This is a genomic window from Bradyrhizobium sp. LLZ17 (genome assembly GCF_041200145.1).
Taxonomy (GTDB): domain Bacteria; phylum Pseudomonadota; class Alphaproteobacteria; order Rhizobiales; family Xanthobacteraceae; genus Bradyrhizobium.
In genome coordinates, this window is the sequence record NZ_CP165734.1 from 7,673,546 (window position 1) to 7,787,593 (window position 114,048).

Below are 114,048 nucleotides of genomic sequence, written 5' to 3' on the forward strand. Positions count from 1 at the left end.
CCCATGATGCATTTGACCAGCGTCGACTTGCCGGCGCCGTTCTCGCCGAGCAGCGCATGGAACGAGCCCGGCCGCACCTTCAGCTCGACATTGTCCAGCGCCAGGAAGTCGCCGAAGCGCATCGTCATGGCAATGGCGTTGACGCCGAAGGCGCCTGACGGCGGGGGCGGCTCGCCGATGATCACGAAATCGCTCCGATAAAGGCGTCGGAGGTCGAGACTGCGCCGAACACGCCGCCCTGCATCTTGATCATCTTCAACGCGTGCTCGTGGTTGCTCTTGTCGGTCGCGCCGCAGCAATCGTGCAACAGCACGCATTCGAAGCCACGGTCGTTGGCCTCCCGCATCGTGGTGTGGACGCACACGTCGGTGGTGATGCCCGTCAACACGATATTCTCGATACCGCGCACGCGCAGGATCAGCTCGAGATCGGTGGCGCAGAACGAACCCTTGCCGGGCTTGTCGATGATGGGCTCGCCCGGCAACGGCGCGAGCTCCTCAATGATGTCCCAGCCCGGCTCGCCGCGCACCAGAATGCGGCCGCAGGGGCCGGGGTCGCCAATGCCCGCACCGATCTGGCGCGAACGCCAGCGCTTGTTGGCGGGCAGGTCGGACAGATCGGGGCGATGGCCCTCGCGGGTATGGATGATGTGAAAGCCTTGGGCGCGCATAGCCGCGAGCAGCTTCTTGATCGGCTCGATCGGCGCTCGGGTCAGTGAGAGGTCGTAGCCCATCTTGTCGACATAGCCACCGATGCCGCAGAAATCGGTCTGCATGTCGATGATGATGAGCGCGGTATTCTCCGGTCGGAGGTCGCCATTGTAGGGCCAGGCATAGGGCTCGGATTTGATGTAGCGCTCGGGCATGGACGACCTCGTTGATGCGCGATTATCGTGTGATTGAAAGTTCGGCGGGTGCACCGGTCAGCGTCTGCTTCGGCGAGCAGGTGATGATCATGATCGCCAGCGTCAGGATGTAGGGCGCCGCGTTGAAGAGATGATAGCCGGAGGTGACGCCGACCGATTGCAGCGCCGGACCCAGCGCTGCCGCGCCCCCGAAGGCGAGCGAGGCCCACAGGCACAGCAGGGGATCCCAGCGCGCGAAGATCACCAGCGCCACCGCCGTGATGCCCTGCCCGGAGGACAGGCCCTCGTTCCAGCTTCCGGGGTAAAACAGCGAAAGAAAAGAGCCGCCAATTCCCGCGAGGAAGCCGCCGACCATGGTGGCGCGCAGGCGGATCAGCAGCACGGAATGGCCCATGGCGCGTGCGGCATCCGAGCTTTCGCCGGCGGTGCGGATGAGAAGGCCCCAGCGCGTGGTGCGGAAAGCCCAGTAGAGGATCGGTGCAAGTGCGACGCCGATCAGGAAGAGGACATTGACCCGCAAAGCGGCGCGGAGCTGCGGGATGTCGCTCCACCAGCCGAAATCGATTGCCGGCAGGCGCGGTGCGGTCGGCTCGATCAGAGGCTTGCCGAGGTAGAACGCAAGTCCGGTTCCGAACAGCATCAGCGCGATGCCGACCGCAACGTCGTTGACGCGCGGCAGCGAGCAGATTCCGGCATGGAGCGCGCCGAGCAACGCACCGGTGATGCCGGCGGCGAGTACCCCGAGCCATGGTGAGCCGGTGAGATAGGAGATGCCATAGGCGCTCATCGCGCCCATCACCAGCGTGCCTTCGAGGCCGAGATTGATGCGGCCGGAGCGCTCGGTGATGCATTCCCCCAGGCTCACGAACAGGAACGGGGTCGAGACGCGAATGGCGCCGCCGAGCACGGCGAGCGGGACGGTCCAGAGTCCGATCGATCCGTCTGCCATCTCAGGACTTACCTTTCAGGAATCCGATGCGGCCGTAGAGCGCGTCGCTTGCCAGCACAAAGACGAAGATGATGCCTTGCAACACCAGCACGGATGCATCGGGCAATCCCAGCCGGCGTTGCAAAAGGCCGCCGCTAGCGCTAATGCCGCCGAGCAGGATCGCGACGGGGATGATGGCGAGCGGATTCTGCCGCGCGAGGAAGGCGACAAGAATGCCGGTGAAGCCGTAGCCGGCCGCGAGGTTGGCGTTGGTGCGCCCCTGCACGGCCGCAACCTCGACCATGCCGGCAAGGCCTGCGGCGCCGCCAGCGAGGAAGCAAATCGTCAAAATGAGCTTGCTCACGCCGAGGCCGACGATCTTCGCAGCGCGGATATTGCCGCCGGCGACACGCGCGGCAAAGCCGAACACGGTGTGATAGATCAGGATGTAGGCGGCGATTGCGGCGATCAGGCCGAAGACGAGGCCCCAATGTACGTCGGTGCCGGGGATGGAGCCGATCATGTTGGCGGCGCCGATCTCGCGGGTCGACGGCTTGTTGAGGCTCGCGGGATCCCGCATCATGCCTTCGACGAGATGGTTGAGGATCGCGAGCGCGATGTAGACGAGTAGCAGGCTCGAGATTGTTTCGTTGACGCCGCGAAACTGCCGCAGCGCGCCTGCCAGCATGATCCACAGCCCGCCGCCGATCACGCCGGCGCAAACCATGGCGATCTGAACGACGAACGGTGGCATGCCCTGAAGCGCGAGTGCAGCGCTCGTCGCCGACAGCGCGCCGATCAGGAGAGCGCCTTCGCCGCCGATGATGACCATGCCGAGCTGGGCGGGCAGTGCCGTGCAGAGCGCCGTGAGGATCAGGGGGGCGGCGCGCGTCAGGGTGTTCTGCCAGGAAAACCAGGTGCCGAAGGCGCCGTAGTACATATAAAAATAAAGATCGAGCGGGTTCTTGCCGAAGATCGCGACGAAGATGCCGAAGACCACGAGCGCGCCGGCCAGCGCCGCGCCCGGGATCAGAATGTATTCGATTGTCGCGCCGTGGCGCTGGAGGAAACCAGGATCCGCGGCCGGGGCGATTGCCCCGATCGCTTCAGTGGAATCCGCCGCTTCCGTTGTCACGAAGTCGCTCCGATCACGCCTTCGACCAGATAGTCCATCTTCTCGAGCTCGGGATCTTTCTGGCCCCGATCGGTGCCGGCCGCGATCACCGTCTTGCCCTTGTTGTCAACCAACCCGCCCTTAAAGATGGCGTAGCCGTCGGCGGACAAGAATTTTGCCTTGACGTCGTCGGCGTGCTTGCGCGCTTCCGCGGAAACCGCTTCGCCGTAGGGCGAGGTCTTCACGATCTCTTCCTTGAGGCCGCCACGATAGAAATTCGGGATGGTTTCGCCCGCGGCGATCATCTTGACGAATTTCGGGTAGAGCGCTTCCCAGTTCCACTCCGCACCGGTGAGATAAGCCTTCGGCGCGAGCGGCGACTGGTTGACGTGATAGCCGCACACCATTGCGCCCCGGCGGGCCGCGTTCTCGACCATGGTCTTCGGGCCGTCGACGTGACAGGTGAGCACATCGACTCCTGGTCGATCAGGCTGTTGGTGGCTTCAGCTTCCTTGACCGGCATCGACCAGTCACCCGTGAAAATTACCTGGGTTGTCGCCTTCGGGTTGGCGAGCTTGGCGCCAAGCGCGAACGCATTGATGTTGCGCAACACCTGCGGGATAGGCTTTGCAGCAACGAAGCCCAGCTTGCCGCTCTTGGAGGTGTATCCGGCCACGATGCCGGAGATGTACTGGGCTTCATCGATATAGCCGAAATAGCTGCCGGCGTTCTTGGGGTCCTTGTCGCTCCAGAGGCCGCCGCAGTGCTCGAAGCGCAGCTTCGGGAACTTGCTGGCCATCTTGATCATGTGCGGATTGTAGTAGCCGAACGAAGTCGGGAAGAGCAGGCTGGCGCCGTCGAGGTTAATCATGGACTCGATGGTCTTCTCGACCGCGTCGGTCTCCGGCACCTTTTCTTCCTCGACGACCTTGAGGCCGGGGATTTTCTTCAGCGCTGCGGCGCCCTGGGCGTGGGCCTGGTTGTAGCCGTAGTCATCGCGCGAACCGACATAGATGAAGCCGATGGTCGTATCGGCTGCGAACGCCCGGTGGGCGCCGGCCGCGGCGCCCAGGGTGAGTGCCGCACCGCCCTGCAACAAATGCCGTCGTGAAATCCTGCCAAAATCCATTGCTCGCTCCCTTGGCGGCTGCACCGCCATGATCTCGCGGCTGCGCCGGTCTGGCGGAGCCTGGAACAGGATGTCGCAAGCTTCGTGCCAGAGGTCACGAAGTAATCATTTTGGAATAAGCATTTGAAACAACAGCGTTATGGCGCGCTTCATAAACCTGACCAGGAAATCGGCAGATTAAATATTAGGCAGTCATGTATGATTGTATGCAAGGCAGTTAAGCAGTCTTAACCAGCTCATACGTGTGCATGACGGAGAGTTGGACGATCGGCCGGCTCCCCGCATCATGCTAACCACGCTCTGATTGGGACGGGCGCCGGCGGAGCGATTTTCGCTGGCACCGAACTTGTATCGATTGTCGTCACGATCGCCGCGCGCGGTCGCCAGGATGGAAAGCTCGACCGAAATGGGTGCTGCTAGCGCCGTTCAAGATGCATCACTCGGCAAGGAGATCGTTCGCCGCATCCAAGAGCTCGGCGCGATCTCGGAAGAAGCCGACAAGCTTACCCGCATCTATCTCAGCAAGGAGCTGCGTAGGGCGGCCGACCTCATTCTCGGCTGGATGCGCGAGGCCGGCATGAGCGCGCATCTCGATGCGATCGGCAACGTGTGCGGCCGCTACGAAGGCGAGCGGCCAGGGGCGCCCTGCCTGATGCTCGGCTCGCACTACGATACCGTGCGCGATGCCGGCAAATGGGACGGACCGCTGGGTGTGATCACGGCGATCTCCTGCGTCGCCGATCTCAACCGTCGCGGCAAGCGCCTGCCGTTTGCCGTCGAAATCGTCGGCTTTGCCGACGAGGAGGGCGTACGCTTCGCCTCGACCCTGCTCGGCAGCCGCGCGGTGGCGGGCACCTTTGATGAGAGCGTTTTGAATACGCGCGACCAGGATGGTGTGTCGATGCGGGCTGCGCTCGTCGAGTTCGGCCTCGATCCCGATCATATCGGGGCGGCGGCACGGGCGCGGCGCGAGTTGCTGGCTTACCTCGAATTGCACATCGAGCAGGGGCCGGTGCTGGAAGCACAGAATCTGCCCGTCGGGGTCGTCACAGCGATTGCGGGCGCAACCCGGCTTGCCGCACGGCTGACTGGCATGGCCGGCCATGCCGGCACGGTGCCGATGGCGCTGCGACGCGACGCGCTCAGCGGCGCGGCTGAATGCATTGGAGCGATCGAGCAGTTCTGCCGGACCGATGCGAGCGGGCTCGTCGGCACCGTCGGCTACATCCATGCCAAGCCAGGCGCGACCAACGTCATTCCGGGCGAAGTGTCGTTTACCATCGACATGCGCGCGCCGACCGACATGCATCGCAAGCGCGCGGTCGCCGATGTCGTCAGGCAGATCGAGGCGATCGCAAAGCGCCGGCAGTTGGCGCTTCAGCTCGACGTCACCCATGAGAACCGCACCGTGCCTTGCGCGACCTGGCTGAAGGATCAGATCGCGCAGGCCATCGCTACGGAAGGGTTTTCCGCATTCGAGCTGCCGAGCGGGGCAGGGCATGACGGTATGGCGATGATCGACATCGCCGATGTCGGCATGATCTTCGTCCGCTGCCGCGGCGGGATCAGCCATCATCCGGACGAGCATGTCGAGCTTGGCGATGCCGATGCCGGCGCACGGGTCCTGCTGCGGGTCGTCGAGAATTTCCAGCCGCGGGAAGGCTAAGCGGCCCGCAACATACCGGCCTGCCGACACGAATGATTCAGATGAACAGCGACCTTTCCTTTCCATCCGATCGCGGAAACCGGTTTTACCAGGGAAAGGCGGCGACGTTCGTCGCCAACGCCCTTCAGGCGGTCAATTTTCTCGGCGACCGATTCCGAGAAAGCCGCCTGATGTGTCATCGGCGATCTCGGACCTTTACCGGCACTCGATCGACAGTGCGTTTTCGGTGACCGAGTCCTTTCTCGTCACGGGGGCGCCGCACGCATCGGCCTACTACCCGCGCGACTTCGCCTGGTTCTATCCGGACGTTCTCGATCCGGAGACCATCATCGATGCTCAGGACGCGATCCGGAGGGCGCGGCTGCTCGAAAAGAGCGTCCGTCTGTTGCTGGCGGCGGTTCGCGCCAATGTCGTCACGACGACCATCGTCCCGGCGGGACGCGGCCGTTATCTCGGCGTGAACTATTTCTCGCGCCCCTCGGACACGCTGCTGGGCGTTCTTGCCGGTCTCCGGCAGATGCTCTCTGCCGAAGAGCGGGCATCGTCTTATCTGGCGATGTCGCAGTGCGCGCATGCCGGCCGTCTGTTGCTGGCCGAATACGGCGGCGATCTGGAGCGCGCAATCCTGAAACTCGCAAGCGAGCTCGAGCCGTTCGAAGCTGACGGCGCCAGATATTTGCTCTGCGACGCCCGCGGCCCTCGCTCTGCGGCAACGGACACCCGCGCCGAGCGCCGGCGGTTTGTCACCAATGCCTGCGTCTACACGACCTTCGCGTGGGGTGTGCAGCTCGGGGTGGTCTACGAGAACCGGCTGAAGCGATTGCTCGGGCGCGACCTCGCGCGATACAAGCAGGACCTGCTCCGTCTGTTCGGCAAGGATGGCTATATCAGGCATTCGCTGGATAGCCCGGCGGGCACGCCGGCATCCCTGGTCGCGCTCGATTTCGTCAGCGTCCATCGCGGCTTCTGGGACATGAACGATCCGAGCGAGCGCGCGCTGTTCGCGGCGACGACGGATCTGATCATCGCCGAACCGAGGTTTCGCATACCTGGGACATCGCACTTCCTGGTGTCCGCGAATAATCCGCGCAACAAGATGATCCACAAGATTGCGGCGCCCGCCTATCAGGGACGCTCCTCCTGGCCGACGTTCAACGTCGAATTTGCCGATCGCATGCTGGATCACGATGAATTCTCAGGGAGCGATACCTATCGCCGCTATGCCCAGGGCATATTGAAGGACATCCGGACTGCGACCGAGGTCCATGGCGGATATCAAGAGTTGATCTCGGAATCAGGCTTGAAATATCGCACCTGGGCCTACAAGGGCGCCGTGGCTCACTCCTGGTTTCCGCGTTTCCTGTCCGTCTGGAGCAGGGCGTTTGGAACGCCCTTGCTCCATTGGAACGATTGACCCGCGGCCGTTACCCCGCCGTGACGTCCACCAGCTCGCCGCCTTCGAGCACCTTGGCCGCCTTGGCGCGGTCGAGGTCGCCTTCCCAGGCGGCGACCACCACCGTCGCCACGCAATTGCCGATGAGGTTGCCGAGCGCGCGGGCCATGCCGATGAACCAGTCCACCGACAGCACCAGCACCAGGCCGATCGCCGGAATGCTCGGCACCGCGTTCAGCGTCGCGGCCAGGATCACGATGGCCGAGCCCGGCACGCCGTGCGCGCCCTTCGACGTGATCAGGGAGACGCCGAGCACCAGCAGGAGATCGCCGAACGACAGCGGCGTGTTGGTCGCTTGCGCGATGAACACGACGGCGAGCGTCAGGTAGATCGAGAAGGCGTCGAGATTGAAGGAATAGCCGGTCGGAATCACCAGGCCGACGACGGAGTCCTTCACGCCCATGCGCTCCAGCTTCTTCATGATCTGGGGCAGCACGGCGTCGGAGGACGCCGTCGCGAGCACGATGGTGAGTTCTTCGCGCAGGTAGGCGAGAAATTTGAGGATGTTGAGTCCGGCCAGCGCCATCACGGTGCCGAGCACGCCGAGCACGAAGATGCCGACCGAGACATAGAACAGCATCACCAGCGAGACGAGCTGCTTCAGCGAGCCGACACCGTATTTGCCGACGGTGTATGCGACCGCGCCGAGCACGCCGAGTGGAGCAACGCGGACGATCAGCCCCATGACGCGGAACAGCACGGTGGAGGCCGCGTCGATCATCGAGGTGACGAGCTTGCCCTTCTCGCCGCCGACCAGCGCCAGGCCGACGCCGAACAGCACCGCAAAGAACAGAACCTGGAGCACGTCGTTGCGCGACAACGCATCGAAGGAGGTGCTCGGGATCACGTTGAGCAGGAAGGAGCCGACGCCGGCACCCTGGAGCTTGTGGGCGTTGTCGGCATAGGTGTTGAGCGCCTTGGCATCCAGCGTCGAGGGATCGATGTTCATCCCATGGCCGGGGCCGAAGACGTAGGCCAGGATGAGCCCGACCACGAGCGCCACCGTGGTCATCACCTCGAAATAGAGCAGCGCCTTGACGCCAACGCGGCCGACCTTCTTGAGGTCACCGGCGCCGGCAATGCCGTGCACGACCACGCAGAACACGATCGGTGCCACGATCATCGAAATCAGCTTCAGGAAGGCATCGCTGAGGATCTTGAGGCTGACGGCCAAGTCCGGGGCGGCCACGCCGAGGATGATGCCCAGGATCAGCGCTGCCAGAACCTGGACGAACAGCGAAGTGTAGAGCGGCTTGGGCTCGGCGGCCGGGGCCGCTGCAATGGTCGACATGGTAACTCCCCCGTTTCAACGACGTCTTGGTCGCCAAAACTAGCAACAACCATGCCAGAATGCCGCCGTTTTCGTCGGAAATGGCGTTTTCGGGTAGTGTCTCAGCTTGAGATCTCGTCGGCTTCGCGCTTAATGTAGGAACCGCGAACGGCCGGGACCGGGTTGGCGGCAACGATGAGCGCGACCACGTCCGTCACGTTCATCACGCGGGCGATCAAGCCAGCAGCCATTGCCGGGGTAGCGCCAAGCGTCTTGTGGACGCGGCAGAAGTTGTAGAGCACAAATAGAGCGCCAGCGCGTGGCAGTGGTTCTCAAACTTCTTGCCGAACGCATAGGTGAGGCGGGTAAACCGGCGCGCCGGCGCACTTGGGCAAACGCCCGTCCGCTTTTATCCGAATAGCGGCGTGAAAGCGGCTTGTCTCGCTGAGGTGCTGGCTCGCATCGCTGATGCGCCGCCGACAGCCACTCTGCTGGATGTCCTGGGCGACGATCTGCGTCTCACAGGCGTCAAGAAGGCTGCGATCTCCGGCTTTGCGTAGCAAGTACACCTCAGGCCCTTGAGGACGCGAGGGCCCTCCAGTAGCCCGCGCCGGCAACTGTCGTCCTTGCGCGCATGGAGCAGATAGCATTCGTAAAATGCGATGAGGCCGAGTTCCGCAAGCACCTCTGGCTGCATCGACAGCAACAACACGAGGCAGCGCTCGGGCGTCGTGACGATCACCTGCGGAAGCACGTTAAGCGACACCAGTGTCAATCGGCGCTCAAGTATTGCAGGCCGAATGACACTCCCGCTGCCGTGGAAAATATCCAGGACAATATTCATAGCAGAAAACCGGTCGGAGCACACCTAACCGCGCTGTTACCATCTCGTTGTTTCAGAGAAGAACCGCTTTTCGAAGCTCGCCATAGCGCAACAGGCACTGCTGAAGCTTCGGCAAATCGCACGATGGGACCCGACTGCTCAATCGCTCAAGAACGTCTTTCTGCAAGTCGATCAACATTATTGACCACACACGTGTGATTACCGGTGAAGACGCCGACGAATGATTGTCGTTGTTGGCCATATTCTCGATGTCTGCTTTGGGTCCAGGCTGTGTAAAAACTCCGTCGATGCTATGATTCTCTTGCTGAAACGCGGAGGGAATTGATGCGGGGTTTCGTTCAAGGGGTGGATCGCCAGTAGACGACGTTGCTGCCGGAATGCCTTGATGATTGGGTCGGCGATAACAATCCTGTTCGTGCGGTCGATGTGTTCGTCGATGCGTTGGAACTCCATGACCTCGGGTTCGATGGCGTCGATCCTGCACCGACCGGCCGGCCAGCGTATCATCCTTCGCCGATGCTCAAGCTCTACATTTACGGTTATCTCAACCGGGTCCAATCGAGCCGACGGTTGGAGCGCGAGGCTGGCCGCAATCTTGAAGTGATGTGGCTGACGGGACGGCTTGCGCCGGATCACAAAACCATCGCCGACTTCCGCAAGGACAACGGTCTCGCGATCAAGAAAGTTTGCGCGCAATTCGTCGAGTTGTGCCGCAAGATGGGCCTGCTAGCGAAGGCCAGCGTTGCCATTGACGGCAGCAAGTTCAAGGCCGTCAACAGTCGCGACAACAACTTCACGCAAGGCAAGATCCAGCGCCGCCAAGCAGATCGAAGAGGGCGTGGCACGCTACATGAGCCAACTCGATAGCGCCGACCGCCAGACTGCAGCAGGCGAAGAGCCTTCGGAAACGGTGCTTCTGACCGAGACACGGCTTCGGGAAAAGCTGATGAAGCTTGAAGAAGAAGTGAAGCGGCTGGCCGCGATTGAAAAGAGATTGCTCGCCTCACCGGACAAGCAGATATCGCTGACCGATCCCGATTGTCGCTCGATGGCAACAAGGGGCGCGGCTCCGGCATGGTCGCCTACAACGTACTAAGTGCGGTCGACACCACGACCATCTGATTGTCGCGCACGACGTTACCAACATCGGCACCGATAAATCGCAACTAGCGGCGATGGCGCAGGTGGCGAAAGCCGCGTTGCATTTGGACGTCGTTGCGGATCGGGGTTACTTTAACGGCGAGGAAATCCTGGCCTGTGAACAGGCCAGCGTGGCAGTTACGCTACCCAAGCCGCAAACCTCGGGAGCCAAGTCGGCAGGCCGCTTTGGGAAGCCTGATTTTGTCTAGTCTGGTCTGCGATCAAGAGTTAGCGCGTCAGCACGAGGTGCGTCGCCAGCTCGGTTGGGACCACCTCCGTCACCCGATAGCCAAGGCCCGGCAGGTCGACGCCTGTGAACAGGGATTCACCGCGGCCCAGAACGACGGGCGACAGCGCCAAGTGCATCTCGTCGATTGCTCCTGCGAGTAGATACTGGCGGACAGTCGCAACGCCCCCGCCGATCTTTACGTCCAGGTCGCCCGCGGCGGCCTTTGCCTCGGCAAGCGCCGCCTCGATCCCGTCGGTAACGAAATGGAAGGTCGTCCCGCCCTCCATCACGATTGACGCCCGGGCATGGTGAGTGAGGATGAAGGTCGGCGCGTGGTACGGCGGATTGTCGCCCCACCAGCCCTTCCAATCGGGGCCGCCCCAATCGTCGCCGGCCGGCCCGAACATATTGCGTCCGAGGATGAAGGCGCCGAAGCCTTTCATTGCGGCTTCGGCAAAGCGGTCGTCGGTGCCCCCGTCTTTCCCGATCATCGATCGAAAGGCCAGGGTCGGGAAGAACCAGTTCATCAACTCCTGGCCCCGTTTGCCGAGCGGATGTTCCAGGCCCTGATCCGGACCGGCCCCGAAGCCGTCGATGGACACTCCGAAGCCAGCTACGCGTACCTTGCCCATCCGGGCCTCCCTTTAATTGTGAACTGACTCAAGACGAATGGGCACGCGCGTTTCCGACACCATCGGCCTCCTTTGACACAAAATTTTTAGAATTTCCGACCTTCGCTGACTCGGTTGGGGAAGCCACTCATGTTGTGATGGTCCGTAATGGGTCATTCGCGTCGATTTGCTCGCGTCTTCCCGATGTCCGGTCTGGCCTCGACTGCCGACGTGCCGGACACGACGGCGATCTTCGCCTTCTGGGATGGAAGGCGGAACTTATTGGGCTGCAAGTGTGGCCATGGGAGCGGCCCGCGCAAAGAGCCAAGGACTTGTAAGCGCGCAGGTAACGCTTGGGATGAGCACGAGCATTTGAGAAAATCAAAAGCCCTAACTCGCGCCCGTTGCGATCCGGACGACATCACTGTCGAAGACGCTGAAAATTCAAACTGAGACACTACCCGCGTTCTTCGTCGAAAACGGTCTATTCGGCCGCTTTCGCCGTCCTGCCGAACATCCGCATCGGGGCCGGGAAACCGCAGGACGTGCCGTCGGTGACCTTGACCTGGTCTTCCCACGGCAGGCGAAAGGTGCCGGCCACCATGTCCTGCATAAAGGTGTAGGGGCAGTCCATCGCGCCGCCTTTGACGGCGACATAACCGCGGTGCCAGAGCTGGTAGATGTTGTTCTCGACGCCCCAATTGATGCGAGCCTCGCGCACGAGATCGGGACGCACTTCGGCGGTGATGATCTCGTCGGCGCGGCCGGTGGTGCCGTGCGCGAGCACGCTGCCGTCGAAATTGACGATCATGCCTTCGCCCATGGAATCGAACGAGCCGTCAGAGCCGCACATGCAGACATTCGCGGTCACCATCAGGTTCTGGAACGAATTGGCCTGGTTGGTGAAGCGCCAGGACTCGCGGATCGGTGCGGTGTAGCCGGCGGTACGGATCATGATCTCGGCGCCTTTGTAAGCACATTCCCGCGCCATCTCCGGGAACATGCCGTCGTGGCAGATGATCAGCGCGATCTTCGCACCGTTCGGGCCCGAGATCACGGGGATGCCGATGTCGCCCGGCTCCCAGGGCTCGACCGGTATCCAGGGATGGAGCTTGCGGTAGTAGAGCTTGATGTCGCCGTGGTCGTCGATGATCAGGCCGGAATTGTAGGGATTGCCGTGCGGGTTGAACTCCATGATGGAGAAGCAACCCCAGATCTTGTTGTCGATGCAGGCTTTCTTGAAGGCGGCGACCTCGGGCCCGTCGAGCCGGCACATGATCTCGGGATTGATGTCCATCGAGAGGCCGTGCAGCGAATATTCGGGGAAGACCACCAGATCCATCGTGGACAGATTGCGGCGCGCCTTGCCGACCATCCAGACGATGCGCTCCGTCTGCTTCGCCAGATCCGCTGGGGTCACGATGCTCGGCAGTTGCAGCTGAACGAGGCCAATGACCACGCCCTCAGGCGATTTGTTCAACCCGCCAAGTCCATTCATGATCTGCTCCCTTGTCGTCCGCGCGTCGTTGCGCGCCATCGGAAGAGCAAATCCGATTTTGGCGGCACGCAGAAGTCCATTTTTCAGGCTCGCGGGCGAAAGCGGGCGTGCTCGCGCGCACCGTGGGGTGTCTTCGACCCATGCTGACGCCCATTGTTGCAGCGCTGCGTGCCTCAAGTCTCGGCTTGACCGCTCAAATCGTCCGGTGTCAGACTTATGACATGAGTACAGCAAAGCGACATACCGCCAGCCTTCGTGACGAGTATGCCGCGATTACGCGGCAGCGCATCGTTGCCGCTTTTGTCGAGACGCTGGAGGATGAGCAGGCCGACGACATCTCCATGGCCGCGGTGGCCAAACGCGCGAAGGTGGCTGAGCGAACCATCTATCGGCACTTCAAGACCCGCGCGGAGCTGTTTGCGGCGGCCGGCGAATGGATCGAAAAGAACGTCTTCAGCTATATTCCCTTCACCTCGCCCGACGAGTTGCCGGAGATATTCCGCAAGCTGTGCAAGCGGTTCGATCGCCATCCGCATTTGGCGCGCGCCATTGCGATGACGCGCGCCGGCCGCCGCGTGCGCGCCGGCTTCCGGCGGCACCTGATCGACCAGCATCACAAGGCGATGGCGCCGCTGGTGCAGCATCTCCCCGCGAAGGAGGTCCGCCAGGCGGAGGCGCTCGCGTCCTATCTCAACAACGTGCTGGCCTGGAATGCGATGCGCGAGGACTTTGGCATGTCCAGTACCGAGGTCGCCGACGCGATCGAGTGGGCGATCACGACCCTTTTGAAGGACGTTCGCCGGCGCGATGCCGCTGCTGCCGGAGGCAGCACCAAGGCCGCGAAATCGCAGCGAAAGCGAACCCCGGCCCGCGAGACGACCGGTGCAGTGTGAGGTAAGCCCATGAACGCGATGCCCGACGATCTTCTGATCAACGCGCCCGACGAGGTTGTTATCCGCCAGGATCTGGTGCTGACGGCGCTCGGCCGCCGCCCGGCCGATCGCTCCTTGCGGGTCGGCAAGTTGCTCGACGTGCACAGCCGCACCTGGAGCGAGGATCAGGAGATTGTGTTCAAGGGCCGCCGGATCGCATGGGTCGGGCCGGCGGGAGGCTATCCCGGCGAAGTCCGCGAGCGCGTGCATCGGCCCGATCTTGCGGCGGTCCCCGGGTTCGGTGAAGTGCACAAGCATATCGAAAGCTCGCATCTAACGCCGGAATGGGAGGCCGCGCTGGTGCTGCCGCATGGCAATACCTGGACGTGCGAGGCGAGCCACGAATTCTCCAATGTCAACGGCGCACGCAATCTCGAGTTCTGGTTCGAGGCACGCCGTCGCGGATCGCCGCTGAAAATCTTTCCGCAACCGGGATCGGCGGTGCCGCCGACCGCCTATGAGTGGGGCGGCGGCTGGTATGGCCGCGAGGAGCAGGCGAGCTTCATGAGCGAGAGCCTGATGGTCACCGGGCTTGACGAAGTCATGGACTGGCCGGCGGTCTGGAATCCGGACAATCCGTCCTACAAGCGGCTATGGGGCATGATCGAGGCCACCTTCGCGGCCCGTGGCGTGGTCGAAGGACATGCCTCCGGTCTGCGGGATCTGCCGTCCATCAACGCCTTCGCCGCGGCCGGGCTCGCCTCCGACCATGAAGTGCAGACGCCGGAGGAGACCTGGGACAAGCTCACCCGCGGTCTCTTCATCGAATTGCGCGTCTACGCCATGCCCGAGATCGTCGCCTGGCTGCTTGCCAAGGGCTTGCAGGACTGGTCGCAGATCGCTTTCACCACCGACGACCGCAGCGCCAGCCATACGCTCGAGCTCGGCGCCAGCGATCACAATGCGCGCGTCGCGATCGAAGCCGGCCTCGCGCCGGAAGTCGCGATCCAATGTCTGACCATCAATCCTGCGCGGCACATGCGCATCACGCCGTTGGTCGGCAGTCTCGCCCCCGGGCGTTTCGGTGATGTCGTGTTGCTCTCGGACGTCGCCAAACTGACCATTGCCGAGGTCTGGGCCGACGGCGCCCAGGTGTCCGAAGGCAAACGTTATTTGGGCCAGGTCCCCGAAATCTCCTGGCCCGACTGGGCGACCAGAACGGTGAATGTCAAGCGCGCGATCCAGCCGAAGGACTTCGAGTTGCCGGCCGAGCCCGGCCGCACCACGATGAAGGCCGCCGTGATCCGCCCGTTTCATTGGCATCCTGAGTTCTACACACTCGAACTGCCGGTGCGTGACGGCGCCGTGCAGCGCGATGAGAACGAGGCGATCACCAAGTTTGCGATCGTGGATCGCTTCTCCGGCGAGGGTCGGGTTGCAAAAATGTTCTGGCGCGGCTGCGGACCGCGTACGCCGGACACCGCGCCTGCTCAGTCGCGCACGACAAGCACAACATCTGGGTGGTCGGCTCCTCCGACGCGGCGATGGCCAAGGCCGTGAATGCGCTGGTCGAACGTCAAGGCGGATGGGCGCTGGTGCGCGAAGGCGAGCTCGCCGCCACCGTGCGGTTCGAGGTCGGCGGATTGATGAGCTGCCGTTCGGCGCAGGCTCTCGATGCCGAGATGCAGGCGCTCTACGCGGAGGGCCGCAAGGTGGACTGGATGTACGAGCCAACCTTCCGGCCCCGCTGGTATCCCGGATTTCCGGAGCGCCTGATGTTCGCGACGCTCACCTGCGCGCCGTGGAGCTGGGTGCTGGTCGCGCCCTGCGAGCAGGCGCCGCTCGGATTCATCAACGTGCAGACCGGCGAAGCGCACCCGGTGGTCTGGTGAGCGCAAGGATAGGGGAAACGGCGATGGACGAGATGACGCTGCCGCAAACGGCTTCCAAGGACGCAGCACCAAAATCCGTCGGGCCGATCGGCCCGCAAGGTCCGATCGATCGCTTCTTCGGCCTCTCCGAGCGCGGCACCAGCGTTGGGCGCGAGGTGATGGCCGGTGCGACCACGTTCGCAGCAATGGCCTATATCATCGCAGTCAATCCGGCGATCATGTCCAATGCCGGAATGGACCGCGCCGATCTCGTCAGCGCGACGGCGCTCGCGGCGATCTTCGGTTCGGTGACGATGGGGCTATGGGCCAACCTGCCGCTCGCCGTTGCGCCGGCGATGGGCTCCAACGTCATCTTCACCTATGTAATCGTGAAGCAGATGGGCATGCCCTGGCAAGGCGCGCTCGCCATGGTCGCTTTTACGGGCGTGCTGTTCCTGATCCTCAGCCTGTCGAAGCTGCGCGAGCGCGTCGCACGCGACGTTCCGGAAGCGTTGAAGATCGGCATCCAGGCCGCCGTCGGCACCTTGATCGTGTTCATTGCGCTGCGCGGCGCGGGCTTCGTGGTGCAGAACCCCTCGACCTATATCGCCATGGGATCGCTACGCAGTCCGCCGGTGCTGCTGACGCTCGCGGGCCTGCTGCTCACGCCGGTGCTGGTCGCGCGACGTGTTCCCGGCGGGCTCATCCTGTCGATCGCCGCGCTGACCCTGATCGGCTTCTTCGTTCCCGGCGCAAACGGCAAGATGGTGACATCGGTGCCGTCGGCGATCCTTTCTTGGCCGCGCTGGCCGACCAGCACCTTCATGGCGCTCGATGTCGGTTATCTCTTCAGTCACTTCGTCGTGGTCCTGCCGCTGCTGTTCTACTTCCTGTGCGCCGAATTCTTCTCGACGCTGGGAACGCTGATCGGAGTGACCGGCGCTGCTAACCTGCGCCGCCCGGATGGCTCGATCCCGAATGCCACCGCCGCCTTCGCCACCGATGCGACGGCGTCCATCGTCGGCCCGCTGCTCGGAACATCGGTGGTGACGGCTTATATCGAGTCGATCACCGGGGTTCAGGCCGGGGGACGCACCGGCCTGACCTCGCTGACCGTCGCGTCTCGCCTTGTTCTTCTGGCCGGTCTTCGTCATCATCCCGCCGCAAGCAACCGCACCCGCGCTGGTGCTCGTCGGCGTGCTGATGATGCAGGGCCTCGCCCGCATCGACATGACCGATCTCGTCAACGCCGTGCCCATTGTGCTCACGCTGCTGGTCACCGTGCTGACCAACAATCTCATCAACGGAATGGCGCTGGGGACGCTGACTTATATTTTACTGGAAGTCGCGATGGGCCGGCGATCGCAGATTCCTGCCATAGTCTGGGGTCTCGGCGTGGTGTTCGTCGCCTATGCGGTCGTGACCGCACAGATCTTTTGAGACATCCGAATGTCGCGAAAAACCTAGGCCACCAGATCCAGCAGGCGGCACGATCCGCGCACCAGCACCTTGCGTCCGGTGGGCGTCATTGCGGGGACGCCGTCATCGACGACGACGAGGCCGAGCTTGATCAGGCTGTCGAGGAGATAAGGCTTCGAGAGGCGACCGTTCGACACGTTTCGAAGCCCCCGCAGGGCTTCCCACTGGTCCGGCGCAAGATCGAACTCAACGTCGTTGCTCATGTTGCCTCAACCGATAATTCTGTTCGCGCGCCCCTGTTAGCGGCACTGCGTGAAAACCATGCGACGACAATGAGTCCGGAATTCGTTGAACGGTTTGGAATGTCTCTTCACAAATTGCCGCACATCGTTGCGTCACAACAGTTAAGATCACTCAGGCAGGAATTTCGTTCCGATCACGGATCACGAATTGATGATTTTCGCTTGATCGCGCGACCGCGGCTGCTCGCAGCGCACGGGAAGCGCCGCTGTCCCATTCTGCGTCGCAACATGCATGGAAAAGGTGAGGCGAAGAGTTTCGGACTCTGTTACGCTGATTCGCAGGGGATTGGCTTCACACCACAGGAGTGTGAGTGCATGAACAGGCTGGTCGAAATTCGCAGTCAGGAATTCCTTTGCCGTGAGCGCGCCGCGTTGGATACCGGCCGCCGGGCGTTCTGGCTTGCGCAGGCCGAGGCATGGGAGCAGCGCGCGCTCGACGAAATCGCGCATCACTTCCGCGAGTGCAATCTCGCCAATGTCGAGCAGAATGCCGCCTGACGCCAGCGGCGAGCCGATCTCCGCTTACTGATAAGTCGCCACGATATCGGACACCGCGCGCTCGAGTTGCTGCGCGGTGGCGCATTGGCGCACGACGCTGCAAAACGTCGCGTAGCGCGGCATCTCGGAATCGCCGAAGCCCCAGGCGAGCCGTCCCTCGGGATTGAGCCAGACCAGCCGTTTCGAGCGTTCGGAGATCCGGCGCAGAATGTCCGCGCGCGGATCGAGATTGTTGCTGCGGGCATCGCCGAGCACGATCACCGTGGTTTGCGGTGTCAGCGTGCTCATGAAGTCCTTCTCGAAATCGACCAATGACGAACCGTAATCGGACGAGCCGAAGCCGACCTTCGACATGATCTCGGCCATCGCCTCTTCCGGGGATTTCGATTCCAGAATGTCGCTGACCTCGATCAGATGCGAGGAGAAGGCGAAGGAGTGGACGTCGTCGACCACTTCATGCAGCGAGTGGATCAAGAGCAGGAAGAAGTCGGACACCTGCGCAACCGAGCCCGAGACATCGCAGATGGCAACGATCCGGGGCCGGTCGCGGTGCTTGCGCTTCCACGCGGTGAGGAAGGGTATGCCGCCCCAGGCGGCATTGCGGCGCAGCGTCCGGCGAACGTCGAGATGGCCGCGGCGCTGGCGCTTGCGCGGCTTCGAATAGCGTTCGCGCAGGCGCCGCGCGATCTGGCGGATCAGCGCGCGCATCTCCGCAACCTGACGCCGCTCGACGCGCGCGAGCGGCGCGTTGCGCAGGATTTCGTTGCGAAGGTTCTCGGCCTCTTCGCGGGCATAGAGCGCAAGCCCCTGCGAGACGGTGTCGCGCACCGCTTCACGCAGAGCATCGAGCGCGTCGCGCAGACGCTCGGCCAGCGACGGGTTGGTCGCTGCCAGTTCGTCGAGATCGTCGCGCAGTCGCTGGAGGCCCATGGCATCGAGGATGCGGCTGGAGAAAATGCCGCGCTGGGTGGAATAGCGGATGTCGGACAGGGAGGCTGCGCCGGCGGCCGTGGCGATGGCAGCCGCGATCGCATTGCGATCCTGCGCGAGCAGCATCTGGGCAAGCGGGCCGAGTTGTGGATCTTGCGGATTTCCGCCCGCTTCGCTGGCCGCCTCCGACGCCGGCGACTGGTCGGGATCCTGCGAAGCGTCCTCGCTCTTGGCCTCAGGCTGATCCTGCCGCGGTTCCGGCTGGCTGAAGAACAGATCGAAGCAGTCGGCCAGCGCGAGCTTTTCGTCCTGCGATTTGGCGAGTGTCAGAAGGAGGGTGTCGCGCAGGATGGCGCGGTCGGACACGCCGACCTCCGCGACCGCGCGCATCGCATCGATGCTTTCGGCAGGCGAAACATGGACCCCGGCACCGCGTGCCGCCCGAAAGAAGCGATGGATGTTCTCCCGCATCAGCGTCAACCGAAGACGTTGGAACGCGCGGCCTTGGCAATGAAGCCCGTGATCTGGGGCGACGCGGCTTCGATGTCGGCCTCGTATTTCAGCAGCACGTTGAGCGTGTCCTTGACGATCTCGGTGTCGAGCTCGGAGGCCTGCAACAGCACCAGCACGCGGGCCCAATCGATGGTCTCGCTGACCGAGGGCAGCTTCTTCAAATCCAGCGAACGGATCTCGTGGATGAAGCCGACCATCTGCCGGCGCAGCGTCTGCGAGATGTTGGGCACGCGGCTCTCGACGATGCGCTCCTCCAGCCGCTGCTCGGGGAAGCCGATATGCAGATGCAGGCAGCGCCGCTTCAAGGCGTCGCCAAGATCGCGCTCGCTGTTCGAGGTGAGGATCACCGTCGGCGGCGTAATCGCGGAAACTGTGCCGAGCTCGGGGATCGTGACCTGGAAGTCCGAGAGGATCTCCAGCAGCAGCGATTCGAACTCTGCGTCCGACTTGTCGATTTCGTCGATCAGAAGCACGCAGCCGCCCGGCTGCTCCAGCGCCTGGAGCAGGGGCGCGGCTCGACGAATTCCTTGGAGAAGAACACGTCGCCGAAATCGTGGAGCTGGTCGAGCGCGGCGTGCAGCGTCTGCGCGCCGCCGAGGACCTCGCCGAGCTTGTCTTTGAGGATCTGGGTGTAGAGCAGCTGCTTGGCGTATTTCCACTCGTAGAGCGCCTTGGCCTCGTCGAGGCCTTCATAACATTGCAGGCGGATCATCTTCATGCCGCGCCAGGCGGCAATCGCCTTGGCGAGCTCGGTCTTGCCGACGCCCGCCGGGCCCTCGACCAGGATCGGCTTCTCGATCTGCTGCGACAAATAGACGGCGGTCGCGATCTGGCGGCTCGCGATATAGCCTTGCGCGGCGAGGCCGCTCTCCACTGCCTCGATCGCGGTCGAGGCCTTCTGTTCAGCCACGAAAGGCGCTCCCAAGGTCTTGCTTGAGGCTTGTTCTGCCTGCGTTCCCGGCAAAGAACAAGCCTCGTTTGGGACGGGCCTGACCCGCGCCGACGGTCGCTTTTTCCGTTCAGCGCAAATATTTAGTGAGGGAGCGATCGTCGTTAGTGCCGCAGCAGCTCGCCCTTGCGGATAGTCTGCCTGACCTCGGCGCCGCAATCGGCGCATTCGTAAACGAAGTCGATTTTGGCGAGGCTCCAATGCGGCTCAACCTCGCGCACGTACATTGGCAGGAACCCCATGCATGTCGGGCAAATCACAGGCGCGATTTCGATATCCTGATGATGCTGTACATAAGCTGGCATCTCGGCTCTCCTTCGCAGGCGACCACCAAACCCCGCGCAAAGGCTACTGCCGGTGTCGCCAGCGCCGTCATCAACTCTTTCGAACAGAGGCGGAACGGAGAGGGTTTGTCGCTCGTTGTGACATTCTTGTTACGCCTGCGGACTGTAACGGGCGGACGAAATGCCTATTTCACGGCCCAGTCGGATTCTTCGACGCACATTCCAACAAATTCGACGCACATTCCAACAAAAAGGGAGCAAGCCCATGACGCATGCGATCCGTTTTCACAAGACCGGCGGTCCGGAAGTCCTGGTTTGGGAGGAGGTCAGCGTCGGCAAACCGGGACCGGGCGAGGCACGTATCCGTCACACCGCCGTCGGTCTCAACTTCGTCGACATCTATAACCGTTCCGGGGTGTATCCCGCACAATTGCCGAGCGGTCTTGGCAGCGAGGCCGCCGGTGTGGTCGAAGAGGTCGGGTCCGGCGTCACCGATTTGAAGCCGGGTGATCGCGTCGCCTATGGCGCTTCGCCGCTCGGCGCATATTCCGAGGCGAGGCTGATTCCCGCCGACCGGCTGTTGAAGCTGCCTGACGGTGTCGACGACAAGACCGCGGCTGCGATGATGCTGAAGGGGCTCACCACGCAATATCTGATCCGGCAGACCTATCGCGTGAAGGCCGGCGACACCATCCTGCTTCATGCGGCCGCCGGCGGCGTCGGCCTGATCTTGAGCCAGTGGGCCAAGCATCTCGGCGCCGCCGTGATCGGCACCGTCAGCAACGACGAGAAGGCGAAGCTCGCGAAAGCGCATGGCTGCGATCATGTCATCGTCTACAGCCGCGAGGATTTCGTGAAACGCGTCGACGAGATTACCGGCGGCAAAAAGGTGCCGGTGGTCTACGATTCCGTCGGCAAGGACACGTTCCTGAAGTCGCTGGACTGTCTCGCGCCGCTCGGCGTGGCTGCATTGTTCGGCGCGTCCTCGGGCCCGGTCGAGCCGCTCAATCTCGGCCTGTTGGCGCAGAAGGGGTCGCTCTACGTCACCCGTCCGACCCTGTTCACCTATGCTGCCAAGCGCGAAAGCCTAGTCGCGATGGCGGGTGAGCTGTTTGACGTCGTCAAGTCCGGCGCAGTCAAGATCGAGGTGCACCAGACCTACGCGCTGAAGGATGCGGCCAAGGCGCACGCCGATCTCGCCGCGCGCAAGACCACGGGGTCGACCGTGCTGACGGTCTGATCTCCGGCCGGACGGTGGCGCAGGCTCACGACAGCGTTTTCCAGCGAAGTGGATACCGATTCGCGTCAAGAAAACGCGTCAAAACAAAAATCCAAAGCCTAGTTCCGATCCCATCGGAACTAGGCTCTGGGCCTGCGTCACGTCCGTTCATGCTTGCGCAAGTCGCGAGCGTGATCGAGGCGGATCGCCTTGAGATCTAGATCATCAGACGGGATCTGGGGGAGGGCGGCCTCGCTCAGGATGGCCTCGGTCACGTCCTCGACCGAACTCTCCACGACCTCGTGGATGAACGAGATGTTCTGATATTCACCGGAGGTGACGCGGGAGATGACCTCGCGCCTTGTGATCTCGGGATCGACGATCGCCTCGCGGCCGCGCCGGCCATAGTCGATCATCACGACGAAATACTGCATGGAATGGGCCCTACCGCACTCTCCTATCGGGAGCGCGGCAAAGTTATTTCCGAAAAACGGAATTTAGTCAAGCCCAACTTCAGAAAATCAGAAATCGGCGACGGGGCCTATCTGCTCTTCTTGCGAGGACGTGCTGACTTGGCGCGCAGCCGCTCCAGCTGGCCCTTGGGCATCGAGAGGCAGATCTCCCCGACCCAATCGATCTTGACGCCGACGATCGGCTTGGCGTTGAAGCTGGTGAGGTTGACCAGCGAGGGAGATTTCCCCGCTCGATGGTCTTCAAATAGCGCTCGCCGGTTTTAAGCCGGACCGCGGCTTCTTCGCCGTAAAAGCTCGACAGCGGATGGCGCTGGTCCTTGTAGACCACGATCACATCGCCGCTTTCGTATTTGGGCAGCATCGAATCGCCGACGATCTCGAAGGCGACGGTCTCCTCCATGATCGGGAAGGGCAGCGCGACGTCGCCGAGTCCCTCTGGAGGAACCTGCTCGAAATCCGGCTCGATCACGGCGCCGGCTCCGACACGGCCCATGATCGGTGCGAGGTTCAGCTCGAGATATTCCATGATCGGAATGATTTCCGAGGCCTTCACCAGGCGTTCGCCACCGAGGATTTCCGACACCGCGCCCGGGCGCACGCCCATCGCCGCAGCCAGCCCACCCTTGCTCTTGCCTGTTTTTTCCAGGCCCCGCTCGATCATTGCAGCGTCCAACATGATGATTCCCTCGATTGTCCGTGGTCTTGCCTCTTGTAATCCGAAATTCGGAAATGATACAATTATGAATATCAGAATTCGCGCTTGACTTTTTCTTTCGGAATACCGGAATGTGCATCCCGCCTCCGGATCGTGCGATTCCGCGGGGCGCATCACAGGACAGCAGCATGGAACCGGGCCATTGGTCGTCGGAGCACTCCGACGCGCTTCGCGACTATTTTCTCAAAGGAATGTCTTATGCAGAGATCGGGAGGGAGATTAATGCAAGGTTTGGAACGGCTTACTCCCGCAACGCTGTCGTCGGACGGGCCAAGCGGCTCGGGCTCGCGGCGCCGGCCCGGATGACGAGCCCGTCGATCGTACCGTCCTTGCCTGGGGAGCCTCGTCTGCTCCCGGTGTGCCACCCTGCGTCACTGTGCCTGAACCTGCCGCCACAATCGGCGCTGCAGCCGGCCAAACCGGTCAAATTGCGTTGCGTCGGTGTCCGGCCGCGCTTGATCGCACTGGTCGAGCTCGAACCAGGCGACTGCCGCTATCCCTATGGCGGCGACAAGGAAGGTGAGGAGATCGCCTTTTGCGGTCATCCGCGCCAGCCCGGCTCGAGCTATTGCGCGCCGCATGCGGCGCGTGATCCGCGGTGGCGGAGCCAGATCCGGCCGCAGCGCGGGTGCCGTCACGCTGAGATTGGTCTCCGCCGCCTGATCGGCGCGCGGTCCGGCCATTCATTCCATCGTCAGTTTCGCAAGGAGTCTCGCAAGTGGCACGTGTCAGACGCACTATGTCTTACAAGCTGGCCAAGCTTCACGACCGGCGGTCACGCGATCTGCCGTTCAATGCCGCGGTGGTGGAGGTCGAGGTCGACAATCCCCTAGCGCTGGATTCGGACGAGAAGATCGTGGCCGTGCGCTCGATCCGCAACGATCCGCTCGGCCGGCTGCATTCGCATCACCAGATCGACGAGGCGCAATATCGTGGCGGCCGCGCCTATCAGAACGACTGGGAGCGGGCCGAGCGGGGCCCTCAGGCGATGGACCCCACGCGCGAACATGTCGATGGCGCGCGCGCCCGCGAGCCCGTCACCGAGAGCCAGCGTCAGGCGGTGCTGCGGCTCGGCCGTGTCGAGCGCGAACTCGGCACCGACGGGACCGCGCTGGTGCACGACGTGCTGGTTCTGGGGTTGACCATGGATCAGATCGGGGAGCGCCGCGCCGTCCGCACCCAGCGCTGGAGCGACTATTTCGCTCGGCGCTTTCGCGAATGCCTTGACCGGTTGGCGCTGGTCTATGGTTTTGCCACGGAAGCCTCAGCGCGGCGCGTCCAGCCGCGTCGATGACGCGAGCCTGCCGGCGGCCTTGGTCGCCGGCGCGCTCCGCCGTCTCTTACGGATGCGGCATGACCTGGTAGGGCGTGGTGTAGGGCTCGACGCGAAGTGAGGCGCTGGCAAGCAAGCCGATTTTGCTGGTTGGCGCCTGCTGCAATTCACCGCTCGGGCCGCGATGCACGTTGTACTGCCAGACGGCGAGATCGCCCTTCTGCGCCAGTGCATGCGCGACCGCGCTCGCATCACTGCCGCCCAGCGCCTGGAGCTCTTCGGGCGACAACCCGATGATGATTTCGTCCTTGATGGTGACGACCTTGAACAGGTTCATCCTGGTCTCCTGCGCCCATGCGCCCTGTGTCGACAGTGTAAGAAGCGCAACCGCGGCGCCCTTGATGAGATCGCAGCGAGAAAGCATGCCCTGGTCCTTTGCTGACGCGCCCGGATCGGATTGTCCATCGACCATTGCGTCCGTGATCTGCGTGGCCGTTGCGCAACCGCTTGGTCGGGCGATCTTGAACGACGGTTCACGAGAGGAGATTAATTGGCAAATTGATGAACCATGATGCGGAAAGGCGAGTCCAAAGCCGGGAGATCAAGGGGACTCGCCAGATGAAATTCACCAGCACCGTTTGTCTTTTCGCAGCTATCGGCTTGGCCGGCCCGGCGGTGGCCGCCGATCCCTTCTATATCGGAGGCTGGACATTCACGACGGCCGTGGTGGCGCCATGGGCCGATCCGCAGCGCAAGGCTGACGGCGCCGAACGGGCGCGGTTAATGAGCAAGACGATTGTCTTCGGGGCGCGAGAGATATCCGGTCCGCGTCCCTTTGCCTGCGCCAGGCCGCTATACAAGGTGACGGACTATAGTCCCGACATGCTCTTCCAGGGCGCATTCGACGAGATGCAGCGCGCCGACAAGAAAGCCGATCCCAAGGCGATTGCCGCTGCGCTCGGTTTTACCAGTGCCCGGATCAAGACCCTGGAGACCGGTTGCGAGATCGACGTCCATTTCGTGGATGATGCAACCGCCGAGGTCGGACTCAACGATTACGTGTATACGCTGAAAAAGCGATAGTCGGCGGTCGCCAATCTCCGCCACACGGGAAACAAGTGGAAACGCTGTGCCCATTTAATGCTGCTTCTTGACGCAGGTTGGTGACGGCGCCGCATATTCCTGTTATCCGGAATTGCCGTGGCGCGATGTCGGCGACGCATCATTGCGTCTGCGGTTTGGCTTGCCTTGTTGGTTGTTTCTTGGCATAGTTGCAACCTCTCGGGCTGGCCGGTTCGTCGGATGTAGGGCTGAGCGGTAACTTGACGTCCAACCCAAGACGGCGATCCTTGTGATAGGTGCGAGATGAAAAACCTCAATTTCGCGGCCGAATTGCATCTCAAGCTCGGCGCGCCCGCGACCAGCACCGTCGAAAGCCTGCGGCTGCTACGCGCCTTTCTCAAGCTCGCGCCCCGGCAGCGCTTTGAGGTGATCAAGCTCGTCGAAGACCTCGCCACCGACGAAACCCTTCCCGAACATCCGTTGTCTTGAGTCGGACCGCGCGCCGGCATTACACTTTGTCCATCTTTCTGGCCGAGACAGGCCGCCCCCAGGGGCTGTCGCCGCAGCCGGGCCGCTGGAAGGCGGTACGACAAACGTGATAATCAAGAGAAAAGGGAGGAGTACGACCATGATCGAACCGAAACTCGAAGTTCCGGCCGAACTGCGCGACCTGGCCGAGAAGACGATTGACCAGGCAGAGAAGGCTTTCGGCATGTTCTTCGATGCCGCCACCAAATCGATGTCGTCTGTTCCGGGGGCGGGCGCGGACGTGTCCAAGCAGGCGCTCGCTTTCACCGAGCAGAATATGAAGGCCGCATTCGAGCACGCGCGCAAGCTCGTTCACGCAACCGATGTTCAGGAAGCCATGCGGATCCAGTCCGAGTTCCTGCGCAGCCAGTTCACCAATGCCGGGGATCACATGCGCCAGATGACCGGCAACTTCATGCAGTCCGGCAAGGGCAAGTCCTGATTTCGCTCTCCGCCCTCCGTCTGCTTACAAATTGATCTTGCGCAGCGGCGAGATGCGCATTTCAATTCCGGTGCAGGTCCATGATGGGCCACCGGATGAGCTTCATTCGCCGTCCATCATCCTTTCTGCTGATCCCTGTCGGTTCACCCGGCAGGGATTTGCATTTTATCCGTTTGCCGCGATTGGCCGTCGCTCTATGGGCGCAGCGATCCGATGTAGGCTGCGATGTCGCTCGCTTCGGTCCGGCTCAAGGGAAAGTTTGGCATCTTCGGATGCGGGTCGAGCAGGAAGAAGGCGAGCCGCTCCGGGCTGAAATTTGGCCTGCGTGCAACGGATGCGAAGGAGGGGACGTCGACGCTCGCCTGGCTCTGACCGTCCGCCACGACGTGGCAGCTCGCGCACCAGCGCTTGGCGAGATCGGCCCCGTGGTCGGCGTCGGCCGCAGCGGCTGACCCGCTGAAGCCAATAAGCATAGCGAGCAGAGCCAAAATTGGTCTCACGCGTGCACGCATTGGGGTTCCTTCATGCGTCGTTTCAGCCGCAGCACGATCCCGGAAATTGCGACAGATCGATGCGGGCTATGATCGATCGGAATAGCCTGCGGGTGGACCGATACAATTGCCGTATGAATCGCGGCATCCTCGCAGCCGGCAGGCCAAGGCTTTCAGCAGAGTGGGACACGTGGCTCTCCGACTTTGTGCAGCCTTTGTATCGTGGCCGGCTCGGAGCAGCCTTGATCTGCCGCAAAGCGCTCCCGGCTAGTAGTCGGCGGGATTCATGATCATCGGGCTCGTCGTATCGGCCGGCGCGAGCGAGCTGCTGGCGCTCTCACTCAGGAAGCGATCGAGCGTCGCCTGTATCTTCTCCTTGACCGAGTCGGGACCGCGATCGCTCATCTCCGTGTGCTGTGCGCCGGTACGGACGATGTCGATGCCGCGCGCCTTGGCTTCTTCGGGCGTCGGCAGGACGCCGGGGTCCGTCACGAAGTGCGGATCCTTGGAGCGGAACGACAGGATTTTCATTTTGTCGCTGAGCACGAAGGGGACCCTGAGATTGTCGAGCGTGATGACCTTCGACACCAGCTCCGGATGCTGACGGGCGACATACATCGAGACGTCGCCGCCATTGGAATGACCGACCAGCGTCAGGTGATCGAAGTCAGCGTTCTCCTGCCGCCTTTTGAGCTCGCCGAGCACGTAGAGGATGTTGGCCTCGCAACGCATATAGACCTCGCGCCGGCCGACATAGGGCTGGCCGACATGGGTCATCAGGGGCGGATCGGTCGGCAGGTCCTGCTGGATGCTGGCAACGAGATAGCCGCGCGCGGCGAGCACGTTTGCGAGGAAGGAATACTCGGTTGCCTTGACGGTGTTGCCATTGCTGATGATCGCGAGCGGAAGTTTCCAGAGGCCGAGATTGGCCTTGGTCTCGTAATCGCGACGCACTGCGATCTCGACCGAGATCGGCCGCTGGCGCGCGGCGTCGAACAAGGTCAGCATTTCGTGGCGGATCGCGAATTTGCTGACGACCACGTACTCGGCGACGCCAAGGACGCAGACAAAAGCCAGGATCGCAAAGACCTTCTTCATGGTTCCGTCTCAATCACGTTTGACTGAAGATGGTCATTGGGACCTCCCGGATCGAGCGATCGTGAGCACCTTCCGGGATTAAATTTAGGCAAGCCCGTGGGCAGGAGCTCAAAACGCACCAGCATGAGATGGTGCGGCGCAAAAAGACGCGGCTAGAGGCAGTTCGCCTTGCCGCGCTCCGGGCAGAGCCGGAAGGCGCTTGAGAGCGTGAACAGGAAACGTGCGCTGCGCCGCTCGTTGTCCGGCGCCCGGTAGCTCAAGGGGACGGCAACACCGAGATCGGCCTGAACATCGTCCCACAGAAACAACCGCACGCCGGCGCCCGCCGACGTCAACGACAGGCCATCACTCAGGCGGTAGCCGTCGTTCCAGACAGCGCCGGCGTCGCCGAAGGCGTAGAGCTGGTAGCCGCTCCAGTAGCGAAAGTTGAGCTTCTGGTCGAAGCGCAGCTCGAGCGAACCGGCAAGCCCGTTGTCACCGCTGATCTCAGCCGCGCCATAGCCTCGGCCGAAAGCCGCGCCGCCGAGATAGAATTGCTGCGATGTGAACAGCGGCCGCGATGCGGTCTGGCTCGCCGCGGCCAGCTTCAGCGACCAGGCGTCATTCAGCGTCTGGTAGCGCGTGAACCAGAAGTTCAGCACGGAGAAGTTCGACGAAGCGCCGTCGTGCGACAGGAGATCGTCGCCGAAATGCGAGGCGCCAAAGATGTCGAGGCCCTGGCGATAGGTTAGGGTCGCGTAGATGGTGCCGCCGAAATCATCCTTCAGCCGATAGTCGGCGGTCAGGCTCGCAGTCCTGATGTGGTCGTTGTACCAGGGACCGTAGACATCGCGTTCCGACACATTGCTGTAGGTCGTGGCGGCCGTCAGAACCAGGGACGAGAATTGCGACTGAACCGGCGCGATGCTGGCACGCAGCTCGACTGCATCTGTCGTGGTGACATCATTGACGAGACGTCGCGCATCGCCCGGCCGAACCTCGCTATGCAGAAGCGATGCACCGAGGCGTACGCCGTCGACGCCGACTGGGGCATCATAGGACAGGCGTCCGAAGCGAAGTTGGCGCGGATCGTTCGGGGTGGTCGACAGGTTCACCGCCAGCGTATCGCCCGGCGTGAGATAGGAGTTGAACGCTCCTGTCGCATAGCTCTGCCAGGGGCCGACGGTCGAGGATCCGAGATTATCCAGACCGAACGAGGTGAAGATGTGCCAGGTCTTCACAAAGACGGTGAGCCGGAAACGACCGGTCGCCTGGCCGATCTCCTCGAGCGCGGTATCGGTGATCCGGACTCCCGGCCATCCGTTGACCAGATACAGCTGGCGTTCGAGCGTGGCCAGTCGCGACGGATGCTCGGCGAGCACCGGGCCGAGCATCGGCCGAATTCCGAACTGCTCAGCGCCGTCGCCCTTGAGCTCGGTCTCGACGATGGAGCCTTCGATGACCTGGATCTGTACGGTTCCGTTCTGGATGTCCTGTGGCGGAACGATCGCCCGGCTGAGATGAAAGCCGGCGGAGCGATAGAGGTCACTGATCGCGCCCGCGATCGCCACGAGGTCCGCTTGCGAGACATGCTTTGCGAGATAGGGCTGATAGGTTGCGGCGATACGATCCAGGGCAACGGCATCCGCGCCACGGACGCTTACGTTGCGCAGGACAAATTGCGGACGGGTATCGGCGCCGTTATCGGAACGACCCACGGCCGGCAGTTTGACAGACGCGCCTCGGCGGGAATTTTGGTCGGTCTGGTTGTCAAAATACTTCTCGGTCTGCCGCGAATCGAAGCCCGGCTGACTCGCCTGCTGCGCGAGGGATTGCGGAATTCCCGCAATCGTCGGCAACAGCAGGCCGATCACGGCAGCGGAATACCTCCGGAAGCGCTTCCACGCATGCCGCTCTCCGTCATACGACGGAGTTCCGCCAGAAGAATTGTAAGAGAACGTTAGCCGCATGATTTTTCATAGTTTTTTATGGTCAATGAACGGTTAACGCGGCCGGTCATCCTGCCGGGAGTCCAGCTAATTCTATCTTGAGACATTTCCGATAACCCTCAGAACCGGGCTACTAGCGGACTGAGGACCATCATGTTGAGCAGAGCTGGACTGCGGCGCGCCCTGTGGGCCGCGCTGGCACTGGGAAGTACTTCTCATGCCTTCGCCGCGGACGGCGATGCCTGGTCGGTCAGCAAGGCATCGGGAGATGTCTGGATCGCAACTGACGGGGCGCAGCAAGCCTCACTCAAGCAGGAAGAGACACTGAAGTCCGGCGATACCATTCGCACCGGACGCAACGGCCGCGTACTCCTGGTCCGCGGCGAGGAAACCATCCTGATCTCGCCCAACTCCGTCGTCGGTGTGCCGGCGGAAAAGAAGGACGGGCTCTCGACCACCATCGTGCAGCAGGCGGGCCAGATCTTCCTCGAAGTCGAGAAGCGTAACGTGAAGCACTTCGAAGTCGAGACGCCCTATCTTGCGGCCGTGGTCAAGGGAACGAAGTTCAGCGTCACCGTCGATGGGGGGAGCACCAAGGTCGGCGTGCTTCGCGGCCAGGTGGAAGTCTCCGATTTCAAGACGGGCCAGATTGCCCAGGTGATGCCGGGCCAGACGGCGACCGCCTTCGAGCACGGCAAGGCTGGTCTCAGCCTGAGCGGGGCCGGTACGTTCAACGCCATCGAGCAAGGTCAACCGCGTGCCTCGACTATCGAGCAGAATCCCGGTGCCGAAGTCGGGCCTGTCGGTCCCGCGCAATGCTGCGAACGGCCACACATTTCATGCGCTCGGCCAGGTCGAGAAGAACATGAAAGGTCCGAAGGCGGCGGGGGCGGACTCGAGGTCCCACCAGGCGGCCGGCGGGTCTCATCCCAAGGCCGGTGTGATCCGGATCTCGGGCTCGCTCGGCGAAGTGAAGTTGAACTTCCACAAGGTGACGCACGGGCTCGCGCACGGAGCCCCAGCGCCGGCTTCCGCGAGAAACGCGTCGAACTCCAACACCCAGACGGTCTGGAGCGACGGCAAGTCAAACACGACGGTATCCAATAGCGCCGTCCAGACGGCGGTCACGACCAGCACCGGCACGGCCGCGAGCGGCACGGTCTCGTCGGGTGCGAGCACGACGATAGCCGCAACGACCGCAGGTTCGTCCAACGACAGCTCCAGCGGGAGCTCCGGTGCCAACGGAAATTCAGACAATGGGAAAAACGGCAGCGGCGACGACAGCAAGAGCAAGGGCAACGACAAGGGCAATAGCAATAACGCCGCCACCGGTAACGGCAAAGGCAATAACGGGAACGGCAACGGGAATGGCGGCGGCAACGGCAGCAACGGTCACGCCAACGGCAAACACTGAGGCGATTTCCTAGAGGACGGGGGCACATTTGCAGAAACGGGTGTGCAGGAGGATCGGGTGAAACGCTTTCGACCGCATATTCTGGTCGCGACTGCGCTGGCGATCGTGCTGTCCACGGGATGGCATGGTCCAGTTCGAAACGCGCTCACCGATCTCCGGTTTGCCTGGGAATCCCGTGAGGCCAGTGGCGACGTCGTGGTGGTCGCCATTGACGCCCCTTCGATCGACCAGATCGGTGTCTGGCCGTGGCCCCGCCTCCTGCATGCCGAACTGCTGCGAAAGCTCGAAAGCGCCGGTGCGCAGGACGTCGCCTTCGACGTCGATTTCAGCACGCCCTCGGACATCGCCACCGACGAGGCCCTGGCCAAGGCGCTGCGGGATGTCGGCGGCGCGACGATTCTGCCGTCCTTCAAGCAACCGGCCTCCAATGGTGGCGCCGCTCACATCAATCGCCCGCTGAAGCCATTTAGCAACCAGTCCTGGCCGGCCGTCGTCAACGTCGCGATCGAACCCGATGGCCTTGTTCGTCGTTACCCATTCGGCGAGCAGATCGGCGAGACCTTTTTGCCCTCGATGGCCGTTGTGCTGGCGGGACAGAATGGAATCCGAACCTCGCCTTTCCTGATCGATTTCAGCATTCGCCCAGGTTCTATCCCGCAGGTGTCTTACGTCGACGTGTTGCGAGGCGACGCTGCCACTCTGGCGAGGCTGAGGGACAAGAAGATCCTTGTCGGGGCCACCGCGCTCGAACTCGGCGATCGCTTCAGCGTGCCGAATGGCCGCATCGTATCGGGTCCGGTGCTACAGGCACTCGCTGCGGAATCAATCCTCCAGCACCGGACGCTGCGCCGGACGTCCGACGCCGGCACGATACTCGCCCTGGGTGTCCTCTGTCTTCTGATGATCTTCTCCTGGCGCCGCTTCGCCCCCGGCTTCCGCGTCGCGATGCTGATCGCGGCGGGTGCCGCGATCGAACTGGTCGCGGTCCTGGTGCAGGCGAGATGGCCGCTCGTCATCGACACATCGCTATTCCACGTCGTCATCGCTGCCTACCTGATGGCAATTGCACTCGACGAGATCGACTTCCGCAGCCTCCTGGGGCGCATCGCCGAGAGTCGCTTTCACCGGATCGCGATGTCGCTCGGCGACGGGCTGGTCTGCACCGACGAGGATCACCGCATCACCGTGTGGAATCCAGGGGCCAGTGCGATCTTCGGCTATATGCCGGCCGAGATGATCGGGCGCCCGTTCGAAAGCCTGTGCGCCGTGCCTTCCAATGGTGGCGGAAAGCCGTTTTCGATGGGCGACGCCGCGCGCCAGGGGCTGCTGATTCCGGGCGGCGCGGTCGTTGTCGAGTTCGAGGGTCGGCGCAAGACGGGCGAGACTTTTCCTGTCGAGGCAAGCTTTTCTGGCTGGCAGGGCGCGGACGGGTTTCAGTACGGTGCCATCCTGCGTGACATTTCCGTACGCAAGCGCGAGGCGGAGCGCATCAGATATCTCGCCGAATATGATGTGCTCACGGGTCTTTCCAATCGCAACACGCTGCATGCGAGGCTTGTCAGCTTGATCGCAGCGGCGGAGCAACGGTCTTCCGAGCTCGCGCTGCTCGTGCTCGGGCTCGACGAGTTCCAACAGATCAACAACATGCTTGGACACGCGGCCGGCGACCTCCTGTTGAAGGCCGTCGCTGCGCGCCTCCAGGCCGAGGCAGCTGGCAAAGCCGTCGTCGCCCGGCTCAGCGGCGACGAATTCGCCATCGTGCTTGACTGTGACGTAACCGACGAACCAATCGCGGAGTTTGCGGACCGGGTCGCGCGCGCCTTCGAAGCGCCGCTTGTGACCGGCACGCGACAGCACCGCGTCAGGATGAGCATCGGCGTCGCCGTCTATCCGGAAGCCGGACAGGGCGCGGATGATCTCCTGAGCAACGGCCATCTCGCGCTGAGCCGCGCGAAGGGCACGCGGCGCGGCGGCCACGTGATCTTCGAGAGTGCCATCAGGCACGAGCTGGAGAGCCGGTTGACACTGGAGAGCGAGCTCGCGCTCGCCGCCGACCGCAGCGAGTTCGAGTTGTTCTACCAGCCCCAAGTCCGCCTGGTCGACGGCGGCCTGGTTGGAGCCGAGGCGCTGATCCGCTGGCGGCACCCGGCGCGCGGCTATGTGTCGCCCGGAGAGTTCATGCCTGTGGTCAACAGCTCGGCGCTCTCCGAGCGCATCGCGAGCTGGGTCATGGAGACCGCCTGCCGGCAGGCGCGTGCGTGGGAATTGTCCGGAAATAGCGTGCGCGTCGCCATCAACCTGTCGCCATCGCAGCTCCACTCCGGCGATCTCGCCCATTCGGTTGGCTTGCTGCTCGCGGCGACCGGACTGACACCGTCGCTGCTCGAAATCGAAGTCACCGAGGATATCCTGCTGCACGACGAAGCTCGCGTGCTCGACATCTTCAAGCGAATCCAGGAGCTCGGCGTCCGCATCCTGTTCGACGACTTCGGCACGGGTTATGCCAGCTTAAGCTATCTGAAGAAGTTTCCCCTCGACGGTCTCAAGATCGATCGGTCTTTCGTGCTCGACCTGCTCGCGGAACCGGATGACGCCGCGATCGTCAGCTCGACGATTGGCCTCAGCAAGCAGCTTGGCCTTACTGTCGTGGCCGAAGGCATCGAGAACCGGGCCACCGCCGACTTCCTGGTCAGCATGGGATGCGAGGAAGGGCAGGGCTATTTCTTCGGCCGCCCAATGCCAGCTGATGCGTTTGAAAAGCAATTCCTCGGCGTTGACTGTGCAGCCGCCAGCGCGGCTTGAGAGGCTCGTTTCGGCTCTAGCGCCTGCGCGCCACTGCGATGCCGAACAGGAATGCGACGAACAGGCTCGCCAAAGGCGCTTCGCGGGTGATCGCCGCCACAGTCGCGAGTGGTTTACCGGGCTTTCGCGCTTCGTCGATGACGGAGGTCAAGCGATCGACAGCGGTATGCAAGCCGCCCGCAACTTCGCCGATGGTGCGGGAGACGTCGGTCGCGGCGTCGATGGCGCGCTCGGCCACGCCGGGTTGGTCAACAGACTGCGGAATTTCCGTGGTCAAGTTCGTGAACTCCGCTCCTGACAGGTGACTGAGGCCGGCGCCTTTGGCTATCCGCGCGCGCGCTCGTTTTGAACAGCGGGTCTCGAAAGACCTTTGGCTATCCGCGACAGGCGCCGTGGTGAAACGGCGGGCACCGGCCTTGCAGTAAAAATGCGGCGCCCGGGATTTGGTTCCAGGGTGCAGGCCCGCATGACGTGCTTTCGCTGCTCCCCCGTGAACGACGGATGCAGAATCTCTGTTAGGCTGCCGCAGGGTCTACCTTAGGGAGCAGGAGATTGCCGTGACCGTTCAGACCATGGCGGACCGAGCCCGGCGCATCGCCTTGCTCGGTGCGCCGATTGATATGGGGGCCTCGCAGCGCGGGACCCTGATGGGACCTGCGGCGTTGCGCACTGCCGGCCTGGCGACATTGCTCGAAAGCCTAAGTTTCGAAGTCGTGGATTATGGCGATCTGTCGGTCGCCGAGTTCGGCGATCTCGCCGACAGGCCGCCGGAGAAGGCCAATCACTACCGGGAAATCCAGAGATGGACGCGCCTGCTCAGCCGTCGCGCCTATGAGATTGCGAACACGGGCGCGATCCCGATCTTTCTCGGCGGCGATCACACCTTGTCGATGGGCTCGGTGAATGCGATGGCGCGCCATTGGCAGCAGCGCGGGCGCGAGCTGTTCGTGCTCTGGCTGGATGCGCATGCCGACTACAACACGCCGGAGACGACGATCACCGCGAACATGCATGGCATGTCGGCGGCATTCCTGTGCGGCGAGGCGGGCCTCGAGGGGCTGCTGGGCGATGATCCGCGCGTCTCGATCGATCCCGACCGGCTCGACCTGTTCGGCATACGTTCGATCGACAAGCTTGAGAAGGAGTTGATGCGCGCGCGCCGGATCCGGGTTGCCGACATGCGCCAGATTGACGAGTTCGGCGTCGCCGTGCTGATCCGCCGCGTGATCGAGCGCGTCAAGGCGAGCGACGGCGTGCTGCATGTCAGCTTCGACGTCGATTTCCTCGACCCCTGCGTCGCGCCTGGCGTCGGCACCACGGTGCCGGGCGGAGCCACCTACCGCGAGGCGCACCTGATCATGGAGCTGCTGCACGATTGCGGGCTGGTCGGATCGGTCGACATCGTCGAGCTCAATCCGTTTCTCGACGAGCGCGGCCGCACGGCGCGAACCGCGGTCGAGCTGATCGGCAGCCTGTTTGGCCAGCAGATCGCCGACCGGCCGACGCCCAGCAACGCGATCGCTCCGGGCGAGTGAGTAGCGAGCCTTTTGTGCGCCGCAAAGAAGGGAACTGCTGCCGCGACCGGTGGATTTAGATCAGTCCTGATCTAAATCGCCTGCTTTTGAAATGCGAGCGAATTGCAAACGCGCTTCGCGGAAGGTTTCATGCGGGCCGAGCTTCAGCCGAGGTCCGTCATGAGCAGCACAATCGACCCCGACGAAAAATCCTCCCGGATCACTCGCCGCCGTTTCCTGCAAAGCGGCACCGTCGCGGCTGGAGGAGCCGTCCTTGGCGCCGGCACCGCCGCTGCTGAAACGAATAACCTTCCGCCCAACATTCCGGAGTGGATGAAGACGCCGGGCGAGCCGATGGGAAGCCAGCCCTATGGTACGCCGTCGCCGTTCGAGAAGGGCGTCGTCAAGAATATCTCGAAGACCCTCAAGCAGTACATTTCTGCCTCCGGCCGGACACCGTTGCAGGAGCTCGACGGCATCATCACGCCGAACGGATTGTTTTACGAGCGGCATCACGGCGGTGTCCCAACCATCGACCCGGCGCAGCATCGGCTGATGCTGCACGGCCTGGTCGACCGTCCCCTGATCTTTACGATGGACGATCTGCAGCGCTTCCCGTCGGAATCGCGCATCCACTTTCTCGAATGCTCCGGCAATCCCGGTTACAGCAAGCCCTACGGCAAGACGGCATCGGACCTCGTGGGTCTGGTCAGTTGTGCCGAGTGGACCGGCGTCAGCCTGAAGCTGGTGCTTCAGGAAGCCGGGCTGAAGCCAGAGGCCAAGTGGGTGGTGGCCGAAGGAGCCGACGCAGCCGCACTGACCCGCAGCATCCCGATCGAAAAATGTCTGGACGACGCAATGCTGGTCTACAGCCAGAACGGCGAACGGCTACGGCCGCAGCAGGGCTATCCGCTGCGGCTGCTGCTGCCGGGCTTCGAAGGCAACATGAATGTGAAATGGCTGCGGCGTCTGCACGTGGCCGCAGAGCCCGTCTATTCGCGCGAGGAGACCTCGAAATACACCGACCTGCTGCCGGACGGCACGGCGCGTGAGTTTTCCTTTTATATGGAAGCGAAGTCGATCATCACGCGTCCCTCGGGTGGTCAACGTCTGAGCGGGCCGGGCTTTCACGAGATCACCGGCATTGCCTGGAGCGGCCATGGCAAGATCTCGCGTGTCGAAGTCTCTGTCGACGACGGCAAGACCTGGCAACAGGCGGCCCTGCAGGAGCCGGTGCTGACACGCGCGTTGACGCGCTTCCGCTTGCCGTGGCGGTGGGACGGCAAGCCCGCGGTGATCCAGAGCCGTGCGATCGATGAGACCGGCTATGTGCAGCCGACGCTTGCCGAACTGCTCGCGGTGCGCGGCGAGAACTACTTCTACCACAACAACGCGATCTGGCCCTGGCGTGTCGCTTCTGATGGCGAGGTGACCAATGCGCTGGCGTGAGATTTGCGGCATTGCCTTCGCGGTCCTGCTGTGCGCCTCGGCGAATGATGCGCGAGCGCAAGGCCCCTATGGCATCGGAAGGCCGGCGACGGTGGCCGAGATTGCGGGCTGGAACATCGATGTAGGCCGCGATGGCGGCAATCTGCCGGAGGGGCGGGGCTCGGTCAGCCGGGGGCGCGAGGTGTTCGCTCAGCAATGCGCGTCTTGCCATGGCGACAAGGGTGAGGGCGGCCTTGGTGATCGTCTCGCCGGCGGGCAGGGCACGATCGCCACGCCCAAGCCGATCCGCACGGTCGGCAGCTACTGGCCGTACGCGACGACGCTGTTCGATTACATTCGCCGCGCCATGCCGCAAAATGCGCCGCAGTCGCTGAGCAACGAGGAGGTGTATGCGGTGTCGGCCTATGTCCTGAACTTGAACGGATTGGTCGCAGCCGATGCGACGCTGGATGCGAAATCTCTTGCCGCGATCAAAATGCCGAACCGCGACGGGTTCGTCGGTGATGCCCGGCCCGACGTGAAATAGTGAGGGGCGTCGAGTTCCAGCGCATCAAGCGGGAACCTACTTACATCAGGGTGGAACTCACGGGGGCGGAATCGAGTTAACCCTCGGGAGGAATGAAAAGTGGCTTCTTCGATGACGGGACGTTTCTCAGAGTCCATCGCAACAGCACTGCGGCACCCCGGCGTGATCGCGCTGGTCGTCGCGGCGGTTACGATTGCCGCGATGCTGATCGTCGACCACGGCCCATGGAGCCGGGCCAAGACCCAGCCGGCTCATGTCGCGATGTATGCGACCACCGGCGAGGCCGCGCGCGCCGCCGGCGCCAAGGTGCTTCCGACCGACCCGAAATCGCCGCTCGAGCCGGAACGGCCCGGGCCCAAAACGTCGCCTGCCATCAATCCCGTGACGCCCTAGTTCGCGTCAGCTGTTGCGGCTCAGCTCGTTTCGGCGTCAGCCTTGCGGCCGTAGTTGAGGAGTCCGCCGCTTGCCTTCGGCGGATGGGCGCGGAGAGCTTCTTCGTTGGGCTCGGTGCCCCAGCCGGGGCGGGCCGGAATCATCAGATGGCCGTTCTGGATGTCAGGCTCATGCGTGAACAGCTCCCGGTCCCACGCCAGGCGATCAATGTCGATCTCCATGATCCGCAGGTTCGGCACGGCGGCGCAGAAATGCGCGTTCATCATCGTGCAAAGATGGCCGTAAAAATTGTGAGGTGCGACGTTGACCTCGAAGGCTTCCGCCGCTGAAGCGATCTTCATCGACTGCCACACCCCGTTCCAGGGCGTGTCGATGATCGCGACATCCATCGCCTGTTCGCGGAAATAAGGGAGGAATTCGCGCAACCCCAGCAGCGTCTCGCAGGACGAGATCGGGTGGGGGCTTTGCCTGCGGATGTAGCCGAGCGCTTCCGGATTGAAGCTGTCGATCTCGATCCAGAACATGTCGAGATCGGCGATGCTGCGCAGGATTTTGAGGTAGCCTTCGGTCTTGGCGTTGAAGTTGCAGTCGAGCAAGATGTCGACATCAGGACCTGCGCCGTCGCGGATCGCTTCCAGGTGCATGCGCAGGTCACGCAGGATCTTGCGGTCGACATTGATCTCGGGCGCGAAGGGCGAGCCGAAGCCGGGCCGCCAGCCGGTCGGCTTGCCGTCGTCATAGGAGAAGATGTTGGTCTTGAGCGCGGTGAACTTCTTCTCGCGCACCTCGCGTCCGATCGCCTTGACGCCGTCGAGGTCTTCGATCGCTGGCTTGTACCAGGATGGATGATTGATCCGCCAGGTGGCGCAGTGTGACCAGTAGACTCTGACGCGGTCGCGGATCCTGCCGCCGAAGAGCTCGTAGCAGGGCACGCCGAGACACTTCGCCTTGGCGTCGAGCAGGGCGTTCTCGATCGCGCCGAGCGCCTGCGCCACCACGCCGCCGGCGGCGGGCCGCGTTGCGGCGAACAGCTCGGCATGGATGCGCTCGTGCTGGAAAACGTTCTGGCCGACCACGCGGGCCGAGAGGCGCTGGATCGCCGCGCCGACGCCGGGCGAACCAAAGCCCTCGTCGAACTCGCTCCAGCCGACAATGCCGTCGTCCGTCGTCACCTTGACGAAGTGGTAGTTTCTCCAGCCGGCGTCGCAGGCGAGGATTTCGAGACTTGCTGCTTTTGATGAGCTGGTCATGTCGCTCCCTGTGGCCTGGACCGGGCGTTGTTGCTCTTATGGTCCCCAGGTCGCATTGTTAAGCTCGCGACAGGCCGGCGTGAAGTCCGCAGAGCGCGCGGCGGGCGTGCATTTCCGGGCGCCGTTCCAGATCAGCCGATCACGAACGAGCCGAGCAAGGCGAGGACGGCGAGCGCCATCAGCGCGGTGCCGAGCCAGCCCAGCACGACAAGCCATGACCGGGCCTTGAAGCGGCCCATGATGGTTTTGTTCGAGACGATCAGCATCATCATTGCCATGATGGGGACGGCGACGACGCCGTTGAGCACGGCGCTCCACACCAGCATATGGATCGCACTGATGCCGGTGAAGCCGAGGCCGAAGCCGATGATGGTCGCGGCCGCGATGATGGTGTAGAAGCCGACCGCCTTCTCCGGCCTTGCCTCCAGCGTGGCGCGCCAGCCGAAGATCTCGGCAACCGCATAGGCAGCCGAGCCCGCCAGCACCGGGATCGCCAGCAGGCCCGTGCCGATGATGCCGAGCGCGAACAGCGCGAAGGTGAAGTCGCCGGCCAGCGGTCGCAGCGCTTCGGCGGCTTCCGTCGCCGAGTTGATGTTGGTGACGCCGTTGGCGTTCAGCACCGAAGCCGTGGTCAGGATGATGAAGAAGGCGATGCCGTTCGAGAGCAGCATGCCGAGCGTCGTGTCCGCCCTGATGCGCGCGAGCTCGGGATCTCCGCCGCGCTTGGTCTCCTCGCGCAGCGGCCGCTCGCGTTCGCCCTGGTTCATCTCCTCGACCTCCTGGGACGCCTGCCAGAAGAACAGATAGGGGCTGATGGTGGTGCCGAGCACGGCGACCACCATCATGAAATAATCGGCGTTGACGGTCGCCTTTGGCCACACTGCGGCGACCAGCGCGGTGCTCCATGGGATCTTCACGGTGAAGGCGGTCGCGACATAGGCGAACAGCGTCAGCGTCAGGAATTTCAGCACCGGCGAATAGCGGCGGTAGGGCAGGAAGACCTGGAGGATGGTCGAGCCGGCCGCGAAGATCAGCGCATGCTCGTGGTTGAGCCCGCCGATCACCAGCGAGAGCGACTCCGCCATCGCGGCGATGTCGGCGGCGATGTTGAAGGTGTTGGCGGTAACGAGCAGCGCCACGAGCCCCATCACCCCCCAGCGCGGCGCGACCCGCATGACGTTGGCGGCGAGCCCCTTGCCGGTGACCCGGCCGATTTGCGCGCTCACCAGCTGGATCGCGATCATGAACGGCGTGGTGAGGAAGACCGTCCACAGCAGCCCGTAGCCGAATTGCGCGCCGGCCTGCGAATAAGTGGCGATGCCCGACGGATCGTCGTCGGCAGCGCCGGTGATCAGGCCTGGCCCCAGCCTTTGCAGCAGCGCCGGCGCCAACTTCGTCGCTGCGACGACGCTGTCGTGCTTCGAGGCGGCGCTTTTTGTTCGGTTCGACAGGGCGACCTTCCGGAATTGCGAATCCAGGGCTAATCGCGATCATAGCCGGAAAGTTCCCGGGGCGGCCAGCGGCGCTCGCGCAGCGACCCGGCGCTTTCCCGTTGGTTTGACTCGTCGGGCAAAACACCTGCAGAGCCGGAGCATCCGAAAGATCGCCATCCGGAATTCAGCTGTTCAGGCACGCCGGCTGGTCGGCCGTTAGCGTCTGCGCGCTACTTCATGCTGACGAACATGCCCCAGGCGGCGGCGAGCGCAGCGCCGGTAAAGACCACCACCGGGTTGTCGCAGAAGGCGCTGCCATAGCTGCAGACGTCCGCGCCGAACTGGCCGAGTTCGTGATGGCTGGCGGAGTAGAACAATCCTGAAAGCCCGAGCAACACGGCGGCGACGTAATACATGGTCCGTCTCTCCTCGGCTGTCTCTGGTATCCTGGCCTCGCCGACCATCGGCATTCCGCGGTGGTGCTTCAGCTTGGCGCAGAGAGATTTCATTCCGCCAAATCCCATTCGCTGAATTTTAGATAAAGTTTGATATGTCGGGTCAAGCACCGGCAATATGGCAGCATCGGGCTGTGCTGGTGCGACGCTGGGCGCGCCTCTCAGGTTGAATTTGAAGTTCGTGAAAATCTCCGGTCGCTTGCGAGCGGCATGGCAAGGCGCACAATTCGGGTGATTTGCAAAAGGGAGGTGCAGCATGCTCGCCGTCCTCATTTTCAAAGTCACCATTGTTGGATTAGGCGTCTTTTTCGACAGTCCTCGCCTACAGGCTCATGAGCGCATAAAGCAAGAGACCGCTCGCCAGCGGCCTCTCATGTTTCACGTCACGCAAGCGAAGCTGATGTCACAGGCTCTCGCTTCCGTGCGCTCACATTGAAGCGTGTCCGCCGACGGGTCCCTCATCTGCATCTGCGCTGTCAAGAATTGAAAGGGCCGCCTTGCGGCGGCCCCTTGCCGGTAAAATCGTTCTACGGAATGGAAATATCAGCCCCGGCAGGATCAGCTTACGGCCTGCCGCCGTCCCGGAAATACCGCACAACTACCGTATGGAAGGCTGACCTGATTCTGGCGCTAGGTTCCGTAGCGACTTTCGAGCATCAGCTGCCCGGGGGGCTATAGGACGTGCGCAGCTTGGCCGCGTTCTGCCGCACCTGCTTGATCTCGTCCTGCGTGAAGAGCCGCGTCAATTTCACGTTCTGAAGCGCGCCCGCCGTGACGGTCAAGCCGGAGATGGCCGGAGCTGCAGCCGGATCAGGCACGTCGAAAATCACCAGAACGCCAGGGCCGTCGGCCGCGACGCTGTACATCGAGATCAGCTTTCCGCCGGCCGCCTCGATGAGTTTTCTCGCCGCTTCCTCGCGGCTGGTCGTCGGCTTTTCGAGTATGGCGTTGAGAGCACGTGGTGTGTATTGCCCGGTGAGACAAAAATGCATGGCAATCCTCCTTCTGAGGTTCATTCACGTTCCCGCCGTTCCGAGTTGCTCGTCACGACGGCCGTATCTGAAAAAGATGGAGTACAATGCCCGCCGTGGGCACAAACGCCGCCACTAACTGACGAGACTTCGGCACACCTCGTTGGCGGCTCGGCCGGGAAGATACATCAGACGGCGAGCGCGCAAAAGACGATTCCGGATTAGGATGGTCCACGCGATGGCAGCGAAGTACCGCGATGGAGCGATCCGCGGCGAGATTTTCTCTGCCAAGTTGCGAAGGCCTCCTCGCCTCTCGACCCAGCGGACCACGCGAGGATCAAAGCGCTAGGCAATCGCCGCCGGCGTCGCGCGGGGAGATTTCATTCCGCCGAATCCAATTCACGTTTTTGAACAAAGCTTGCTCCGTCGGGCAAAACACCGGCACAATGGCATCCTGGAAATTCGCGCGTCACCAGTCGGTCCCCCCGCCGGGTTCAGAACCGGCAACCTCCAGGAGGAAGCCGCCTCCCGCTGATGCCTCCGCCGTACGGCGCTCATGCCGCGATTGAACCCGCATCCCGTCCGGGCACACCAAAACCAGGCAGCGCTATTGCGTCGGCTGCCGTGACCCGACCGACGAGCAGGCACGGCGTGGTCATCGAGCCAGGACCTGGACTTGCATGAGCATGAATCCTTTTATCGATTTCGGGTATCGGCTCCTTGCGTTCGCGGTGTCGGTCTATTGCGCGCGCAAGCTGTGGTACGGCTACGTCGACCGAAAGATATTGTTCGTCAACACGGATTGGCTCGCCTGGTCGCGGCAGGTGTTTTACAGGGACACGATGCCGATCCGTTACTGGATGCAAATGTGCGGCACGGGCTTTTGCTCGGTGCTCTGCCTCGTGGGTGTGTTCATGAGCTGGCAGCAGCTGAACCCCAATGGGAACTTCGCTGTTTGTTGCGGGCCCGCCGTTGATTTTTCGAACGCGGTCATTAACATTTGTGTATGAATGCTGATGACCACAGCGCCGACAGGATGAAGCACGGGGAACTCGCGGACCTTGCCCGGACGCTGGAACAAACGCGTGCGCTCGTTGAGGCAAGCCGAAAGCTGATCGCGCGCAGCCGAGATTACCTGCAGGAACACCGCTGGGATCGGACCGCGGGAAGACCAAGTCCGATCCCGCATTCGACTTAGGAACGATAGCGGGCGCGCAATGCTTTTTCGGGCATGGCGCGTTACCTCTTCAAATTTCTAGACCCGGAGTCCCCCCCCCCCGGACATTCAGGGCGAGGACTTTCCGGACGACGAAGCGGCCTGGCGTGAGGCCACGGTCTATGCCGGACAGCTTTTGAAGGACGGCGGCGGACGGCTTCGTCCCGGCCAGCAATGGGCGCTGGAAGTCGCCGACGAAGCCGGCAGGGCCATCTTCAGCATTCAGATCAGTACGGGCGCCAAGCGTTGAGGGCGTCTCAGTCCGCCTGGTCGCGGCTGGTTTCGGACCGAATTCGCTGATGTCGCGCCGCGGCAGCTGGCATGATCGCCGTCACACTCATGACCGGTGAACGGGCTAGCTCCAGCGCATGGAGGTAGTCGCGGTTGAACTCGGCCACGTCTTCCAGTGTGGTGCGGTTGCGCAGCTGCACGACGTGGTTCTGCCACTCGATCAGGCCTTGCCGTCTCAGCTCCTGAAGCGTCCGGTTGACGTGGACGACTGACAGCCCGCACGCATCAGCGACGTTCTGCTGCGTCAGTGGCAGATGAAAGCTGCCGCCATTTTCCAGGGCGCCGACGAGTTCCAACCGAGCGGCAATCTCGCAAAACAGATGCGCAATTCGGCCCAGCGCCTCGCGCGATCCGAGGTTTTCGACCCATTCCCGATAGAGCGCGGCATGGATCAGCGTCTCGCGCCAAAACGCCTGCGTGATCGCGGGCGAGTCGTTCATGAGCCCCTTGAGATAGGTGTGGGGCACACAAGCGACTGCCGAGTTGCCGACGCTGCAAAGCTCGTGGTCCATGACGGGCAGATGCAGCGTGTGCAAGTCGGGCATGTCGCCCGCGATGTAGAACGAAGAGATCTGGTTGCGGTCCGAGACCACCCTCTGGCGCGCCAGAAACCCGCTCATCACGACCGTCGAATGCGTCGGCCTGTCGCCCTGGCGCACGACAAGCTCGCCATTGCCCAGCGTCCTGAGCTTGTACGGCATGCGTGCGAGACTGGCTTGATCTTGTTCGGAGAGGGCGGCCACCGCCTGCAGGCGCGCGATCAGTTTGCGATGTGGCATGAGCGGCTCCCTCACCTTGATAGGCGGGAGCACCATGGTCTCTCAGCCACCGACGCCTATGGACGTTAGCCTGGCCGGTGATACCTGATTAACGCACGAGGATTGGCGGAGTTCAACTGGTGATTTACCGAGTGGCGGTTCCATTATCAGGAACGTGACTCCTTCGCCGTCATTGCGGCGGCAGTTGCTTCAGGGTTGCAGCCGCGAGAGCAGACGTTGTCGATCCTGATCGCGGCGTCGCTGCTCTGCGCGCATCCGTTCGAGTTCGGATTCGGCTTTGGAGGTTTCTTCGTTCTGGCGCTTCATTTCGACGATGAGCGCCTCCTGCTCGGCGAGCCGCCGTTCGCCTTCGACGACATCGCGCTCCACCTGCCTCAACTCGTCGTATATCGCAGTCGCGTACATGGCGATCCTCGCGCGGCCGTGCTGCCAACGCACGTCGGAGAGTAGCTTCCGCCTCTTGCAGTCCGGAGCCGCGGCACATGACGTTCAACTCATCACGCTTCTTGAACGTTCCGGCTGATGCTATTTTTTCCCGAGGTTTGCATGAGAGGTCGCGCGCGCCAACAAGACATCGAGATGCGGCAGGTCAGAGCAGCCACGTCGCCACGAGTCCCGCGCTCGCCGAGAACACGGCGGTGGTGGTGATCCATCCGAGCGCGTTCATCCAGCGCGAGTTCACCTTGTCGCCCATGATCCTGCGGCTGTTGGTCATGAGCATGATGAGCAGCAGCAGCGGCGGGGTCGAAAAGCCCTGGACGATCCCCGACCACACCAGCGCCCGCATCGGATTGAAGCCGAGGAAGTTCAGCACCACGGCGATCGCCGTGAGCCCGGCAATGAACCAATAGAACGCCGGCGCCTCACCGGGACGGGCGTGAAGGCTGGCCTTCCAGCCGAACGCCTGCGCCAGATCGTAGGCCGCACCCGCCGTCATGACCGGCACCGCGAGAAACCCGACGCCGATGATGCCGACGGTGAACAGCACGCTCGCACCCTCGCCGGCAAGCGGACGCAATGCCTCCGCGGCCTGCGCCGCGGTCTCGATATTGGTCTGACCATGGGCGTGGAGCGTGGCGCCGGTCGACATGAGGATGAAATACATCACGGCGTTGGAGAACAGCATGCCGATCAGCACGTCGCGCCGGCTGCGCGCGAGCTCGGAATTGGACGCGCCGATGCGCTGCGACAGGCGGGTCTTGCCGTCCTCGATCTTCTCCTCCACCTGCTGGTTGGATTCCCAGGTGTAGATATAGGCCGACAGCGACGTGCCGATGATCGCGACCACGATGGAGAGGAAGTCGCGATCGAAGCGCACCGTGGGAAGCAACGTTCCCCTCAGGATCTCGCCCGGGTTTGGCCGTGCCAGCAAGGCGGCGGCGACATAGGCGAGCAGCGCCAAAGTGAGCCAGCGGAACACCGAGCGGATCGTGGCATAGGATCCGAACATCTGCAGCGCCAGCAGCGCGGCGGCGACCGCCGCCACGATCCAGGGGATCGGCAGCGCAATGAAGATACCGAGCGCGGCCGCCATGCCGCCGAGATCGGCCGCGGCTTCGATCGTGTTGCCAATGGTCACGCCCACCAGCACGGCCCAGAGCAGCCAGCGCGGATAGAAATCGCGAATGACCTGAAACAGCCCGCGCCCCGAGACCTGCCCGAGCTTGGAGGACAGGTAGACCACGGTGAACATCATCGGCAGCACGACGGGCGCGAGCCACAGGATCGCCGTTCCGAACTGCGCGCCGGCGCTGGCATAGGTGCCGATCGCCGACGGATCGTCGTCGGCCGCCCCCGTGATGATGCCGAGCCCAATCGCCTTTCCGAGACCTTGCTTCTTCTCTGTCTCGTTGTCGCCCGACATCTAGTCCCGTTGCGCTGCCTGCCAGATCCCTTCCTCAAGCGCGCGCCGTGAACAAGGTTCCTGCGCATCGGGGGCGACGAAACACGCCTGAAACAGTACTGAAACCAGATGACCCTGAACTCCGCTGCCGTTCGCCCCGACCAAGAAAGCGAAAAGGAGACAGTCATGATCCAGGTCGGTTCGACGGAAGAAGTCGCGTTGCTGCTGGCGCTGTTCGGCACGCACACCCAGCCCGTCGGCAAGCCGAACCCGGCACCGCGGCACCGCTGAGAGCAAACCCATGCCCGGCCTCGCCGATTGCCTGAGCTTCCTGCGCTTGTTGATTGCCAGGGGAGATCCGAGAGCGATCCCCTTGGCGACAAGCGCCATCGACGACTATCTGGCGATGGCGCCGATCAGCGCCGGCCGGCGCGGCCTGCGCGTGCTGCAGCAGGACGCATGGGAGCTGCATGATTCCGGCGTCGGCGTGCAGCGCTCGTTCGCGGAGACGGTGGACGCTTATATCGAGCGGAGGCTGAAGGAGGAGTAGCGTGACCTCCGCGGACCGCTCTCTCAGTTCTTTTCGTCCGTGCTTGCGGAAGCGAATGAAACAAGGTTCTTCTTGTCTCCAAAGTCGATCTTTAGCTCGACCTGAGCAGACTTAATGTCATCGGCGGAAACGAGGGCCCCAAGGGCCAAACTGGCGCACCCCGTTCCGCTGATGTTCGACGATAAGACGCTTTTGCTCAAAGAAGCAGACCGCTCGCGGTCGCAAGCAAGACCGCGCACGGGTCGCGGGTGGGCAAAAGTACGAAGTCGACATGAGGCGAAGAAGACGTGCCGTTCCGCGTCCGCGGTGAAGAAGGCAGTCAAGAAGGCAGTCAAGAAGGCAGTCAAGAAGGTTGGCAACAGCCGTAAGAAAGTCGAGCGCAAGCTCGGACGCAAGGGGCGATAGGAACTTCCAGTTTCAGGCTCGACTTGTTTGGTGCCGGCCTGCCGCCAATTGGTCGGCTGTAACGGCGGCTCTGGCGCGCGAGTCCCCCCGTCGCGCGCCGGGGCCGCTTCGGTTTTTCCATAAAGAGCTTGACCCGTCGGGCAAAACACTGGCGGGTGGCGTCATCGAAAAGGTGTTCGGTTCGGCCCGCGCGGAGCAGTCTGCCGCGGGATTTTGTTTATCCAGAGCTTTTATGTCGCCTGTTGCACCTTCAGCCGACATTCCAAAGCTGGTGATTGAGGTCAGCTTTTGGCCCAGGCCGTGTGAAAACGTTCTGTTTCCGGTGATTCGCGCGATAGGATTCCCCGCACTTGCGGGGAGGTCCGATGAAGCGCTTTGTTGAAGGGGTGGATCGCGGGCAGAGCATGCTGTTTCCGGCATCGCTCGATGACTATGTGACCGTGGATAATCCGGTGCGAGCGGTCGACGTGTTCGTCGAGAGTCTCGATCTCGGCAAGCTCGGGTTCATCGGCGTGCAGCCATTCGACACGGGCCGACCCAGCTATCACCCCGGTACGATGCTCAAGCTTTACATCTACGGCTATCTCAATCGAGTTCCGTCGAGCCGGCGCTTGGAGCGGGAATGCCAGCGCAATATCGAGATGATTTGGTTGACCGGTCAGCTGACGCCGGATTTCAAGACGATCGCTGACTTCCGCAAGGACAATGGCAAGGCCATTCGTGGGGTCTGTCGCGAGTTCGTCGCGTTGTGCCGAAAGCTTGAGCTGTTCAGTGCCGCGAGCGTCGCCATCGACGGATCAAAATTCAAGGCCGTCAATGCGCGGGACAAGAACTTCACAGAGGCAAAGATGAAGAGGCGTCTGGAGCGCATCGATGAGAGCATCGCCCGCTATCTCTCTCAGCTTGAGACCGCCGATCGGCATGGCGACGCGGTGCCGGAGGCGAAGGTTGAGCGGTTGAATGGCAAGATTGAGAAGCTGAAGGAGGAGGTCATCCGGCTCAACACGATCAATGCGGAGATGATCAAGAGCGAGGACAAGCAGATTTCGCTGACCGATCCCGATGCGCGCTCGATGGCGACGAGTGGCAAGGATACCGGGATCGTTGGCTACAACGTGCAGATCGCAGTTGATACGCAGCATCATCTCATCGTGGCTCACGAAGTGACCAACGTGGGCACCGATCGCCACGAACTCGCTAACATGTCCAGGCAGGCTCGCGATGAGATGTCAGTCGAGACGCTCGAAGTGGTAGCAGACCGTGGCTACTACAATGGAGAGGAGATCAAGGCCTGCGAGGAAGCCGGCATCACGGTGACGTTGCCGAAGCCGATGACTTCCGGCGCGAAAGCTGCCGGCCGCTTCGGCAAACAGGACTTCGTCTACGTAGCGGCCGACGATGTCTATCGCTGTCCCGCCGGCGAGCGACTAAACTATCACTTCACGAACGTAGAAGATGGAAAGGCCCTGCGCCGCTATTGGACAAGCACCTGTAAAACTTGCGCGCTAAAAGCTCAGTGCACGACAGGCCCCGAGCGCCGCATCTCACGCTGGGAGCACGAGGCCGTTCTGGAGAAAGTTCAGCATCGGCTCGACCACAATCCCAACGCAATGGGTGTCCGCCGTCAGACAGTGGAGCATCCGTTCGGCACGATAAAGGGGTGGATGGGAGCAACACACTTTCTCACGAGAGAGCTGCCAAAGGTGGCCACCGAGATGGCGCTCAATGTGCTGGCCTACAACATGAAGCGCGTGATGATGATCGTGGGCATAGGCGGATTGCTGGAAGCGATGCAGGCGTGAGGTCCGCCACCAAATCAGCGCCTAGATGAAGCTTCTGGTTCATCCTAAGACGACAGGGGGGCAATCCCATCGCATAAAAGGCTCGGCGGCGGCGGAAGGCGCCGGTAGGCATCAAGTTGCACGGTTTTCACACGGCCTGGACCCACTCCGGACATCGCGCCTCCTCGCCAAGAGCAATCTGCGCTGCGAGGACCGCGCGTCGGTCACTTCGCGGGAAGACGCAAACTGGCAAGGTCGGTCCCCACGACAATGGTACCAGTAAAGCCGCCCTCCTGGGCTGCGTCCCTGTAATCCGCCTCCGTCAGCGGCTTCCCAGGAACCTTGAAGGGATATTGCTGGGCCGCTCCGATGGGCGGGATCAGGTGCGTTAGGATAAGATATTTCGAACCTGCGCGCTTCGCCATGGCGCCGACATCGGGGGCGGTGCTTTGGCGATAATAGGCATAGGGATACATGTCGCTGCCCTTGCCGGGTCCCATAATAGGATGAATCACTGAATGCACGATGATGTCGGCGCCTTTCGCCAACTTCTCGACTTGGTCAGACGTCGACCAGTTGCGTGGCGGCGCGAGCACGTCGTTCACGGCATCACCGCCGATCACCACGCTCCCCACGGGCGTGTCGACGCGATACGCGACGTTGCCCGGTATGTGCGTCGCCCGAATGGCGCTGACTGTCACATCGCCAGATGTCCAGACGGTTTGTGGCTCCTCGCTCGGCTCGAACGTGATCGTGTTTATCAATTCGGATGGACCGCCCGCGGTGCGATCCTTCACCTCGGAGTGGCGCTGGGCGATCTCTCCGGACTGGATGAATGCATCAGCCAGGTGCGCCACAAACTTTTTGCAGCTGACAATGAAATCCTGTGTTGAAGCGGCGTCCGCACTGCACACGGCGTCAATTTTCGGGCCGGTCCCATGAAACGCCCAACGGCTCTGCACGAGATCGAAAAATCCCTCGGTGTGGTCGCCGTGCATGTGCGTGAAGAACACGGCGTTGATCTGTTCGGTTCCGACTCCCAATTGCGATAGTCGCATCGTAGTGCCGCGGCCGGCATCGAACTGTAATTTCAGGGCGCCGCAGTTATTGCCATCCTCTCCATAGCGCACCAGCGTTCCGGCTGAAGCTAGCCCATTGAACGGTTGTTGCGGGCCGCCAGCGGTGCCGGTCAAGGTCACCGTCATACACGGCGCCGCATGTGCGGTGACTACGCCCGTCAAGTACCCCACGGTGGCCACAAGCACGGTTGCGAACGTAAACCGTTTCATATCCAGCCCTCTTGAACACAGTTTTCCGATGCGACTTCTAAGATTGCCCAAATCACCGCCCTGCGGCAATCCCTTAGAAGAGTCCGCACCTGGCACCTTTGAGACATGCCGACCGACCGGGACGATATCCGTTGTGGGGTGGACCGGACCTCATGCGGACATGCCAAAAACGACGCGAATGACCCGTAGCTGACCTCATCTCCAGCCGCCGCTCTCGGCACATGGGTAATCCACGTCGATACGGGCTATTCGAGCCCGAAAGAAAAGCTGTCAGCCAATGCCGCAGGGGGAACGGGCGGGCAATGCCCTTCTGACCTTATTGCATCGTCAAGTGAACGTTCGAAGATATTGGGGCCCCAAACGATGAAGCGGATGCCACCCGGACGCTTGGGGTACAACGGGCCGAGCTGTCGGTCGTAGCGCGGACCAGCGAGGCTCCCAATGATCCATGCGTTGCGCGGCCAAGGCATGAACATCCAGAGCCTGTTGACGTCCAGCGCATAATTAAACGAGACGGTCAAACTCGTGCTCGCGGCCTTGACGTAAGGATCGGATTTTCCACGATCAACATCGGTGCCGTCCGTATTTCGGTATTCCGCGCCAATGGCCCGAAGTGTGGCATGCATGATCGCAAGCCGCGAATAGATGTTTGCTTCGCCAGTGCTCAAGTCATCGAACAAATGATCAAGCCTTAGGGCAAGAGCCTTGTCGTCCAGCATCGGAAACGGCAGCAGGGATTTGGCCCGTCCCAGATACGCGCGATAGTCGGCGTTCGACACCGGGCCAAACGTGCAATTATCTTGCTCGGCATGCCGGTCTAACAGCGGCGCATAATTGGCAATAATGGCCGAGATGACCACGATTAGGGCGATTGTCTGCTTACCTTTCATCCCACGCCTTTGTCTCACGGAACTGAATACTAGCGCTTTACACGTAAAGATTGCATGTTTCCTAACAGTCCAGATCCACGCTTGCGGGTGATCGAAGGGCCGCCCTTCTGCTGTTGGCCCATCTGCGACCTCGGAGGCCATCCGCTTTTCGACCGGCGTTGGCGGTACACCGGACATCAGGCGGCCAGCTGCTTAGTGAGTACGTGCCCTAGTCCGGCGCCGGACCACGAAATAGTTTGTTAGCTTGTGCGTGTGAAACTTGGAGCGTGCCGATTACCGCCGATTGCGGCACATGGAATGGGAATACCGGCCCCGGCTGTTTTCTCCCAACCCTGCGGCTGGGGCCGTTTGAACTTGCGAGGCATCGTTCACGCCGGTCCACAACCATGTTTAGAGGCATTGCCGTCGCGCTATTTGGGCTGACCATTCTTTCGCAGCTCGATCAGGCGCTCTTCTATGGTCGAAATACTGGCGCTGCACTCGGGCTTGTGCGGGAGATTAGCCGTGGTTTCGGGCTGTAGGTCAGCCGTGCTGCGCTCAATCGGAGCGGCGCGTTCAGGGTCCCTCGACGGCTACTTCTTCAACAGTATCCCTGTCGTTCGCGCCATTCGCCTCACCGATCCGGCGTGGCGGCCCAACTCGGCTGTGATCTTCGATACGCCAGCTCCCTGCCGTGCCAGCTTGGACAATTGCTGGACCTCGCGGTCGGCCCATTGCTTTGGCTTTTGTGTTTTCATGGTGCAGCGCTCAACCTGCCGCCCACTTAACCGGAGCGCCTGGTCGCCGGCACTTGGGAAATTTACGGGTGGTGCCTGCCACCACGAGGCTCAGCACATTGAGGAAGATATCGTCGTGATCGAGGCTGGGCTGGCGCGGTTGGATAGAGCGGCGGCGAGCTAACCTTACCAAGATGTTTTCCTAGACGGAGCGGCAAACCGGGACGAAGATCGCCGCTAGCTGCCATGAAACCCATTGCTGTACGCGACGAAATGATCCTGAAACAAACGCCGTCAACAGCGCAGGGTTTTCGATAAGGCGGAGCTAAACCATCATGAACCGCGAAAGAGATACCATTGCAGTCGGCACCCGCTTCAAGATCAACAAACTTGGAGCGGTTCGCTGCCCAAAACTGGCTAAAAAGGTTGGCATCGTTGTTGGCTTGAGCCGGCAGAGTACCGGCATCACCGTGCTGTTCGATGGCGACGCGAGGCCGAGTTGCTTATACAGGGGCTATATATCTTCAACATCTGCCTGAGCCTGCCTTAAGTCGCTCACCGCTGCCTCGCCAGTGGTCAGGAGCGCTGACACGGCCGTCGGATGTCGGTTTAAGCACGGCTTCGGTGTGGTCGAGAATGGCGGCTTCGGTCGTCGTGATGCTGTAGAGATTGCCCTATGGAGAGCACCGGCTCGCCACCTACTCCAGCTCGATCATTCGGTCCTTGGTGACCCGCAGGCTGCGGAGATAGTAGCCTTGTGCCTGAACGGCTGACTTGATTTCGTGGCTGACCTTGAGAACTCGTTTTCTGCTCTTGCGCCACTTATGCGCAGAGTAAAGCACGGGCACGGCAGAGCCGGTACTTAGAACGAGGAAGTCGCGCTTGTCATTGCGATAGACATCAAACATCTTTCGCCCCCGCTAATCATATTGAACTAAGAATGAAATATGTTTCGGTTGCCTCAATGGACGAGCTTAGTATCGCGAACGGCTGTGGGGTTGTAAATCTGCAACGTCCGGGATTTCTTCAGCGACGTTCCGGATTGGGAACGAACTTGGTGCAAGCTCGGCCGTTGGTATTGATCAAGCTCTTGCGAGCGGTCGGGTGAAGAGGCTACCGAATTCCGCCACAACCGCGTTGGCACATGCGCGAATGCTGGAAATCCCCCGCTGCGATCACTGCGAAGAAGAGTTCGCGCCTGAAGAGTTAACCGTGCTTGAGGCTCCGGCCGGGGATGGCGAGTTGATCTGCGCTCGGTGCATCAAGATCAAGCTCCGTCGAGCTGTCGCGAGGCTGGCGCGTGGTGATAACTGATGAATGCATCAGCGTCGTGTCGGTCGCGGCTACCGTGTATCTGACGCCATGAACTTGTTGGGGCGCAGCACTGTCCACGTTCCATCGGGTTGTTGCTAAAAAGCGGCCAGTGAATAAGTAAGTGCGCACGACTCACCTAAACATGCCGCTGACCATCCGAATGCCCAGAAACAGCAAGCTGTACAAGACCACAGCGAAGATGACCGCATAGATCTTTTGTCTCGTTCCGCGTGACCGCTCCCAATTTGGATACGGCACATTTTCGCAGGAAGTCGGCGAATCCATGTTTATCCCACCGCTCAAAAACCGTCTCTTCGCGAGCGAAGATTGATCGCACTACGCCCGTCGAATAGAGCGCGACCGACCGATGGCCAAATGAGTTAGGTGGGTGCTCAAACCAAAACGCATCCTCTGTTGAATGCTCATACTTGGGCTTGTAGCCATGGAGCATGAGCTGCCTAAATCGCCAGAACGTCTCCGCTCCCGCAGCGCCGATGTGCATTTCGTCAACCAGCGAAAACGAATGGTCTTCCGATGAGGAGCGCATCGCCCGTCCTGTACAATTAATAGTTGCAATTCCGCGCGTCCCTAAATTCTACACGTGCTGGTGCAATCAAAAAGCCAACGATAGAGCTTGCGTACGCCTGCTGAAAAAACGTGAGGGTCGAAAATAGTCCTCGCGGGCCCCCCTACGCCCTTGGGATTGTGCGGTTAGGCGCGGCCCGAGCGGCCGGGCGACCTGCTGCCACGGTTCAAGTCAAGGATGAGAACGGTTTCCCGAAGGCGCAGAACTGCACCTCCTGATCGTGCTTGAGTGGCGCGTTGAAATCGGAAATGCCATTGACGCCAAGCACGACCGCTTCGCCATCGCGCGTCATTACGCGCGCGCGGTCGCCTTCGCGCTCAAGGCGGAGGCGATAACAATTGTATTTCACTAGCCAGCCGGGGCCGTCCGGAACCGCAATGCCCTTCGTGGCCAGGCAAAACTCAAATGAATGCATGAAGGAAGAATAGGCATTCTCGGCTGGTTTGGGAGTGGAGCCTGCCGGGCGCCGGCTTAACCTTCGTTCATGTCGCGGAGCTTGAACCGCAGCTCGTGGACCAATCGATTTACATTCCCCAGTTCGGATAACGATTGTTATACGTCCTATCCAGCGGCGCTGGCTGAGCGGTCGGGAACCGAGGACTGTGCGGTGCGTCGACAAAACCCGGAACAGGATGTGCGACCGGGCTTTGGTTCGTGCGAACACCGGCATGTCGGCGATGTGAGTGAGACGCCGCAGCGGCGCCGGTGGATGCGCACAGAGTGATCAAAAGGCACGCGACCGAAGCAGAACGCATCGCATCCTCCGATTCGCGCGGCTCGCGCATTTGCTCTGGGCTCGCCGATCCGCCGATTGGCTCAAACCGGTCATCGCGGCTTACCCATGGTTCCGGCCGTTCGGGTGCCACGCCTATTCTATCGTTGCATTCACCGTGATGACCGATCTTCCTGAACCGTACGGACCGTTTCCTTGACCATATAGCAAACGTATCGTTGCCATTGTGTCCGCGTGGCTGAACGTCGTTACGTTCAGCTGCCTGAGCGCCCCGTGCGCAGGCTTTTGGGAAACGCCAGAGCTATGCATTCCTCCTGGAATTCGCATCGGAAAATTGCAGTCTCACCCGACTTGACCGCGACGTAGGCCGTCATGTCGACGCCAAACATGGCTGGATTGCTGGTGACCCGGCAGTCGGAGACAGCGAAAGCCGAAACCGGCGTCAAGCTCAGTACGGCTACCTGGTGGGCGCAGTTTAGTCGCCGCCAACATGATTCTTTGTCCGTGCTCGCTGACTGATGCGGTTTGCTAGCTGTGAGCTTTCAGGATAATTCAGTAAATGCATTGCCGCACCCAGTAGCCACCGCTCACCCGTATCCACTGGCATGGGCTTGGAGGTGGCTCCTTGATGATCGGCCAACCGTGGATATCGATATTCGTCGGCGCGGTGATGCCGCGCCAATACACCGCATTCGCTTCGGGGGAACGGAAAACGAGGGCCGCCGCAAAGAGAGGCAATGGCAACGCTGACCAAAAGCAATCGATGCATTGGTTCTATCCGCCAGATGAGTGGTTTCCGATGCTAGCCTGGCTCCGCGACCAAGCCAACAGACGCTACGCCCGGAGATCTCTCAAAATGTCTCCTTATCGCCGTAGACCAGAAGTCGTCGGCAAGCACGCGGAATGAAGCGATTGACCCGGAGCGGATTCCACTGGCGATTTGCGCTAATCTACGCGGCGCGTTCCTTGTCTGAGCTTTCCTCAACGCTGGTCGCGGTTTCTTCCAATCTCTTTTGGTAGCCGCCTGTGAACCTCTCGACATTATCTGCCCACATCCTCGGGAGCGAGACTTGAAAGTGCATAATCGGCTTCAAGGCGTTCACGCCAAGCGCTGTCGCCGCGGCAATGCGCCTTTGCGGGTCGCGCGCGAGAAGGTTTGCGTTGGCGCCTTTGTCTGCCATGCTCTTCTCCTTACGTTGTCCAGCTTTGGGGAGAGTTCGTCGGCATCAAATCCTACAAGGCAGTCCTAGGCCAGACGATTCAAATCCCTCATGTGGTCGCTCGCGCGGTTGCTCGTTCTCCATGACCATACAGCCCGCCTCTAAGCTTGTGGGAGACAGCGCGCGTTCGCCGTCTTCACTGGCGAGTCTCATCTTTCTTTCGCCTAACGAGGAGGGTGAACGCTTGCGCATCTCCAGGTCCAGAAGGAAATCTGGTCGGATTGCCGTCCATCGCGCGTCCGCATGATGCGCAGCATGCTCGGGAACCCGGCGGCGGCGACTTCAACGGTCTCCACTCACGCAAATATAACGTGAGGTGCAGTTCTACGCCTTATTCTTGCCCCCGACTGCGACGACGTGAGCGACATCCGGCTGCAATGCGAAAGGCCAAACTCGCAGAATCCTTGCTAGGCGCGTGGATGGCATCTTCCTATCTGACTTTGACGGGGAGAACGGCCCGACCTTTATCGCCACGCCTGCCAGATAGGTCTTCGAGCCGCAAGCGCGGTCGGAGAAGGAGGAAAGAAGTTACATGACAAACGTACCTAAGATCGCCGGCCACTATTGGGCAAAGTGGCGCACGGCACGAGAGACGCCGCGGAACTGGTGCCATCCGACCATTGGGAGGTGGTGCAGGTTTTTGAGAACCGCCTCGATCGCGACGAGGACGAATTTTTGATGGTCAGCGTTCCCGGCGTCGAGCGTAGCCAGTCTATCAAACATTTCATCTTGGGGGCTGGGCCGCCATTTCATCTTGGGGGCTGGGCCGCTGGCAGAGCCCCCGACCACTGCGAGCTCGTCCGAAACGCGGTTGCCTCTTTTGAGGCTCGTTGCTAGCAAATCAACTTAGCCCAGCAGGTTAAAACAGCCGAGCGCGGGGACCAGGACCGGGCTGTTCCGTCTGATCACAGACCTGAACTTGTTGAGCGCGCGGATGGCATAGCCGAGCCCCGGCGCATTTGTTAGGTGGCAGAAGGCGACCTTCTTCACATAACCATCGACATGCCATGCGACGCGAGTACCGTTGCGGAAGAAGACAACGTCACCGACGCCGTAGCGTTTCGGCGGCATACTGTCGCCTTCGAGCACGATCGATCCTTCCAGGATCATGATGGTTTCGTCAAAGTCATAGTGCCAGTTGAAGCGACCCTCGGTGCACGACCAGATCAGGGTCCAAGCAGTCTTGCATCCGCTCGTCGACAAAACGCGCGAGCGAGCTTCCGGATTTCCTTCAATGATCCACGATGGTTCGATCGGTGAGGGCTCCAGATCAACATTGCAATGCGTCGTGTCGAAAGCTGCGAGCGGCATCGGTCTCACCTCCCACTGAATTTATACTGCAGTCTGCCGAGTTTTCCCGACACTCGCAAAGTCCGGCTTCCCGCCGGGGATGTGAAGAGCCAACTTGTCGCAGAGCCACCCGGGCGAGTTCCGAAAGTGGTACCTCTCCGTATGCGCTTTGGATTCACGTACGTTAATGCCGGGCCGTCGCGCTTGGGTGGACCATCAAGCAAGCCTGCCGCGTCGCGTGCTGGCAGGCCTTTGGCCCCAGCGCGCGCCTCCCTGCTAGGAACCTGCCGCTGGGGCCTTCTCACGCGGGACCCGCATTGGATTACGAGGGTGGACGAGACGATAATCCGCAATCCATCAGAGCTTGCGACGTCCATGAATTCGCGGGCCGCATCCCGACGGGACACGACACCATGTATCCAGAAGTCAACATTGCAGCCATCGACCCGCCGATGCCGGCGCCACCTCGGGGCTCCGACCTGCTCGGCGTCGCATTCCTTGCTACTGCCGCCGTTTTCATGACCGCCTGGATCGGTGGCCTGATCTGGAGCGGAGCAGCATTGGTGTTCTGGCTGATACCTAGAAGTAGTGGGCGAGTTGCGCGGCTTTAATGGCGCCGCAGACGATCATTCCCCAAAGCGCAATGCTGATCTGGATGGCGTCCAGCATGTCCCGTTCCCCCGTGAACTAATTGTTGGGTTTTTTGATTAGAGCCGCGAAGTCGCAAGCAGGGCTCAGGCTACAGGCGCCGAGGGTACCGGAGCGATTCCGGATAACTACGGTGCGGGATACTGTCCTACTAAATCGGACGGAAGCCCGGCATCCCCCAGCCCGCGCCGCGCGAGCATCCTCGTCTATAGCGACAGCAGAAACCCAGCTGCGTGCGACCAAACTGAGACTGGATGCGGCGCACACGCCTATGTCGCAGCGAGTCTGCGGCACAGACTAACGGAAGGTAACAATTCACCTAACTGCGCATGAAGCCTTCGCACTCGCCTTCGGCCCAGGCAAGTGCGTTCTCGAGTGGCTCGCCTTGCGCGTAACGTAGCGCCATCTTGGTCATCGTCGCGCGCGTGTAGATCTGCTGCGCAACCTTCGGCGGAGCGGGCCACCCCGCAATCGATAGGCTCTGCTGCTTGAAGGGGTTAGCATAATGGTAAAGGGTACCTTTTGGTGGCTCCGCTGCTGCCCATACGGGCAGCGTGGTCACCTTTTCATAGGCTGGCACCTCATAGCCGGCGCTGGCGATCACAAGTTGCTCAATTGATAACGGCAGCGACAAATGCGCAAGCAGGCTTTTTGCTGCTTCCTTGTTCTTCGAAAACGCCCATATGGTCCAAAAGGCGGGGAGATAGGGCGCGAAGCGACCCTTAGGGCCAGCCGGGAATCCATCGGTCCATAATTGTTCGGCAACTCGAGGCGCGTCGCGCTTGGCAACTGCCCACGCACTCGGCGGATTACAGATTAGCGCGCCTTTGCCTGAGATCAGCCATTTGTTGTTTGACGAATCGTCCCATGCGCCCGCGTCTGGCGGCAGGAAAGCAAGCAGCCGCTTGTAGAATTCCAGCGCCTCCCGTACCTCGTCGGTCCTAACAGTGAGATTGCCGTCAGCGTCGACTAGATGAGCGCCGAATGACTCAAAGATAGCCCCGGCTGTACACACGCTATCGTTGGTGTCGCCCAGTCCAATTCCGAACGGGAAGCCGGCCTTGTGGCAGTCTTTCGCTGCCTTCAGGAACGTATCCATCGTCCAATCTTCGGCTTTCGGCGGCAAGCCTGCCGGATACATCGCCTGCACATCAATTTTGGCATGCTCCTTCAGCAAGTCGATCCGGGAGCAGGGGGGCTGAAGCTGGCTGCCTTGGCACGCGGGAACGCCGATCCATCTACCGTTAGCCTGAGCGAGATATCTGACCGTTCCGTTCACGTCGCCGTTTTGCTTGAGAACCGGCTCCATCACGTCGTCAACGGGTTCGAGCAATTCGGCAAAACCCTGCGGCGACCATGTCGCTAGACGCAGAATATCGTGACCGGTTTTCGCTTGTGCCTCGGCTTGGCTGGTTAGGAGCAGCTTGTTACCCTGGCTCCTCGACCTTTTCCCTCTCTGCCCATTCCCTGACGAGATCCGTCGAGGCTTTGTTTGCTCCCGGTACCCAGTGATCCCAGAAGCCTATGGTCAGCTTGCCAGCCGCGTAGGCACCATGAACATACGGAGCGGTGATGAGCGTTGCTGATGTGGTCGCGGCGGCAGCGACGAATTCTCGTCGAGATAGTCTCATTGGCTTGCTCCCCGGGTTGACGGCGCTTCTGCGCTGCACTGACCGCGCGACAGGGGGGATGCTCTTGAGTGCTATTTAGCCGCGACTTTCGCCTGTGGCAGCTCCTAAGCCAAGCGGTCATCTAAAGCTCAAAGCTGAGCTGCAGCAAGCAAAGTTATCCGTCAACCACTCTGTCGCAACCCTGTTAGTGGTCGCGCCATCCTCTCGCGCCAAGTAAAGGCTGTCGCGTAACCAACCAACCTCCGGAGCTTGAGAAGCAGAGCTTATGGAGGTCGTTTGCGTAATCTAATTGACGCTCAGACATTGCAGGGTATGGATGAACTTCGGAGCATCGCGGCGAAACAGACTCAATCTCACCCCGCAGAATCGTCGCGACCAGACTGAGCCTGACCAGTTCCAGAATTAACCCGTAGCACGGACATCAATCTTAATGTGAGGCTTTGATTGCAGCGGCGCATTGGGGCGTTAGGTTTCCGCACCGGACATTGCCCCGTCCGGGTTCACCATGGCGAAGCCGTCGCGCCATCATTTTCGACGCGGCGGCTTCGTTCGGTGGCAACGCGCGAGTATCATTTTGAAGAGGCCGTCGAAACACGAGACGCTCGATCTCAGCGAGATGCGGCGGCAGATCACGGCCCTGCGATCCCGGCACTCGGAAAATCTACGCATCACCTATCTGTTGAACAGGCTGCTGATCAAGATTGCATATCTCAGTGAACCGGGGAGCGCAGCTCACGCGGAGCAACTGCGCGAAGCGTTCGCCAGAACGATGGCGGATGTCGCGAAACACATCCGGGAAAACGACCGCAAGCCGTCCGGAAAGACTAACAAATAGATCAAACCAAGCCGACCAAAGCTCCCGCCGTTCTCACGTCGGCTGTTGGCGGTAGACCGGATGCGGCATAGCACTCGCGTTGGTCGCCGCTTCTGAGCCACAACAGAAGCGGTTCTTCCACGTTGAGCGGTGCTCGCCCTCCGCACGCACAGAGGCCGGTGACTATCCGTTCACCAGTGGACACCCGCCATCTTTCAATGGACGAAAGGCTTCTGCTGCCGGGATGGTGGCCCGCAGTTTGTAGAAGTCGCCGAAGTATCTCGATTCGGCGGGTGGTTTTACCTCAAACAGATACATTTCGTGGATTTTGCGTCCGTCGGCCCGAATGATTCCTTTGCCGTACAGGCGGTCGTCGGTCGGAATCTCCTTCATTTTGGCGGCGACGGCGCGGCCATCGGCGTCAGATTTTAGCGCCTCGACTGTTTTGAGATAGTGGGTCACTGCCGAATAGACACCCGCCTGGGCCGATGTGGGGACCTTGCCCGGCCGCTCAACCTGCCAGCGCTTCGTCCAGATGCGGTTGTTGTCGTTCATGTCCCAATACCAGGCTTCGGTTAAAACGACGCCCTGCGTTGTCGGCAGACCAAGCGCGGCGATGTCGCTCACCCACAACAACAGACCTGCGATATTCTGCCCGCCTTTGACGACTCCAAACTCCGCCGCCTGTTTAATCGCGTTTGTGGCGTCGCCGCCCGCGTTAGCGAGACCGATCACTTTAGCCTTGGAGGCTTGTGCCTGGAGCAGAAATGACGAAAAATCACTGGTGTTAATCGGCACCCGGACCTTGCCCAGCACTTTCCCGCCATTGGCTTCCACGACCGCCGCAGCATCGCGTTCAAGAGCATAGCCGAACGCATAATCGGCGGTGACGAAGAACCAAGTATCGCCACCCGTCTGTACCGTCGCCTTCCCGGTACTATTGGCGAGCGCCCAGGTATCGTAGACCCAATGAATTGTATTCGTGTTGCACTTTGGACCGGTGAGGTCCGACGTCGCCGCGCCCGTTACCAGGAACAGCTTGTTCTTTTGGTGGGCGATCTCACTCACTGCCAGGGAAACGCCGGAATTCATGCCGTCAACGATCACATCGACCTTCTCGACATCGAACCATCTGTTGGCGATGCTGGCGCCAACGTCAGGTTTATTTTGCATGTCGGCGCTGACGATTTCTACTTTCATCCCCTTGGCAGCCGCACCAAAATCTTCGATCGCGAGCTTTGCGGCCACGACCGATCCGGGCCCGCCGATGTCCGAATAAATGCCCGACATATCTGTCAATATGCCGATCTTGACGATGTCATCGGTATATTGCGCGTTGGCCGAATTGTTCAGGAGAGCGGCCGCAATCGTGATCACACCGAAAATCATTTTCATGTGCTACCCCGTAAGTACGCCGACACGCACATTATCAAGTTATTTGACCTGTGTGAAACGCTTTGCGGTGGCTTTTTCCTTTGAGACATTAATGGGGGAGCGAACTGGATTCAGCACGCTTTCACCGAACGAACGTTAGGCGCGCCGCCTGCTGTCTTGGTTTGAGCGACAGAGCCCCCAGAATGTGCTAAACTGACCTAAGCGCGGCCTTCAGGGAGGCACGGCATGGTTGAGTCCAGAAAACTCGCGGCGATACTGGCCGCAGACGTTGTTGGGTTCAGTCGGCTAACGGGAGCTGACGAGGACCGTACCCTGGCAAGGCTGCGTGCACTTCGAAGCGACCTGATTGATCCAACAATCGCAGTTCACGCAGGTCGCGTGGTGAAGCGGACCGGCGACGGAGCTATTGTCGAATTTCGAAGCGTCGTCGATGCCGTCCGTTGCGCCATCGAGATCCAGAACTCAATGATCGAGCGCAACGTCGGTTTGCGGCAGGAACAGCGGATCGAGTTTCGTATCGGCATTCATCTGGGCGATGTTGTGGAGGAGAGCGATGGCGATCTGATGGGCGATGGCGTCAACATCGCGGCGCGACTGCAAGCCGTCGCCCAACCAAGAGCGATATGTCTCTCGGAAGACGCCTACCGACAGGTAAGGTCACGGCTCAATCTTGCAATCAGCGATCTTGGAGAGACTCTGCTGAAGAACATCGCCGACCCGGTACACGTGTATTCAGTTCAGTTCGGGAACGGGATTGTAAAGGCGGCTGCGCTAGGCGATGCGATATCTAACGTGCCCGCATTGTCCTCCCCTGATAAGCCATCAATCGCAGTCCTACCCTTTCAGAATATGAGCGGCGATCCAGAACAGGTCTATTTTGCGGATGGGATCGTCGAAGAGATCATAACGGCACTCTCGCATTTTCGCTGGCTTTCGGTAATCGCACGCAATTCGAGCTTTACCTATAAGGGTAAGAGCGTGGATGTGAAGCAGATCGGGCGGGAGCTCGGTGCCCGCTATGTGCTCGAGGGCAGCGTTCGCAAATCGGGCGATCGAGTGAGGATTACCGGGCAGATGATCGACGCCTCCACAGGAACCCACTTGTGGGCTGATCGGTTCGATGGCGCGTTGGAGGACATCTTCGATCTTCAGGACTGCGTCACAGCGAAGGTCGTCGGGGAGATCGCGCCGAGGCTTGAGCAGGTCGAAATTGACCGAGCCAAACGTAAGCAGACCGAAAATTTGGACGCCTACGATTACTATCTACGCGGGCTGGCGAGCCTGCACGAATGGACCAGAGATTCCAACACTGAAGCTCTGCGGCTGTTTTTCCGGGCTAACGAGCTCGACCCAAGTTTTGCGTCGGCTTATGGCTTGGCCGCTATGTGCTACGTCTGGCGCAAGGTGAACGGCTGGATTGTCGATCCCACTCAAGAAGTCGCGGAGGCGGAGCGATTAGGACGGCTCGCTGTGGAGTTTGGGCCTGACGATGCGGTCGCATTGTCAGGCGGGGGATATGCACTCGTCTTTGTCGCGCATGACCTCAATGATGGACCTGCTTTCATCGAGCGGGCGCTCGCGCTCAATCCCAATTTGGCATGGGCCCTGTTCTCGAGTGGATGGACCAAAGCCTTCCTGGGCGATCCCGAAGGCGCAATCGCCCAGCTCACTCGTGCGATACTCCTTTCGCCGCTGGATCCACATGGCTTCCGGGCGAAAGGCGGCATTGCCTTCGCTCACTTTCTCGCCAGCCGGTACGAGGAAGCGATCACATGGGCGGAAGCGGCTTTACGGCAACGCCCCACCTATTTGGCATCCATTCGCGATCTGGCGGCGGCCAACGCGCTTGCCGGTCGCATTCCAGATGCGCAAAAGGCCATGTCGCGCTTGCGCAAGCTGGACCCTGCTAAGCGCGTTTCCGCAGTCAAGGATTGGGTCCCACTTCGCAGACCCGACGATCTTAAACGATTGGAGGAAGGCCTGCGGCGGGCAGGGCTTCCGGAATGAGAGGGCCCGGGGGCGGCGGAATTTTCCGCTGTTGGGCTCTTTTCCGAAGTGGCTGATGCAGATCACGGCGACTGCGGTATTGTAGGTTGAGACATGGCATGCTCGTTGTGTGGCGACCCTGGCTAGCTTATCGCGGCAGGGCAGGAGCACGGCCGGACCGTCCCATTCGCGGACTATGGCGGCAGACTTAGCGAAAGTCATCCATAGAGAATATCCGGCTCGGCCGAGCGTCGGCGAGGCGTACCTCGAAGCTGCCGCAGACCGAGTGACTTTCCGTCATGGGTGTGAACATGTCGAATATCAGCAGTCGCCCCGACATTGCTGCGAGCCGCCCTAGCACCGCTGCGGCGCGTCGTGTTCGAGGCTGGGCAAATGCGAAAATCAAAATGTAGAAGCGGACAGTTAGAGGCGCGCGGATTTGAATAACTCGCGCGCCTCTACAGCACGTTCACGACTCGGCTTCGGCTGAACGGCGGTTCAGAACGGCCTCCAGCGACGCGGATTGTGCCGGTAATGATCGTAGTCGTGGTCGCAGTCATCGTAACCATAACCATAGTAGCCGGGGCCGCCGAGGACGATAGTTACACCACCCCGATGGTGCGAGCCGCCAAACTCATATGCGGAGGCTGAGGTTGGGGCCAAAGCAGCCGCGCCCAATAAGACTGCGGCAACTGCAAGAAGTGAGAATTTGCGCAACATAGATCGTTCCTTTCTGATAGCTGGTCGATGTCGTTATCGACCACCGCAGCATGGAGGATGGGAGGACTGTCAGACTGTGACTTCAGACACGTTTGGTTTGCGCTGAGCGAGGGCAAGCCCTAATTGTCGTCCGGTGGTTTGGGAATACACGACAGACAACTCACGCCGTCCCGGCCTTCCTTTCTCCTGCACGCAGCCGCGCCAGCGCAGCAGCAACGGATTCACCGCTCGGGAGGGGGCTCCTGCAGTTAGTTCTGGAGCAGAAACCCCTTGGCGGGCCGCTTTCATGTCGAACGCCCGACCTGTTGGCGATGTGAACAATCCGCGCTTCATGGGGCCGCTCTATCCTCCTAACGTCCGCTCGTGGCCCAGGCCGTGTGAAAACCGTGCAACTTGATGCCTACCGGCGCCTTCCGCCGCCGCCGAGCCTTTTATGCGATGGGATTGCCCCCCTGTCGTCTTAGGATGAACCAGAAGCTTCATCTAGGCGCTGATTTGGTGGCGGACCTCACGCCTGCATCGCTTCCAGCAATCCGCCTATGCCCACGATCATCATCACGCGCTTCATGTTGTAGGCCAGCACATTGAGCGCCATCTCGGTGGCCACCTTTGGCAGCTCTCTCGTGAGAAAGTGTGTTGCTCCCATCCACCCCTTTATCGTGCCGAACGGATGCTCCACTGTCTGACGGCGGACACCCATTGCGTTGGGATTGTGGTCGAGCCGATGCTGAACTTTCTCCAGAACGGCCTCGTGCTCCCAGCGTGAGATGCGGCGCTCGGGGCCTGTCGTGCACTGAGCTTTTAGCGCGCAAGTTTTACAGGTGCTTGTCCAATAGCGGCGCAGGGCCTTTCCATCTTCTACGTTCGTGAAGTGATAGTTTAGTCGCTCGCCGGCGGGACAGCGATAGACATCGTCGGCCGCTACGTAGACGAAGTCCTGTTTGCCGAAGCGGCCGGCAGCTTTCGCGCCGGAAGTCATCGGCTTCGGCAACGTCACCGTGATGCCGGCTTCCTCGCAGGCCTTGATCTCCTCTCCATTGTAGTAGCCACGGTCTGCTACCACTTCGAGCGTCTCGACTGACATCTCATCGCGAGCCTGCCTGGACATGTTAGCGAGTTCGTGGCGATCGGTGCCCACGTTGGTCACTTCGTGAGCCACGATGAGATGATGCTGCGTATCAACTGCGATCTGCACGTTGTAGCCAACGATCCCGGTATCCTTGCCACTCGTCGCCATCGAGCGCGCATCGGGATCGGTCAGCGAAATCTGCTTGTCCTCGCTCTTGATCATCTCCGCATTGATCGTGTTGAGCCGGATGACCTCCTCCTTCAGCTTCTCAATCTTGCCATTCAACCGCTCAACCTTCGGCCTCCGGCACCGCGTCGCCATGCCGATCGGCGGTCTCAAGCTGAGAGAGATAGCGGGCGATGCTCTCATCGATGCGCTCCAGACGCCTCTTCATCTTTGCCTCTGTGAAGTTCTTGTCCCGCGCATTGACGGCCTTGAATTTTGATCCGTCGATGGCGACGCTCGCGGCACTGAACAGCTCAAGCTTTCGGCACAACGCGACGAACTCGCGACAGACCCCACGAATGGCCTTGCCATTGTCCTTGCGGAAGTCAGCGATCGTCTTGAAATCCGGCGTCAGCTGACCGGTCAACCAAATCATCTCGATATTGCGCTGGCATTCCCGCTCCAAGCGCCGGCTCGACGGAACTCGATTGAGATAGCCGTAGATGTAAAGCTTGAGCATCGTACCGGGGTGATAGCTGGGTCGGCCCGTGTCGAATGGCTGCACGCCGATGAACCCGAGCTTGCCGAGATCGAGACTCTCGACGAACACGTCGACCGCTCGCACTGGATTATCCACGGTCACATAGTCATCGAGCGATGCCGGAAACAGCATGCTCTGCCCGCGATCCACCCCTTCAACAAAGCGCTTCATCGGACCTCCCCGCAAGTGCGGGGAATCCTATCGCGCGAATCACCGGAAACAGAACGTTTTCACACGGCCTGGGCCCAAGGCCGACATAGATCCGGTCGGCACGCTGCGTCGCCTTTCGAGTAAAGCGGACAGTCAGGTCTATTCTAGTTTGACACGTCGGGCAAAACACCGTCAGAATGACATCATCGAAACGAGTTTGGTTCGCCCGCGCCGGAAGCATCCGCCGCGGGTTTTTTCGTTTCGGTTTCGAGATCGGACGGCGTCCCGCGCATCGCGGCCTCGCCCTCGTTGAAACGCGTTCATGGAGCGCCGATGGGCGTGCCGCCGTCCGAACCATTGCTGGCCGTACACGCGCGAACGTGGCGGCCCTCGGCGTGAGCGCTGTTCGCTCGCGCCGCTGCGGCCTCCGGACACACGGAGATAGGGTTCGCGCTCGAAACGATCGCGCCTCGTCGCGCGATCTGCCGCATTCTTGCTTTGATGAAATGATGACGGGGCAGCTGAGATTGCTCGCGACTGCAGGCCTGATCGATTGGCCTGTGGGGAATATCCTCATGAGCGACGATATTTAATGGCTGCGTGAAGATGCTTCCGTCCACCTGCCCGCCGTCAGGCAGGCGTGCGAAAGCACGGGCGCTGACCGCAATTCCACCGCTGGCGCGCAGCCGCACCAGAACAGCCATCAAGGTTCTCGTTGGGATCGTGCGCAGCGGTGATGCCGGCGTCGCGCGTGTCCCCGGGTCGCGTTAGAAGGATGCGAGCGCACGTTGTGCCGGGTCTTGCTGCGTCTAGGGAATGGCACAGCATTGTTTCGGACACGACGGACAATCCGGTGTCGGCCAATAATTTCATCAAGGCCGGTTATCGGCTCTATGAACCGATGTGCCCTGGGCTTGGTCGAATTCGCTGTATTGGAGAAAGTGGCTCAAATAGACACGGAATTGTGGGGTTTCCCGTGAGGCGGAACGTCACTTCTGCATCGGAATAATCTATACGATCGAAACGGCCCGGCAGCTTGATTGCTGCCGGGCCGTTTTGGCGTTTCGAGAGAGCGTTGATCAGGTACTTGCGCAGGCCGCGGTGCCGGGCTTTAACTTTCGTCTTGCAGGAAATTCGGCGAGCACAAGCCGATGTAAGGGAGCGCCAGGGATGTCCACCAAACCTCAACTGCCGGAACGTCCACCGCGGGGGACGGGCGGACCCGCCGCACTTGAAGGTCTCCTGGTCGTGGATTTCACGCGCGTGGTGGCGGGACCTGCCTGCACGCAGACGCTCGCCGATTTCGGTGCACGCGTCATCAAGATCGAAAATCCGGACGGTGGCGACGACACGCGCGCCTATGAGCATGCCGAAATCGGTGGTGAAAGCGCGGCCTATCTCAGCCTGAACCGCAACAAGCACGGCATTGTGCTCGATCTTGCCGTGCCGGAGGCGCGCGAGATCACGCGGGATCTGATTCGCAAGGCGGACGTGGTCGTTGAGAATTTTTCGAGCGGGGTGATGAGGAAATTCGGCCTCGACTATGAGGCGGTCGCGCCACTCAATCCGCGGCTGGTCTATTGCTCGATCTCGGCCTATGGACGAACCGGCCCCTTCGCCTCTCGTCCCGGTTTCGATCCGATTACGCAGGCTGAAAGCGGATTCATGTCGCTCAACGGGTTCGCCGACGGCCCGGCTGTTCGGACTGGCCCACCGATCGTCGACATGGCGACGGGGATGTCCGCCTGCAACGCCATCCTGCTGGCACTGCTGGCCCGGGATCGGCTTGGTCGCGGCCAGCATGTTGAAGTCGCCCTGTTCGATGTGGCCATGGGCATGACCGGCTTCTACGGCATGGCTTACTTGATCAATGGCGAGAATCCCGGCCGGTTCGGCAACTCGCCGAGCGGCTCTCCCACGGTGGGTGTCTACGAGGCATCCGATGGACCGCTCTACATGGCCTGCGCCAACGATCGGTTGTATCGACGGCTGGTGGTCGAGGTGTTGAACCGTCCTGATCTCATCAGCGATCCCCGGTTCGCGACGCGGAAGGCGCGGTCCGAGAACAAGGAGCTGCTGCGAAAGACGATCGCGGAAGTCTTCGCAAGCGACAGCCTCGAGAACTGGATGGCGAAGATGAAGCTGGCCAATATCCCGGTTGGCTATCTCCGTACCGTCGAGGAGGGGTTCAATGCGCCCGAAGCGCGGGAGCGTCATCGTCTGAACCAGATTCTGCACCCGACGGCGGGATGGGTCCCCAACATCGAGCCTCCCATCGGCATGAGCTTGACGGCCGCGGTTGACCCGGTCGCAGCGCCGCTGCTGGGCGAGCATACCGAACAGGTCTTGCGCGATATACTTGGCTATGATGATGGCCGTATCCTGGAGTTCGCTCAAAAGGGTGTCTTTGGTTCTGGCAAGCCATCGAGCTCGGCTTAACAGAACGGTGGATACCATTTCGATGGGATGGCCGACCAGGGCAGCCGTCGTTTGCCAATGGGAATTGACGATGAACATACAGCTTTACGGCTTCTGGCGCTCGCTTGCCTCGTTTCGTGTGCGCGTGGCACTCAAGCTCAAGGGACTGCCCTTCGAGGAAATTCCGGTCGACATCCTCTCAGGGGAGCAGTTCGATCCGGACTATGACGCGGTCAACACCGAGCGCGTCGTTCCCACGCTGGTGCACGGCGAACACCGGGTGTTTCAGTCGCTGGCCATCATCGAATATCTCGAGGATCTCATGCCGGAGCCGACGCTGCTGCCGTCGGATCCTGCCGACCGCGCCTATGCTCGATCTCTCGCTTTGGTCACGATCGCGGATGCGCATCCGTTGGTGACTCCGCGGGTCCGCAACCATCTCGTCAAGATGTTCGGTGCAGATGCCAACGCAATCGAGAGTTGGGCGAAGCATTGGACGATCGAAGGACTGGCAACGTACGAGAGACTGTTGCAGCGCCGGCCAGCCGAGCCGTTTACACTTGGTCAGCGGGTGAGCGTCGCGGACATCTGCATTGCCGGCCAGGTCGTTGGAGCTCAATTTTTGAAGCTAGACCTGGCGCCATTTCCGGCCGTGGCGCGCCTGGCGGGGCACTGCTTCGCAACGCCGGCCTTCGCGACATCGCATCCCTTCGAACAATCCGGCTACACGGCGATCGCACCTCGTTAACCCTACGCCAGCTTGATTTGGCGAGGTTCCCGCCGCATAAGTGTATGGGAGCGAGGGACACGAATGGCGCTGGTAAGGAGCTGAGCATGGGTCAGTCGACGGCGAGGGATTCCGACGATCCCGCCTATGCGTCGATGATCGCGAGGGCCCGCTCGCTCTTGCCGCAACTGCGGGAGCGCGCGGCGCGGACCGAAGAGTTGCGGAACCTGCCGCCGGAAACCGAGCGGGACCTGCACGAGTCCGGCCTGTTCCGGATGCTCCAGCCGAAGCGCATTGGCGGCGCCGAGCTCGATTACGTCGCCTTGATCGATTGCGCCGACCTGCTCGGACAGGCGGACGCGTCGGTGGCCTGGAATCTCGCCAATCTCGCCAGCCATCACTGGATGCTCGCCATGTTCGAGCCGAGAGCGCAGGATCTGGTTTGGGGCGGGGACCCGGACGTGCTGATCGCGTCTTCGTTCATCTTCCCCGCCGGGCGCGCCAGGAAGGTCGAGGGCGGATACCGCCTGCACGGAAGCTGGCCGTTCTCATCGGGGGTCGCTTCGTGCGAGTGGAACATGCTCGCGAGCGTTGTCTCCTCTGACGATGAGGCTGACGGCATTGAATATCGTATCTTTCTGCTGCCCAAGGCGGACTACAACATTCTCGACACCTGGAACGTTGCAGGACTGCGCGGTACCGGGTCGTCGGACGTGGAAGTCCGGGACGCTTTCGTAGCCGATCATATGACGGTCGCCGTGAGCGATCTTGCCGGCGGTTCGGCGCCGGGAAGCAAGTTGAATCCGAACCCGCTGTATGCACTGCCTGTGTTCTCGCTGTTTCCCTATGTCCTATCCGGCGTCGCGCTCGGAAATGCGCAGGCTTGCCTGGACGATTACGCAGAGGTCTCGCGGCACCGCATATCGACCTACAATCGCGCCAAGCTGAGCGACTTTCAAAGTACCCAGATCAAGATCGCGGAGGCCTCGGCCAAGATCGATGCCGCGCGTTTGATCATGCGCTCCGCCTGTATCGATGCCATGGCAGATGCGCGGCGTCGCCACATTCCGGACATGACGACCAAGACCAGGTATCGGCGTGATGGCGCCTTCTCGGTCAATCTTTGCACCGACGCCGTCTCGATGCTGTTCGCGGCGAGCGGGGCGCGCGGCTTATTCACGACAGGTGTGTTGCAGCGACAGTTCCGCGATGCGCACGCCATCAACTCGCATCTCGCTTTTAATTTTGATGCGGCCGGGACCAATTATGGACGCGTGGCACTTGGGCTGCCGTCCGAAAATCTCACCTTGTGAGACCGGCCGATGAATGATCTGCCAAAGCAGCCGGTCGGGCCCGATCCAGCCAATGAATTCGCGAGCGACAGTTCGCGGATCGATCCTCGCGACTTTCGCAATGCGCTCGGCACCTATGCCACGGGTGTGACGATCATTACGGCCGCAGGTCCGGACGGAAGGCCTTATGGATTGACCTGCAACTCGTTTGCTTCGGTCTCCCTCAATCCGCCATTGGTGCTTTGGAGTCTTGTGGTCTATTCCTCAAGCTTGACCGTATTTCAGAACGCCAGCCATTTTACGGTCAACGTGCTTGGCGCTTCGCAACAGGCGCTTGCGAACAAATTCGCCAAGTCATCCGATGACAAATTCACCGGCATCGACTGGACGCCAGGGCTCGGGAACGCTCCGGTGCTCGCCGACAGCGTCGCCGCCTTTCAGTGCCGCTCGGTCAATCGCTACTATGGCGGTGACCACGTGATCTTTCTCGGCGCGGTCGAGGCCTATACTTACAATGCGAAGGAGCCGCTGCTGTTTGCGCGCGGCGCATTTGGCCGATCCGTTCCCGACGAAGAGGGCAAGAAGCCGTAAATGGAGAATCGCGGCCTACCGCTCTTCCGCCGACAGCTTGTAGATCTCCAGCGCATCGGCATCCGCGCCACGGGCAGTCCTGGCCAGCCTGAAGAGCTGTCCCGCAAGCGTAGCCATCGGTACAGGAGTTGACGTCGCCTGGGCTACATCGGCAACCGTGTCGAGGTCCTTGAGCATCGTGGCGATGTGACCGAGCGGCGGGGAGTGAATGCCCTGGACCATGCGCGGTACGAAGAGCTGGAGCGGAATGGAATCTGCAAAGCCGCCGGCGAGCGCCTCGGGCAGCCGATTGGCGTCAATGCCGGCATTGACCGCAAGGCGCGTTGCTTCCGCGAGGACGGCCATTGCGCATCCGACAATCACCTGGTTGCAGAGTTTTGCGGTCTGGCCGGCGCCGATCGCGCCCATGTGGGTGAACCTGCGTGCCATGGCCAACACGTAGGGCCGCACTCTTTCGATGTCACCCGTTTCACCGCCGGCCATGACGGCGAGCGTGCCTTCCTCCGCACCCTTGGTGCCGCCGGACACGGGCGCATCGACCCAGCTTGCAGCGTTGGCAGCTTTCAGCCGAGCGGCGAGATCGCGCGCGGCATCTGGATGAATCGAGGAGAAATCGACCACGAGTTTACCTGCGCCGGAAGCCGCTGAAACGCCTTCGGGTCCGAAGATCACTTCTTCCACGGCATTTGCGTCCGTCACGCACATGAAGACGATGTCCGAGCCGTCCAGGAGGACGCGGGGCGTCGTTGCGCGGCTTGCACCGGACTCGAGCAGCGGCGCCAGTTTGGCTTCCGAACGGTTCCAGACGGTCACCTGATAACCGGCCTTCAGCAGGCGCCGGCTCATGGGCGCACCCATGAGCCCAAGGCCGAGATAGCCAAGCCTCTCGACGTGCCGCGCGTCGGCCTTGCTCGCTTCAGCCATAGGTTGCTTCCTTCTGCCGCGGCGCAGCGCCGCCGGTGCACCATACATCGTGGACCCCGCGGCGAAACCGGGGCAGCCTGCATGGCTTGCCTCATTGTTTGAACCATGAAACATTTGGGGTGGTTGGGTTCGGTGGCGCCGGTCGGCGCCGGAGCAACGGAGTGGGCACGATGCGGACGGTTTCGAGCTGGATGCTGGCAGCAGGGGCAGTGTTGGCCGTGATGGCGGGCGCAAGCCACTCATGGGCGCAGCAGACAATCCGCGTCGGCTGGACCATCCCGGCTGAGGAATCCAAATACTGGATGATGCGCAGGCCGGCCGAATTTCCCAATCTCGGCAAGACCTACAACGTCGAATGGACCCAATTCCAGGGTACCGCGCCGATGACGCAGGCACTGGCTGCCGGCGCACTCGATTGCGCGACACAGGCACCGCTATCGCTCGCCAATGGCGTGGTCGGCGGCAATCTCAAGGCCTACATCGTGGCGCAGCATGTCTTCGAGAAGCCCGGCGGATTCTCGGTCTACTGGGCGGTCATGGACGATTCGCCGATCAAGACGATTGCCGACCTCAAGGGCAAGACGGTCGGCATTTCCGTGATCGGCGGCGGGACGCAAGGGCCGTTCAACCTGCTTCTCAAGCAGAATGGCATCGATCCGGCGAAGGACATCAAGCTCGTCGAAGTCGGCTTTGCCGTCTCGGAAGATGCGTTGCGCCAGGGCCGTGTCGATGCGGTCAATATGAACCAGCCGTTCGCCGCGCGCGCAGAAGCAAAAGGCGGCACCCGAAAGCTGTTCTCGCTGTCGCAAGTGATGCCGAATATCGTGCATATCCTGGAAGCCTGCCGCGCCGATTTCGTCGACAAGAACCCGGAACTGGTCAAGGCCTATGTCCGCGATATCACGTCGGGCATGAAGAAGGCCTTGGCGAACCGCGAAGAGACGCTGAAGGTAGTCTCCGAAGTGCTAAAAGCGCCCATCCCGGTGCTCGACACTTATCTTCTCAAGGACAACGATTTCGGCCGTGATCCGGGTGCGGCGCCGAACTTCCCGGCGATCCAGAAGATGCTGGATATCTATGCTGAAACGGGAATGCTCCCGAAGCTGGATGTCGCCCAGTTCAAGCATCCGACAATCGTTGCGCCACTGCAGTAGGCGATCGATCGTCCGTTGAATTCACGAGGCCGCAATGTCCCGGTCATGTGCGGGACATTGGACGAAGATGATGCACGTATGAAGAAGTTGCGCTCACGGATAACGACTGACGGCCTCGATCGGGCCCCGCATCGCGCATTCATGCGCGCGATGGGCCTGGACGACGAGGCCATCGCCAAACCGATGGTCGGCGTCGTCAGCATGAAGGGTGAGCAGACGCCCTGCAACATGACCCACGACTTCCAGGTCGCGGCAGCCAAGACCGGGATCGAGGAAGCCGGCGGGACGCCGCGCGAATTCTCGACCGTCTCGGTCTCCGACGGCATCAGCATGAATCACGAGGGGATGAAGTTCTCCCTGTTTTCGCGCGAGCTGATCGCCGATTCGATCGAAGCGGTCGTGCATGGCCTCGCCTACGACGCACTGATCGGATACGGCGGATGCGACAAGACGCTTCCGGGCGTGATGATGGGAATGGTTCGTTGCAACGTGCCGTCCATCTTCATCTACGGCGGCAGTTCGCTGCCGGGCCGTGTGGACGGGCGCACCCTGACGGTCCTCGACTCCTACGAAGCCGTCGGTAGCTTCATGACCGGTGAGATCGACGCCGCGACGCTCGAGCGGATCGAGCGCGCCTGCCTGCCGACCATTGGCGCCTGCGCCGGTCAGTTCACCGCGAATACCATGGGAATGGTGTCGGAAGCGATGGGCCTGACCATTCCCAATGTTTCGATGGTCCCGGGCGTTTATGCCGAACGCGCGCAGATCTCGCGGCGCGCCGGCCGGCTCGTGATGGAGATGCTGGAGCGCGGCGGGCCATTGCCTCGCGACATCGTGACCCGGAAATCGCTCGAAAACGGAGCCGCAATCGTTGCTGCGACCGGCGGTTCGACCAATGCCGCGCTGCATCTGCCGGCGATCGCGAACGAGGCCGGCATCGCATTTACGATCGATGATCTCGGCGAGGTGTTAGCTCGGACGCCGCTGATCGGAAACCTGCGCCCCGGCGGCAAATACACCGCCAAGGACGTCTACGACATTGGCGGCGCGGCCGTTGTGATCCGCGAGTTGATCCAGAGCGGGCATATCGACGGCCGCTGCCTGACCATCACGGGCCGTACGCTCGCGGAAGAATATGGCGCGGCCAACGCGCCCGATGGCGAGGTCGTCTACATGGCCCGCGCACCGATCATGCCGGATGGCGGCGTGGCGGTATTGAAGGGCAATCTCTGTCCTGATGGCGCGGTGATCAAGGTTGCAGGTCTGAAGACCCAGTTCTTCGAAGGCGTCGCACGCGTATTCGAAGATGAGGAGGGCTGCGTCGCGGCGGTACGGGAGCGCAGCTACAAGGCAGGCGAGGTTTTGGTGATCCGCAATGAAGGACCGGTCGGCGGTCCTGGCATGCGCGAGATGCTCGGCGTCACCGCGCTGATTTATGGGCAGGGCATGGGCGAGAAGGTGGCCTTGATCACCGATGGGCGATTTTCCGGCGCAACCCGCGGCATGTGCATCGGCTATGTGTCTCCGGAAGCGTTTGTTGGCGGTCCGCTGGCGCTCGTTCGTGACGGCGACAAGATTCAGAATCGACGCGGCCGGCCGCCGCATGGACCTGCTGGTCGATGAGCAGGAACTCGCAACGCGCCGGCGCGATTGGAAGCCTCGTCCGCCACGTCATCGCGCCGGGGCACTCGCGAAGTACGCGCGGCTGGTTGGTCAGGCGCCGGGTGGAGCGGTGACGCATGAGGGGCCGGCAGAATGGCCCTGGTTCGATTGAACCATGATGTTTGCGCGAAAATGACGATCCGTTTGGCAAGTTTCTTGCTAAGCTCGTGGCGCTGATGGAGCACATTCTGCTGGTCGGCTGCGCGACTTTCGCGCACGGGTGAAGCGAGAGACGTGATGAAGGTAATGCCTTCGAGATCGAGCGAATGGGTGAGACCGGTGACGTCACAACAGCCGGCTTCCGCGATCATCGAGATCGACCACGTCTCGCAGGTCTTTCAAACCTCGGCGCGCAACGATCATTTGGCGTTGTCGGATATCTCGCTGACGATCGAAGAGCGGGCCTTTGTCTCCATTCTTGGTCCGTCGGGCTGTGGCAAGTCGACACTGCTCTACATCGTCGGCGGTTTCGTCAGTCCGACCAGCGGGACGGCGAGAATCAAGGGACGCACGATCACGGGGCCGGGCCCGGATCGCGGACCGGTGTTCCAGGAGTTCGCACTGTTTCCCTGGAAGACGGTCCTCGGCAACGTGATGTATGGCCCGCGCCAGCAAGGCGTGGGTGCCACTGAGGTCGAGGTCCAAAGCCGTGCCTTGATCGAGATGGTCGGCCTCAAGGGTTACGAAAACTTCTATCCAAAGGAATTGTCGGGCGGCATGAAGCAACGCGTCGCACTGGCGCGGACGCTCGCGTATCATCCCGAAGTCCTGTTGATGGACGAGCCCTTCGGTGCGCTCGACGCCCACACGCGAACACGCCTGCAGAACGATCTCCTGAATATCTGGGAACGCGATCGCAAAACGGTGTTGTTCGTCACCCATTCAGTCGACGAAGCCGTTTTCCTGTCCGATAAGGTCGTGATGATGTCGAAATCTCCAGGTCGTATTCGACAGGTCATCGACATCGATCTACCGCGCCCGCGCCGCCGCAGCGAACTGTTGCTCGACCCGCGGTACCAGAAATACGTCGTCGACATCGAGCGCATGTTCGATGAGAGCGACGAAGTTCGGTTACCGTCGTGATATCGTCGGCGACCTTGGCTAAGCGTGCTGCGCCGGTGTTCGCCTGCATCGGGCTGCTTGCGGTATGGCAGATCGCCTCGCTGGCGCTGAAGAACGACAGCTTTCCGACCGCGATCGAGGCGGTCCGTGCGATCCCGGACATCCTTGGCGACAAGGAGTCCTTGATCAACATTCTGGCCTCGCTTCGCCGCATGGCGATGGGATTCGGCGGGGCGGTGCTTGTTTCGATTCCCTTGGGCCTGTTGATGGGGCGCAGCCGCGCGGTCGCGGCTTTTTTCAATCCGCTGTTGATGGTCATCTACCCGGTCCCGAAGGCCGCACTGATGCCGATCATCATGCTGTGGCTGGGGGTCGGCGACATCACCAAGACGCTGGTTATCTTTCTCGGGGTCAGTCTGCCTGTGATCTATCACAGCTTTGAGGGTGCGAAAGCCGTCGAGGAGAAGATGCTGTGGTCGGGCGCGGCAATGGGACTCTCGGCGCTACAGCGCTTGGTTCGGATCGTGCTGCCTGCCGCGCTGCCGGAAATCCTGACCGGCTGCCGCACTGGGCTTGTGCTGGCACTGATCACGATGATCACCAGTGAGATGATCGCTCGCCAGTCCGGCGCCGGGAACATCTTGTTCAACGCACTCGACATGGGGCAGTATGACACGGTGTATGCGATGATCATCATCGTGGGTGCGATGGGCATCTGCCTGGATGCGATGTTCGAGCGGGTCCGCGCCAGGCTTGTACGATGGTCCGAGCCTCAGTTCGATCTGCCCCTGAGCTTCTCATGAGATCGCGCCTTACCCCAATGAATATTGCTCTCGGGATCGCACCGATCGCATTTGTGATCGCGGTGTGGCAAGGGCTGGTGTCATCCGGCCTCGCACCCGCTGTCTTGCTTCCGCCCCCGGGATATGTCTTCAGCCGGCTGCTGCAACAGCTTGTCACGTGGACGTTCCAGCAGGAGATCGCGGCAACTCTTGTTCGTCTGTTTGCCGGCTTTGCGATTGCGGTCGTGCTTGGGGTGAGCATAGGCATCGCTGCCGCCGCAAGTCCCGCGATCAATGCTGTCGTTCGACCGATCGTGCGCGTGCTCGCGCCTTTGCCCAAGGTCGCGCTTTATCCGGCGCTGTTGCTGCTGCTCGGTTTCGGCCACGGATCGAAGATCACTCTGGTGGCTGCCGACGCCTTGTTCCCCATTTTGCTGTCAACCTATTATGGCGCGTCGAGCGTCGAGCAGAAGCTGATCTGGTCGGCCATGGCGGCGGGAACGCCGCGGTATGAAATTCTGTTCAAGGTGGTGTTGCCGGCCGCCATGCCGTCGATCCTGACCGGCTGCAGGATCGGTCTTGTCATTTCCTGCATCGTGGTGTTTCTGGCGGAGATGATTACGTCGACGGACGGGCTGGGTCATGTCCTCGTCACCGCGGCCCGGACCTTTCAGGCCGTCGACATGTTCGTGCCGCTGATTACGATCTCGCTGCTTGGTCTGATCCTGAACGGACTGTTGGGGGCCTTGCGATCATACCTTTTACGGGGCTTTCCCGAAGCGTGATCTGACCAAACAAGAAGCCGTTAACGGGAGCGAACCATGCTGGCTGATCGCATCGAAGCAAAATGGATCGACGCATTCTGCGAGATTTTTGAGCGATGCGCGGTCAGGGCGGGTGATACCGCGGCAATCCTCTCGGAGACGCAGTCGCGCGCGTTGAATGTGCACCTGGCTGAGCTTGCTCTACTGCGCATGGGGGCGCGGCCGTTTCACGTGGTGATACCGACGTCCCGCAACCGCAATATCGTGCCGGTCCGCTCGACAGGAGCGAGCGAGGCCATCCAGAAACTTGGGCCAGTCATCAGCGCGCTCCAGCAGGCGGGCTTCGTGGTGGATTGCACCATAGAAGGCCTGATGCACGCGGCGGAGACACCCGAGATTTTGAAGGCCGGTGCGCGGATCCTCGTGATTTCCAACGAGCATCCTGAGGCGCTGGAGCGGATGGTCCCGGATTCGGCCCTCGAGAAGCGCGTTCGCGCTGCAGCGAAGATGCTGCGCGGGACCAAGCGGATGCGAGTCACATCAAAAGCGGGGACCGCTCTCGACGTCGACATGGTCGGAGCTTCGACAGTCGGCGTATGGGGCTGGACAGACAAACCCGGCACGCTAGCGCACTGGCCCGGCGGCATTGTCGTGAGCTTTCCCAAGAGCGGGACGATCAACGGCACGCTGGTGATGGCGCCGGGCGACATCAATCTCACCTTCAAGCGCTATCTGACCTCGCCGATTAAAATGACGTTGAAGGATGACTATGTCGTCGAGCTGGACGGCGAGGGCGCGGATGCGGCGATGATGCGGGCTTATCTCGCCGCTTGGGGTGATCGCGAGGCCTATGCGGTATCGCATGTTGGCTTCGGCATGAATCCGGGCGCGCGCTACGAGGCGCTCTCGATGTACGACCAGCGCGACACCAACGGCACGGAGATCCGCGCGGTCTCCGGCAATTTCCTGTTCTCGACCGGCGCCAACGAATTCGCCGGCCGCTACACGGCAGGCCATTTCGACCTGCCGATGATGGGAACCACCATCGAGCTCGACGGGGTCGCGGTCGTCCGCGAAGGCGTGCTTCAGGATATCTTCGGCTGACCGCGATCGAGCACGGGCGGGCGCGCCAGGTCGAAGTGCCGGAGCAGGTCGACCATGGCCTGAAGCCGCTTTGTGCGATAGGCGTCGACGTCGAGGCCGGAATAATCGAGAAAGCCTGCGCCCGTTCGCAGGCCGATCCTGCCTTCATGCATGTTGCGTGAAATGACGTCCGGCGCGCGATAACGGTCGCTGCCGAGCGCGCCTTCGAGATACCGGCTGGCGTAGTAGAGAATGTCGCCGCCGCCCCAGTCGATGAATTCAAGCAGCCCGAGCACTGCGTAGCGGAAGCCGAAGCCGTAACGGATCGCCTTGTCGATGTCCTCGGCGCTTGCGACACCTTCCTCGACCATGCGCGCCGCTTCATTCATCGCAAGCGCCTGGATGCGCGGGACGATGAAGCCGGGGGTGGCAGCGCAGACCACCGGCACCTTGCCGATGCCTTCCAGCAGCGCCTTGACCTCTTCGATGATGGCCGGGTCGGTTCCACTCCCGGGCGAAACCTCCACTAGCGGGATCAGATAGGCCGGATTGAGCCAATGGACATTGAGGAAGCGGCGAGGATTTTCGATCGCGCCGGATAGATCGTCGACGAGAATAGTCGATGTCGTTGACGCGATGACGGTGTCGGGGCGAACCTGCCTCGACGCAGATCCCAGCACCTCGCGTTTGAGCTCGACCACCTCAGGAACGCCCTCGAACACCATTCCCGCGTCGGCAAGCGCTGCAGCACTCCGGTGAGATGCCACTACCGAGACCCGCGCGATGAGGGGCTCGACATCGGCCTCGGTCAGTAGCCCCAGGCTCGACAGGCTGGCGAATGTTTTCCGGACCTCGCCGAGCGCGTCCGCCTCCAGCTTGGTGAACTCCTCCGCGGAACGGGCCTTGGCGTCGACCATGGTGACGCTGTGTCCCGCGTACGCGAACGCAACAGCGATGCCGCGCCCCATGCGGCCGGCACCGAGACATGCGATCTTGGTGCGAGTCGTCATGGATCAAAATCCCTTGCGAAGCAGCGTCTGCAACTCGGCTTTGCCGAGATTGCCAAGCCCCAGCGTATCGAGCGTTCGTCCGCCCTGCTCGAAATTCTCGCCGCAGACCGCGCCACCGATGGCGAGGAAAGCTTTGGCCAGCGGCGTGGCCACGCCCGCCAGGCTCGCGACTGAGACCAGCAGCGACAATCCAAGCCGCAGATCCTCCCGCATGTAGCGATGCTCGGTGAGCACGATGCGTTCACGCCAATCGCCGGAATCCGTGAGCCGGTCATGCGAGCCGCGGCCATACATCCAGATTTCGCCTTCCCGGGCGTAGTGATGGGCCAAGGGAAAATGCGGTGCGCCATATCCAAGCGCCTCGCGCACCGCGATCCGCTCGGCGTCCAGCGCGTCGGTGACCTGGCGAATGGAGGCTTGGGTGCCCTCCTTGTGAATATCCCATTTTTCGAAGTGCTCGATCGGGCCCGCATTCATCACGATCAGTGGCGGGTGGATGATAGGACCTGCATTCATCAGCGCGCCCGAAAGCGCGTCTCCGCACGGTTCGATCGCGCCGGGAAAAGCACGTCCGATCACTTCCAGCGCTTGCGGCGCCCGCTCGAGTGGAAACACGCCGACCGGCAATCGCTTGGCGCGGATGGTGATCGCGACCTCGAAGGGCCCGTGCTTGCGGGTGAGCCAGGGAAGCGTGCCGGTCTCGGCGAAGCTCGCGCTGGCGCGATTGCTGGCATCCCGCACGGCTTGTGCGAAGATCATCGAGCCGAATGTCGCCGGCGGCAGAAACACGACTTGGCCGTCCCGCAAATGTGGGGCAAGCAGGCGGGCGATGTCCGGCTGCGCGAACGCGGGGGCGGGGCACAGGATCAGTTCGGCGCCGCTGACCGCTTCGGCGATGTCGGCCGTCACCAGCGCCAGTTTCACGTTGTGGCGGCCATTGTGGTCCTTCACCACGATTCTGGAACCAGCGGCACGATGAGCTGCGACCTGATCCGCGTCGCGGCGCCAGAGCCGGACCTCGTGCCTCGCCAGCGCAAAATCGCCTGCGGCCGCGAAAGAGCCGTTACCACCGCCCAGGACCGCAATCTTCAAGATGCTTCTCCCTGCGCGCGTGACTGCGCATCAAGTCGCTTCAGCAGGAAGTGCTGGACCTTGCCGAGCGCCGTGCGCGGCAGGTCGGCGACGAAGATGATGTCGCGCGGAACTTTGTATCGCGCGAGCTGAGCCTGCAGGTGCGCTTTCAGCTCGTCCGCTTCGAGCCGGCAGCCGGATCGCCGGATCACATAGGCAATCGGCACCTCGTCCCAGCGTGGGTCGGGCCTGCCGATCACGGCGCATTCGCTGACGTCGGGATGTTCGAGCAAGACGCGCTCGACCTCGGCCGGATAGACGTTCTCGCCACCGGAAATGATCATGTTCTTCTTGCGATCGCGGACCCAGAAATAGCCGTCCGCGTCGCACAACCCGATATCGCCGGTGCGATACCAGCCGTCCAGAAGCGCGTCGCGTGTGGCGTCCGCATTGCCCCAATATTCGAAGAACACGTTGGAGCCGCGCAGCGCGATCTCCCCGGTGTGTCCGGCGGAAGCTCGGCCCCTGCCTGGTCGATCACCTTTGCTTCGCAGCACAGCCCGGCAAGACCGGTGGATCCCACGCGCGAGAGATCGCCGCCGAGCCGCGTGTAGACCGCGATGGGGCAGGTTTCGGTCGAACCGTAGACCTGGAGAACGGGAACGCCGCGTGCGACGAAGCGATCGATCAGATGCGGCGGCACGATCGTCGAGCCGGTGGCGACCGCCTTCAGCGACGAAAGATCGGCGGTCGCCCAGGCGGGATGCTCGGTCACGGCCTGGATGATCGCGGGCACCATCACCGTCAGTGTCGGCCGCTCTCGCTCAATGGCTGCCAGCGCGGTTTCCGGCGTGAAACGCGCGTGGATCGTGACGGTCGCGCCAAAATGGAGCGCCGGTGTGGTCTGGATGTTGAGGCCGCCGACGTGGAAGAATGGCAGCACCGTCAAGACGTGATCGTCGGACGTCATGTTGTGCATGTGCTGGCTCATGACGCCGTTCCAGAACAGCGCTTCCTGGCGTAGCACCGCGCCCTTCGGCCGTCCGGTCGTTCCTGATGTGTAGACGATGAGCAGCGGGCAGGAGAGATCGGTGTGTGGATTGCGGCTGCTGCCGTCGCCGTGCGCCAGCAGGCTCTCGAATGTCTCGCCGCGAGGCGGTGCGAAGTCCAATCCGACGACGGCGAGTCCCGGCGAAATTGCCTCAAGCTCAGGAAGAATACTCTCGAATGCCTGCTCGAGCACCAGAACCTTGGCGCCCGCATCGGAGATGATGAAGAGCTGCTCGGCGACCGCCAGCCGCCAGTTCAACGGCACCAGCATCGCGCCAAGCCGCGCGCACGCATAGAGCAGAACCAGATAGTCCGGTCGATTCAGGCTCAGGATCGCGACCCGGTCGCCGCGGCCGACCCCAAGCTGCTGCTTCAATGCCGTTGCGGTGCGCTCGATGCGTGCGGTAAGCGCGCGATAGCTCAGCCGTTCCCCCTCGAAGGCTATGGCTGTCTTGTCCGGCGCGAACGCCGCGTTGCGGTCGATCAGGCTACAGAGGTCCACCGTCAGTCGTCCGTTTCGCCGGCCTCGTACAGCGCCTCGCGTCCGATACGATCGAGGCAAAGTTCGGCCGTCCAGGGCAGCATCAGCGAGCCGCAGCGGCTGTCGCGATAGATCCGCTCCAGCGGCAGTGATCGCAGCATGGCCTGGCCCCCGCAGGTGCGGATCGCGAGCGCCGCCAACTCGTTGGCGCCCTCCATCACCGAATATTGCGCGGCGTAGGCGCGCAGCACCTGCTCCTTGCTCGGGTTCGCCCGCGCCTCGGTGACGGCCTGAAACCAGATCGCCTTGATCTGCTCCAGCTTGATCTGCATCTGGGCGACGGCGATCTGCTTGGTCGGGTACATCCTGCGCTTGACCGGCGGCATGCCCGGCACCTCGCCGCGCAAATATCGCACGGTGAAATCATAGGCCGCCTGCGCCAAACCCATATAGGTCGGCGACAACGTCAGGAACATATGCGGCCAGCGCATCGCGGCCTGGAAATAGACGCCGCGCGGCATCAGCGCGGCATCCTCCGGCACGAACACGTCCTTGAACAGCAGCGTCCGCGACACCGTGCCGCGCATGCCGAGCGGATCCCAGTCGCCGACGACGGAGACGCCTTGCGACTTCGCAGGGATCGCCAGGTAAAGCGTGTTGCGGCGCGAGGCCTTCTCGCCTTCCTCGATCTCGGTGCAAAGTACGCCGTAATAATCGGCGTGGCCGGAGAGCGACGCAAAGATTTTCTTCCCGTTGACGATCCAGCCGCCTTCGACCGGCTTTGCTTCCGTGCCGAAGGCAACACCGCCTGCGGCGGCTGCACCGCCCTCCGAGAATGGCTGCGAGTAGATCGCGCCGTCCTCGAGGATGCGCTTGTAGTGGACGGCGCGCCGCCGCTCGTGCGCCGCGCGGGTTTCGGCGTCCATGTCGAGATCGTCGGCAAGGGGGCCGGACCACAGGGTTGAGCAGACATGCATGTTCCAGGTGAGCGCCGTTGCGCCGCAATAGCGGCCGATCTCGGCCGCCGCTAAAGCATAGGTCTGATAGTTCGCGCCGAGCCCGCCATGCTTCTTGGGAATGGCAATGCCGAGCAGGCCGACACGATGCAGGTCGCGATAATTCTCGCTCGGGAAGACCGCCTCGCGATCGTAGGTCGCGGCGCGACCGGCGAACACGCTCTGGCCGATCTCGCGGGCGCGCGTGATGATGCCGGCCTGCTCGTCGTTCAACCGGAATGCAGCGGGATCGAAGATCGGTGCGTCCAGGGCGATCTGGTCACCGGTGCCGATGGTCTTGCTGACTTGCATGGTCATTGTGCGGTCACCCGTGTCTGGCCGTGACGGCGTCCAGAAACCCGCCGAGGGCCCTGTCGAAGGCATCCGGTTGTTCGAGGTTAGCGAGATGCCCGGCGCCGGCAAGCTCGACATATTCTGCGGATGGAATGTACGACGCGGTCTTCGCCATCATCGGAGCAGGCGCGTTGTTGTCTCGGGAGCCGGACAGCAGCAACGTCGTAACGGAAATATCCTTCAGCGTGCTGCGTTGATCGAATCCGATCAAAGCCAGCATCATGGCGCGATAGCTTGCCTCGGGCACGCTCGCCATGCATTCGCTCGCAAGCTCTAACCCTTTCGGATCGGGATCGTCGCCGACCAGTTCTTTCACGAGAGAAGGCGCCAGCGACTTCATCGTCTCCCCGTGATCGAGCGGACCGAGCCTTGCGGAGATGAATGATTTCTGCCAATCGCCGTCGGCCTTGCCAAAGGCCGGGCTGGTTTGTGCCAAGACAATCGCGCGCGCCAATTTCGGTGATTGCACCAGCCATTTCTGGACGATCATGCCGCCGATCGAATGGCCGACCAGAATGGGGCTCTCCGCACCGATCTGCGCGATGAATTGCTGGAGCGCGTCCGCGAGCGCTGGGATGCTGACGCTGGCAAGCGGTGCCGATCCGCCATAGCCCGGCATATCCCACGCGATCGCGTGGAAGCGATTGCCGAATGTGGCGAGCTGTCGCCGCCAGGCCCGCGCCGCGCCGCCAATGCCGTGCAGGAATATCAGAGGCGTCGCGTTCGGATCGCCTGCCGCTTCGTAGGCGAAGCGCCCGTCTTTTGTTATCATCGGTGCGGGTTGCGACACGCGACATCCTTTTGCCTGGCGCCCGGGATGCTAACAGGCCTGTGGGCGATGGGAAGCGATAATTTTATACTTAAAGCAATTTTCGGACCGGCCTCGATCTGCAGCCCTTCGCGACGCTGACCAGCGTTTCGTTGCAAAAGTTTGAAGGTTAAAATATATCGAGGGTACGTATCACGAGATCCCAGGGAGCCCGCGCATGTCCGGATTGCCGCATTCGCCGCACGCGCTAGTCACCGGTGGCGGCCGGGGTATCGGCCGCGCGATTGCGGCGGCGCTTGTCGGGGCCGGCGCGACGGTTACGGTGCTTGGTCGGAATGCAGCTACCCTTGAAGAGGCGGTGAACGCAGGAGCTGCACATTTTGCAGTCGTCGCCGACGTCGCGGACGAGGCCGCGTTGAAAGCTGCCATCACCGAGGCGAGCGCGCGGCAGCCGCTGGATATCCTGATCGCGAATGCGGGCAGCGCGGAGTCGGCGCCGTTCGCAAAATCCGATAGCGCCCTTTTTGCGCGCATGATGGACGTCAATTTCATGGGCGTTGTCCACGCAATCCGCGCTGTGTTGCCCGGGATGAAGGACCGCCCTTATGGCCGCATCGTCGCAGTTGCGTCCACCGCCGGGCTAAAGGGCTATGCCTATGTCAGCGCGTACAGTGCCGCCAAACATGCCGTGGTCGGCCTGGTGCGTTCGCTGGCTCTCGAGATGGCCGGCAGCAACGTGACCGTGAATGCGGTGTGTCCGGGTTTTACCGACACCGATCTGGTCGCCGGCAGCATTGAAAACATCATCAAGAAGACCGGCCGCAGCCGCGAGCAGGCCATCGCCGAGCTCGCGAAGCACAATCCGCAGGGGCGGCTGATCACGCCTCAAGAGGTCGCTGATGCCGTGCTTTGGCTGTGCGGCGAGGGCGCCGGTGCGGTGACCGGACAGGCGATTGCGGTCGCCGGTGGTGAGATCTAGCGTGCGCGGCGCAGGCCCGGAACAAGACTGATAAGGAGATCGCATGAGCAGACCAGCCAATCCGGTGACCGTGCCGCTCGTGGATTATTCGCCGCAACACTTCCTGCTGGCCGTCGTCGACGGTGTTGCGACCGTGACGCTCAATCGTCCGGAGCGGAAGAATCCGCTGACCTTCGAGAGCTATCGGGAACTCACCGATTTGTTCCGCGCTTGCGCGTTCGACGACACGGTCAAGGTCGTGGTCGTGACCGGCGCCGGCGGCAATTTCTCGTCTGGCGGCGATGTGTTCGAGATCATCGGCCCGCTGGTGAAGATGGACACCAAGGGGCTCACTGCCTTCACCCGGATGACCGGTGACCTCGTCAAGGCGATGCGTGCCTGTCCGCAACCTATCGTCGCTGCGGTCGAGGGTATCTGCGCCGGCGCCGGCGCGATCATGGCCATGGCGTCGGATATGCGACTGGCGGCGAGCGGAACCAAAGTCGCGTTCCTGTTCAACAAGGTGGGGCTTGCCGGCTGCGACATGGGCGCCTGTGCAATCCTGCCGCGGATCATTGGGCAGTCCCGCGCCTCTGAACTGCTGTACACCGGCCGGTTCATGACGGCGGAGGAGGGCGAGCGCTGGGGCTTCTTCAGCCGCATCGTCACGCCGGAGCAGGTCCTGCCCCAGGCGCAGGTGTTGGCAAAGCAGATTGCGGAAGGTCCGACTTTTGCCAACACGATGACCAAGCGGATGCTGGCGATGGAATGGGCGATGTCGGTGGAAGAGGCGATCGAGGCGGAAGCCATCGCTCAAGCCCTGTGCATGACGACCGCCGATTTCGAGCGCGCCTTCGAGGCCTTCGCCAACAAGGTCAAGCCGGTCTTCCGGGGCGACTGAGGGGGCGCCCCGCAACGGGGGGCTTGCATCAAATTATTTTAGGCTTAAAATAGTTTCGTGACCGGGTGAATTGGCGAGGCTCCCATGAAAGTCGCGATCATCGGTGGCGGACCTGCGGGTCTTTACGCAGCGATCCTGCTCAAGAAGCAGCGGCCGGGCGCCGAGATCACCGCGTATGAGCGCAACCGCGCCGACGATACCTTCGGCTTCGGTGTGGTGTTTTCCGATGCCACGCTGGACAATTTCGAGAAGCACGATCTTCCGAGCTACCGCCGCATCACCCAGGAATTCGCCTACTGGGACGACATCGCCGTGCATTTCCGCGGCACGGTGCACCGGGTCGGCGGCAATGGTTTCTGCGGCTGCTCGCGGCAGAAGCTGCTCCTGATCCTCCAGGAGCGGGCTCGCGAGCTCGGCGTCAATCTGTTTTTCGAAGCGGATATCGAAGACGAGGCTCGATTCGCCAATGCCGATCTCATCCTGCTGGCAGACGGCATCAACAGCCGTTTCCGCGAGAAACACGTCGAGCATTTCGAGCCTGAGGTCGAGCTCCGCGCCAACAAGTTCGCCTGGATGGGCTCGACCAGGCCGCTCGATGCGTTCACTTTCATCTTCCAGGAGACCGAGTGGGGCCCGTTCATCGCCCACGCCTATCAATACCAGGCCGGCCATTCGACCTGGATTTTCGAAACCGACCCGCAGACGTTCGAGCGGGCCGGACTGACGGGGCTGAACGAGAGCCAGTCCGCTGCGCGGATGGCCGAGATCTTTGGCTGGTTCCTCGACGGTCACAAGCTTCTCACCAATCGTTCGATGTGGCGCAATTTCCCGATGATCCGCAGCAAGCGCTGGGTCAAGAACAACATGGTGCTGCTGGGCGACGCCAAGGCGACCGCTCATTTCTCGATCGGTTCCGGGACCAAGCTCGCGATGGAAGACGCAATTGCGCTGGCCGAGGCGCTGCAGAACGCGCCCAGCATCAAGGCGGCGCTGGAGGTCTACGAACAGGGCCGCCGCGAGGAGGTCGAGAAGACGCAGCATGCTGCGGACGTGTCGCTGGTCTGGTTCGAGCACGTCGACCGCTTCTGGGATTTCGATCCCGTGCAGTTCGCCTTCGGCGTGATGACGCGTTCGAAGGCGATCACCTATGACAATCTGAAGCTCCGTGCACCGGATTTTGTCGCCGAGGTCGAGAAATCGTTCGCAAAGCAGGTTCGCGCCAACGGTTTTGACGTCGATACCCGCAGGCCGATGGTGCCGCTATTCCAGCCGTTCCGGCTGCGCGAGATGGAGATCGCCAACCGCGCGGTGGTGTCGCCGATGTGCATGTACTCGGCGAGGGAAGGCGTGCCGACCGATTTCCACCTGGTGCATTACGGCTCGCGCGCCATCGGGGGCGCCGGCCTGGTCTTCACGGAGATGACCTGCATCGGCCCTGACGCCCGGATCACGCACGGCTGCGCAGGGCTGTGGAACGACGAGCAGGAGACATCCTGGCGTCGCATCGTGGATTTCATCCATGCCAACTCGGCCGCAAAGATCTGCCTGCAGCTGGGGCACGCCGGCCGCAAGGGCGCGACCAAGCTGATGTGGGACGGCATCGACCGGCCGCTCGATGAAGGCGGCTGGGAGGTGGTCTCGGCGTCGCCGTTGCCCTATTTCCCCGACAGCCGGGTGCCGCGCGAACTCGATCGCGCCGCCATGAATGCGGTGAGAGACGCCTTCATCGCGGCGGCCGAACGCGGCGAGCGCTGCGGCTTCGACATGCTCGAATTGCACTGCGCCCACGGCTATCTGCTCGCAAGCTTCATCTCGCCGCTCACGAATACGCGCACCGACGAATATGGCGGTTCGCTCGCCAACCGCTTGCGCTTCCCGCTCGAGGTTTTCGAGGCGCTGCGGGCGGTGTGGCCTTCGCACAAGCCGATGTCGGTGCGGATTTCCGCAACCGACTGGGCGGAGGGCGGCATCGACGGCGACGATGCCGTGGCCATCGCGCGTGCCTTCGCCGAGGCCGGCGTCGATCTCGTCGACGTCTCGACCGGACAGACGGTGCGCGATGCGGAGCCGATCTACGGGCGCATGTTCCAGACGCCGTTCTCCGACCAGGTCCGCAACGAAGCGCGCGTGGCGACCATGTGCGTCGGCAACATCACGACTGCGGACCAGGCCAATACCATCCTGGCCGCAGGGCGGGCTGACCTGGTCGCCCTCGGCCGTCCGCATCTTGTCGACCCCTTCTTCACTATGAAGGCTGCGGCCTGGTACGGGGCGGATGCGACTTTCTGCCCGCCGCAATATTTGCCCGGGAAAGAGCAGATTTTCCGCAACAGCGTGCGCGACCGGCAGGATCTCGAGGAGCTGAGAATTAAGGCTAAGCCCAAGACCCGGGCCGAGCTCAAGGCGGAGGCGACAAAGCCGCTTGCGGCCGAGTAACCGGCCGTGCGACGTTAACCTCATTGCCTGGTGTGGTATCGAGTGGAGTTAGGGCGATGAAGGCAATTATCGTCGGTGGCGGTATCGGTGGTCTCACCACGGCGTTGATGCTGCGGTCGCGTGGCATCGGTTGTGAAATCTTCGAGCAGGCCGACACCATCCGCGAACTCGGCGTCGGCATCAACACGCTGCCGCATGCCATGCGCGAGCTCGCAGGCCTCGGTCTGCTGCAGAAGCTCGACGACGTCGCGATCCGCACCGACCAGCTCTATTACCTCAACCGCCACGGCCAGGAAGTCTGGCGCGAAGCCCGCGGCATCGACGCCGGCCACGATGTCCCGCAATTCTCGATCCACCGCGGCAGGCTTCAGGGCGTGATTCATCATGCCGTCGAGGAGCGGCTCGGGCAGGACGCAATCCACACGGGTTGCCGTCTCGGCGCCTTCACGCAGGACGAGGGCGGCGTCACTGCCTATTTCTTCGATCGTACCGGCGCGCACATCCATACGGCGCGCGGCGATATCCTGATCGGTGCCGACGGCATCCATTCGCGGGTGCGCGAGACGCTATTCCCGAACGAGGGGCCGCCGTGCTGGAACGGCTTGATGCTGTGGCGCGGTGCACGCGACTGGCCGGTGTTCCTCACCGGAAAATCGATGATCGTGGCCGGCGGCCTCAATGCCAAGGTGGTGGTCTATCCGATCGCCGAGGGATCGAGCCCGGCGAGCCGGCTGACCAATTGGGCGGTGCTGGTGAAGGTCGGCGAGGGCAATGCGCCACCGCCGCGGAAGGAAGATTGGTCGCGGCCGGGCCGGCGCGAGGAGTTGATGCCGCATGTGGCGCGCTTCTCCGTGCCTTACATCGACGTGAGAAGCCTGATCTCCGCGACGCCGGAATTCTACGAATATCCGACCTGCGACCGCGATCCCTTGCCCTATTGGTCGTCCGGACGGGTCACGCTGCTCGGCGACGCCGCGCATCCGATGTATCCGGTCGGCTCCAATGGCGCATCGCAGGCGATCCTCGATGCGCGCTGCCTTGCCGATGCGCTGCTGCGCGCCGAGCATCCGCGCCAGGCGCTGGTCGAATACGAGAAGAAGCGGCTGCCGATGACGGCGGACATCGTCCGCTCCAACCGGCGCGGCGGCCCCGAGGGCGTCATCGACGCCGTCGAGCAGCTTGCGCCGGACGGCTTCGACAATGTCGATAACGTGCTGAGTTATTCCCAGCGCGAGGCCATCGTGCGCGGCTATGCCAGCAAAGCCGGCTTCGCCGCAGTGCCGGGCCTCGCGGCCGTGCGCGGTTGATGTGAGCTGCTAGCCGGCGCCGGGCGGCGGCGGCAGGAAGTGGATGTTGAACTCGGCGGCCATCGCCACCACGTCCTCCGGCTTCTGTTCCTTCATATTGTGAAGGCCCCAGAACAGGTCGAACAGTTTGCGGGTCGGCGAGACCCAGAACAGCACCTTTGCGGTCTGGTCCGACTTGTTGAAGATGCCATGCGGCACGCCCATGCCGAGACGTATCAAGTCACCAGGGGTCGCCTGCGACTCCGAATTGCCGAGCATGAAGTCGAGCTTGCCTTCGAGCATGTAGAGATACTCATCCTGGTCGGGATGGATATGCGGCGGCACGAAAGTGCCCGGCGGCAATGTCGCGTGCCAGGAGAAGCTGTGCTCGGTGTTGCTCTTCGGCACATAGGTCTGGCCCAGGATGTTCCAGGATATCCCCTGGATTCCTTCATTGGCCCGCGTGATGCCGGTGATTTCGCTCTTCATTGCAGTCCTCCCGTAACTCGATAGGCGATTTCAGTTCGCCGCCTTGCAGTCCTTGGCATAGCGGTCGCCATAGTTCTCGAAAACCTTCTGGACGATCTCGGTCTGGAACTTGCCGTCCGGACGCTTGGCGACCTTGGTGAGATAGAAGTCCTGGATCGGATAGCCGTTGGTGTTGAACTTGAAAGCGCCGCGCAGCGAGGTGAAGTCGGCCTTTTTCAGCGCGGCGGCGACGGCGTCCTTGTTGGAGAGGTCACCCTTCAGAGACTTGACAGCGCTGTCGATCAGCATGGCGGCGTCATAGGCCTGGAAAGCATAAGTGCCGGGCACGCCATTGTAGGCCGCCTCATAGGCGGCGACGAACTTCTTGTTCTGCGGATTGTCGAGATTGGGCGCCCAATTGGCGCCGCCGAACATGCCGACCGCTGCGTCCTGCTGCGCCGGCAAGGTCGATTCATCGACGGTGAAAGCCGAGAGCACCGGAATGCTGTCGGCGAGGCCGGCCTGCCGATACTGCTTCACGAGGTTGACGCCGAGCCCGCCCGGCATGAAGGTGAAGAGCGCATCCGGCTTCTGCGACGCGATCTTGGAAAGCTCCGGCTGGAAGTCCAGCGTGTTCAGCGGCATGTAGGATTCCTCGACGATCTCGCCCTTGTAGTCGAGCTTGAACCCGGCGACCGAGTCCTTGCCGGCCTGATAGTTCGGCACCATCAGGTACATGCGCTTGTAGCCGCGATCCTGCGCCACCTTGCCAAGGATCTCGTGGACCTGGTCGTTCTGATACGAGGTCACATAGAAGAACGGGCTGCAGTCCTTGCCGGCATAGGTCGAGGGGCCCGCATTGGGGCTGATGAGAAAGGTCTTCGATTCCGTGACGGGCCGGTGAATGGCCTGGAGGACGTTGGAGAAGATCGGGCCGACCACGAAGTCGACCTTGTCACGCTCCAGAAGGCCCTTGACCTTGGTCACCGCCGCATCCGGCTTCAGCTCGTCGTCGACCACGACGACCTCGACATCGCGGCCGCCCATCCGGCCGCCGAGATCCTTCACGGCAAGCGCAAAGCCGTCGCGGACCTGTTGGCCAAGCGCGGCGGCGGGCCCGGACAGGGTCACGATCACACCCAGCTTGATCTTCTCCTGGGCGAGGGCAGGGTTCACCGCGATGCCGAGCAGCAAGGCGGCTGCGGCCAAGGTCGATTGCGTCTTCATGATCTGTCCCCCGTGACTATCGGGCCCGCGTTGCAGGCCGCATACTCTGATCCAAGCTTATGCCGATGATGCCCGGCGCGGCAAGCAAAGGCCGTGCGGCATCGCGCCAGCGCAGGGCGACGATCATGCAAGCGCCGCGCCAATTGCTTGAAGCTTAAAGAAATTGGCGTGCAGCCCGATTGTTGCAGCTTTAGGCTTGCAGCCCGCGCGGATTTACTTGAAGCTCAAAATGTTGGGAAATCCGTGCCGGCACCAACGCCGGCCGCCGATGACTGCATCAAGATGCTCGATTCCGAGACCAAGGCCGTCGAAACGCCCGAGGACCATGCCGAAGAGCTTCGGCTGTGGCTGCGCCTGTTGACCTGTACGACCTTGATCGAAGGAGAAGTCCGCGGCCGGCTGCGGCAACGCTTCGACGTCACATTGCCCCGTTTCGATCTGATGGCGCAGCTCGACAAGGCGCCTGATGGCATGACGCTGTCGGACGTCTCCAAGCGCATGATGGTGTCCAATGGCAACGTCACGGGCCTGGTCGAACGCCTGGTGGAATCCGGCCATCTCGATCGACGTACCTCGGAGACAGACCGCCGGGTCCAGGTGATCCGCCTCACAAAGCTCGGCCGCGCCGAGTTTCGTCGGATGGCGGCGGAGCACGAGACCTGGATCGCCGATCTCTTCGCCGACCTCACGCCGAAGGATGTGCGCGAACTGATGCGGCTCCTCGCCAAGACCAAGGCCTCCGCGCAGAAATCGGCCGCGCGCCGCCGGTCCTGAGTCCGCGGGCGGGGCGGCCCGCCAGTCCTCTTTGCCACAGGAAAAAGCACCGGATCTCCAAAATCGGCTATTGCGCAAAATTGCTTTAAGCCTAAAATGTTTCCCAGTGAGTGCTGCCGGGTGCTTTCCATGCGCAAAGGAGCGTGCGATGGCCAACGCCGCCAAGATTCAAGTCCCGGGCTCGTATGACGGCAACGCTGCGAGCGCCCATGTCGATGGTTTTGCGCGGCAGCATCTGCCGCCGCCGGAACTTTGGCCGGAATTCATCTTCACGCGACCGGAGCTGAACTATCCGCCCCGATTGAACTGCGTCAGCTATTTCCTCGATCGCTGGGTCGAGCAGGGCCACGGCGATGCGCCTTGCGTCATCAGCCCCGCCGTCAGCTACACCTATCGCGAGCTGCAAGCGCTGGTGAACCGCATTGCCAACGTGCTGGTCGGCAAGCTCGGGCTCGTGACCGGCGGGCGCGTGATGCTGCGCTCCGCGAATAGCCCGATGATGGTTGCGACCTATCTCGCGGTGATCAAGGCCGGTGGCATTTGCGTGGCGACGATGCCGTTGCTGCGCGCCAAGGAGCTGTCCTACCCGATCCAGAAAGCTGAGATCACGCATGCGCTCTGCGACGGAAAACTCTCCGACGAGATGGAGAAGGCCAAAGCCGCCGCGCCCGGTCTCAAACATGTTGTGTACTGGGGCAACGGTGCGGCCAATTCGCTCGAGGCGATGGTCGCCGATGCCAGTCCCGAGTTCGCCGCGGTCGATACCGCATCCGACGATATCTGCCTGATCGCCTTCACGTCCGGCACGACGGGCGAACCCAAGGGCACCATGCATTTCCACCGCGACATGCTGGCGGTATGCGACGGTTACGCACGCAACATTCTTCGGGCCGAGCAGACCGATCGCTTCGTCGGCTCGGCGCCGCTCGCCTTCACCTTCGGTTTCGGCGGCGTTCTCTTTCCCATGCATATCGGCGCCTCCTTCGTCGTTCTGGAGAAGACCACGCCCGACGACATCCTGATGGCGATCGAGCAGTACAAGACCACGGTCTGCTTCACGGCGCCAACGGCATACCGCGCCATGATCGGCAAGCTTCCGGGCCGCGACATTTCCTCGCTCCGGAAGTGTGTCTCCGCGGGTGAGACGTTGCCCAAGCCGACATTCGATGCCTGGCTCAAGGCGACCGGCATCAAGCTGATGGACGGCATCGGATCCACCGAGATGTTGCATATCTTCATCAGTGCGACCGAAGACGAGATCCGTCCCGGTGCGACCGGCAAACCCGTGCCCGGCTATGAGGCCAAGATCGTCGATGATTCAGGCAACGATGTGCCGCCGGGCACGCTCGGGCGGCTGGCGGTGCGCGGGCCGACCGGCTGCCGCTATCTCGCCGACGAGCGGCAGCGCAAATACGTGCAGAACGGCTGGAACATCACTGGCGACACCTATCTGATGGATAGTGACGGTTATTTCTGGTACCAGTCCCGCTCCGACGACATGATCGTGTCCGCCGGCTACAACATCGCTGGTACGGATGTCGAGGCTGCGCTGCTCACGCACCCGGCGGTCGCCGAGTGCGGTGTTGTCGGAGCACCGGACGAAGCGCGCGGAATGATCGTGAAGGCCTATGTCGTCGCCGCGCCTGGCATCACGCCGGACGCGGCGCTCGCGGCCGAGTTGCAGGAGCATGTCAAGCGCGAGATCGCTCCTTACAAATATCCGCGTGCGATCGAGTTTGTGACGCAGTTGCCGAAGACCGAGACCGGCAAGTTGAAGCGCTTTGCCTTGCGGCAGCTGGCGCAGGCCGCAGTGACGTCATCTGGTGTCGCGGCAGACTGAGAAGAGGATAGACCATTGTCCGTGACGACGCCAAAAGGCCCGCAGCTTGCGGTGCTGTCCACCGAGGACGACACCCGGTCAGTGGTGCAGGTGCTTCAGCCTTCGGGCTGGCCGATGCCGAAGGGCTATGCCAACGGCATGGCTGCCGAGGGACGAATCGTCGTCACCGGCGGCGTGATCGGTTGGGATGCCGAGGAGCGTCTCGCCGAAGGCTTCGTTGCGCAGGTGCACCAGACGCTGAGCAACATTGCGGCAATTCTGGCCGAAGCCGGTGCACGACCCGAGCATCTCGTGCGCCTGACCTGGTATGTCGTCGATATGGACGAATACCTGGCGAATTTGAAGGAGCTCGGCAAGATCTACCGCACCATCTTCGGCACGCATTATCCGGCGATGGCGCTTCTTCAGGTCGTCCGCCTGGTCGAGAAGGCGGCGCGCGTCGAGATCGAGGCCACCGCCGTTATTCCCCGCTGAACAGGGTCCGGCTTCAGCTCGCCTTGGCGAGATCGTCGTCCTCCGGCGAATTCAGATAGACGCCGGACATGGTGTCGACCCAGCACAAATGGTCGTGCACCTTCTTGACGCCCTCGACGTTTTCCGCGGCGACAATTGCGGCCTGCCGCGCCCGTTCCTCGGTGATGACGCCGCTGAGGTGAACGATGCCGTCGCGGACGATCACGTTCAGTCCGAACGGACACCAATCGTGCTTCTCCATGGCATCGAGGACCCGGGCTCGAATGTGATCATCGTCGGCCGTCGGATCCGGCACCTCGCGGGCGAGACCGGCGACCGCCTGTAGCAAATTGGCCCGCGAGACGATGCCGACGACCCGGTCGCCGCGCACCACGGGCAGGCGCTTCACATTGTGTCGCTCCATCAGATCGACGATCTCCGCCAGCGCCGTATCCTCGGTGATGGTCACGGGCGAGGCGGTCATCACCTCCGAGACCTTGCGGCCATGCTCGTGGACGAAGTCGCTGGCCGATTTGCCGGAGCCAAGAATAAACCGCAGCCAGCGCCCTCGCTTGCGTCCGGTACCGATTTCGCTGCGACGGATGAAGTCGCCTTCCGAGACGACGCCGATCAGCTTGCCGGCACCGTCGACCACGGTGAGGCCGCTGACGTGCCGCTTCAGCATGATGTTCGCCGCCTCGACAATGCTGGTCTCGGCAGTGACCGAGATGACCGAGCGGGTCATGATCTGGTGGGCGCGCATGGAGAACTCCGCTGCTTGTGATGGACATCCAGGCTGAAGCTTAGTCTCGACGACGCTGATCGATTTGAGGCAGGTCAATCGCGCCAAGGCTTTGGCGGAGGGCGGACGATTTGATGCAGCTCAACGTTTTCGGACCAACTGGCTGTACCATGATGAACAAGCACCCTCATGGGTGGTCAGGAGGTTGACCGTGAGTGAGTTCGCCCAATTGCACGAGCCTGCAGCGGAACCATTGCCCTCTGATCCGATCGCCGGACTGGCGGGTGCAAACCGACGTGCCCTGGATACCGCGCTTGGTACGCAGGGACTCGTGTTCGAGGAAATCGTGTTCGCAGCCAATGAACTGCTGGACCGAACCCAAACGGAAACGCATTTGCTGGCGGAGTTCGTATCGAAACTGGCCGGCTCCCATTCCATGAGAGACTGGGCGCCATGTACAGGGAATGCAGCCAGCATCAGCTCGACTTTATACGTCGCGATTGCGATCGTTATTTTCGGCACGGAGAGCGAGTGCTGGCAGCGACTTTCAGCCTGTTGAACGGTCGCCCGCGGCTGGCCGGCGCTGTCATGGACGTGAGATCGGAAGCGAACAAGAACATTCAGCCATGACTCTCACGCAGACCTCGGGCCTTCGCCTGGCTGAAGAGCAGCTGACGGCCGAGCCGCCCATTGATTTGGTAACGCGCTGCGCCTTACCGGCTCCAAGCGTCGAGCAGTCATCCAATCTCCCTGCTGTCGACGCGCAGCCCGTCACCGAGCCATACCCGCTCGACCGCGCATTCCACGCGATGCTGGCGCGATTCACCGGTGGGATTTCGCCGGTAGCGCTGTCGCTCGCCTACCTCGATTGGAGTTCGCATCTTGCCGCCTCGCCGCAGCGGCAGCTGGAGAGGGCACGCGATGTCGTTCGTGACACTGACCGGTTTATCGACGCCGCGGCGCGTGCCGCCTCGCCGGCCCAAAATCCCTGGTCGGTGATCAAGCCGCAAGCACAGGACCGCCGTTTCGCGGCGCCATTGTGGGAAAGCCCTCCTTTCAATCTCTATGCGCAGTCGTTTCTGCTTGGAGAGCGGTGGTGGCACGATGCCGCGACCGGCGTGCATGGCGTCTCCCCCGCGAACGAGGCGATCGTCGAGTTTTCGGGCCGACAGGTGCTCGACATGCTGGCGCCATCGAACTTCGCTGCCAGCAATCCAGAGGTGCTTCAGAAGGCGTTCCGGAGCGGAGGTGAGAATTTCGTATTCGGCTGGCAGAACTGGTACAGCGACTTGATACGAATGCTTTCTGCAGGAAAGACGGCAGGCGACGAGCAGTTCGTCGTCGGCAAGACCGTCGCTGCTTCGCCCGGCAAGGTGGTCTATCGGAACGACCTGATCGAGCTGATCCAGTATCATCCGACCACCGAAAAGGTGCGGCCCGAGCCGATACTGATCGTGCCGGCCTGGATCATGAAATACTACATCCTCGACCTGTCGCCGCAGAATTCGCTGGTCAAATATCTGACCGGCGAGGGTTTTACGGTGTTTGCGATCTCCTGGCGCAATCCGAATGCGAGCGATCGCGATGTGACCTTCGATGACTACCGCAAATTGGGCGTCAGCGCTGCGTTGGATGCGATTGCCTGCATCCTGCCGCGCCGGAAGGTTCATGCGCTCGGCTACTGTCTTGGAGGTACCTTGCTGTCGATCGCGGCTGCCGCGATGGCGCGCGACGGCGACAACCGGCTGAAGACGATCACATTGCTTGCTGCGCAGACGGACTTCACCGAGGCAGGTGAGCTGACGCTCTTCATCAACGAGAGTCAGGTCGCCTTTCTGGAAGACATGATGTGGGAGCGGGGATATCTCGACACGACGCAGATGGCCGGCGCTTTTCAGCTCCTGCGATCCAATGATTTGATCTGGTCCCGACTGTCGCACGATTACCTGATGGGAGAGCGGGCGCCGCCCAGCGACTTGATGGCCTGGAACGCCGACGCCACGCGCCTGCCTTATCGCATGCACTCCGAATATTTGCGCAAGTTGTTCCTCAGCAATGACCTGGCCGAAGGCCGCTACCACGTCGACGGAAAAAGCGTATCGCTCGCCGACATTCACGCGCCGATGTTCGTCGTCGGCACGCTCAGGGACCATGTAGCGCCGTGGCGATCGGTCTACAAGATTCACTATCAGGTCGACGCCGATGTGACCTTCCTGTTGACGAGCGGAGGGCACAACGCCGGCGTCGTGGCGCCTCCTGGCGAGCCTGGGCATAGCTACCAGGTCATGACCAAGGCGGCGGATGCGTCCCATGTCGACCGGGACGAGTGGCTGAAGCTGGCGCCGCATGCAAAGGGATCGTGGTGGCAGGAATGGTCTAAATGGCTGACCGCCCGCTCCGGTGTACTTGGCGACCCGCCTCGGATGGGATTCGGGAACGTCGACGGTCTGCCCGACGCGCCGGGCGACTACGTCCACACCTAGTCCTCGGTCGCTGGATCGGGCGCGAGGTCCGAGGAGCGAAAAGGCTTGGCCTTGTCGAGCTTCCGATAGGCGTTCGCGGCGGTTTCTAGCAGCTTCTTTTCGCGCTTTAGGTCGAGGAAGCGAATGCCCGCCTCCATACCGCCGCCGTTCAATGACGCAGCCAAGGCCTGCCCGCGCGCATCGTCATTCAGCTGTCCGAGTGATCGCTGCGCCTTGCGCAATTGCTTGAGGATCGACTTTTGTTTCGTCAGCGACTTGTCGGCGAAGAGGTCCTGCAGCGAGTCGATTGAATAGGTCAGACGCTTGTTGAGAATCCGCAGCTTGTGCCGTTTCTCGACGTCGAACTTGCGTAGCTTCCGTGCCTTTTTGAGCAGCGTCTTTTCCCATTCCGTCAGTTGCGCGCTCGCGTGATCGGCGAGCGAGCGGCGGCGCAGCCTGATGACCTCCTTGCTGCGTCCGGTCGACCATTGGCCACTCTCGATCCAGGCCGAAGTCTCCTCGACCAAGCGCCGGTATCGCGCAGATTGCAGCGCGCGCGCCAGCAGGCGGTGGCTTTCGGCGCGTTTCTCGTCCCAGTGCTGGAGCTCGGCAATCACGGCGAGCTCGTTGCCGCTCTCGGCCACCACGCGTTCGATCGCGACGTCGAGGTCCCGCACCATGCCGAGCTGGCCATTCAGCCACTTCAGCTCGACCCAGACTTTTGGCCGCAGCGCATCGTCAACCATGGGAGAGAAGAAGCGGATGGTGGTGCGTAGATGTGTCAGCGCGATCCGGATCCGATGCAGCGCATCGGGGTCGCCGCGGCAGGTACCGTCGTGCTGGGCAAGCACAGCGTCGAGATGACGACGGGCGATGATCCGGAAGGCGGTATCGCAGGCCATGCCAGGGCTGAGGCGGGCGGGCAGCGCATTGCGCCTCGCCGCAGGCTTGGTGCGAGCGGTCGCGCTCGAACTCGTGGTGGGTCGCGCCATCCTACTCCCGCGCCGATCAGAATGCCTTATTTGCCCTCAGCGATTGCGTCCCGGCAGCTCTGGAGCGTCTGCTCGCGTGTCCCGGAGGCATCGATGGTCGCCCAACCGACATGGCCGATATTATAGTGCTCTTGCAGCGCGGCAACCTCTTGTGTGGCGTCGGATGCATCGGCTTGTCGGCTTCCGATCCGGGTCTGCCGGGTTGCGAGGTCCGCGACCAGGAAGAGGCCGGTGAAAGGCACGTTGCACGCTCGCGCCAGTGCGGCAAATGCGTCTCGTTCGAAGTCGCGGGCGAATACACCGTCGACGATGGCCGAATGGCCCTGGGCCAGCACATGTCGGGCCTGTTGGGCGGCCATGTCGTAGACCCGCTCCGCGAGCTCCGGCGTATATGCGGATGGCGGCAACCGCTCCGTCTCGCTGACCCCGAACATCTGCTTGCGAATCAGGTCGCTGCGGAGCACGACCGCTCCGGGTTGGGGCGCCACGCCCGGCGCGAGTGCGCGGGCCAAAACCGACTTGCCGGTGCCTGACAGTCCGCCGACGGCAATCAAGCGGGGCGCGGGCGGATGGATCAGAGCCTGGGCCAGGTTAAAGTAGCGACGCGCGTCCTCGTGCATCTCGTGCTCGCCGGAGTGCGGTGGCTTCAGCCGTGCCAGCGCCACCTGGGCGCGGATCGCCGCGCGCATCGACATGAACAGCGGCAGGGCGCTGAGCGCGTCGAGATTTTCGGGCGGGGTCGCGGCAAGATAGCGGTTCAGGACCACGTTGGCGGCCAGCGGCTGATCGTGGCGCAGCAGGTCCATCAGCGTGAAAGCGAGGTCGTACAGCACGTCGATGGTCGCTATCCGCGGATCGAACTCGATGGCGTCGAACAGCACGGGTTTGCGGTCGATCAACACGATATTCGCAAGATGCAGGTCGCCGTGACAGCGGCGCACGAAGCCGTGGTGGCCACGCTGATCAAGCAACGCGCGAACGCGCAAGAATGCCTGCTGTGAATCCTTGGCAAGCTGCTCGAGCTCCGCGGTCTGGAAATATCCGCCGTTCCGCAGGCCATTGCTATTGCCGTCGATCAGCGCGGGAATGGAAGACGTCCATCCCTGACCGTCGACGCATGCCGCCGCCGCATGTGAAGCGGCGATCGCATCGGCGATCGCCGAGGCGAGGTCCACATCAAACAACCGAGCCTTCGCCAGATGATCAAGCGTCCGGCTTTCGTCGAAGCGTGACATGTCGACAGCATATTCGATCGGCCGGCCGTCGCCGTCGACCTTCACCGATCCGTCCGGCTCTTCCGTGATCGCCACGACGCGATGATAGATCTGTGGCGCCAGCGGCCGGTTGATCCTGATCTCCTCCTCGCAGGCCGCTTTGCGCCTGTCGAGTGTCGAATAGTCGAGAAAGGGAAAGCGGACGGCGCGCTTGATCTTCAGTGCGCGCTTGCCGTCGAGGAAGACCGAAGCGGCGTGCGTGTCGATCCGCTTCACGCCGGCATGCGCGGTCAGCGCCGCGAAGATCCGTTCCTGGGTCGCAGAATTGTCAGTCATCCCTGCCGGCCTGTGCAGATGGGTCGGCGAGCGGTGCGGCCGCAAACCATAGCAGTCCTTGGAAAGTAATCCTTAGAGCGGGATCACGACCAGTCCTTGACTTCCGTCAAGGCCTGTCGTCCGTTCACTGGACGGAGTTCCCCCACTTGACGAGGATCAAGCGTCCCGACCAAAGGCGGCCTATTTTGGCCGGCAAGGAGAATCCCGATGCCCATCAAGGACGTCTTTCTGCCGCTGGTTGGCCAGCCGCGCGGACCTGCGCTCGCTGCGATTGAGAAGTGCGTTGCTGTTGCCGCCGACCTCGGTGCCAGGATCACCGCGCTTGCCCTTGAGGATGATGTCTTCGTCCGGCCGAAAGTGGTGTTCCCTGACGACCCGGATCCGGCCGAGCGCGATGCCATGCGCGGGGTGGGCGACATGCAGCATCTCCTGAAGGCGTTCATCGATGCGGCCTCCCGCACAGGCGTTCGCGCCCAAAGCCGGTCGGGCAGGGTGCCGGCAGACCAGATAGCGTCGACCCTGGCCGAACATGCGCATTTCAGCGACCTCACGCTGGTCCCCGTGAAGCCGCACGACAGTCGAACGGAAGACCTGGTTGAGACATTCCTGTTCGATCCGGCCGGCCGCTGCTGCTTTGTCCGGAGCAGCATGTGGAGGTGCTGCGGCCGGAGTTCGAGAACGTCATGATCGCCTGGGACCACTCCGCCCGCGCTGCGCGTGCGGTCGGTGATGCCCTGCCCATCCTCCAGGCCGCAGCGACGGTGCGCGTGATCACGGTGGCGGACGACAATGCCGATCCGATCGCGCAATCCGGCAACAGTCTGGTCGATCATCTCAGGGAACACGGGGTCTACGCGTCCTTCGAAACCGTGAACGGTAGCGGCAGCTCGATCGGCAAAGTGCTCGGCAGCTGGGCGCAGTCCCATGCCATCGATACCATCGTCATGGGCGCCTACCACCATTCGCGTCTGAACGAAATCGTCTGGGGCGGCGTTACCAAGACCGTCATCGGTCAGCCACCGTGCTGGGTTATGATCTCGCACTAGGTGCGTTGCCTCCCACCCGAGCCAGGTTCCAGCTATCGGACCCGTCGCCCGATCGGACGATTGCATTCATGTCGACTTACCGTTTGAAGAATTTGTTGTCGCCCCGGTCGGTTGCCCTCGTCGGCGCGAGCCCCCGTCAGGCCTCCGTTGGACGCGCCGTTCTTGAAAACATCCGCAAGGCGGAATTCAAGGGGCCGGTCGGCTTGGTGAATTCACGCCACGCCCAGATCGGCGGCCATGCTGCCGTGAGCCGCCTGGACCAACTGCCATTCGTCCCAGAGCTCGTCGTGATCACTGCGCCGGCGGCCGAGGTTCCCGCCATTATCGACCAGGCCGGCTGCCTCGGTGCGGCGGGCGCCTTGATCGTTTCCGCCGGTCTCGGCCACGGAGCTGGATCCCTGCACGATGCCGCAATCAGTGTCGCGCGAAAATACGGCATGCGGCTGATCGGCCCCAATTGTCTGGGCATCATGATGCCCGGCGTCAGCCTCAACGCAAGCTTCGCCGCGCACATGCCGGAGGCTGGAAACCTCGCGTTGATCTCGCAATCGGGTGCGATCGCGGCCGGCATGGTGGATTGGGCCGCACAGCGCGGCGTCGGCTTCTCCGGCATCGTCTCGATTGGCGATCAGATCGACGTCGATATTGCCGACCTGCTCGATTATTTCGCGATGGATCAGAAGACCCGCGCGATCCTGCTTTATATCGAGGCCGTCAAGGATGCGCGCAAGTTCATGTCGGCTGCCCGCGCGGCGGCGCGCGTGAAGCCGGTGGTCGTGGTGAAGTCCGGCCGCATGGCGCAGGGTGCGCGGGCGGCCGCCACGCATACGGGCGCTCTCGCGGGTGCTGACGCCGTTTATGACGCGGCGTTCCGCCGCGCCGGTGTGCTCAGGGTGTCCGATCTGCGCGAGCTGTTCGACTGCGCGGAGACGCTCGGACGGGTCAGATCTCCGGCCGGAAAGCGGCTTGCCATCCTCACCAATGGCGGCGGCATCGGCGTCCTCGCGGTCGACCGGCTGGTCGAGCTTGGCGGCATTCCCGCATCCCTCTCGGCCGACGCGCGCAACAATCTCGACGCCGTGCTGCCGCCGACCTGGTCGGGCGCAAATCCCGTCGATATTGTCGGTGATGCCGATGCGTCTCGCTATGCGGCGGCGCTCGAGGTGCTGCTCGCGGATCCCGACAATGACGCGGTTTTGGTCCTCAATGTGCAGACCGCGATCGCCTCCGCTGCCGACATCGCAACGACGGTGACCGAACGCGTCAGAAAATATCGCGAGAAGCATCGCAGCTGGGCGAAGCCTGTGCTTGCCGCCTGGGTCGGGGCCGGTCCGAATATCATCGAAGCGCTGTCTGGCGGCGGTATTCCGAATTACCCGACCGAAGACGACGCGGTGCGCGGCTTCATGCACCTCGTCAGGCATCGCGAGGTCGTGGAGGAGCTCAGCCAGGTTCCTCCGGCGATGCCCGAGAATTTCGTGCCCGACGTCCAGGCAGCCAGGCAGATCGTAACCGCGGCGGTCGCTGACGGTCGCAAATGGCTCGAACCTGTCGAGATCAAGCGCCTGCTCGAGGCCTATGACATCGCGATGGTCCCGACCTATGCGGCGGCAGATATCGAGCAGGCGGTGGCCTACGCGAACGAGATATTTGCGCGAGGCGGCACTGTCGTCTTGAAGATCATGTCGCGCGACATCGTGCACAAGTCCGATGTCGGTGGTGTCGTTCTCAATCTCACCACGCCGGAGGCGGTGCGTGCGGCCGCGAGCGACATTCTGGCGCGGGCGAGCAAGCTACGGCCCGAGGCCCGCATCTCCGGCGTCATCGTGCAGGCGATGGTGGTCAAGGCGAAGGCACGCGAGCTGATCCTGGGACTTGCCGACGACCCGACCTTCGGCACCGTCGTCGTGTTCGGTCGCGGCGGAACGGCGGTGGAGATCATCAACGACAAGGCGCTGGCGCTGCCGCCGCTTGATCTGCAGCTGGCCCGTGACCTGATCGACCGTACCCGCGTCTCGCGGTTGTTGCGCGCCTATCGGGACGTTCCGGCGGTCAAGCAGGATGCCGTCGCCTTGGTGCTGGTCAAGCTGGCGCAGATGGCGGCCGATATTCCGGCAATCCGCGAATTCGACATCAATCCGTTGCTGGCGGATGAGACTGGCGTAACGGCGGTCGATGCTCGCGTCGCCGTAGGGCCGCCGCAGCGGAAATTCGCGGGCTCAGGGCCCGCCAATTTCGCCGTCCGCGCCTATCCGTCGCAGTGGGAGCGCCGCCTCGCGCTCAAGGACGGCTGGCGCATCTTCGTGCGGCCGTTGCGCCCCGAAGATGAGCCGATCATCCACGAGTTCCTGCGCCACGTGACGCCTCACGACCTTCGCCTGCGGTTCTTCGCGCCGATGAAGGAGTTTACCCATGAATTCATCGCACGCCTGACCCAGCTCGACTATGCGCGCGCGATGGCCTTCATCGCGTTCGACGAGGCCAGTGGTGAGATGGTCGGCGTTGTCCGGATTCATTCGGACTCGGTCTACGAGAGCGGCGAATACGCCATTCTGCTGCGGTCCGACCTCAAGGGCAGGGGACTCGGATGGGCGCTGATGCAGCTGAACATCGACTACGCAAGATCTGAAGGGCTGAAGACCATCTCGGGCGATGTGCTCAGGGAGAACACCACGATGCTGGAGATGTGCCGGCAACTCGGCTTCGAGGTGAAGCCGGATCCGGCCGAGCCCGATATCTGCGACGTCCGGCTGAAGCTCTGAACGCGTCGATTACGCTTCCGCGGCTGGTTGTTTCGCGCCTTTCCGCATGGTCTTGATGATGATCGCGATCAGGGGCACCAGCACTGGCACGATCGTGCTCAGCGGATGATGAACCGCACCGCTCACCTGGTCCTGGAGCGCCCGGGCCTCCAGTTGCAGGGCTTCGATCGATGTGCCGTGAATTTCAGTGGCGAGCTCGATGTCGTGGCCGGACGGCGGACGCCCGGCGACGACGAAGACGATCGCCGCAATGACGAAATTGATTGCGCCGAGCGCGGCCGCCGCGGCAATCGCGCTCCAGATCTGGACCAGCGCGAAATAGGCCGAGAACTCCAGCATCAGCAGCCCGAATGCAGCGATCAGCGCCGCGAAGGCGCGCAGTCCCAGTCCGACCAGCAGGCGGCGCAGCCTGATGTCCGCGATGATCCTGTCCGTGCGCCACAGGGCGCGCAGATGTTTGACGACATTGTCCGTGTTCACCTAGTGTCTCCTCAGCATGAATCCGACCACCACGCCGAGCGCGAAGGCAGAGACGAGCGCCGCGACCGGCCGCTCTGCGACAAGCTCTTGGAGCCGCTCCTGCTCCTCGTCGACGGTCTCACCGAGTTCAGCCAGCGCGGCCTTGATTTGATCCGAGAGCGCTTCGGCGCGGTCCTTTGATGATTCGAATATCTCTTCGCCGGCCACGCCAAGCAGACGTGTGACGTCGACCTTCAGTGCTTTCAGCTCGTCGCTCGTTCTGCGGCTATCGAACATTGACGGTCTCCATCGAACGGCGAAAGCCTATGCGAGCGAGCTCGACAGCGTTTGATTTGCGTCAAAGCGAGGCTCCTGCGGTCGGCATTTGAGGCAAGTCAATCGAGCGGCCTCATGCAGAGCTAGAACACGGGATATCAGGGACCGGTTTTCCCAAGAGGATATCAGCGTGAATTCGGAACCCCTGCTGCTGGCAACACCGTCTGGCGATGTGCTGGAATTGCGTCCCCAGGGGTCGTGGATCGCAGCCAACGTGTCGACGCTCGAAACGCTGTCCCGATCGGTCGGGGTCGATGTCGAGCGATCAAGGGCCGTGACCCTGGACATGTCGGGCGTCAGCGCGCTCGACACGCTCGGCGCGTGGATGCTGGAGAAACTGTCGCGCAAGGCTGCATCATCGGGAAAATCGGCGGGGATCGTCGGCGTAGCCGATCATTTCAGCGGCCTGATGGACGAAGTGCGCCAGGTCAACCGCCATACGCCGGCTCCAGTCGCCGCGCCCAACCCGGTTCTCCTCAGGCTGAACGATCTCGGCAAGGCGACCGTCGGCGCCCGCGAGGACATCACGATCTTTCTTCAAATGCTCGGCGCATTGTTCATGGCCGTGATCGGCGTGGTGCGGCCACCGCGCACGCTGCGGCTGACGTCGCTGGTCTATCAGCTGAACCGGATCGGGTGGCAGGCGATTCCCATCGTCATGCTGATCACGTTTCTGATCGGCGCGATCATTGCCCAGCAGGGGTTCTTTCATTTCCGCAGGTTCGGCGCGGAGTCCTATACCGTCGATATGGTCGGCATCCTCGTGCTGCGTGAGCTGGGTGTGCTGATCGTCGCCATCATGGTCGCCGGCCGTTCGGGAAGCGCCTACACCGCCGAGCTTGGCTCCATGAAGATGCGGGAGGAAATCGATGCGCTCTCGACCATGGGGCTCGATCCCGTCGAAGTCCTGATCCTGCCGCGCGTCGCGGCCCTGGTCATCGCGCTGCCGATCCTTGCCTTCATCGGCTCGATTGCCGCGCTCTATGGTGGCGGCCTGGTCGCGCAATTCTATGGCGACATGGGACCGGCGATCTACATCGCGCGACTGCACGAGGCGGTCTCGGTCACCCATTTCGAGGTGGGGATCCTGAAGGCGCCGTTCATGGCGCTGGTGATCGGGATCGTCGCCTGCAGCGAGGGATTGCGGGTCAAGGGCAGTGCCGAATCGCTCGGCAAGCAGACGACCACATCGGTGGTGAAGTCGATCTTCCTGGTGATCGTGCTCGATGGCCTGTTCGCGATCTTCTTTGCCTCGATCGGAATGTGACGATGCCCGAAGCGCAGGAGGAAATCGCGATCCGTGTCCGCGACCTCGTGGTCGGCTTCGGCCGCCAGACCGTGCTCGATCATCTGTCGCTTGATGTCCGCAGGGGCGAAATCCTCGGACTCGTGGGCGCGTCCGGCGGCGGCAAGTCGGTGTTGATGCGCACCATCATCGGCCTTATCCCGCGCCGGAGCGGGACCATCGAAGTCATGGGAGAGCCGATCGGCGGCCGCACGAAAGGCGCGGCCACCACGTGGGGCATCCTGTTCCAGCAGGGCGCATTGTTCTCGTCGCTGACGGTCCGGCAGAACCTGCAGTTTCCACTGCGCGAAAATCTGCTGCTGTCGAAGGAATTGATGGACGAGATCGCGATCGCCAAGCTCGAGATGGTCGGGCTGCGGGCGCAGGACGGCGACAAATATCCCTCAGAGCTATCCGGCGGGATGACCAAGCGCGTGGCGCTGGCGCGCGCGCTCGCGCTCGATCCGCCGATTCTGTTTCTGGACGAGCCGACCTCCGGACTTGATCCGATCGCAGCCGGCGATTTCGACGCGCTGATCAGGACGCTGCAAAAGACGCTGGGACTGACCGTGTTCATGGTCACCCATGATCTCGCGAGCCTCACCACCGTCTGCGACCGCGTCGCTGCCCTTGCCGACGGCAAGATCGTGGCGATCGGCCCGATGCGGGAACTGCTGCAATCCGAGCATCCCTGGGTGCACGCCTACTTCCACGGCAAGCGCTCGCAGATGCTGCAACCCCAGATGAGATGAGACATGGAAACCCGCGCTCCCTATGTGCTGATCGGCACCTTCGTGCTGGCCGCGATCGTCGCGGTGTTCGGCTTCGTCTACTGGCTCAACAATACGGGCGGCATCGGGCCGCGCACGAATTACCACGTTCAATTCCAGGGGCCGGTGCCGGGCCTGCTGGTCGGCGCCGGCGTGCTGTTCAACGGCATCCGCGTCGGTGAGGTGACCCAACTTGGGCTCGCACCGGACAATCCGCGCTTCGTCAACGCGACCATCTCCGTTGCTTCGGTGACGCCGGTGCGTGCCGACACCAAGGTCGGCCTTGATTTCCAGGGGCTGACTGGCGTGCCCGTGGTGACGTTGGAGGGCGGCCTGATCGCCGCCAAATCCGGTGAGACCTTGACCTTGATCGCCGAGGCCGGCGCAGGCCAGAGCATGACGCAGGCGGCGCGCGATGCCTTGCGGCGCGTCGATTCGGTGCTTGAGGACAATTCCGGTCCGCTGAAGGACACGATCTCCAATTTCAGGACCTTCTCCGACGGCCTGGCGCGGAATACCGGCAAACTCGACGGCATTCTGGCCGGCCTCGAAAAGATGACCGGTGGCGGGGCCCCCGCGCAGAAAATCACCTACGACCTGCGCGCGCCGCAAAATCCCGGAGCGGCCGGCAAGACCCTGGCGGGGTCGCTGGCCATTCCCGAGCCGACCGCGGTCGCGATGCTCCAGACGCAACGGATGCTGTTCTCGCCAGTCGGGGACAATCCCGGCTTTGCGGAATTCCTGTGGGCCGACAGCATTCCAAAGCTGGTTCAGGCGCGGCTGATCGACAGTTTCGAGAATTATGACATCGCCCATGCCCCGCTGCGCACGACCGACCTCGGGCAAGCGGATTATCAGCTCCTGATCGATATCAGGCGCTTCCGCATTGCCAAAGAGGGTGAGGCGCGGGTCGAGATCGGACTGTCGGCGAGGATCGTCAACAAGAACGGCAAGGTGATCGCCTCGCGCCTGATCGAGAGCAGCGAGAAGATCGACAAGATGGAGCCGGCCGCGGCAGTCGCAGCCTTCGATATGGCCTTCGCGCAGATCGCGAAGGAGCTGATCGGCTGGACCGTGCAGGCGGTGTGACGCCTTCTATTCCAGCGTCTTCAGGTAGGACAACAGGTCGTGGATCTGGTCCGGATTGAGCTCGAACGCCGGCATGTCGGCATGGCCGGTGTAGATGCCTTCGGCCAGCGCCTCCCCGAGGGCCTCGATCGGATAGCGCCGGTGCAGGGTGCGCAGTGGGGGTGCGAGCTTGAGCGGACTTGCGGAAACGCGGTCGATCGCATGGCAGCGGGCGCAATTGGTCCGCGCGAAGGCCTTGCCGCGTTGTTCGGCGGTCGGGGCGGCGAACGCGGGCGTGATCAGAAGCAGTCCAATCAGGCCGTGACGAAGCGCGCTTTTCGGCATGGAAGGACACCCCATAAAGCTGTGGAGGCAGAATAAGGTGGGGAGCTGCGCCAAAATTTGATCTGGGTCAATCGGCTTTCGTGCGGTGCAGTAAAATGCAGCCCGCGCGGTGGACAGCCCCGATCGAGGCAGCCGGCGCTTGGAGCGGTGGATGAAGGCTTCCGTGGTGACGATCGAGCCGAACGGGCATTTCTGCAGCGATTGTGCGGTCCGCGCATCGGCAGTTTGCTCGTCGCTGAATGCGGTTGAGCTCAGGGAATTCGAGCATCTCGGCCGCCATGTCCATTTCGGCAGCGGCGAGACGGTGTTCTCGGAGGAGGATATCGCGACGTCGTTCTTCAACGTGCTCGAGGGCGTCATGCGGCTGTACAAGCTGCTGCCCGACGGCCGTCGCCAGATCGTCGGCTTTGCCTTGCCGGGCGATTTCCTGGGGATGAATATTTCCGGCCGGCACAATTTTTCGGCCGATGCGATCGGCGCGGTGGCCGTGTGCCAGTTTGCGAAGGCGCCCTTCGGCCGTTTCATCGAGGACCGGCCGCATCTCCTCAGGCGCATCAACGAGCTCGCCATTCGCGAGTTGAGCCAGGCCCGCGATCATATGGTCCTGCTCGGCCGCCGTTCGGCCGCTGAGAAGGTCGCAGCCTTTCTCCTCGGCTGGCGTGAGCGGTTGTTCTCGCTCAAGGGTCCCTCGGACACGGTGTGGCTTCCGATGAGCCGGCAGGACATCGCCGATTATCTCGGCCTGACCATCGAAACCGTCAGCCGCACCTTGACCAGGCTGGAGCGCCGCGGCGCGATCGAGATCATCCACGGTGGCATCAGCCTGCTCGATCTCGCCAGGGTCGAAGCCTTGGCCGCCGCCTGACGGCCGTTCCAAAACGCTTCCCGATTTTGATCCCGATCAATGACGTCGGCCGGACAATGCGAATACTGCCCGGAACAAAGTTTGGGAGGGGCACCATGCCGACCGAAGCGCTGCTCGTGATGACTGCCGTCGTGGCCGTCTTTGTCGCATTCGCTGCAGCTCTGGCCTGGGCAGACCTACAGACCAGCGCAAGCAGGCCTGATTCGGGTGCCAAGCGCAGAGCTTCCTGAGAGAATAGTCCGGTTTGGACATGCCAAGCGCGGGCGCTGGGCCTGTCGCCTATACGGCAGCGCCTCAACGCAATCGCGGCTTGCCAGCCCTGCAACTCTGCATCGTCCGAAATGCATCGCCGCAGCTTGCGGGTGCGGCGTCTCGGCGCATTCGCGGCTTTTTAGCGGCACTTGCCTAAAACCGTGTCTGTGCTTTCCGGTTGAAAAGCCCGGCAACGTTGACTACGCAGGAACTCCACTGCCTCGCAGTCTTAGGAGTCCCGGCGTGCCTCAGGACAAGACCGGCGATCCCCGACAGCCGTCGGGCAACAAATTATCGGTGCTGCGCAAGCATCCGATATTCGCAGATCTGGAACCGGAGGCGCTCGACCAGCTCTGCCGCTACGCCAAGCAGACCACGGTCAAACGCGGCGCGACGATCGCCGCCAAAGGCGATCCGGGCAACAATCTGTTCGCGGTGATCGCGGGCACCGTGAAGATATCCTCGTCCTCGCCCGACGGCCGAAACGCCATTCTCAATCTGATCGGCCCCGGCGAGATCTTTGGTGAGATCGCGGTCCTCGATGGTGCGCCGCGCTCGGCGGACGCGACCGCCAACACCAATTGCGAGCTCTACATCATCGACCGTCGCGACTTCCTGCCGTTCGTGAAGAGCCAGCCGGCGCTGGCGATGAAATTCATCGAGCTGCTTTGCGCCCGGCTGCGCTGGACCAGCCAGCAGGTCGAGCAGGTGATCCTGCAGAATCTGCCGGGCCGGCTTGCGAGCGCGCTGCTCGGTCTCACCGAAGAGCGCAAATTCGACTCCGGCAGCGGCACGCTCGCCATCACGCAGCAGGAGATCAGCGAAATGGTGGGGATGACGCGCGAGAGCATCAACAAGCAATTGCGCGCGTGGTCCGGCCGCAACTGGGTTCGTCTCGAGCATGGTGCCATCGTTGTGCTCGACACCGAGGCATTGCGCGAGCTCGTCGAAAGCGGCCTCGACGGCAACTGACCGCGCGCACCTAATCGTCGATGATCGCGACCGCGCGGGTCCAGCCCGCGGAGGCGCGCGCGATTTTCACCGGGAAGCACGAGACCATAAAGCCCGTCGAGGGCAGCTTGTCCAGATCGTGCAGCTTCTCGAGGTGGCAATAGCCGATGTGCCGTCCCGCCTTGTGGCCCTCCCAGATCAGGCCCGCATCTTTCGTTTCGGCATATTTCCTTGCCGTGAAGACGAACGGTGCGTCCCAGCTCCAGCCATCGGTTCCGGTCAACCGTACGCCGCGGTCGAGCAGGTACATGGTCGCCTCATATCCCATGCCGCAGCCGGAATTGACGTAGTCCGGCCGGCCGAATTTCGCCCCGGCACTGGTGTTGACGACAACGATCTCGAGCGGCGAGAGCGTGTGGCCGATGCGCTTGAGTTCTTTTTCGACGTCGTCGGCGGTGGCGACGTAACCATCCGGCAGATGCCGGAAGTCGAGCTTCACGCCGGGCTGGAAACACCAGTCCAGCGGCACCTCGTCGATGGTCCACGATCGCTCGCCGCGATTCATAGTCGGATGAAAATGCCAGGGCGCGTCGAGATGCGTGCCGTTATGCGTCGACAGCGACACCTGTTCAACGGCCCAGCCCTGACCGTCCGGCAGATCCTCCGCCTTGAGACCGTCGAAGAACTGCAGCATGCGCGGCAGTCCCTGCTGATGGTCGATATACTGGATCGTCGGGTGATTGCCCGGCGGATCGGCCGGCACGTCGTTCTGCAACGGCACGGAGATGTCGATCAGCTTCCGCGACATGGACTGTTTCCTCGGGGCGTTTCCTCGAAATGTTCCATCATGTTCGGAGCATCTTGAGGGCGCCGCGCCGGCGACGTCAAGTGACGCGCCGGCGCAAGGAGTTTTAGCGCAAAATGTGGCGCGGCAGCCAGAGCGAGATCTCGGGCAGGTAGGTCACGAGCATCAGCACGAACAGCATGACGCCGTAGAACGGCCAGATCTTGCGCATCACCTCTTCGAGCGAGACCTTGCCCACCGCGCAGCCGACGAACAGGATGGCGCCGACCGGCGGATGGCACAGGCCGATGCCGAGATTGAGCAGCATGATCATGCCGAAGTGCACGGGATCGACGCCGAAGTTCTGCATCACCGGCAGGAGGATCGGCGTCGCAATGAGGATCGACGGCGCCATGTCGAGCAGTGTCCCGAGCAGCAGCAGCAACACGTTGAGCAGCAGCAGGATGACGTATTTGTTGCTGGAGATCGACAGGAAGAACGCCGTCATCTTCGCCGGCATCTGCGTCAGCGCCATGATGTAGCCGACAGCGGACGCGCAGGCGATCAGCGTCATCACCATCGCGACGGTACGCAAGGTCCGATGCAGGAGCACCGGCAGGTCGCGCCATTTGTAATCGCGATAGACGAACATGGTGACGAAGAATGCCCAGATGCAGGCGACAGCGCCGGCCTCGATCGCGGTGAAGATGCCGCCCAAAATGCCGCCGAGAATGATCACCAGCGTGATCAGGCCCCAGGCCGCGTCGATCGTGATCTTGATCGCTTCCTTGGCCGGCACAGTGCGGCCCTGCGGATGACCTTCGCGATAGGCGATCGCGACGCACAGTACGATCAGCGAGAAGCCGAGCAAGAGGCCGGGGAAAACGCCCGCCATGAACAGCGCGCTGATCGAGATGGTGCCGCCGGTCGCGAGCGAATACAGCACCGCGTTGTGGCTCGGCGGCACCAGCAGGGCCTGCACCGAGGACGAGATGGTGAGATTGGTCGCGAACACGCGCGGATAGCCGTTCTTCTCCATCTGCGGGATCATCACCGAGCCGATCGCCGAGGTGTCGGCCACCGCCGAACCGGAGATGCCGCTGAGGAACGTCGTCGCCAGCACGTTGACGATGGAGAGACCGCCGCGCAACCGCGTCAGGCCGACCAGCACGTCGGCAAAGGCGACCAGCCGCCGCGCCATGCCGCCTTCGGCCATGATGGCGCCGGCGAGCACGAAGAACGGAATCGTCAGCATCGCAACCTTGCTGACGCCATCCGAGATCTTCAGCATCAAGGCTTCCAGCGGAATGCCGACCGAGAGCGCGCCGGCGATCGCCGCCATCGCCAGTGAATAGGCGATCGGCATGCCGATCAGGAAGCACGCGATCATCGTGCCGAGGAGGATGAAAATGTCCATTGCGATGACTCCCGGCTCACTCGAAGGGGGCGGTTTCGGAATGCTTGCCGATCGGGTCGGGCGGCACGCCGAGGAAAATCCGTTCGATCACGAACAGGAGCAGGCAGGCACCGCCGATCGGGATCGGCAAATAGGTGACGCCGACCGACAGCGACGGGAAGTCGGGGATGGTGTTGTACCAGGTGACCTCGACGAGACGTTCGCCCCAGATCACCATGAACAGCGCGATCAGCGCCATGAGCAGCTGAACCAGGATCTCTGTGGCCCGTTGCAGCGGGGGAGGGAGTTTGTTGGCGAAATAGGCGACGCTCATGTGCAGGTTGAGCCGGTAGCCGGCGGCGGCGCCGATGAAGGTCAGCACGATCGTCAGCAGCACCGCCGTCGGCTCGGGCCAGGAAGCCGCACTGTTGAGCACATAGCGCGTGAACACCGCCCACGGGATTACTGCGGAGATCGCGACCAGTGCGGTGCAGCCGACGATCACGCACAAGAGGTAGAGATAGTCCATCGCTCGGCGAAACAGTGCGGCCATCCGCGTTTCCTGCTCTGTCAGTGGTTCAGATTGTCGGGGCCAAAGCGCGACGAGCCGTCATCGCGCTTTGGCTTTGTCGTTCAGAGCGCCTGGATGCGCTGGATCATGGCCTGGTATTTCGGGCCATACTTGTCCCAGACAGGTTTGACCGCATCCTGGAATGGCTTCTTGTCGGCGATCTCCACGATCTCGCAGCCGGCGGCCTTGGCCTTCTCCATCGCCGTCGTTTCGTACTTCTTCCAGAGCTCGCGCTCCTCGAGCTGGGCTTCGCGCGCGAACTTCTTGATCAGCGCCTGATCGTCAGCCGACAGCGCGGTCCAGGACCGCTTGGAGAAGCAGAGGATCTCGGGAATGATCAGGTGCTCGGTCAGCGAGTAATATTTCGCCGCGGTGTAGTGGTTGCTGAAGACGTAGCTCGGCGGATTGTTCTCGGCTCCGTCGATCACGCCGGTCTGGAGCGAGGAGAACACCTGATCATAGCCCATGGCGATGCCGTTGCCGCCGAGCGCGTTGACCATGTCGATGAAGATCGGATTGCCGATGACGCGAAGCTTCAGCCCCTTGACGTCCGCGATCGATTTGATCGGATGCTTGGTGTTGTAGAAGCTGCGCGCGCCGGAATCCATCCAGCACAGGCCGACCAGATTGGCATTGGGGCTCGCCGTGATCTTCTCCAGCAGCTCCTGGCCGACGTCGCCATCCATCATCTTCCAGGATTGCGCCACGTTCTTGAACAGGAACGGCATGTTGACGACGTTGATGTCGTCGACGATCGGACCGACCGCGCCGGCGCTGACGCGCAGCATCTGGATGGCGCCGATCTGGGTCTGCTCGATCGTCTCCTTCTCGGCGCCAAGCTGCGCGGAGGGATAGGTCTGGATCGAGAGGCGGCCTTGGGTCGCTTCAGCCAGCTTCTTGCCCATGCTCTCGACGGCGGCGACCGTCGGATAACCGACCGGCTGCACGTCTGCGGCCTTGAACACGGCCTTGGTCTGGGCGTGGCCGGACGAGATCGGAGCCAGTGTTGCTGCTCCAAGTCCGGCGCTCAATTTGAT

Annotated in this window: 92 protein-coding genes and 16 pseudogenes (2 of these 108 only partly in view); 53 read left to right on the forward strand and 55 right to left on the reverse strand. The window is 62.1% G+C overall.

Annotated elements, in window-relative coordinates:
• The 5 genes and pseudogenes from AB8Z38_RS36515 to AB8Z38_RS36535 all read right to left on the reverse strand — a co-directional run.
• A protein-coding gene (locus tag AB8Z38_RS36515) for an ABC transporter ATP-binding protein (protein WP_369722369.1) crosses the window boundary here: on the reverse strand, positions 1 to 185 show its 5' end (the start). It extends 1,348 nt beyond the left edge of the window; 185 of the gene's 1,533 nt are visible here — the first part of the coding sequence; the start codon lies at positions 183 to 185; its stop codon lies beyond the left edge, outside the window.
• Positions 182 to 865 carry a cysteine hydrolase family protein gene (locus AB8Z38_RS36520; RefSeq protein WP_282524257.1) on the reverse strand — a complete coding sequence of 228 codons (684 nt, stop codon included), beginning with the start codon at positions 863 to 865 and terminating at the stop codon, positions 182 to 184. The genes AB8Z38_RS36515 and AB8Z38_RS36520 overlap by 4 nt, the downstream gene beginning before the upstream one ends.
• 22 nt (positions 866 to 887) lie before the next feature.
• Entirely contained in the window at positions 888 to 1,814 is a 927-nt protein-coding gene (locus AB8Z38_RS36525) for an ABC transporter permease (RefSeq protein WP_369722370.1), read from the reverse strand.
• Between the two features lies 1 nt (position 1,815).
• The gene (locus tag AB8Z38_RS36530; protein ID WP_369722371.1) at positions 1,816 to 2,928 is read right to left on the reverse strand and encodes an ABC transporter permease; all 1,113 of its coding nucleotides are present in this window, start codon (positions 2,926 to 2,928) and stop codon (positions 1,816 to 1,818) included.
• Positions 2,925 to 4,036 (reverse strand): annotated as a pseudogene (locus tag AB8Z38_RS36535) (BMP family ABC transporter substrate-binding protein). Before AB8Z38_RS36535 ends, AB8Z38_RS36530 begins: the two are co-directional and overlap by 4 nt.
• Positions 4,037 to 4,442: 406 nt before the next feature.
• Between AB8Z38_RS36535 and AB8Z38_RS36540 the strand changes: the two are divergent.
• Positions 4,443 to 5,702, forward strand: coding sequence for an allantoate amidohydrolase (locus tag AB8Z38_RS36540; protein ID WP_369722372.1), 1,260 nt, complete (start codon positions 4,443 to 4,445; stop codon positions 5,700 to 5,702).
• A gap of 41 nt (positions 5,703 to 5,743) precedes the next feature.
• Positions 5,744 to 7,116: pseudogene (locus AB8Z38_RS36545) on the forward strand (hypothetical protein).
• 10 nt (positions 7,117 to 7,126) lie between these two features.
• Here the strand turns inward: AB8Z38_RS36545 and AB8Z38_RS36550 are convergent.
• Positions 7,127 to 8,446, reverse strand: a complete 1,320-nt coding sequence (locus AB8Z38_RS36550; protein WP_369722373.1) for a dicarboxylate/amino acid:cation symporter — start codon at positions 8,444 to 8,446, stop codon at positions 7,127 to 7,129.
• Positions 8,447 to 8,547: 101 nt separating this feature from the next.
• On the reverse strand, positions 8,548 to 8,727 hold the full coding sequence (locus tag AB8Z38_RS36555) for a hypothetical protein (protein WP_369722375.1): 180 nt from the start codon (positions 8,725 to 8,727) through the stop codon (positions 8,548 to 8,550).
• 123 nt (positions 8,728 to 8,850) lie between these two features.
• On the opposite strand from AB8Z38_RS36555, the gene AB8Z38_RS36560 reads away from it, so the two are divergent.
• Both AB8Z38_RS36560 and AB8Z38_RS36565 read left to right on the forward strand, forming a co-directional pair.
• Positions 8,851 to 8,985, forward strand: coding sequence for a hypothetical protein (locus AB8Z38_RS36560; RefSeq protein ID WP_369722376.1), 135 nt, complete (start codon positions 8,851 to 8,853; stop codon positions 8,983 to 8,985).
• Between the two features lie 650 nt (positions 8,986 to 9,635).
• Positions 9,636 to 10,615: pseudogene (locus AB8Z38_RS36565) on the forward strand (IS1182 family transposase); the annotation flags it as partial.
• A 22-nt stretch (positions 10,616 to 10,637) separates the two neighbouring features.
• Here AB8Z38_RS36565 and AB8Z38_RS36570 read toward each other — a convergent pair.
• Positions 10,638 to 11,270, reverse strand: coding sequence for a dihydrofolate reductase family protein (locus tag AB8Z38_RS36570; RefSeq protein WP_369722377.1), 633 nt, complete (start codon positions 11,268 to 11,270; stop codon positions 10,638 to 10,640).
• 463 nt (positions 11,271 to 11,733) lie between these two features.
• The gene (locus AB8Z38_RS36575) at positions 11,734 to 12,747 is read right to left on the reverse strand and encodes a formamidase (protein WP_369722378.1); all 1,014 of its coding nucleotides are present in this window, start codon (positions 12,745 to 12,747) and stop codon (positions 11,734 to 11,736) included.
• 221 nt (positions 12,748 to 12,968) lie between these two features.
• Between AB8Z38_RS36575 and AB8Z38_RS36580 the strand changes: the two genes are divergently transcribed.
• The 3 genes and pseudogenes from AB8Z38_RS36580 to AB8Z38_RS36590 all read left to right on the forward strand — a co-directional run.
• The gene (locus AB8Z38_RS36580; protein WP_369722379.1) at positions 12,969 to 13,640 is read left to right on the forward strand and encodes a TetR/AcrR family transcriptional regulator; all 672 of its coding nucleotides are present in this window, start codon (positions 12,969 to 12,971) and stop codon (positions 13,638 to 13,640) included.
• 9 nt (positions 13,641 to 13,649) lie between these two features.
• Positions 13,650 to 15,511: pseudogene (locus AB8Z38_RS36585) on the forward strand (adenine deaminase).
• 185 nt (positions 15,512 to 15,696) lie between these two features.
• Positions 15,697 to 16,569 (forward strand): annotated as a pseudogene (locus AB8Z38_RS36590) (solute carrier family 23 protein); the annotation flags it as partial.
• 384 nt (positions 16,570 to 16,953) lie between these two features.
• On the opposite strand, the gene AB8Z38_RS36595 reads toward AB8Z38_RS36590, so the two are convergent.
• From AB8Z38_RS36595 to AB8Z38_RS36610, 4 genes and pseudogenes are all read right to left on the reverse strand, one after another.
• Positions 16,954 to 17,172 (reverse strand): hypothetical protein, encoded by a 219-nt coding sequence (locus AB8Z38_RS36595; protein WP_369726701.1) that lies wholly within the window; start codon positions 17,170 to 17,172, stop codon positions 16,954 to 16,956.
• A gap of 561 nt (positions 17,173 to 17,733) precedes the next feature.
• Positions 17,734 to 19,110: a VWA domain-containing protein gene (locus AB8Z38_RS36600; RefSeq protein WP_369722380.1), complete on the reverse strand. Its 1,377-nt coding sequence runs from the start codon at positions 19,108 to 19,110 to the stop codon at positions 17,734 to 17,736.
• Positions 19,111 to 19,115: 5 nt separating this feature from the next.
• Positions 19,116 to 20,062 (reverse strand): annotated as a pseudogene (locus tag AB8Z38_RS36605) (AAA family ATPase).
• 143 nt (positions 20,063 to 20,205) lie between these two features.
• Complete coding sequence (locus AB8Z38_RS36610; protein ID WP_008130254.1) at positions 20,206 to 20,406, reverse strand: hypothetical protein; 201 nt, start codon at positions 20,404 to 20,406, stop codon at positions 20,206 to 20,208.
• 244 nt (positions 20,407 to 20,650) lie between these two features.
• On the opposite strand from AB8Z38_RS36610, the gene AB8Z38_RS36615 reads away from it, so the two are divergent.
• Positions 20,651 to 21,625 carry a quinone oxidoreductase gene (locus tag AB8Z38_RS36615; protein WP_369722382.1) on the forward strand — a complete coding sequence of 325 codons (975 nt, stop codon included), beginning with the start codon at positions 20,651 to 20,653 and terminating at the stop codon, positions 21,623 to 21,625.
• A gap of 137 nt (positions 21,626 to 21,762) precedes the next feature.
• Here the strand turns inward: AB8Z38_RS36615 and AB8Z38_RS36620 are convergent, their stop codons facing one another.
• Both AB8Z38_RS36620 and AB8Z38_RS36625 read right to left on the reverse strand, forming a co-directional pair.
• Complete coding sequence (locus AB8Z38_RS36620) at positions 21,763 to 22,038, reverse strand: hypothetical protein (RefSeq protein WP_369722384.1); 276 nt, start codon at positions 22,036 to 22,038, stop codon at positions 21,763 to 21,765.
• Positions 22,039 to 22,145: 107 nt separating this feature from the next.
• A pseudogene (locus AB8Z38_RS36625) lies at positions 22,146 to 22,753 on the reverse strand (helix-turn-helix transcriptional regulator).
• Between the two features lie 167 nt (positions 22,754 to 22,920).
• Between AB8Z38_RS36625 and AB8Z38_RS36630 the strand changes: the two are divergent.
• A pseudogene (locus AB8Z38_RS36630) lies at positions 22,921 to 23,455 on the forward strand (GcrA family cell cycle regulator).
• 55 nt (positions 23,456 to 23,510) lie between these two features.
• A complete protein-coding gene (locus AB8Z38_RS36635; RefSeq protein WP_369722386.1) occupies positions 23,511 to 24,086 on the forward strand; it encodes a hypothetical protein in 576 nt (191 codons plus the stop codon).
• Positions 24,087 to 24,132: 46 nt separating this feature from the next.
• Here AB8Z38_RS36635 and AB8Z38_RS36640 read toward each other — a convergent pair whose 3' ends face one another.
• Positions 24,133 to 24,489 (reverse strand): hypothetical protein, encoded by a 357-nt coding sequence (locus tag AB8Z38_RS36640; protein WP_369722387.1) that lies wholly within the window; start codon positions 24,487 to 24,489, stop codon positions 24,133 to 24,135.
• A 194-nt stretch (positions 24,490 to 24,683) separates the two neighbouring features.
• On the opposite strand from AB8Z38_RS36640, the gene AB8Z38_RS36645 reads away from it, so the two are divergent.
• From AB8Z38_RS36645 to AB8Z38_RS36655, 3 genes are all read left to right on the forward strand, one after another.
• Entirely contained in the window at positions 24,684 to 25,148 is a 465-nt protein-coding gene (locus AB8Z38_RS36645) for a hypothetical protein (protein ID WP_369722389.1), read from the forward strand.
• Between the two features lie 282 nt (positions 25,149 to 25,430).
• The gene (locus AB8Z38_RS36650; protein WP_369722390.1) at positions 25,431 to 25,616 is read left to right on the forward strand and encodes a hypothetical protein; all 186 of its coding nucleotides are present in this window, start codon (positions 25,431 to 25,433) and stop codon (positions 25,614 to 25,616) included.
• A 139-nt stretch (positions 25,617 to 25,755) separates the two neighbouring features.
• The gene (locus AB8Z38_RS36655) at positions 25,756 to 26,097 is read left to right on the forward strand and encodes a phasin (protein ID WP_369722392.1); all 342 of its coding nucleotides are present in this window, start codon (positions 25,756 to 25,758) and stop codon (positions 26,095 to 26,097) included.
• 194 nt (positions 26,098 to 26,291) lie between these two features.
• On the opposite strand, the gene AB8Z38_RS36660 is transcribed toward AB8Z38_RS36655, so the two are convergent.
• The 3 genes from AB8Z38_RS36660 to AB8Z38_RS36670 form a co-directional block, all read right to left on the reverse strand.
• Positions 26,292 to 26,609 (reverse strand): cytochrome c, encoded by a 318-nt coding sequence (locus tag AB8Z38_RS36660; protein WP_369722393.1) that lies wholly within the window; start codon positions 26,607 to 26,609, stop codon positions 26,292 to 26,294.
• A 246-nt stretch (positions 26,610 to 26,855) separates the two neighbouring features.
• On the reverse strand, positions 26,856 to 27,686 hold the full coding sequence (locus AB8Z38_RS36665) for an alpha/beta fold hydrolase (RefSeq protein WP_369722394.1): 831 nt from the start codon (positions 27,684 to 27,686) through the stop codon (positions 26,856 to 26,858).
• Between the two features lie 152 nt (positions 27,687 to 27,838).
• A complete protein-coding gene (locus AB8Z38_RS36670) occupies positions 27,839 to 29,635 on the reverse strand; it encodes a ShlB/FhaC/HecB family hemolysin secretion/activation protein (protein WP_369722395.1) in 1,797 nt (598 codons plus the stop codon).
• Positions 29,636 to 29,767: 132 nt separating this feature from the next.
• On the opposite strand from AB8Z38_RS36670, the pseudogene AB8Z38_RS36675 reads away from it, so the two are divergent.
• A pseudogene (locus AB8Z38_RS36675) lies at positions 29,768 to 31,028 on the forward strand (FecR domain-containing protein).
• Between the two features lie 57 nt (positions 31,029 to 31,085).
• Entirely contained in the window at positions 31,086 to 33,830 is a 2,745-nt protein-coding gene (locus AB8Z38_RS36680; protein WP_369722396.1) for an EAL domain-containing protein, read from the forward strand.
• Between the two features lie 16 nt (positions 33,831 to 33,846).
• On the opposite strand, the gene AB8Z38_RS36685 is transcribed toward AB8Z38_RS36680, so the two are convergent.
• Positions 33,847 to 34,107 carry a hypothetical protein gene (locus AB8Z38_RS36685; protein ID WP_369722397.1) on the reverse strand — a complete coding sequence of 87 codons (261 nt, stop codon included), beginning with the start codon at positions 34,105 to 34,107 and terminating at the stop codon, positions 33,847 to 33,849.
• A gap of 295 nt (positions 34,108 to 34,402) precedes the next feature.
• Between AB8Z38_RS36685 and rocF the strand changes: the two genes are divergently transcribed.
• The 4 genes from rocF to AB8Z38_RS36705 all read left to right on the forward strand — a co-directional run bounded on the left by rocF (position 34,403) and on the right by AB8Z38_RS36705 (position 37,712).
• Positions 34,403 to 35,365: an arginase gene (rocF, locus tag AB8Z38_RS36690; RefSeq protein WP_369726702.1), complete on the forward strand. Its 963-nt coding sequence runs from the start codon at positions 34,403 to 34,405 to the stop codon at positions 35,363 to 35,365.
• A 159-nt stretch (positions 35,366 to 35,524) separates the two neighbouring features.
• Positions 35,525 to 36,793, forward strand: coding sequence for a sulfite dehydrogenase (gene soxC / locus AB8Z38_RS36695; RefSeq protein WP_369722398.1), 1,269 nt, complete (start codon positions 35,525 to 35,527; stop codon positions 36,791 to 36,793).
• Positions 36,780 to 37,319 carry a c-type cytochrome gene (locus tag AB8Z38_RS36700; protein ID WP_369722400.1) on the forward strand — a complete coding sequence of 180 codons (540 nt, stop codon included), beginning with the start codon at positions 36,780 to 36,782 and terminating at the stop codon, positions 37,317 to 37,319. The genes soxC and AB8Z38_RS36700 overlap by 14 nt, the downstream gene beginning before the upstream one ends.
• A gap of 99 nt (positions 37,320 to 37,418) precedes the next feature.
• On the forward strand, positions 37,419 to 37,712 hold the full coding sequence (locus AB8Z38_RS36705; protein WP_369722401.1) for a hypothetical protein: 294 nt from the start codon (positions 37,419 to 37,421) through the stop codon (positions 37,710 to 37,712).
• A gap of 20 nt (positions 37,713 to 37,732) precedes the next feature.
• Here AB8Z38_RS36705 and AB8Z38_RS36710 read toward each other — a convergent pair whose 3' ends face one another.
• The 4 genes from AB8Z38_RS36710 to AB8Z38_RS36725 all read right to left on the reverse strand — a co-directional run bounded on the left by AB8Z38_RS36710 (position 37,733) and on the right by AB8Z38_RS36725 (position 41,842).
• Positions 37,733 to 38,962, reverse strand: coding sequence for a mandelate racemase/muconate lactonizing enzyme family protein (locus AB8Z38_RS36710; RefSeq protein ID WP_369722402.1), 1,230 nt, complete (start codon positions 38,960 to 38,962; stop codon positions 37,733 to 37,735).
• Between the two features lie 131 nt (positions 38,963 to 39,093).
• A complete protein-coding gene (locus tag AB8Z38_RS36715; RefSeq protein WP_369722403.1) occupies positions 39,094 to 40,353 on the reverse strand; it encodes an NRAMP family divalent metal transporter in 1,260 nt (419 codons plus the stop codon).
• A 272-nt stretch (positions 40,354 to 40,625) separates the two neighbouring features.
• The gene (locus AB8Z38_RS36720; protein ID WP_369726703.1) at positions 40,626 to 40,811 is read right to left on the reverse strand and encodes a hypothetical protein; all 186 of its coding nucleotides are present in this window, start codon (positions 40,809 to 40,811) and stop codon (positions 40,626 to 40,628) included.
• A gap of 695 nt (positions 40,812 to 41,506) precedes the next feature.
• Positions 41,507 to 41,842: a GYD domain-containing protein gene (locus tag AB8Z38_RS36725; protein WP_369722404.1), complete on the reverse strand. Its 336-nt coding sequence runs from the start codon at positions 41,840 to 41,842 to the stop codon at positions 41,507 to 41,509.
• Between the two features lie 665 nt (positions 41,843 to 42,507).
• Between AB8Z38_RS36725 and AB8Z38_RS36730 the strand changes: the two genes are divergently transcribed.
• Entirely contained in the window at positions 42,508 to 42,831 is a 324-nt protein-coding gene (locus AB8Z38_RS36730; protein WP_369722405.1) for a hypothetical protein, read from the forward strand.
• Positions 42,832 to 43,294: 463 nt separating this feature from the next.
• On the opposite strand, the gene AB8Z38_RS36735 is transcribed toward AB8Z38_RS36730, so the two are convergent.
• From AB8Z38_RS36735 to AB8Z38_RS36745, 3 genes are all read right to left on the reverse strand, one after another.
• Positions 43,295 to 44,143, reverse strand: a complete 849-nt coding sequence (locus tag AB8Z38_RS36735) for a Crp/Fnr family transcriptional regulator (protein WP_369722406.1) — start codon at positions 44,141 to 44,143, stop codon at positions 43,295 to 43,297.
• Positions 44,144 to 44,296: 153 nt separating this feature from the next.
• Positions 44,297 to 44,512 carry a hypothetical protein gene (locus AB8Z38_RS36740; RefSeq protein WP_369722407.1) on the reverse strand — a complete coding sequence of 72 codons (216 nt, stop codon included), beginning with the start codon at positions 44,510 to 44,512 and terminating at the stop codon, positions 44,297 to 44,299.
• Positions 44,513 to 44,696: 184 nt separating this feature from the next.
• Positions 44,697 to 45,971, reverse strand: coding sequence for an Nramp family divalent metal transporter (locus AB8Z38_RS36745; protein WP_369722409.1), 1,275 nt, complete (start codon positions 45,969 to 45,971; stop codon positions 44,697 to 44,699).
• Between the two features lie 280 nt (positions 45,972 to 46,251).
• Here AB8Z38_RS36745 and AB8Z38_RS36750 point away from each other — a divergent pair, with 280 nt between their 5' ends.
• From AB8Z38_RS36750 to AB8Z38_RS36760, 3 genes and pseudogenes are all read left to right on the forward strand, one after another.
• Positions 46,252 to 46,500: a hypothetical protein gene (locus AB8Z38_RS36750; RefSeq protein WP_369722410.1), complete on the forward strand. Its 249-nt coding sequence runs from the start codon at positions 46,252 to 46,254 to the stop codon at positions 46,498 to 46,500.
• A 181-nt stretch (positions 46,501 to 46,681) separates the two neighbouring features.
• A pseudogene (locus tag AB8Z38_RS36755) lies at positions 46,682 to 46,905 on the forward strand (DUF3606 domain-containing protein).
• Between the two features lie 365 nt (positions 46,906 to 47,270).
• Complete coding sequence (locus AB8Z38_RS36760; RefSeq protein WP_369722411.1) at positions 47,271 to 48,707, forward strand: IS1182 family transposase; 1,437 nt, start codon at positions 47,271 to 47,273, stop codon at positions 48,705 to 48,707.
• A 203-nt stretch (positions 48,708 to 48,910) separates the two neighbouring features.
• Here the strand turns inward: AB8Z38_RS36760 and AB8Z38_RS36765 are convergent, their stop codons facing one another.
• Entirely contained in the window at positions 48,911 to 49,975 is a 1,065-nt protein-coding gene (locus tag AB8Z38_RS36765; protein WP_369722412.1) for an MBL fold metallo-hydrolase, read from the reverse strand.
• A gap of 245 nt (positions 49,976 to 50,220) precedes the next feature.
• Positions 50,221 to 50,865 (reverse strand): hypothetical protein, encoded by a 645-nt coding sequence (locus AB8Z38_RS36770; protein ID WP_369722413.1) that lies wholly within the window; start codon positions 50,863 to 50,865, stop codon positions 50,221 to 50,223.
• A 1,051-nt stretch (positions 50,866 to 51,916) separates the two neighbouring features.
• On the opposite strand from AB8Z38_RS36770, the gene AB8Z38_RS36775 reads away from it, so the two are divergent.
• The gene (locus tag AB8Z38_RS36775) at positions 51,917 to 52,120 is read left to right on the forward strand and encodes a hypothetical protein (RefSeq protein ID WP_369722414.1); all 204 of its coding nucleotides are present in this window, start codon (positions 51,917 to 51,919) and stop codon (positions 52,118 to 52,120) included.
• Positions 52,121 to 52,279: 159 nt separating this feature from the next.
• On the opposite strand, the gene AB8Z38_RS36780 is transcribed toward AB8Z38_RS36775, so the two are convergent.
• The 5 genes and pseudogenes from AB8Z38_RS36780 to AB8Z38_RS36800 form a co-directional block, all read right to left on the reverse strand.
• Positions 52,280 to 52,489 (reverse strand): hypothetical protein, encoded by a 210-nt coding sequence (locus AB8Z38_RS36780; RefSeq protein ID WP_369722415.1) that lies wholly within the window; start codon positions 52,487 to 52,489, stop codon positions 52,280 to 52,282.
• Positions 52,490 to 53,647: 1,158 nt separating this feature from the next.
• The gene (locus tag AB8Z38_RS36785; protein WP_369722416.1) at positions 53,648 to 53,773 is read right to left on the reverse strand and encodes a hypothetical protein; all 126 of its coding nucleotides are present in this window, start codon (positions 53,771 to 53,773) and stop codon (positions 53,648 to 53,650) included.
• Positions 53,774 to 55,164: 1,391 nt separating this feature from the next.
• Complete coding sequence (locus AB8Z38_RS36790) at positions 55,165 to 55,395, reverse strand: hypothetical protein (protein ID WP_369722418.1); 231 nt, start codon at positions 55,393 to 55,395, stop codon at positions 55,165 to 55,167.
• A gap of 885 nt (positions 55,396 to 56,280) precedes the next feature.
• Entirely contained in the window at positions 56,281 to 56,745 is a 465-nt protein-coding gene (locus tag AB8Z38_RS36795) for a cupin domain-containing protein (RefSeq protein ID WP_369722419.1), read from the reverse strand.
• Between the two features lie 946 nt (positions 56,746 to 57,691).
• Positions 57,692 to 59,003: pseudogene (locus AB8Z38_RS36800) on the reverse strand (ABC transporter substrate-binding protein).
• Between the two features lie 505 nt (positions 59,004 to 59,508).
• Between AB8Z38_RS36800 and AB8Z38_RS36805 the strand changes: the two are divergent.
• Positions 59,509 to 59,838 (forward strand): hypothetical protein, encoded by a 330-nt coding sequence (locus AB8Z38_RS36805; RefSeq protein WP_369722420.1) that lies wholly within the window; start codon positions 59,509 to 59,511, stop codon positions 59,836 to 59,838.
• Between the two features lie 162 nt (positions 59,839 to 60,000).
• On the opposite strand, the gene AB8Z38_RS36810 is transcribed toward AB8Z38_RS36805, so the two are convergent.
• Positions 60,001 to 61,206: an ABC transporter substrate-binding protein gene (locus AB8Z38_RS36810; protein WP_369726704.1), complete on the reverse strand. Its 1,206-nt coding sequence runs from the start codon at positions 61,204 to 61,206 to the stop codon at positions 60,001 to 60,003.
• Between the two features lie 231 nt (positions 61,207 to 61,437).
• On the opposite strand from AB8Z38_RS36810, the gene AB8Z38_RS36815 reads away from it, so the two are divergent.
• On the forward strand, positions 61,438 to 63,219 hold the full coding sequence (locus AB8Z38_RS36815) for an adenylate/guanylate cyclase domain-containing protein (protein ID WP_369722421.1): 1,782 nt from the start codon (positions 61,438 to 61,440) through the stop codon (positions 63,217 to 63,219).
• 1,207 nt (positions 63,220 to 64,426) lie between these two features.
• Here the strand turns inward: AB8Z38_RS36815 and AB8Z38_RS36820 are convergent.
• Both AB8Z38_RS36820 and AB8Z38_RS36825 read right to left on the reverse strand, forming a co-directional pair.
• A pseudogene (locus AB8Z38_RS36820) lies at positions 64,427 to 65,864 on the reverse strand (IS1182 family transposase).
• A 299-nt stretch (positions 65,865 to 66,163) separates the two neighbouring features.
• A complete protein-coding gene (locus tag AB8Z38_RS36825) occupies positions 66,164 to 66,547 on the reverse strand; it encodes a hypothetical protein (RefSeq protein ID WP_369722422.1) in 384 nt (127 codons plus the stop codon).
• A 113-nt stretch (positions 66,548 to 66,660) separates the two neighbouring features.
• Between AB8Z38_RS36825 and AB8Z38_RS36830 the strand changes: the two are divergent.
• The 5 genes and pseudogenes from AB8Z38_RS36830 to AB8Z38_RS36850 all read left to right on the forward strand — a co-directional run.
• Positions 66,661 to 66,797: pseudogene (locus AB8Z38_RS36830) on the forward strand (GNAT family N-acetyltransferase); the annotation flags it as partial.
• A gap of 216 nt (positions 66,798 to 67,013) precedes the next feature.
• Positions 67,014 to 68,282 carry a CaiB/BaiF CoA transferase family protein gene (locus AB8Z38_RS36835; RefSeq protein ID WP_369722424.1) on the forward strand — a complete coding sequence of 423 codons (1,269 nt, stop codon included), beginning with the start codon at positions 67,014 to 67,016 and terminating at the stop codon, positions 68,280 to 68,282.
• Between the two features lie 70 nt (positions 68,283 to 68,352).
• Entirely contained in the window at positions 68,353 to 69,009 is a 657-nt protein-coding gene (maiA, locus tag AB8Z38_RS36840) for a maleylacetoacetate isomerase (RefSeq protein ID WP_369722425.1), read from the forward strand.
• 86 nt (positions 69,010 to 69,095) lie between these two features.
• A complete protein-coding gene (locus AB8Z38_RS36845) occupies positions 69,096 to 70,301 on the forward strand; it encodes an acyl-CoA dehydrogenase family protein (protein ID WP_369722426.1) in 1,206 nt (401 codons plus the stop codon).
• A 9-nt stretch (positions 70,302 to 70,310) separates the two neighbouring features.
• Complete coding sequence (locus AB8Z38_RS36850; protein WP_369722428.1) at positions 70,311 to 70,871, forward strand: flavin reductase family protein; 561 nt, start codon at positions 70,311 to 70,313, stop codon at positions 70,869 to 70,871.
• Between the two features lie 15 nt (positions 70,872 to 70,886).
• On the opposite strand, the gene AB8Z38_RS36855 is transcribed toward AB8Z38_RS36850, so the two are convergent.
• Positions 70,887 to 71,795 (reverse strand): NAD(P)-dependent oxidoreductase, encoded by a 909-nt coding sequence (locus AB8Z38_RS36855; RefSeq protein WP_369722429.1) that lies wholly within the window; start codon positions 71,793 to 71,795, stop codon positions 70,887 to 70,889.
• 170 nt (positions 71,796 to 71,965) lie between these two features.
• Between AB8Z38_RS36855 and AB8Z38_RS36860 the strand changes: the two genes are divergently transcribed.
• The 6 genes and pseudogenes from AB8Z38_RS36860 to AB8Z38_RS36885 all read left to right on the forward strand — a co-directional run bounded on the left by AB8Z38_RS36860 (position 71,966) and on the right by AB8Z38_RS36885 (position 78,323).
• Entirely contained in the window at positions 71,966 to 72,949 is a 984-nt protein-coding gene (locus AB8Z38_RS36860) for an ABC transporter substrate-binding protein (protein WP_369722431.1), read from the forward strand.
• A gap of 78 nt (positions 72,950 to 73,027) precedes the next feature.
• A pseudogene (gene ilvD, locus AB8Z38_RS36865) lies at positions 73,028 to 74,723 on the forward strand (dihydroxy-acid dehydratase).
• A 125-nt stretch (positions 74,724 to 74,848) separates the two neighbouring features.
• A complete protein-coding gene (locus tag AB8Z38_RS36870) occupies positions 74,849 to 75,694 on the forward strand; it encodes an ABC transporter ATP-binding protein (protein ID WP_369722434.1) in 846 nt (281 codons plus the stop codon).
• A complete protein-coding gene (locus AB8Z38_RS36875) occupies positions 75,691 to 76,476 on the forward strand; it encodes an ABC transporter permease (protein WP_369722435.1) in 786 nt (261 codons plus the stop codon). The genes AB8Z38_RS36870 and AB8Z38_RS36875 overlap by 4 nt, the downstream gene beginning before the upstream one ends.
• Entirely contained in the window at positions 76,473 to 77,240 is a 768-nt protein-coding gene (locus AB8Z38_RS36880) for an ABC transporter permease (protein ID WP_369726705.1), read from the forward strand. Before AB8Z38_RS36875 ends, AB8Z38_RS36880 begins: the two co-directional genes overlap by 4 nt.
• A gap of 36 nt (positions 77,241 to 77,276) precedes the next feature.
• Positions 77,277 to 78,323 (forward strand): peptidase M29, encoded by a 1,047-nt coding sequence (locus tag AB8Z38_RS36885; RefSeq protein ID WP_369722436.1) that lies wholly within the window; start codon positions 77,277 to 77,279, stop codon positions 78,321 to 78,323.
• Here AB8Z38_RS36885 and AB8Z38_RS36890 read toward each other — a convergent pair.
• The 5 genes and pseudogenes from AB8Z38_RS36890 to AB8Z38_RS36910 form a co-directional block, all read right to left on the reverse strand.
• Positions 78,305 to 79,312 carry a 3-hydroxybutyryl-CoA dehydrogenase gene (locus AB8Z38_RS36890; RefSeq protein WP_369722437.1) on the reverse strand — a complete coding sequence of 336 codons (1,008 nt, stop codon included), beginning with the start codon at positions 79,310 to 79,312 and terminating at the stop codon, positions 78,305 to 78,307. The genes AB8Z38_RS36885 and AB8Z38_RS36890 overlap by 19 nt on opposite strands.
• A gap of 3 nt (positions 79,313 to 79,315) precedes the next feature.
• The gene (locus tag AB8Z38_RS36895; protein ID WP_369722438.1) at positions 79,316 to 80,404 is read right to left on the reverse strand and encodes an NAD/NADP octopine/nopaline dehydrogenase family protein; all 1,089 of its coding nucleotides are present in this window, start codon (positions 80,402 to 80,404) and stop codon (positions 79,316 to 79,318) included.
• A pseudogene (locus tag AB8Z38_RS36900) lies at positions 80,401 to 81,935 on the reverse strand (class I adenylate-forming enzyme family protein). The gene AB8Z38_RS36895 and the pseudogene AB8Z38_RS36900 overlap by 4 nt, the downstream one beginning before the upstream one ends.
• 2 nt (positions 81,936 to 81,937) lie before the next feature.
• Positions 81,938 to 83,227: an acyl-CoA dehydrogenase family protein gene (locus AB8Z38_RS36905; protein ID WP_369722439.1), complete on the reverse strand. Its 1,290-nt coding sequence runs from the start codon at positions 83,225 to 83,227 to the stop codon at positions 81,938 to 81,940.
• A gap of 7 nt (positions 83,228 to 83,234) precedes the next feature.
• Complete coding sequence (locus tag AB8Z38_RS36910) at positions 83,235 to 84,053, reverse strand: alpha/beta fold hydrolase (protein WP_369722441.1); 819 nt, start codon at positions 84,051 to 84,053, stop codon at positions 83,235 to 83,237.
• A 196-nt stretch (positions 84,054 to 84,249) separates the two neighbouring features.
• Between AB8Z38_RS36910 and AB8Z38_RS36915 the strand changes: the two genes are divergently transcribed.
• The 4 genes from AB8Z38_RS36915 (at position 84,250) to AB8Z38_RS36930 (ending at position 89,634) form a co-directional block, all read left to right on the forward strand.
• Positions 84,250 to 85,011 carry an SDR family NAD(P)-dependent oxidoreductase gene (locus AB8Z38_RS36915; protein ID WP_369722442.1) on the forward strand — a complete coding sequence of 254 codons (762 nt, stop codon included), beginning with the start codon at positions 84,250 to 84,252 and terminating at the stop codon, positions 85,009 to 85,011.
• 43 nt (positions 85,012 to 85,054) lie between these two features.
• Positions 85,055 to 85,891, forward strand: a complete 837-nt coding sequence (locus AB8Z38_RS36920) for an enoyl-CoA hydratase family protein (RefSeq protein ID WP_369722443.1) — start codon at positions 85,055 to 85,057, stop codon at positions 85,889 to 85,891.
• Positions 85,892 to 85,975: 84 nt separating this feature from the next.
• Positions 85,976 to 88,327, forward strand: coding sequence for a bifunctional salicylyl-CoA 5-hydroxylase/oxidoreductase (locus AB8Z38_RS36925; protein WP_369722444.1), 2,352 nt, complete (start codon positions 85,976 to 85,978; stop codon positions 88,325 to 88,327).
• A gap of 56 nt (positions 88,328 to 88,383) precedes the next feature.
• On the forward strand, positions 88,384 to 89,634 hold the full coding sequence (locus AB8Z38_RS36930) for a flavin-dependent oxidoreductase (RefSeq protein ID WP_369722445.1): 1,251 nt from the start codon (positions 88,384 to 88,386) through the stop codon (positions 89,632 to 89,634).
• Between the two features lie 9 nt (positions 89,635 to 89,643).
• Here the strand turns inward: AB8Z38_RS36930 and AB8Z38_RS36935 are convergent, their stop codons facing one another.
• A complete protein-coding gene (locus AB8Z38_RS36935) occupies positions 89,644 to 90,102 on the reverse strand; it encodes a cupin domain-containing protein (RefSeq protein WP_369722446.1) in 459 nt (152 codons plus the stop codon).
• Between the two features lie 30 nt (positions 90,103 to 90,132).
• On the reverse strand, positions 90,133 to 91,308 hold the full coding sequence (locus AB8Z38_RS36940; protein WP_369722447.1) for an ABC transporter substrate-binding protein: 1,176 nt from the start codon (positions 91,306 to 91,308) through the stop codon (positions 90,133 to 90,135).
• 282 nt (positions 91,309 to 91,590) lie between these two features.
• Between AB8Z38_RS36940 and AB8Z38_RS36945 the strand changes: the two genes are divergently transcribed.
• The 3 genes from AB8Z38_RS36945 to AB8Z38_RS36955 all read left to right on the forward strand — a co-directional run bounded on the left by AB8Z38_RS36945 (position 91,591) and on the right by AB8Z38_RS36955 (position 94,396).
• On the forward strand, positions 91,591 to 92,082 hold the full coding sequence (locus AB8Z38_RS36945) for a MarR family winged helix-turn-helix transcriptional regulator (protein WP_143846033.1): 492 nt from the start codon (positions 91,591 to 91,593) through the stop codon (positions 92,080 to 92,082).
• A 148-nt stretch (positions 92,083 to 92,230) separates the two neighbouring features.
• On the forward strand, positions 92,231 to 93,922 hold the full coding sequence (locus tag AB8Z38_RS36950) for a benzoate-CoA ligase family protein (RefSeq protein WP_369722448.1): 1,692 nt from the start codon (positions 92,231 to 92,233) through the stop codon (positions 93,920 to 93,922).
• A gap of 21 nt (positions 93,923 to 93,943) precedes the next feature.
• Positions 93,944 to 94,396 (forward strand): RidA family protein, encoded by a 453-nt coding sequence (locus tag AB8Z38_RS36955; protein WP_369722449.1) that lies wholly within the window; start codon positions 93,944 to 93,946, stop codon positions 94,394 to 94,396.
• Between the two features lie 13 nt (positions 94,397 to 94,409).
• Here AB8Z38_RS36955 and AB8Z38_RS36960 read toward each other — a convergent pair whose 3' ends face one another.
• On the reverse strand, positions 94,410 to 95,138 hold the full coding sequence (locus AB8Z38_RS36960) for a CBS domain-containing protein (RefSeq protein WP_369722450.1): 729 nt from the start codon (positions 95,136 to 95,138) through the stop codon (positions 94,410 to 94,412).
• Positions 95,139 to 95,328: 190 nt separating this feature from the next.
• On the opposite strand from AB8Z38_RS36960, the gene AB8Z38_RS36965 reads away from it, so the two are divergent.
• Positions 95,329 to 95,676 carry a hypothetical protein gene (locus tag AB8Z38_RS36965; RefSeq protein ID WP_369722451.1) on the forward strand — a complete coding sequence of 116 codons (348 nt, stop codon included), beginning with the start codon at positions 95,329 to 95,331 and terminating at the stop codon, positions 95,674 to 95,676.
• 67 nt (positions 95,677 to 95,743) lie between these two features.
• Positions 95,744 to 97,600, forward strand: coding sequence for a PHA/PHB synthase family protein (locus AB8Z38_RS36970; RefSeq protein ID WP_369722452.1), 1,857 nt, complete (start codon positions 95,744 to 95,746; stop codon positions 97,598 to 97,600).
• Here AB8Z38_RS36970 and AB8Z38_RS36975 read toward each other — a convergent pair.
• Together AB8Z38_RS36975 and AB8Z38_RS36980 are read right to left on the reverse strand one after the other, a co-directional pair.
• Entirely contained in the window at positions 97,597 to 98,571 is a 975-nt protein-coding gene (locus AB8Z38_RS36975; RefSeq protein ID WP_369722454.1) for a CHAD domain-containing protein, read from the reverse strand. The genes AB8Z38_RS36970 and AB8Z38_RS36975 overlap by 4 nt on opposite strands.
• Positions 98,572 to 98,597: 26 nt before the next feature.
• On the reverse strand, positions 98,598 to 100,121 hold the full coding sequence (locus tag AB8Z38_RS36980; protein WP_369722456.1) for an AAA family ATPase: 1,524 nt from the start codon (positions 100,119 to 100,121) through the stop codon (positions 98,598 to 98,600).
• 207 nt (positions 100,122 to 100,328) lie between these two features.
• Here AB8Z38_RS36980 and AB8Z38_RS36985 point away from each other — a divergent pair.
• Both AB8Z38_RS36985 and AB8Z38_RS36990 read left to right on the forward strand, forming a co-directional pair.
• Positions 100,329 to 101,167: pseudogene (locus AB8Z38_RS36985) on the forward strand (universal stress protein).
• Positions 101,168 to 101,235: 68 nt separating this feature from the next.
• Positions 101,236 to 103,929 (forward strand): GNAT family N-acetyltransferase, encoded by a 2,694-nt coding sequence (locus AB8Z38_RS36990; protein WP_369722458.1) that lies wholly within the window; start codon positions 101,236 to 101,238, stop codon positions 103,927 to 103,929.
• A 9-nt stretch (positions 103,930 to 103,938) separates the two neighbouring features.
• Here the strand turns inward: AB8Z38_RS36990 and AB8Z38_RS36995 are convergent, their stop codons facing one another.
• The gene (locus AB8Z38_RS36995; RefSeq protein WP_369722459.1) at positions 103,939 to 104,409 is read right to left on the reverse strand and encodes a phage holin family protein; all 471 of its coding nucleotides are present in this window, start codon (positions 104,407 to 104,409) and stop codon (positions 103,939 to 103,941) included.
• A complete protein-coding gene (locus AB8Z38_RS37000) occupies positions 104,410 to 104,685 on the reverse strand; it encodes a hypothetical protein (protein WP_369722460.1) in 276 nt (91 codons plus the stop codon). It lies immediately after the preceding gene.
• Positions 104,686 to 104,854: 169 nt separating this feature from the next.
• Between AB8Z38_RS37000 and AB8Z38_RS37005 the strand changes: the two genes are divergently transcribed.
• From AB8Z38_RS37005 to AB8Z38_RS37015, 3 genes are read left to right on the forward strand one after another with little or no spacing between them, the layout of a single operon-like run.
• On the forward strand, positions 104,855 to 105,991 hold the full coding sequence (locus AB8Z38_RS37005; protein ID WP_369722462.1) for an ABC transporter permease: 1,137 nt from the start codon (positions 104,855 to 104,857) through the stop codon (positions 105,989 to 105,991).
• A 2-nt stretch (positions 105,992 to 105,993) separates the two neighbouring features.
• Positions 105,994 to 106,761: an ABC transporter ATP-binding protein gene (locus AB8Z38_RS37010; RefSeq protein WP_369722463.1), complete on the forward strand. Its 768-nt coding sequence runs from the start codon at positions 105,994 to 105,996 to the stop codon at positions 106,759 to 106,761.
• Positions 106,762 to 106,764: 3 nt separating this feature from the next.
• Positions 106,765 to 107,868: an ABC-type transport auxiliary lipoprotein family protein gene (locus AB8Z38_RS37015; protein ID WP_369722464.1), complete on the forward strand. Its 1,104-nt coding sequence runs from the start codon at positions 106,765 to 106,767 to the stop codon at positions 107,866 to 107,868.
• 6 nt (positions 107,869 to 107,874) lie between these two features.
• On the opposite strand, the gene AB8Z38_RS37020 is transcribed toward AB8Z38_RS37015, so the two are convergent.
• Positions 107,875 to 108,192, reverse strand: a complete 318-nt coding sequence (locus AB8Z38_RS37020; RefSeq protein WP_369722465.1) for a cytochrome c — start codon at positions 108,190 to 108,192, stop codon at positions 107,875 to 107,877.
• Positions 108,193 to 108,343: 151 nt separating this feature from the next.
• Here AB8Z38_RS37020 and AB8Z38_RS37025 point away from each other — a divergent pair, with 151 nt between their 5' ends.
• Together AB8Z38_RS37025 and AB8Z38_RS37030 are read left to right on the forward strand one after the other, a co-directional pair.
• A complete protein-coding gene (locus AB8Z38_RS37025; protein WP_369722466.1) occupies positions 108,344 to 109,057 on the forward strand; it encodes a helix-turn-helix domain-containing protein in 714 nt (237 codons plus the stop codon).
• Between the two features lie 495 nt (positions 109,058 to 109,552).
• Entirely contained in the window at positions 109,553 to 110,281 is a 729-nt protein-coding gene (locus AB8Z38_RS37030) for a Crp/Fnr family transcriptional regulator (protein ID WP_369722467.1), read from the forward strand.
• A 10-nt stretch (positions 110,282 to 110,291) separates the two neighbouring features.
• Here AB8Z38_RS37030 and AB8Z38_RS37035 read toward each other — a convergent pair whose 3' ends face one another.
• From AB8Z38_RS37035 to dctP, 4 genes are all read right to left on the reverse strand, one after another.
• Positions 110,292 to 111,068 (reverse strand): cyclase family protein, encoded by a 777-nt coding sequence (locus tag AB8Z38_RS37035; RefSeq protein ID WP_369722468.1) that lies wholly within the window; start codon positions 111,066 to 111,068, stop codon positions 110,292 to 110,294.
• Between the two features lie 103 nt (positions 111,069 to 111,171).
• The gene (locus tag AB8Z38_RS37040) at positions 111,172 to 112,461 is read right to left on the reverse strand and encodes a TRAP transporter large permease (protein WP_369722469.1); all 1,290 of its coding nucleotides are present in this window, start codon (positions 112,459 to 112,461) and stop codon (positions 111,172 to 111,174) included.
• Positions 112,462 to 112,477: 16 nt separating this feature from the next.
• Positions 112,478 to 112,993: a TRAP transporter small permease gene (locus AB8Z38_RS37045; RefSeq protein ID WP_369722471.1), complete on the reverse strand. Its 516-nt coding sequence runs from the start codon at positions 112,991 to 112,993 to the stop codon at positions 112,478 to 112,480.
• Between the two features lie 80 nt (positions 112,994 to 113,073).
• Positions 113,074 to 114,048, reverse strand: partial view of a TRAP transporter substrate-binding protein DctP gene (gene dctP, locus AB8Z38_RS37050; RefSeq protein WP_369722472.1) — the 3' portion only. The gene runs 18 nt beyond the window's last position; 975 of the gene's 993 nt are visible here — the last part of the coding sequence; its start codon lies beyond the right edge, outside the window; it ends in the stop codon at positions 113,074 to 113,076.

What these genes read in the sequence shown, in the direction of transcription:
- AB8Z38_RS36770 (WP_369722413.1), bottom strand. Translation starts at nt 50,865, where the DNA reads ATGAAAGGTAAGCAGACAATCGCCCTAATCGTGGTCATCTCGGCCATT.
- AB8Z38_RS36925 (WP_369722444.1), top strand. Translation starts at nt 85,976, where the DNA reads ATGAAAGTCGCGATCATCGGTGGCGGACCTGCGGGTCTTTACGCAGCG.
- AB8Z38_RS36950 (WP_369722448.1), top strand. Translation starts at nt 92,231, where the DNA reads ATGGCCAACGCCGCCAAGATTCAAGTCCCGGGCTCGTATGACGGCAAC.
- AB8Z38_RS36990 (WP_369722458.1), top strand. Translation starts at nt 101,236, where the DNA reads ATGTCGACTTACCGTTTGAAGAATTTGTTGTCGCCCCGGTCGGTTGCC.
- AB8Z38_RS36805 (WP_369722420.1), top strand. Translation starts at nt 59,509, where the DNA reads ATGGCGAAGCCGTCGCGCCATCATTTTCGACGCGGCGGCTTCGTTCGG.
- AB8Z38_RS36960 (WP_369722450.1), bottom strand. Translation starts at nt 95,138, where the DNA reads ATGCGCGCCCACCAGATCATGACCCGCTCGGTCATCTCGGTCACTGCC.
- AB8Z38_RS36600 (WP_369722380.1), bottom strand. Translation starts at nt 19,110, where the DNA reads ATGCGGGAGAACATCCATCGCTTCTTTCGGGCGGCACGCGGTGCCGGG.
- AB8Z38_RS36870 (WP_369722434.1), top strand. Translation starts at nt 74,849, where the DNA reads ATGAAGGTAATGCCTTCGAGATCGAGCGAATGGGTGAGACCGGTGACG.
- rocF (WP_369726702.1), top strand. Translation starts at nt 34,403, where the DNA reads ATGGCGGACCGAGCCCGGCGCATCGCCTTGCTCGGTGCGCCGATTGAT.
- AB8Z38_RS36855 (WP_369722429.1), bottom strand. Translation starts at nt 71,795, where the DNA reads ATGGCTGAAGCGAGCAAGGCCGACGCGCGGCACGTCGAGAGGCTTGGC.
- AB8Z38_RS36880 (WP_369726705.1), top strand. Translation starts at nt 76,473, where the DNA reads ATGAGATCGCGCCTTACCCCAATGAATATTGCTCTCGGGATCGCACCG.
- AB8Z38_RS36930 (WP_369722445.1), top strand. Translation starts at nt 88,384, where the DNA reads ATGAAGGCAATTATCGTCGGTGGCGGTATCGGTGGTCTCACCACGGCG.
- AB8Z38_RS37010 (WP_369722463.1), top strand. Translation starts at nt 105,994, where the DNA reads ATGCCCGAAGCGCAGGAGGAAATCGCGATCCGTGTCCGCGACCTCGTG.
- AB8Z38_RS36940 (WP_369722447.1), bottom strand. Translation starts at nt 91,308, where the DNA reads ATGAAGACGCAATCGACCTTGGCCGCAGCCGCCTTGCTGCTCGGCATC.
- AB8Z38_RS36520 (WP_282524257.1), bottom strand. Translation starts at nt 865, where the DNA reads ATGCCCGAGCGCTACATCAAATCCGAGCCCTATGCCTGGCCCTACAAT.
- AB8Z38_RS36575 (WP_369722378.1), bottom strand. Translation starts at nt 12,747, where the DNA reads ATGAATGGACTTGGCGGGTTGAACAAATCGCCTGAGGGCGTGGTCATT.
- AB8Z38_RS37015 (WP_369722464.1), top strand. Translation starts at nt 106,765, where the DNA reads ATGGAAACCCGCGCTCCCTATGTGCTGATCGGCACCTTCGTGCTGGCC.
- AB8Z38_RS36665 (WP_369722394.1), bottom strand. Translation starts at nt 27,686, where the DNA reads ATGAAGAAGGTCTTTGCGATCCTGGCTTTTGTCTGCGTCCTTGGCGTC.
- AB8Z38_RS36890 (WP_369722437.1), bottom strand. Translation starts at nt 79,312, where the DNA reads ATGACGACTCGCACCAAGATCGCATGTCTCGGTGCCGGCCGCATGGGG.
- AB8Z38_RS36670 (WP_369722395.1), bottom strand. Translation starts at nt 29,635, where the DNA reads ATGCGGCTAACGTTCTCTTACAATTCTTCTGGCGGAACTCCGTCGTAT.
- AB8Z38_RS36720 (WP_369726703.1), bottom strand. Translation starts at nt 40,811, where the DNA reads ATGTATTACGTCGCCGCCGTGTTGCTCGGGCTTTCAGGATTGTTCTAC.
- AB8Z38_RS36970 (WP_369722452.1), top strand. Translation starts at nt 95,744, where the DNA reads ATGACTCTCACGCAGACCTCGGGCCTTCGCCTGGCTGAAGAGCAGCTG.
- AB8Z38_RS37040 (WP_369722469.1), bottom strand. Translation starts at nt 112,461, where the DNA reads ATGGACATTTTCATCCTCCTCGGCACGATGATCGCGTGCTTCCTGATC.
- AB8Z38_RS36845 (WP_369722426.1), top strand. Translation starts at nt 69,096, where the DNA reads ATGGGTCAGTCGACGGCGAGGGATTCCGACGATCCCGCCTATGCGTCG.
- AB8Z38_RS36595 (WP_369726701.1), bottom strand. Translation starts at nt 17,172, where the DNA reads ATGAGCAACGACGTTGAGTTCGATCTTGCGCCGGACCAGTGGGAAGCC.
- AB8Z38_RS36885 (WP_369722436.1), top strand. Translation starts at nt 77,277, where the DNA reads ATGCTGGCTGATCGCATCGAAGCAAAATGGATCGACGCATTCTGCGAG.
- AB8Z38_RS36570 (WP_369722377.1), bottom strand. Translation starts at nt 11,270, where the DNA reads ATGGGCAAGGTACGCGTAGCTGGCTTCGGAGTGTCCATCGACGGCTTC.
- AB8Z38_RS36725 (WP_369722404.1), bottom strand. Translation starts at nt 41,842, where the DNA reads ATGCATTTTTGTCTCACCGGGCAATACACACCACGTGCTCTCAACGCC.
- AB8Z38_RS36935 (WP_369722446.1), bottom strand. Translation starts at nt 90,102, where the DNA reads ATGAAGAGCGAAATCACCGGCATCACGCGGGCCAATGAAGGAATCCAG.
- AB8Z38_RS36620 (WP_369722384.1), bottom strand. Translation starts at nt 22,038, where the DNA reads ATGCAGTATTTCGTCGTGATGATCGACTATGGCCGGCGCGGCCGCGAG.
- AB8Z38_RS36700 (WP_369722400.1), top strand. Translation starts at nt 36,780, where the DNA reads ATGCGCTGGCGTGAGATTTGCGGCATTGCCTTCGCGGTCCTGCTGTGC.
- AB8Z38_RS36790 (WP_369722418.1), bottom strand. Translation starts at nt 55,395, where the DNA reads ATGGCAGACAAAGGCGCCAACGCAAACCTTCTCGCGCGCGACCCGCAA.
- AB8Z38_RS36660 (WP_369722393.1), bottom strand. Translation starts at nt 26,609, where the DNA reads ATGCGTGCACGCGTGAGACCAATTTTGGCTCTGCTCGCTATGCTTATT.
- AB8Z38_RS36540 (WP_369722372.1), top strand. Translation starts at nt 4,443, where the DNA reads ATGGGTGCTGCTAGCGCCGTTCAAGATGCATCACTCGGCAAGGAGATC.
- maiA (WP_369722425.1), top strand. Translation starts at nt 68,353, where the DNA reads ATGAACATACAGCTTTACGGCTTCTGGCGCTCGCTTGCCTCGTTTCGT.
- AB8Z38_RS36645 (WP_369722389.1), top strand. Translation starts at nt 24,684, where the DNA reads ATGAAATTCACCAGCACCGTTTGTCTTTTCGCAGCTATCGGCTTGGCC.
- AB8Z38_RS36945 (WP_143846033.1), top strand. Translation starts at nt 91,591, where the DNA reads ATGCTCGATTCCGAGACCAAGGCCGTCGAAACGCCCGAGGACCATGCC.
- AB8Z38_RS36785 (WP_369722416.1), bottom strand. Translation starts at nt 53,773, where the DNA reads ATGACGCGCGATGGCGAAGCGGTCGTGCTTGGCGTCAATGGCATTTCC.
- AB8Z38_RS36980 (WP_369722456.1), bottom strand. Translation starts at nt 100,121, where the DNA reads ATGACTGACAATTCTGCGACCCAGGAACGGATCTTCGCGGCGCTGACC.
- AB8Z38_RS36580 (WP_369722379.1), top strand. Translation starts at nt 12,969, where the DNA reads ATGAGTACAGCAAAGCGACATACCGCCAGCCTTCGTGACGAGTATGCC.
- AB8Z38_RS36730 (WP_369722405.1), top strand. Translation starts at nt 42,508, where the DNA reads ATGAATCCTTTTATCGATTTCGGGTATCGGCTCCTTGCGTTCGCGGTG.
- AB8Z38_RS37020 (WP_369722465.1), bottom strand. Translation starts at nt 108,192, where the DNA reads ATGCCGAAAAGCGCGCTTCGTCACGGCCTGATTGGACTGCTTCTGATC.
- AB8Z38_RS36760 (WP_369722411.1), top strand. Translation starts at nt 47,271, where the DNA reads ATGAAGCGCTTTGTTGAAGGGGTGGATCGCGGGCAGAGCATGCTGTTT.
- AB8Z38_RS36735 (WP_369722406.1), bottom strand. Translation starts at nt 44,143, where the DNA reads ATGGTGCTCCCGCCTATCAAGGTGAGGGAGCCGCTCATGCCACATCGC.
- AB8Z38_RS36905 (WP_369722439.1), bottom strand. Translation starts at nt 83,227, where the DNA reads ATGACCATGCAAGTCAGCAAGACCATCGGCACCGGTGACCAGATCGCC.
- AB8Z38_RS36740 (WP_369722407.1), bottom strand. Translation starts at nt 44,512, where the DNA reads ATGTACGCGACTGCGATATACGACGAGTTGAGGCAGGTGGAGCGCGAT.
- AB8Z38_RS36710 (WP_369722402.1), bottom strand. Translation starts at nt 38,962, where the DNA reads ATGACCAGCTCATCAAAAGCAGCAAGTCTCGAAATCCTCGCCTGCGAC.
- AB8Z38_RS36750 (WP_369722410.1), top strand. Translation starts at nt 46,252, where the DNA reads ATGCCCGGCCTCGCCGATTGCCTGAGCTTCCTGCGCTTGTTGATTGCC.
- AB8Z38_RS37000 (WP_369722460.1), bottom strand. Translation starts at nt 104,685, where the DNA reads ATGTTCGATAGCCGCAGAACGAGCGACGAGCTGAAAGCACTGAAGGTC.
- AB8Z38_RS36775 (WP_369722414.1), top strand. Translation starts at nt 51,917, where the DNA reads ATGAACCGCGAAAGAGATACCATTGCAGTCGGCACCCGCTTCAAGATC.
- soxC (WP_369722398.1), top strand. Translation starts at nt 35,525, where the DNA reads ATGAGCAGCACAATCGACCCCGACGAAAAATCCTCCCGGATCACTCGC.
- AB8Z38_RS36850 (WP_369722428.1), top strand. Translation starts at nt 70,311, where the DNA reads ATGAATGATCTGCCAAAGCAGCCGGTCGGGCCCGATCCAGCCAATGAA.
- AB8Z38_RS36745 (WP_369722409.1), bottom strand. Translation starts at nt 45,971, where the DNA reads ATGTCGGGCGACAACGAGACAGAGAAGAAGCAAGGTCTCGGAAAGGCG.
- AB8Z38_RS36860 (WP_369722431.1), top strand. Translation starts at nt 71,966, where the DNA reads ATGCGGACGGTTTCGAGCTGGATGCTGGCAGCAGGGGCAGTGTTGGCC.
- AB8Z38_RS36915 (WP_369722442.1), top strand. Translation starts at nt 84,250, where the DNA reads ATGTCCGGATTGCCGCATTCGCCGCACGCGCTAGTCACCGGTGGCGGC.
- AB8Z38_RS36920 (WP_369722443.1), top strand. Translation starts at nt 85,055, where the DNA reads ATGAGCAGACCAGCCAATCCGGTGACCGTGCCGCTCGTGGATTATTCG.
- AB8Z38_RS37035 (WP_369722468.1), bottom strand. Translation starts at nt 111,068, where the DNA reads ATGTCGCGGAAGCTGATCGACATCTCCGTGCCGTTGCAGAACGACGTG.
- AB8Z38_RS36835 (WP_369722424.1), top strand. Translation starts at nt 67,014, where the DNA reads ATGTCCACCAAACCTCAACTGCCGGAACGTCCACCGCGGGGGACGGGC.
- AB8Z38_RS36640 (WP_369722387.1), bottom strand. Translation starts at nt 24,489, where the DNA reads ATGCTTTCTCGCTGCGATCTCATCAAGGGCGCCGCGGTTGCGCTTCTT.
- AB8Z38_RS36975 (WP_369722454.1), bottom strand. Translation starts at nt 98,571, where the DNA reads ATGGCGCGACCCACCACGAGTTCGAGCGCGACCGCTCGCACCAAGCCT.
- AB8Z38_RS37025 (WP_369722466.1), top strand. Translation starts at nt 108,344, where the DNA reads ATGAAGGCTTCCGTGGTGACGATCGAGCCGAACGGGCATTTCTGCAGC.
- AB8Z38_RS36795 (WP_369722419.1), bottom strand. Translation starts at nt 56,745, where the DNA reads ATGCCGCTCGCAGCTTTCGACACGACGCATTGCAATGTTGATCTGGAG.
- AB8Z38_RS36525 (WP_369722370.1), bottom strand. Translation starts at nt 1,814, where the DNA reads ATGGCAGACGGATCGATCGGACTCTGGACCGTCCCGCTCGCCGTGCTC.
- AB8Z38_RS36810 (WP_369726704.1), bottom strand. Translation starts at nt 61,206, where the DNA reads ATGATTTTCGGTGTGATCACGATTGCGGCCGCTCTCCTGAACAATTCG.
- AB8Z38_RS36815 (WP_369722421.1), top strand. Translation starts at nt 61,438, where the DNA reads ATGGTTGAGTCCAGAAAACTCGCGGCGATACTGGCCGCAGACGTTGTT.
- AB8Z38_RS36780 (WP_369722415.1), bottom strand. Translation starts at nt 52,489, where the DNA reads ATGTTTGATGTCTATCGCAATGACAAGCGCGACTTCCTCGTTCTAAGT.
- AB8Z38_RS36610 (WP_008130254.1), bottom strand. Translation starts at nt 20,406, where the DNA reads ATGCCAGCTTATGTACAGCATCATCAGGATATCGAAATCGCGCCTGTG.
- AB8Z38_RS36655 (WP_369722392.1), top strand. Translation starts at nt 25,756, where the DNA reads ATGATCGAACCGAAACTCGAAGTTCCGGCCGAACTGCGCGACCTGGCC.
- AB8Z38_RS36825 (WP_369722422.1), bottom strand. Translation starts at nt 66,547, where the DNA reads ATGGCTGTTCTGGTGCGGCTGCGCGCCAGCGGTGGAATTGCGGTCAGC.
- AB8Z38_RS36615 (WP_369722382.1), top strand. Translation starts at nt 20,651, where the DNA reads ATGACGCATGCGATCCGTTTTCACAAGACCGGCGGTCCGGAAGTCCTG.
- AB8Z38_RS37045 (WP_369722471.1), bottom strand. Translation starts at nt 112,993, where the DNA reads ATGGCCGCACTGTTTCGCCGAGCGATGGACTATCTCTACCTCTTGTGC.
- AB8Z38_RS36765 (WP_369722412.1), bottom strand. Translation starts at nt 49,975, where the DNA reads ATGAAACGGTTTACGTTCGCAACCGTGCTTGTGGCCACCGTGGGGTAC.
- AB8Z38_RS36650 (WP_369722390.1), top strand. Translation starts at nt 25,431, where the DNA reads ATGAAAAACCTCAATTTCGCGGCCGAATTGCATCTCAAGCTCGGCGCG.
- AB8Z38_RS36550 (WP_369722373.1), bottom strand. Translation starts at nt 8,446, where the DNA reads ATGTCGACCATTGCAGCGGCCCCGGCCGCCGAGCCCAAGCCGCTCTAC.